Annotated in this window: 53 protein-coding genes and 2 pseudogenes; 17 read left to right on the top strand and 38 right to left on the bottom strand. The window is 54.3% G+C overall.

Features of this window, described 5'->3' with window-relative positions; translation table 11 throughout:
- Together HB393_RS22180 and HB393_RS22175 are read left to right on the top strand one after the other, a co-directional pair.
- Window positions 1–196 (top strand): annotated as a pseudogene (locus tag HB393_RS22180) (sialate O-acetylesterase); the annotation flags it as partial.
- A 79-nt stretch (window positions 197–275) separates the two neighbouring features.
- Window positions 276–1,310: a LacI family DNA-binding transcriptional regulator gene (locus tag HB393_RS22175; protein ID WP_213807396.1), complete on the top strand. Its 1,035-nt coding sequence runs from the start codon at window positions 276–278 to the stop codon at window positions 1,308–1,310.
- Between the two features lie 135 nt (window positions 1,311–1,445).
- Here HB393_RS22175 and HB393_RS22170 read toward each other — a convergent pair whose 3' ends face one another.
- The gene (locus tag HB393_RS22170; RefSeq protein WP_213807395.1) at window positions 1,446–5,021 is read right to left on the bottom strand and encodes a LamG-like jellyroll fold domain-containing protein; all 3,576 of its coding nucleotides are present in this window, start codon (window positions 5,019–5,021) and stop codon (window positions 1,446–1,448) included.
- Window positions 5,022–5,467: 446 nt separating this feature from the next.
- On the opposite strand from HB393_RS22170, the gene HB393_RS22165 reads away from it, so the two are divergent.
- Window positions 5,468–8,710: a TonB-dependent receptor gene (locus HB393_RS22165; protein ID WP_213807394.1), complete on the top strand. Its 3,243-nt coding sequence runs from the start codon at window positions 5,468–5,470 to the stop codon at window positions 8,708–8,710.
- A 75-nt stretch (window positions 8,711–8,785) separates the two neighbouring features.
- Here HB393_RS22165 and HB393_RS22160 read toward each other — a convergent pair whose 3' ends face one another.
- The 6 genes from HB393_RS22160 to HB393_RS25400 all read right to left on the bottom strand — a co-directional run bounded on the left by HB393_RS22160 (window position 8,786) and on the right by HB393_RS25400 (window position 15,789).
- Window positions 8,786–9,682 carry a hypothetical protein gene (locus tag HB393_RS22160; protein ID WP_213807393.1) on the bottom strand — a complete coding sequence of 299 codons (897 nt, stop codon included), beginning with the start codon at window positions 9,680–9,682 and terminating at the stop codon, window positions 8,786–8,788.
- 28 nt (window positions 9,683–9,710) lie between these two features.
- On the bottom strand, window positions 9,711–10,958 hold the full coding sequence (locus HB393_RS22155; protein ID WP_213807392.1) for an ABC transporter ATP-binding protein: 1,248 nt from the start codon (window positions 10,956–10,958) through the stop codon (window positions 9,711–9,713).
- Window positions 10,959–12,418: 1,460 nt separating this feature from the next.
- The gene (locus HB393_RS22145; protein WP_213807390.1) at window positions 12,419–13,234 is read right to left on the bottom strand and encodes a TIGR03435 family protein; all 816 of its coding nucleotides are present in this window, start codon (window positions 13,232–13,234) and stop codon (window positions 12,419–12,421) included.
- 134 nt (window positions 13,235–13,368) lie between these two features.
- Complete coding sequence (locus HB393_RS22140) at window positions 13,369–14,178, bottom strand: class I SAM-dependent methyltransferase (protein WP_213807389.1); 810 nt, start codon at window positions 14,176–14,178, stop codon at window positions 13,369–13,371.
- 122 nt (window positions 14,179–14,300) lie between these two features.
- Window positions 14,301–15,263 (bottom strand): HEXXH motif-containing putative peptide modification protein, encoded by a 963-nt coding sequence (locus HB393_RS22135; protein ID WP_213807388.1) that lies wholly within the window; start codon window positions 15,261–15,263, stop codon window positions 14,301–14,303.
- Window positions 15,264–15,657: 394 nt separating this feature from the next.
- Complete coding sequence (locus HB393_RS25400; protein WP_255551505.1) at window positions 15,658–15,789, bottom strand: hypothetical protein; 132 nt, start codon at window positions 15,787–15,789, stop codon at window positions 15,658–15,660.
- Window positions 15,790–16,046: 257 nt separating this feature from the next.
- Between HB393_RS25400 and HB393_RS22130 the strand changes: the two genes are divergently transcribed.
- Window positions 16,047–17,813 carry a M3 family metallopeptidase gene (locus tag HB393_RS22130; protein WP_213807387.1) on the top strand — a complete coding sequence of 589 codons (1,767 nt, stop codon included), beginning with the start codon at window positions 16,047–16,049 and terminating at the stop codon, window positions 17,811–17,813.
- Window positions 17,814–18,194: 381 nt separating this feature from the next.
- On the opposite strand, the gene HB393_RS22125 is transcribed toward HB393_RS22130, so the two are convergent.
- The 14 genes from HB393_RS22125 to HB393_RS22060 form a co-directional block, all read right to left on the bottom strand.
- A complete protein-coding gene (locus HB393_RS22125) occupies window positions 18,195–19,262 on the bottom strand; it encodes a DUF2235 domain-containing protein (RefSeq protein WP_213807386.1) in 1,068 nt (355 codons plus the stop codon).
- 59 nt (window positions 19,263–19,321) lie between these two features.
- A complete protein-coding gene (locus tag HB393_RS22120; protein ID WP_213807385.1) occupies window positions 19,322–20,611 on the bottom strand; it encodes a deoxyribonuclease II family protein in 1,290 nt (429 codons plus the stop codon).
- 1,008 nt (window positions 20,612–21,619) lie between these two features.
- Entirely contained in the window at window positions 21,620–22,663 is a 1,044-nt protein-coding gene (locus tag HB393_RS22115) for a VWA domain-containing protein (protein ID WP_218624045.1), read from the bottom strand.
- Window positions 22,664–22,884: 221 nt separating this feature from the next.
- Window positions 22,885–26,169, bottom strand: a complete 3,285-nt coding sequence (locus tag HB393_RS22110; protein ID WP_213807384.1) for a glycosyl hydrolase — start codon at window positions 26,167–26,169, stop codon at window positions 22,885–22,887.
- Between the two features lie 2,138 nt (window positions 26,170–28,307).
- Window positions 28,308–29,402 (bottom strand): NAD(P)-dependent alcohol dehydrogenase, encoded by a 1,095-nt coding sequence (locus tag HB393_RS22105; protein WP_255551507.1) that lies wholly within the window; start codon window positions 29,400–29,402, stop codon window positions 28,308–28,310.
- 364 nt (window positions 29,403–29,766) lie between these two features.
- On the bottom strand, window positions 29,767–30,495 hold the full coding sequence (locus HB393_RS22100) for a DJ-1/PfpI family protein (protein ID WP_213807382.1): 729 nt from the start codon (window positions 30,493–30,495) through the stop codon (window positions 29,767–29,769).
- A 70-nt stretch (window positions 30,496–30,565) separates the two neighbouring features.
- Window positions 30,566–30,985 (bottom strand): heme-binding protein, encoded by a 420-nt coding sequence (locus tag HB393_RS22095; RefSeq protein ID WP_213807381.1) that lies wholly within the window; start codon window positions 30,983–30,985, stop codon window positions 30,566–30,568.
- Between the two features lie 211 nt (window positions 30,986–31,196).
- The gene (locus HB393_RS22090) at window positions 31,197–31,823 is read right to left on the bottom strand and encodes a response regulator transcription factor (RefSeq protein ID WP_213807402.1); all 627 of its coding nucleotides are present in this window, start codon (window positions 31,821–31,823) and stop codon (window positions 31,197–31,199) included.
- Window positions 31,824–31,825: 2 nt separating this feature from the next.
- A complete protein-coding gene (locus HB393_RS22085) occupies window positions 31,826–34,954 on the bottom strand; it encodes a sensor histidine kinase (RefSeq protein ID WP_213807380.1) in 3,129 nt (1,042 codons plus the stop codon).
- The gene (locus HB393_RS22080) at window positions 34,878–35,999 is read right to left on the bottom strand and encodes a glycoside hydrolase family 16 protein (protein WP_218624044.1); all 1,122 of its coding nucleotides are present in this window, start codon (window positions 35,997–35,999) and stop codon (window positions 34,878–34,880) included. Before HB393_RS22080 ends, HB393_RS22085 begins: the two co-directional genes overlap by 77 nt.
- Window positions 36,000–37,673: 1,674 nt before the next feature.
- Entirely contained in the window at window positions 37,674–38,183 is a 510-nt protein-coding gene (locus HB393_RS22075) for a PEP-CTERM sorting domain-containing protein (protein WP_213807379.1), read from the bottom strand.
- An 18-nt stretch (window positions 38,184–38,201) separates the two neighbouring features.
- Window positions 38,202–40,289 carry a cadherin repeat domain-containing protein gene (locus tag HB393_RS22070; protein ID WP_213807378.1) on the bottom strand — a complete coding sequence of 696 codons (2,088 nt, stop codon included), beginning with the start codon at window positions 40,287–40,289 and terminating at the stop codon, window positions 38,202–38,204.
- A 137-nt stretch (window positions 40,290–40,426) separates the two neighbouring features.
- The gene (locus tag HB393_RS22065) at window positions 40,427–40,702 is read right to left on the bottom strand and encodes a hypothetical protein (protein WP_213807377.1); all 276 of its coding nucleotides are present in this window, start codon (window positions 40,700–40,702) and stop codon (window positions 40,427–40,429) included.
- A 36-nt stretch (window positions 40,703–40,738) separates the two neighbouring features.
- A complete protein-coding gene (locus HB393_RS22060; RefSeq protein WP_213807376.1) occupies window positions 40,739–43,240 on the bottom strand; it encodes a cadherin repeat domain-containing protein in 2,502 nt (833 codons plus the stop codon).
- Window positions 43,241–43,988: 748 nt separating this feature from the next.
- On the opposite strand from HB393_RS22060, the gene HB393_RS22055 reads away from it, so the two are divergent.
- A complete protein-coding gene (locus HB393_RS22055) occupies window positions 43,989–46,898 on the top strand; it encodes a glycosyl hydrolase (protein WP_213807375.1) in 2,910 nt (969 codons plus the stop codon).
- A 751-nt stretch (window positions 46,899–47,649) separates the two neighbouring features.
- On the opposite strand, the gene HB393_RS22050 is transcribed toward HB393_RS22055, so the two are convergent.
- Entirely contained in the window at window positions 47,650–48,399 is a 750-nt protein-coding gene (locus tag HB393_RS22050) for an SDR family NAD(P)-dependent oxidoreductase (RefSeq protein WP_213807374.1), read from the bottom strand.
- A gap of 255 nt (window positions 48,400–48,654) precedes the next feature.
- Here HB393_RS22050 and HB393_RS22045 point away from each other — a divergent pair, with 255 nt between their 5' ends.
- The gene (locus HB393_RS22045; RefSeq protein WP_213807373.1) at window positions 48,655–49,581 is read left to right on the top strand and encodes an AraC family transcriptional regulator; all 927 of its coding nucleotides are present in this window, start codon (window positions 48,655–48,657) and stop codon (window positions 49,579–49,581) included.
- A gap of 323 nt (window positions 49,582–49,904) precedes the next feature.
- Entirely contained in the window at window positions 49,905–50,054 is a 150-nt protein-coding gene (locus HB393_RS22040) for an SDR family oxidoreductase (protein WP_213807400.1), read from the top strand.
- Between the two features lie 803 nt (window positions 50,055–50,857).
- Here HB393_RS22040 and HB393_RS22035 read toward each other — a convergent pair.
- From HB393_RS22035 to HB393_RS22025, 3 genes are all read right to left on the bottom strand, one after another.
- Entirely contained in the window at window positions 50,858–51,391 is a 534-nt protein-coding gene (locus HB393_RS22035) for a zinc-binding dehydrogenase (RefSeq protein ID WP_213807372.1), read from the bottom strand.
- A 388-nt stretch (window positions 51,392–51,779) separates the two neighbouring features.
- Window positions 51,780–52,358 (bottom strand): alpha/beta hydrolase, encoded by a 579-nt coding sequence (locus tag HB393_RS22030; protein WP_213807371.1) that lies wholly within the window; start codon window positions 52,356–52,358, stop codon window positions 51,780–51,782.
- A gap of 511 nt (window positions 52,359–52,869) precedes the next feature.
- On the bottom strand, window positions 52,870–53,454 hold the full coding sequence (locus HB393_RS22025; protein WP_255551502.1) for a TetR/AcrR family transcriptional regulator: 585 nt from the start codon (window positions 53,452–53,454) through the stop codon (window positions 52,870–52,872).
- A gap of 108 nt (window positions 53,455–53,562) precedes the next feature.
- Here HB393_RS22025 and HB393_RS22020 point away from each other — a divergent pair, with 108 nt between their 5' ends.
- From HB393_RS22020 to HB393_RS22000, 4 genes are all read left to right on the top strand, one after another.
- Window positions 53,563–54,492, top strand: a complete 930-nt coding sequence (locus tag HB393_RS22020; RefSeq protein WP_213807369.1) for an AraC family transcriptional regulator — start codon at window positions 53,563–53,565, stop codon at window positions 54,490–54,492.
- An 805-nt stretch (window positions 54,493–55,297) separates the two neighbouring features.
- Window positions 55,298–55,786 carry a hypothetical protein gene (locus HB393_RS22010; protein ID WP_213807368.1) on the top strand — a complete coding sequence of 163 codons (489 nt, stop codon included), beginning with the start codon at window positions 55,298–55,300 and terminating at the stop codon, window positions 55,784–55,786.
- A gap of 422 nt (window positions 55,787–56,208) precedes the next feature.
- Window positions 56,209–56,385 carry a hypothetical protein gene (locus HB393_RS22005; protein ID WP_213807367.1) on the top strand — a complete coding sequence of 59 codons (177 nt, stop codon included), beginning with the start codon at window positions 56,209–56,211 and terminating at the stop codon, window positions 56,383–56,385.
- 1,321 nt (window positions 56,386–57,706) lie between these two features.
- Entirely contained in the window at window positions 57,707–57,982 is a 276-nt protein-coding gene (locus tag HB393_RS22000; RefSeq protein ID WP_213807366.1) for a KH domain-containing protein, read from the top strand.
- 1,628 nt (window positions 57,983–59,610) lie between these two features.
- On the opposite strand, the gene HB393_RS21995 is transcribed toward HB393_RS22000, so the two are convergent.
- The 3 genes from HB393_RS21995 to HB393_RS21985 form a co-directional block, all read right to left on the bottom strand.
- Complete coding sequence (locus tag HB393_RS21995) at window positions 59,611–61,173, bottom strand: Gfo/Idh/MocA family oxidoreductase (RefSeq protein WP_218624043.1); 1,563 nt, start codon at window positions 61,171–61,173, stop codon at window positions 59,611–59,613.
- Between the two features lie 160 nt (window positions 61,174–61,333).
- Window positions 61,334–62,116, bottom strand: coding sequence for a PDZ domain-containing protein (locus tag HB393_RS21990; RefSeq protein ID WP_213807365.1), 783 nt, complete (start codon window positions 62,114–62,116; stop codon window positions 61,334–61,336).
- A gap of 28 nt (window positions 62,117–62,144) precedes the next feature.
- Window positions 62,145–62,516 carry an aspartyl protease family protein gene (locus tag HB393_RS21985; RefSeq protein ID WP_213807364.1) on the bottom strand — a complete coding sequence of 124 codons (372 nt, stop codon included), beginning with the start codon at window positions 62,514–62,516 and terminating at the stop codon, window positions 62,145–62,147.
- Window positions 62,517–62,606: 90 nt separating this feature from the next.
- On the opposite strand from HB393_RS21985, the gene HB393_RS21980 reads away from it, so the two are divergent.
- The 3 genes from HB393_RS21980 (at window position 62,607) to HB393_RS21970 (ending at window position 63,543) form a co-directional block, all read left to right on the top strand.
- Window positions 62,607–62,987 carry a hypothetical protein gene (locus HB393_RS21980; protein WP_213807363.1) on the top strand — a complete coding sequence of 127 codons (381 nt, stop codon included), beginning with the start codon at window positions 62,607–62,609 and terminating at the stop codon, window positions 62,985–62,987.
- 188 nt (window positions 62,988–63,175) lie between these two features.
- The gene (locus HB393_RS21975) at window positions 63,176–63,325 is read left to right on the top strand and encodes a hypothetical protein (RefSeq protein WP_213807362.1); all 150 of its coding nucleotides are present in this window, start codon (window positions 63,176–63,178) and stop codon (window positions 63,323–63,325) included.
- Window positions 63,316–63,543, top strand: a complete 228-nt coding sequence (locus HB393_RS21970) for a hypothetical protein (RefSeq protein ID WP_213807361.1) — start codon at window positions 63,316–63,318, stop codon at window positions 63,541–63,543. Before HB393_RS21975 ends, HB393_RS21970 begins: the two co-directional genes overlap by 10 nt.
- 446 nt (window positions 63,544–63,989) lie before the next feature.
- Here HB393_RS21970 and HB393_RS21965 read toward each other — a convergent pair whose 3' ends face one another.
- Entirely contained in the window at window positions 63,990–67,313 is a 3,324-nt protein-coding gene (locus tag HB393_RS21965; RefSeq protein ID WP_213807360.1) for a TonB-dependent receptor, read from the bottom strand.
- A 220-nt stretch (window positions 67,314–67,533) separates the two neighbouring features.
- Here HB393_RS21965 and HB393_RS21960 point away from each other — a divergent pair, with 220 nt between their 5' ends.
- The gene (locus HB393_RS21960) at window positions 67,534–70,014 is read left to right on the top strand and encodes a beta-galactosidase (protein ID WP_213807359.1); all 2,481 of its coding nucleotides are present in this window, start codon (window positions 67,534–67,536) and stop codon (window positions 70,012–70,014) included.
- A gap of 15 nt (window positions 70,015–70,029) precedes the next feature.
- Here the strand turns inward: HB393_RS21960 and HB393_RS21955 are convergent, their stop codons facing one another.
- The 5 genes from HB393_RS21955 to HB393_RS21935 all read right to left on the bottom strand — a co-directional run bounded on the left by HB393_RS21955 (window position 70,030) and on the right by HB393_RS21935 (window position 77,419).
- Window positions 70,030–70,668, bottom strand: coding sequence for a response regulator transcription factor (locus HB393_RS21955; protein WP_213807358.1), 639 nt, complete (start codon window positions 70,666–70,668; stop codon window positions 70,030–70,032).
- A gap of 62 nt (window positions 70,669–70,730) precedes the next feature.
- Entirely contained in the window at window positions 70,731–71,681 is a 951-nt protein-coding gene (locus HB393_RS21950; RefSeq protein WP_255551501.1) for an alpha/beta hydrolase, read from the bottom strand.
- Between the two features lie 122 nt (window positions 71,682–71,803).
- A complete protein-coding gene (locus HB393_RS25395; RefSeq protein ID WP_255551500.1) occupies window positions 71,804–71,998 on the bottom strand; it encodes a hypothetical protein in 195 nt (64 codons plus the stop codon).
- 289 nt (window positions 71,999–72,287) lie between these two features.
- Window positions 72,288–75,254 carry a sensor histidine kinase gene (locus HB393_RS21940; RefSeq protein ID WP_213807356.1) on the bottom strand — a complete coding sequence of 989 codons (2,967 nt, stop codon included), beginning with the start codon at window positions 75,252–75,254 and terminating at the stop codon, window positions 72,288–72,290.
- 200 nt (window positions 75,255–75,454) lie between these two features.
- Entirely contained in the window at window positions 75,455–77,419 is a 1,965-nt protein-coding gene (locus HB393_RS21935; protein ID WP_213807355.1) for a PQQ-binding-like beta-propeller repeat protein, read from the bottom strand.
- A gap of 794 nt (window positions 77,420–78,213) precedes the next feature.
- Between HB393_RS21935 and HB393_RS21930 the strand changes: the two are divergent.
- Window positions 78,214–79,028, top strand: a pseudogene (locus tag HB393_RS21930) (IS5 family transposase).
- A 988-nt stretch (window positions 79,029–80,016) separates the two neighbouring features.
- Here the strand turns inward: HB393_RS21930 and HB393_RS21925 are convergent.
- A complete protein-coding gene (locus tag HB393_RS21925; protein ID WP_213807354.1) occupies window positions 80,017–81,324 on the bottom strand; it encodes a prolyl oligopeptidase family serine peptidase in 1,308 nt (435 codons plus the stop codon).
- A 35-nt stretch (window positions 81,325–81,359) separates the two neighbouring features.
- A complete protein-coding gene (locus HB393_RS21920; RefSeq protein ID WP_213807353.1) occupies window positions 81,360–82,343 on the bottom strand; it encodes a mechanosensitive ion channel domain-containing protein in 984 nt (327 codons plus the stop codon).
- A gap of 827 nt (window positions 82,344–83,170) precedes the next feature.
- Between HB393_RS21920 and HB393_RS21915 the strand changes: the two genes are divergently transcribed.
- Window positions 83,171–84,073, top strand: a complete 903-nt coding sequence (locus HB393_RS21915; protein WP_213807352.1) for an IS110 family transposase — start codon at window positions 83,171–83,173, stop codon at window positions 84,071–84,073.
- A gap of 1,483 nt (window positions 84,074–85,556) precedes the next feature.
- On the opposite strand, the gene HB393_RS21905 is transcribed toward HB393_RS21915, so the two are convergent.
- Complete coding sequence (locus HB393_RS21905) at window positions 85,557–85,931, bottom strand: hypothetical protein (RefSeq protein ID WP_213807350.1); 375 nt, start codon at window positions 85,929–85,931, stop codon at window positions 85,557–85,559.
- Window positions 85,932–86,270: 339 nt separating this feature from the next.
- Window positions 86,271–86,523 (bottom strand): hypothetical protein (locus HB393_RS21900; RefSeq protein ID WP_213807349.1); only part of this gene is annotated, 253 nt, incomplete at its 5' end.

Genomic DNA, 86,523 nt, shown 5'->3' with positions numbered 1-86,523 from the left:
CGACCACGTTTTTGTTTCTGCCGTTGCGAAGATCGAGGGCGAGTCCGTAGTGGTGTCGGCGCCCTCTGTTTCGCGGCCGCGTTTCGTCCGCTATGCCTGGGCAAATGTTGTTCCACCTGCGCTTTACAACGGCGCGGGTCTACCCGCTTCTACCTTCTCCTCAGAATGGGTGACTGCGTTACCGCTGACGCGATAATATCGCTGCAACGTAAAGCAGGCTACATTTGCGACGGTTAGATCCATTGCAGCCACCCTTGCGCTCAGGAGCAACACAGTTGATCGGCAATTCACGTATGCGGGATGTCGCGGCGTTAGCTGGCGTAAGCACCATGACGGTGTCGCGCGCACTAAGTGGAAGCGCAAACGTAACCGAAGAAGTGCGTGATCGCATCGAAACGGCCGTGCGGAAGTTGAACTATCACCCGAATGAGGTAGCCCGCTCGCTCCGGCATCAGCGTTCCAAGCAGATCGGCATTATCGTTCCCAATCTATTGGATCCCTTCTTCGCTACCTGCGCTCACGGTGCGAGTACGATCGCGAAAAAGAATGGGTATTCGGTCGTCATCGCCCTCTCCGACGATGACTCCAGTGTCGAGCGGGAACAGGTACTCTCTATGGCTCGTCGGCACGTCGAAGGCATCGTCCTTCTCCCCGGAGCATGCCGTCACGACCCGCTGCTGTGGCGACTCCGCTCTGCTCCCGTGGTGGTTCTGGACCATCCGCTGGAAGATGCTCCTCTCGATACAGTCATGGTTGACAATCGGTGTGCCGCAGCCGATGCGGTTCGACATCTGATTCGCTTGAGGCATCACAAAATCATCCACCTCAACATGAATCCCGCCGCCTACACCCTGCAACAGCGGGATCAGGGGTACCGCGACGCGATGCTCGAGGCTGGGCTTGTTCCGCAGACCTTGGTCGTTCGCGATCCTTCCACGGAGATCATCCCTATCCTCCAGGATCTTCGGCAAAAACAGCGAAAACTCGCTCTGTTCTGCAGCAACAATGTCATCACACGCAATACCTTGCACGCCATCTCGGCACTGGATCTCAGTATCCCCCAGGATGTGGTGCTTGTCGGTTTCGATGATTTCGAAACGGCAGACCTTCTAAAGCCCGGCATCACCGTAATCCGGCAGCCGATTCTAGACCTTGGCAAACAGGGTGCGGAGATGCTGTTTCGAAGAATCCGGTCGCGGGAAGAGACCTATGACCGAGAGCAAATAACACTGCCTCTGAAGTTAATCATCCGCGGATCGTGCGGTGCGCCAAAGGCAAGCTGGACCCCACATATGGCAAGCAAGGACTGACTGGAACAGCAGAGCGGCATGCAATGTCAAGACAGTTATGCAATGGCCATAATCAAGAAAAACATCTTCTCCCTGCCAAAGCGATACCACTGCCCCAAGTTGCGGACGATGGCACCGCTTTGTTCCCTTGGAACCTTACGAATGGCTGACAATATCGATCGTGGCATTGGGCAGGTTCCACCCACGCAGACTGACCTTCGCGCCGCTCTTGTTGTTGGCGGTGGCCGGGTACCGCACAGAGAGATGCATACTCTCCCCTGGAAGAAGCGTGACGTAGTTGTCTGTGAAGTAGGCAGGCAAAATACGCTCTTTGCTCTTTGCATCCAGTAGTGTCGCCTTGGTGGCGATCGCTGCAACCGTTCCGCCATTCGTAAGCTGCAGGTCCACGACGATCTCATCTCCGTCGCGGTGCGACGTTGCCGACGCAGTCAGCTTCGCAGGGGAAAGCGTATTCAGCTTGCGATAGCGGTCTTCGTCGCCAGCCAGCCAGTAGGTATTGCTGGAAATTAGAGTGCCCTTGGCATCCCGCATCTCAAGCCGTACCAGGACGACGCCTTCGCTTTCGAAGAGAGGAGCCAGCGGCAGAACAAACAAGGGCGCGGTCGCGTTTGGGTTCAGATTCAACTGCTGATCGCGCGCTAGCAGGACCTGATTGGCAAGGGAATAGACCATCGCATGCACCATGACTGGACCACCGTTAGCATTAGTCGTATTCACTGCAGCCACGGTGTAATCCGACAAGTCGAGTTGCACATGCAGGGGTTCACACGCTTTCTTCACGCCATAGAAACTAGCTTGCGTGTCGTAATCTGAACTTAGAATCTGCCACATGTTGCTCGGCCATGCGGGTTGTGTCATCCACAACATGCGCCCGCTGTTCGGCAACCACAGGTGCTGATTGAAGCCTTCAAAGATGGCTCGGTGGTCAACGTAGTTGAACATCTGCGCTTTGCGTTCGAAGTCCTCCAGGTCCGTTGCGGCGCCGAAGTACTGTTCGATCTTGCGCATCAAGGGTGCGACTTCGCCATTCCCCGTCTGGTGCCAGTCGTGGTAAGCCCACGCATCGCTGATGGGCCATTGATCGGCTGGTGCGATGGACGCCTTCAGGCTCTCCAACGTCGAAAGCGATGCAATGCCCAATTCCACGGAAAAGCCTTTATCGAGGGTGCTGTAGAAGAGGTCCGGGGACTGATATTTGTACGGGCCGCTGTTGCGCAGGTTGATGCGATTGGAACCTGGCGTGTAGTAGCGGGTGCCATCCTCCTTCTGAAACAAATCGATCAGGCCCTCGTTCAGCACCGGCTGCGGCACGCCCTCATTGCGCCCACACCAAAGGATGATGGACGGATGGTTGCGGAAGCGTCGCACCACATCATGTGCATTGTCCAGAAACAGCGGTACGTCCTGCGGTTCCACGTTATAGTTTTGCGTCGAAGCCCAGAAGTCGTTCCACACCATCAGACCATACTCATCGGCCAGTTCGAAGAATGTCTCCTCGGTGTCTTGGCCAACCCAATTGCGAATGATGTTAAGGTTCGCTTCTTTGTGCAACCGGAAGAACGGCTCCAGATGTTCCCGACTGACCCGTTTACGCGAATCGTCCATGCCCCAGTTACCGCCGCGCGCCGCAATGCGCACACCGTTTACTTTGATGACAAGATCCGTCAATCCTGGTTCATTGGTTACGGGCTTCACTGCGGCGGAATGCTCTCCTCCCTTCGTAAGACTGGCTGCATAGAACTCAGCCTGTCGATTACGCATTCCCTCATGGCTCACATCCACGATCTGCTGGTTTAATGCCTTCGCCTCTGTCGGCGATGCCTCAACGCGGCGCAAATGACCGGTTGAATCGAAGAGGCTCAATTCATAGGTGACCTCGCGAATGCCGAAGGTAAGTTCCTTGCGATCCGATTCCCTGTCACCCGCCGAAATCGCCAACTTCAGGTGATATAAGTCGGGACGACCATAGCCGTTGGGCCACCAGAGGCGCGGGTGTTCGACGTGAAGCTGCGGGAAGTCGTCGCGAGTTAGGCGAATGCTAGTCTGCCCGGGCGCAATCGTCACCTTCTTCTCTATGTCCACCCGTTCAAAACTGGCGTGGAGCGTAGCGTCGATCGGCTGCATGCTCTCGTTTTGAACCGGCACGCTGATTTCCACATCGGCACTGCTGGTGTCTGGCAGCGGCAGCCGCGAGATTACCTGCGGGTCGCCGAGTTGAAGCTGGTTCGTAACCGTCAGTACCACGTCCTGCCAGATGCCGGTGTTGCGATCGCGAATGCCCGGAATCCAATCCCAGCCCTCGGTCGCAACAAAGGTCGGACCGTCCAGCGCCATCGCTCCGCCGTTCTCGCCAGGACCAGCCAGAATTGATTCCTCTTCCGGTATGCCCGGGTGAGGCGGCGGCGAAATGCGTACTGCCAGTGCGTTCATGCCATCACTGCGTAGATAAGGTGCCACATTGAAGCTGCCGCGAATGAAGGCCCCTTTGATCTTTCCGAGTTTGTGACCGTTGAACCAGACTTCCGCCGCGTAGTTGATGCCTTTGAAGGTAATGGTAGTGTGTCGACCCGCGGCATTGATGGGTGTCTTGAACTCCACGCGATACCAGTAATCTTGCCGCGCCAGTGATTCCGGAATAGCGAGATTATTCAGACCGTAGTCAGGGTCGGGATAGACACCTCGATCCACCAGGGTCGTCAGTACCGTACCGGGAATCGTTGCCCGGAGCCAGCGCCGGCTGTCAAAGCCAGCAGCGGAAATCAACTGTCCGGTCTCCTTCACGTCCGGAGCCGCAGCCATCATCCAGTTTGCATTCAAGATGAAGTAGCCGCCCTCGGCCGGTGTAAGGGCCGATGTGGCCATCGGCGGCAGCGGCTTCGCCATCGGTTTGCTGAAGGGTTCCTTGCTTTGCGGCATCAGAGATGGATCTTGCGGCTCGGTGTAGCCCGCCTGTCCGCGGATTTGCACCGGCCAAGGCAGCGATGCGTCTTCGTACCGTGACAATGTCGGTCCAGGCCGCTCCCTTGCCATGGTGCGCAGGGTGTCTTCCAGTAGCACATTTGGATAGAGCGTGACATGCAATACGTGTCCTCCGAAGTGTTCGAACGGCTCCGGCTCCACCGACTGCTCCGCCGGCGTTTCGAGGACCGGCGCTACGGTCAGCTCTGGCGCGGCGCGTCCCTGGGCCATAGCTCCCTGCGCGACTTCGGCACCGTCCACGTACAAGTGTGCCCGAGAACCATCGAAGCTGACCGCGAGGAAGTGCCAACCCGAGCGAACAATTGCCGCGGGCGCGACCAGCAGATTGCCCCGTCCAAGTCGCAACATAGGTTTGCCGTTCGTCAGTCCCACGTAGCGGGAATCCTGCTGGGCCGCGTCGCCAATACCTGCGATCAGCGTAAAGGAGGATGGATCAGCGGAGAGCTCGACCCACATCGTCAGGGTATACGGACTGTTTGCCTCAAGCACCTTGCTGGAGGCAAGTAGATGCTTGGTCAGACCCGGTCCGCCTGCCAGTACATTCACGTCATATGGACCGACGACGCGTTCCTCGACCTTCGTCGCACTTGGAAGCGGCGAAAATCCCTGAGCCTTTGCCTGGAAAATGGGAGCCGAAACACAAAATACGATTGAGGCTAAGGCGAGCGCGGTGGACCTGGAGTCTAAGCGAAAAATCGATGTCATGAGGAAACTTTCCTTCTTGCAGCGCATTCGAAACTACCTACGATGGAAAGACCGAGAACCTGGCCTTCGGGATGTCATCCAACATAAAAAAATAGGCTTCTTCCTGCTAAGGATATCGATAACACAGTCACACCGATGTGAATCATAGAACCATGCTTGCCTGGGAGCGAGGAAAGAGTGCCTCATTGTTCTAGCTTAAGCCTGCGGCACCAAAGAACTTGACGCATAAGGAAGATACCGCATTTCCCTGCTTGCTATTCTCCGTATGATCGTGCGGAGTAGCTATTCCGGCAAGCGGGGCGGCGGCGCGCAAGCGTCCAAGGCCTCCGCGTGACAGCTATTGACAGTTCTCTAGTACCGGGCTTTTAATTACCGCGCGCTGGTTTTCAGATTTGTCCTGTTGTCTAGGGCCAGTTCAGCACCCTCTTATCCAGATTGCTAGAGATCCTGCATTCACTCTTTTGGAGGCTCAAATGTTATCGATATCAAAACGCGGGTGGCCACTGCCGCTTGCGGTTGCGGCTCTTTCTTTCTTGGCGCATGGAGACATTTATGCGCAAAGCACGACGGCAGACATACTGGGTACAGTGTCCGATCAATCGGGAGCTGTGATTCCCAATGCCAGCGTGACGGTAGAGAACCTCGGCACACATGAAACTCGTCACGCTGTGACTAGCTCGAGCGGCGAGTTCACCTTCACTACACTTTCGGTTGGATCCTACTCCGTTCGCGTAGAGGATCAGGGATTCACCACGTACCAGGTTCCTAGCATAGCGATACAGGCCGGCGATCGACGTCGTGTCGATGCGCATTTAACCGTAGGCAGTGGGGATCAGACGGTTCAGGTAAATACAGCACCGCCAACATTGCAGACTGACAACTCCACCATCGGAAGTACGATCAGTAACGAGGCCGTCGAAAACCTGCCCACAAACGGACGCAATTTCATTGACCTCGTCCAGCTCGTCCCCGGCGCCAACCCGGGCACCGCGAACTCCATCGCGGGCGGTACGCGTCCAGATGATCGCCGCCTCACTTCAGCCGTGTCCATCAACGGTCAGAGCACTATGGTGAATAACGAAGAGATCGATGGTCTCGACAACAATGAGCGCATCATTGGAACTATCGGAATTCGCCCCTCAATCGACGCCATTCAGGAGTTTCGCGTCGAGACGAATCTCTACACGGCCGAGGTTGGCCGTACGGCCGCCGGCGTCATCACCATTCTCACCAAATCCGGTACAAACCAGTTTCACGGATCTGCCTATGAGTTTCTGCGCAACGATGCCCTCGACGCTACAGAGTACTTTGCGAGCAGTAAACCTCCCTTCCGTCAGAACCAGTTCGGCGGTTCTCTCGGCGGTCCGGTGCTGCAGAATAAGCTCTTCTTTTTCGGGGATTATGAGGGCCTGCGGATCGTGCAGGGCTCCACATCGACCGTGACAGTGCCGACCCTTTACCAGGAACAACATCCGGGAGATTTCTCGGACGTCGGCGGTCCAGTAATCCCGACCGCGCAATTGAACCCGATCGGGCTTCGATACTTCGCACTGTACCCTGCACCCAACAAGCCAGGGACGGTTAACAACTACTTCTCCGCCCCCAAGCGGTCACAGTTCGCGCACCTGGCAGACGGTCGTATCGACGCGCATATCAATGACAAAAACATTCTTTATGGCCGCTACTCGATCAACGTGACCAGTACCAACACGCCCGGTCCGCTGCCGCTCGTCAACGGCATCGCGCCTGGCGGCAGCGTGTACTCCGAAGATGGCGTGGCACAGCAGCAGCAGCAGAATATCCTTGCGGATTACATTCACATCTTCACGCCCAACATTTTATTGGAACTGAAGGCAGGCTATACGCGCATCAATAACGCGTCGCTGCCACTGAACTTTGGCACGAACGCTTCCGCTCAATTCGGCCTGACAGGCGTAAATTATAATGCGGAATCATCTGCACTCTCACCTTTCCTGCCAAACGGCTATGCCAGTGTCGGCGACGGTGAGTACCTTCCTCTGCAGGACATCGACAACACCTTCCAATACCTTGGGTCGGTTTCGATCAACAAGGGAAATCACAGCATCAAGATCGGTGCTGGGCTGGTCCGCCGGCAGGCTACGAACATCCAAAGCTCTCTGGCGGTGGGTCAGTTCAGCTTCACAGGACAATACGCGGCGAGCGTCTTGCCGACCTGCAGCGGGACCGGCACGAACTCTACCAATACTTGCGGCATCGCGAGCATGTTGTTGGGCATTGCAGATCAGGTACAACGAGGAAACCAGCTTTTCCCGGTCTCCTATCGCACATGGGAGCCTAGCGGCTACATCCAGGATAATTGGCATGTCATTCCGAATTTGACCTTAAATCTTGGCGTCCGTTACGATCTATTTACCCCCTACACAGAGCGTAACAATCATCTCTCGAACTTCGACGACGCCACTGGCAAACTCATCGTGGCCGGCCTCAACGGGGTCTCCGATACTGCAGGAGTGGCAACCGACTACTCAAACTTCGCACCGCGGTTCGGCTTCGCACTGACCCTTCCTAAAGCGACCGTGGTACGTGGTGGCTTCGGCATCAGCTTCTTCCCCGATAACTATGGCACCTCGGGGGATCGGCAGAACCAGCCCTTCGTCTATAACTTCGGTCCGAACTACAATTACAACATCTCGCAAGGGTTGACTGTCCCATTTGTGGATAGCAGCCAGATCACGAACCCGACCGGCAGCATCAACACCGCGATGGCTCGTAACTTCCGAAACGCCTACATGTATCAGATGAGCCTGACTGCAGAGAAGCAGATCGGCGCGAATGTGATCAGTCTTACCTATGTGGGAAATATTGGTCGGCATCTGGCACAGTTCATTCCGAACATCGATGTCCCAGTTCCCCAGTCAGTCGTAAACTACACCACCAACACCGCGGCCCTACAGCAGGCGCGGCCCTATAACAGCACGGTCCCAGGTATCTCCTCGATCACCGAGGTCTATAGCGCGGGTGTGTCGAACTACAATGCACTGCAGGCCGTGGTGCAACGCCGCATTACCAACGGCCTCGCATTCAACGTGAACTACACCCTTGCCCACCAGTTGGACAACTCTCCGGATCTCAACCAGAGCAACCAGGCCGGCATTGGCCTCCTGCCGAAGCAGATCTCTACTTATGACTACGGCAACAGCGATTCGGATATCCGTAATCGTGTCACGGGCACCTTGAACTACGCGTTGCCATTCGGAGCCCGCTCGCACGGCATCGAGAAGGTGATTTTCAGCGGCTGGAAGAGTAACGCACTGTTAGTTTGGCAGAGCGGAAGTGCTTTCACAGTCCAAAACAACAACCCGCAGATCAATACAGGGGTTACGAACGATCGCCCGAATAAGATCGGCAAGCCGAACCTGGATAACCCAACCAATGCCGAATACTTCAACGTCGCGGCGTTTGCCCCTCAGGCCTTTGGTACAGCGGGTAATTCGCCTCGGAACGTCCTCCATGGACCCCATTTCCGTCACTTCGACATCTCTGCCTTCAAGGAGTTCTCGATCTTCGAACGGGCCACTCTGCAATTCCGGACCGAAGTGTTCAACTTAACCAACACGCCGAGCTTTGCCTTGCCGAACGCAGCGCTGAACAGCAACGGAGTCGGTACGATCAGCAGCACCACGCAATTCTATACACCGCGTGAAATTCAGTTCGCATTAAAATTGCTGTTCTAGTATAGGTGCGAATCCGTTCGGGCACACCGTACTCGCGCGTGGCGGCATCGCAGATCGCGCGGAGCTGGGCAGTATCTATGCTTCCTTGTACTTGTGATGTTTCTCCGCGCGTTCGATCACCTTCATCAGAGAGACAACTACAGGTGCGGAGAGCCATAGGTCGAAATCAGCCTTCCTGTATGTCATCTCTGCTCGCCTCCGTTCTTGGGCCTTTCTTAGTTCGGCGGCATCCAACGACAGCATCCCGCTTAACCAGTACACCTGGATAGGTGGCGACAAAATCTTTCCTCTACCCAATACGTAGCCCCACTTCTGAGTGGTCCAGTAATCCATGAACCAACTTGCAAAGTGATTTACGCTACAAAAGCGCACTTCACCCCACCAGGGATCGTAAAAGCGGCAGACACCAGTGTCTTCGACTGACAGTGCAGTGCGGTGACCTCTCTCACCACTAGCGCGGCTAGGATCAGAAAACCGCATTATCAACACGAACAACCCTGGTTCCTTTTGGGTCATGATCAGCTCCGTTACGTTTGTCACGCAATTAGGTAGTTCCCACCTAGAGGTGAGTGGCATTCCAAAATGCAGCACAAGGTCTAATTCAAGTAAATTATCGACCATACAACGTCTCTGTAACGTCCTCAGTCCGGCTATAGTCTCACCATATTTACAACGCATAAGCGCCGCTTCTGAAAAATTCAATACTTCCTGAGTTTCTGGCACTCTCTTCAGATAAACATTCAATACCTGTGCTATGACCACATCGCGCGCCAGCGCAGCAGAGGATCTTCTAAGGCATTCGATACCATCATTTCCTTTCTGAACTTCTCGCCACCACGTCTGCACTAACCCGGCGCATAACCCTATCGGAATGGTCAGCCCCGTTCGTGCTCGAAAATCCCGTTCTGAAAACAGTGACTCCATAACACCGTGACGCCTATTGATATCCAGAAAAGCGGCACCTTTTCCCATACTATAAATTCCCTTTTTACTTCGCTCCCTACCGAAGAAGAGTGACCACATGGCCATAACCCGGGGCCAGATCGGCTCCGGAGGCATCGGCTTCTGGCACAGAGCTGTCTCCTACATCTTCACCAATGCCCTCTTGGAAAGCCGCTGCCTGCAGTCGAAATAACTTTGCATACTGGCCATCGCACTTTAATAGCGTTTCATGTGATCCTTCCTCGAGAATCCTCCCTTTTGCCAACACAATAATCTTATTCGCAGTGCGTACCGTCGATAGGCGATGCGAAATGAGAATCACCATCGGGCCATCGTTCCCACTATGGAGGCGTCTAAAGAATCGATCTTCCGCCTCTGCATCAAGGCTTGCTGTGGGTTCGTCAAGGATCAATAACTGTGCGTCGTTCACAAACGCGCGAGCAAGCGCAACCTTCTGCCATTCGCCTCCCGATAGGTCTACCCCCGCCTTGAAGCGCCTACCTAGCACCTGTTCATACGTCGCGCCAAATCGCTGCACTAACTTGGTAGCTTCGGCCTTATCCACGGCCTCCTCCAACCGTTCATCATCTCCCATTGCACCGAGGTGTCCAAAACCGACGTTTTCGCGGACCGATAGGTCGTACCTCATAAAATCTTGAAATATGACACCGACGCGGGCTCTCAATTGATCTAGATCGTATTCGCGCAAATCGCGCCCTTCCAGCAGAATCCGACCATTAGTTGGTTCATACAGACGTGTTATAAGCTTCACGATAGTGCTCTTGCCAGCACCGTTCTCGCCAATAAGTGCAACTTTTTCATTTGGACGAATCCGTAGATTTATACCTTGAATCACCGGTTCGCTGCTTTCCGGATAAATGAAAGTGACATCCTGGAACTCAAACCCCTCGCAAATATGACTAGGAAACGGACGCGCGGAGGCCATGGATCGTATCGACGGTTCCATCTTTAAGACATCGAACAGGTCGGTCATTAGAAGTGCTTGTTCTGACACTCCATTGAGATATGTAAATACTCGCTCTGTGCTTGCGCGGGCGCGCAGCAACGATCCCGTTAGAAAAGCGAATGTACCGATGGTGATCATACCACCAAGCGCCGCCTTCATAACTACTATGTAACCGCCGTAGTAGCCCAGAACAGACAAAAGGCCTAGTAGCCATCCACCGGCTGCGCGGTTGAACGCCAACCGATAAAGTTCTTCATAGATCTCTTCGGAAAGAGTGGCGTAGCGTCTCCCAATGTGCGTTCCCAGCCCAAAGATCCTAACTTCCTTCGCGCTGTCCACCCAGGTTCCTAGCAACCGCAGATACTCAAGCTCACGCCGTTGTGGAGTCCTTCTAAAAAAGGCTGAATACGATAGCTTTGAAAACCGCACTTCGCCGAGAAACGTCGGGATTGTAGACGCGATCAAGAGCAGGACCAGCCACGATGAGAATACGGTAAGCCCGGCCGTTAGTACGACTAAAGTTACTCCCTCTTGAGCAGCATTTAGTATCGAGGTTAAAAGAAAGACGCGACCTGTTGCCTGACCTCTGACTCGCTCTAGTCTGTCATAGAATGTTGAGTCCTCAAATGTGTGAAGATCGAGACGAGTGACCTGTGCGATGAGTCGTATAGCCGTATATGACGTGAGACGTTCTCCAAGGAGACTATCTAGAACGCTGTTCGCTTGTATAGCGAGATCGGATAATAATGCGAGGACACACTCAACCATCAGAAGGTGCCATACACGCTTAAGGTCGCCTCCATTATGGACGGCGGCTACTATTCCATCCAGTATCTGTTTTGGGATCCATAGAAGAGCAAGCGGTAGGATTGCTCTACCTATACGGACCGCGATCGTTCCTAAGAGGAGAGATGGACTTACTTCCCACAAAATTACCATCAAGGCAGCGATGCTGCGGACAGATGCCAGATGGTCTTTCCAGTCCGACTTAGGACGTTCCGCAGGTTCACTCATGGATCTCCTTCTTCACCATGCCTCCATCTATCCTCTTGCAGATGCGTGACGCAAGGCTAGTCGCCTCTGCTGAGACTCTATAATCCCTTCATGTTTAAGCGCCCGAAGAAGACGGCTGAGGTATTCAGGAGTAACACCGAGGAGTTTTGCTATTTCGTATTTCTTGAGCGGTTGCCATGCAGATCTAGTAGCGACGCCGGTGCCTGTGGGACCCGCTTGTTGCTGCGATAACAAGGCTATTAACCGTTCCCTAGTACTACCCGCAACGATGTCAATGAGGTGTGTCTTGTGAGATAGAGCCTCGAAAGCTATCGCTTGCGCCACGGAATAGGCCACAAGTGGATTGTTAATCATAAGGTCTCTGAGGAGGTCGGTGTTGGTTGGATGCAACTTACATTCGGTAAGCGTTGTAACACTGAAGGGCGCTGGTGTACCTGTAAGTGCGGATTCTAAGCCGACGATGCACCCTGCGGATCTGATTTGTGCTATGAACTCTCTGCCGGATCTCTCGATAAACGAATACTTTACCGACCCTTCTGTTACGAGTAATACCCGACTGACCAAAGAACCCTGAGCTAAGAGCTTCTTTGCAGGAGATACCGATTGCTCCATAAAGGGCCATCTGATTGGTACAGGGCATCCGGCCACATGGAAATCTGTTAGCGCAGAACTACGCGGTTTTTCATGACGCGGCGAGAGAGCTCTGCTTGGAACGTGCGATCCTTCGTCCACCTTGCCGCTCCTATGTCGTAACTCCGAATGCTAGAGAAGTCCAGCTAAACACGCTAATTCGGGGTTGGTGATTGTGCTGATGTGATTTCTATTACATCTACATCGTCCTTTTCGCGTTTCAGCCGGAGGCCTAACTGCTCCGATAACGCGGTAAAAAGTCCGGGGGCGTTGGCTCCACCATCTTTGGCAGTATCTTTAGACGAAGTAGCTTCAGGGGACCAATCCAAAGTAAAATTGAACAATCCCGGTAATCCAGTCCTATCGATTATTACTGTGCCTTCTGTCTCGGGCTCTTCGGACAGTTCTTCTGCAAGACCCTCCATCGTGAGCGCGGTCGCTGCCATATGTGTGTTGTGGACTACCACATGCGGGCGGATCGCGGCGCCCGAGTTGTCCGTGGCTGGAGCAGGTGACAGACCGGGGCGGTCTGTTGAATGGACAAGTGCCAATATAGCAAGCTGGCGCCTGCTCCGTACTACCCGGAGCTGGAAACGCTCTTCAAGGAGTGATTGCATCATCAGCCTGATCGTATTGATACGGTTTTCCGGAGACAGACTATTAAGATGTGCGACTTCATCGCTACTGGTGACAGCGGCGATGTCGAACCGCTTAGTGCTCACCCAACTAGGTCCGCCGATGACCTGTGAGTCGCTCTTTGCCCTATACGCAAAAGCGATCAGATGCCGCAAACTGCATCGAGTGATGGTAGTTCGACTCGCTGAGGCGTGGAGACTTTCATGTTGTGATTCTGGAGGCGTGACCTTAACGGTCGCGGCATCAAATGATGGTATGACGCTGACCCCAGTTGAAAATAAGAGTTGCGCATTTAAGTTGACCGCATAGCAGGAGATACCGGCTAAAGACCCCATCACGACACATCTAATGAGAGCTCGAGATGTCTTTGAAAATACGATTGGGGCATTATGACGCTTTGTTGGGTTCACCATAGATCTCCGAGGGTGTTACCAGCAATGTTTGCCGAGAAGTATACACGCCCGATTAGCTAACGGCGCATTTGGGATCGTGGATAAGGAAAGACATCAATCGGTTCAATCTTTAGCCAAGCTGCACTGTTCTGGCTGCGGTCCTTTCGTTCCGTCAGGTGTACTAGGACAATCCTACGATTTTTGAGCACGCTGGCTAGGTCCGTTGAGCAAAATTCTTGAAGCGCCTGGGGTATACGTCCACTATTCAGCTGTGACACCAGCTGCTCAAGTAAAAGATACGATGTCCAGGCCGTCGAAGCCGAATGGATGAAAATGGAAGATGCAGGTGCCATTCTGGGAAGGAAGTGGCCAAGTAGAGCAAGTATTTCCGCACCTCCATGTCTGAAATCGGAGAACAATACATCGATAGGTGTGCCCGCAAAGGAATATTGATCAAAGTGCCTCGCCTGTGTGAGTTCGATACGCGCTTTGACGAACGTTACATAACTACTCAGGCCAAGAACGTCAGACAGAGTCGTATAGAACGTCTCAGCGGTGGCCTTTTCAAAGGTCGCAATGCCGGCCTCCGAGAGACCATGAAGCACTCGTGCCACGACTTTACTACGATCGTCAAACAGCCCGAAATCGTCCACCGTCCAGACGTGGCCTACCCCATTCTCTTTTGCAGCCAATGCCATCCACAAAGCTGACACGCCAAGCCCGGTGCCGAGTTCCACAACACATTCAGGTTTGTGCATGCGTACTAGCGCGTACAGCAATTGGGAAAAGTCCTCCGTCCCAAAGTTTAGCCCGGCAATGTCGTTGAAGCGAAGCATAATGGCACGTGGATCAGTTGTAGCGCATAGTGGAGCTACTGCTATTCCCATATTGAACATTCCTCGCAGACTGCTGAAGAGCGCTAATGAGTCCTCTGCTGCCGACTTATGTCAACGCCACAGGATCAGGACATCGAAGCAATTGGGTTGCCACGTCAGCTAAAACGCACCCATCATGCCTGAACATGATACCCATGAGTAAGTACACTCGCTAGATTGTCACGTAACGTGTTAGCTACCTTGAATACGTCGTATCGAACCATACCGAGGTTCGGAAGCAACATCTCCACAGGATTCTTATTGCGATACCCTGCTGTACATCGAGCAAATTCACGCTCGGTGAAAGCTGATCCGAAAACCTCTGCCGCTTTCGGACGACCCCAGAACTGAGACAGTCCATACCAGATGAAACAGGCGTGGATGAAAGAGTGTAAGGGTAGATCGCGACCTGTCCATAACGACGTCGCCCGGGCCTCGCCAGCATCAAGATGCGGAGTAATAAATGTGCCACCAAACTCAAGCGTGTACAGTAGTTGGTGCATCGCCTCATGAACGAGCGAGGATGCATGTGGTGCCAATGAGCCTCGCTCAGTCCCCCCTATCAGCACTCGCCCTGGTATCCTAGGCTGGGACGTCGAACTTCTTCCTGCAGCGGTTTTGAGCGGAATAATGACTTTCACGAAGCTTCTGATTAGTTGAGCTGCTACGCTGCTTACTGCTTCAATAGCCTGAAGAGTCGCCTCAAGCCTATCAAAAACGATAGCTTCTTCGTCTGGAGAGTATGTCCCGTACTCCCTCTTAATCTTGGATTCTTGCACCCCGACCGTATTTGGGCTGCCAAAGTCTACGGTGATACCGCCAGACAGGTATCTCGCTCTAATGATCTCGAGCTTGTCGAAGGTACTTTGGCTAGCCTCAGGGTTTGCGATGACGTACATATCGCCAAGAGCAGTAGAATAGCCTTCTTTCACCTCTCCGAGCCCGCGGAATGCTGCCTCTCCATTAAGTGCATTGCAAAGATAAACAATCACATCAACAGGCTCACTGTGCATCCTTGTTATATGGGAGTAAGTTTCAGGTGCGGTTGCAAACCGCACCTGACCAACCTTGGGCAACTTGGCAAATAGCGACTTCATGGCCTGAGCCAGGTGTTGATCGTGATACGCAATATGATCAAAGCAGCTTCGTAGACGCCGGAGTGCCACACTACGCGCGAAATATTGCAATGTTGTGAAGACTTCGTCGCTGCCGCTACTCTTCCACGCGAAGAGTTCTGGTATACGCTGCAACACGGTGCCGTACTGGGCTGAGCTGTTTGCCACCCAGGTAAGGTCGGGCGCGGCTAGATCTGCAAGCCAATCACAGCTCTTCGTGCAAAGGGGCGCCCCGTTCACAGGAGCTACAGAAGAATATACTTCCAGAGACGGGCCAGCTACGCTTGTTGCCATATATCGACCTCTGCGTTGAATTCTCCGGCTGCATCCAAAGAGGCAGCCGGAGTCATACTGCTATACCCACAAGGGACAACTCCTAGAGCGCATCTTCGTCGGTGTGATCATGATCATGATCGCCATCACTGATGCTCTCTTCGTACACAAGATTGGTGTCGAGAGTATGGTCAAATACCTCGCCCAGCTTCTTCACGTCGAGTTCCTCAATCATAGGGGCACATCTCCTTTCGTAAAGTGATTAGCTTGAGACAAGCCAACCATACACCTCAATTGTGGGTGCTGAACTTAACCTTGGTTAATGACGCTGCCTTTCAGTCAAGCGATACGCCTTACGTCGTGCCTTTTTGGCACAATGTTTGCGGAGTATGCTTGGTTCATGGTGATACTGCCGTTGGCCACAGCAGCTGGGATATCGATCCCACGCGATAACGGCCCTAACGAAGCACGATGCGAGGAGCGCAGGACTGGATGAACTATCACGTGTGCTGTATGGTGCTAACGATTCTCGGCTGCACAACCTCGTGGGCGCAAGCGACGGGAGTTCCAGCCCTTGATCAGCTTCCCCACATCTCCTCCAAGCTCTACTTTGCGGGCGAGCAGCAAGAGAAGTCTCTGAGAGACGAGACCCATGCCCACACAGAGATCACAATTGCGCGGTTGCGCCACTCGACCATCTCATCACTTCCAGCCGCCTTAAGGGATGCTGATCATTGTCTTATAGCACTACAACGACATGCGGGTTACCTAAAACTTCGAGCACTGGAAGACGTTAGCAATCAGAGCATCCAATCTGGACGGGATGCAGTAGAAATGGATGTGTCGGCACTTACAGCTGCTATTGCGACTCGACTGAACATGGTTCATTCAACTGAATTACGTGCACTGGGGCAATATCAATTGCTTGCAACCACCGTCCGTAGCACTTCACCTGATCACAGGCTCTCCCCAGACGCAACTCGATACCGCGAGGAAGTGGTAAGTGTGATACTGGGCAAACTCGCGGCTCGTTATAAACAGTTAGCGGCAGCGCCTAAAACTGCAGAAGTGACTCAGACTGGCACTGATGGACTTCTATCCACGCAGCAAGATCGGACACCCGCCCTAGTGCAAGAAGCGCCAGAAATCGCGACTCTACTTGGAACGATTGTTGCTATAAAGAATAGCGATGCGATTGCTCAAGGTTTTGAAAATGCCGCACTACGCCAATACCAATCCTTAGGCATCGGACCTGGAAACATTGCGAATGTTCTTTCAGCGGTGCAGACTCACGCACCGCTTTATAAGCGCTACCGAGATTCACTGGTTGATCTGCACGAATCATTCAACCCAGATGGCAGCACGACGCATTTCGTAGTACCTTTTTCTGCTAGTAAGACAATGATACTGGAAGGTCTTGCTCCCCTGGGCAACGAGTACTTAGCCCGCATGTCCGCTCTACTCGACCCGCGCAACGGACGACTGGATCTAAGTGGTGGCCCGCATAGAGCGGAAACAGGTACCTCTATCGCAGTTTACGATGCACCCACGGCGCTATTCCTAGGGAATTACAAGGGGGGATTAGCAGATATCAGTGCATTAACCCATGAGGGTGGACACGCCGTTCATCGAGAGTTGATGAATGCGAAAGGGATCCCACTTTATGAACGCGAGGGACCCCACTACCTCTTTGAGGCAATTGCAATTCTGAATGAGCTTCTTGTGCTTGATCACGCCGCGGAAACAGCCGCGTCACCTGAAGAACGCCGAGCTGCATTGCGACAACTAACAACGAAGATCGCCTTCGAGGTCTTTGCATCTGCAGAAGAAACCAGTTTCGAAAGAAGTCTCTACATAGGCGCGCACGAAGAGGTTCTCTTAGATCAGAATGCAATCGATTCCCTCTATAGAAAAGCTGTGTCTCCATTTGAGACGAACGATGTGTACCGCCTTGCTGTATCTAGTGAGTGGATGCGCAAAAAGCTTCTGTTCGAGGACCCTTTGTACCTGGTGAATTACCTGTATGCCTCTATCGTAGCCTGTTCGTTGTATGAACAGGCTCACTCTGATCCTAATTTCCCTGAGAAATATATACACCTCCTGCAAGGCGGGTTTAATGCTTCTCCAGACATCCTAATGACATCAGTTGGAGTTGACATCAATGATGCCGCATTGGTCGACAAGGCCTGTCGACTCCTCGAACGCAAACTCGATGAATTGAGCCGTGTAGATGGAATGCTGTCCACACAGACTCGGTAAGGAGTCAGGAATCGCATTCACTTCGTTCAATCAGAGTAACAAACGAGATCGTAAAGCAGCCTTATCGCCGATGCTTCAGTGAGGAGTGGCAAAGGTCCAAAGGAATTTCGCAATTGTGCTCGCTCCACTCCAGGATCTTTTCCTTACGGCCTCCGGCGCGTAGGTAATGCCCGGTCGACAGAACCGGATTTGGATAAACGCCAGGTTGCACTTAGTTTTGGGAGCCACACGTAACTTTGTGTGAGCCAACCGTCTGCGACGAAGTTCTGATCCGCCGCCACACAATCCTGCGGACGCTACGCCTCTCTGTTCCCGTTTGGTGGGAATGCATACTGAGGTGTCATCATTCAGGCTCCCGATGAGCAGGGGTCTGTAGCCTTGTCAGGGCTTTGGAAGATTTATCGGCCGATAGTCCGATCGTGCGGCCATTCGCATTGTCACTGACGAATCGATCAATGCATTCGCCAGGATGCGTCGTGGAGAGGACCGTGGAACCTTCCAACGCGTTCGTGGCGGTGTGAGCGTCCCATCATAATGTCTTCGCGGAAGCATCTCGAGAATGCACCAGGAGCCCTTCATGGATCGATGCATTTGCCCTGCCGGATTTGGTGCGGCCTGTTCCGGATCGGTGATCCCCAGAATCGCGTTCTTTTTGTCTTCGATTACGAGCAATCCAGCAGCCTCAGCTTCATCGAGCATCCACTTGAGTGTGATCTTGGATAGACCGCTCTCGGCCTCCGGATACCCGCCACCCACGTCGGAATGAACTCCGGCGAACCATACTTGTTTTATATCCTGCTGACGGTTTGCCTCAGACATGAGATTTTGACGAAAAGCAGCTCTACGTTCATCAATCGAAATTGCCTGCCGACCAACGATGATGCTCGGATTTACATAGGAAAATGGCAGCGTTAGCGGATCGTACAACCAGCCAATCGAACTGACCGTGTCCCAGACTCCGACAAAGTGGATCTTGCACTCGCGAGAAAAAGTCTTCTTGAAATCCGAAGCGACTTTGAAGTCAGAATCACTCTTCCCCTTCTTTTTGAACATCCGCAAGATATATCGAATCAGCGGATCGTTGCCTCGCCTTACCAGGCCGAACATGTGGACCATCGCCGCCAGAGCCCGGGCGCAGTAAGCTCCGCGACTGAAGCCAAAGAGGTAGATTTCATCACCGTCTTCGTAATGCTCCATCAGAAATCCGTAGCAATCTTCCAGTGCACTGCTCAGGCCATAGCCAAAAGCTAAGCCAAACATGCGCGTCCACCACTGTGAAAACTTCGTCAATGCGGTGGGAGCGGCCATGGTGCCGAGACCGGGATGATAGAAAGCCAGTTGCTGTTCCTCATTACATCCCAGTACGGAATAGAGCTTAATGACATTTGAGTTGCAAATGCCAAATTCATTGCCTGTCCCGTCGATACATATGACGATTTTCTTGCTCACTATGCCATCCTGGTATCTTGCGGTTATGTCTTACCATTACTTACCGGTGAGCTTCGGTCCTATTTCTTAACTGTTGCCGGGAGGATTGTCGTAGGGGCGGTGTTTCCTTGCATCAACTTCAGAACCCCGTGGGCAAGATCCTTGTTCCGAACGACATAAAATAGACCACCACGCCCGTTCTGGCTACTTTTGCAATTTCCGGAGAGAGCGCCTTGCTGATTCATGTCCCCAAAGATCGCCATCTCATCGGCTCCGGAGATCGAGACACCGATCTTTGCATGATTGAAATTGCCGCCCGGGCCACCTGTTAGGCCGATCACAGTAGAATCCCAGATTCCAGAGGTAGCGATCTGAACTGAGCCAGGTTTTTCGAGGGTATCGCTCCAACAATCGATGGAGGTGGTACTCGTGGTGCTTGGGATCGCCGGCCTCGTCCACCATGTGGCGGTTCGGAGAGAGACACCGTGGAGCACAGAAGAAACCAGTTGCCAGGGAGGTACATTCAGTCCTGACGGCTTCGAGATCAATTCAACTCCAGTTGACAAAGTCTCGTCCAGAACTTCCTTACTCGACACTCTTTTCCCGAGGTTCTTAACCTCTTCCTGAATCTCGGCGGGGCCTCCGTTATGGACGATCTGCGGGTTGTTTGGATCTGTCACCACACTTGCATTCTGGAGAGCATGAAGAACCTTAAGAACGTCGCTTCGCGTAAGACGAATGCTGAAAAAGTGTTGGCTGACTTGAACATCATTGTCCTTTACACAACCCAGAGTGTTCCCGTCCGTGAGCCTCGGGTGCTGAGAACTTCCCGCACCAGGCCACGATGGTGTAGTCACCTGGAGGACAAAGCCATCACCACCAGTGTCCCAAACGAGCATGCCTTTCGAATGTCCCCAAGGCGCGCCACAGGAGTCCCCACAGCCCTTGATCGCTGGGTCGCCGTAAAACTGATCGTTCCAGATTGCGTAGAAGTATGAACCGTTGTATGCCTGGGCGAAGGTTGCAGCAACGGGGTCCGAGAGATCGTCTCCCAGGCAGTCATTCCCTTTATGCAGGGTCCCATCTGCGCTGCTCGCATAGATGAATTGCTGACTGAAAATCCGGTAGGCCTCCGGAGTTCCGCCGAAGGGGCAAGATCGGGCGGCCGTACCGCAAGAGGGGAAGGTCGTGGCGTTGAATTTAAATGCAAACCACCAATCAACGGGGCGGCCTTCGCTTAACATGGGAAGAGGATGGGATGGTCCAGTAGATGGCTCTTGCGCCTGAAGATCGCAAGAGACGATCGGAAGGAGGGCCAATACGGCATATAAAGCAATCTTTTTCACCTGATCGAGTCGAAAAATGCTCATGATTCTCTCCAGTGCTGCTCTTCGATAAAATGTGCTGATTCGTCACCGTATCCCGCAAACGCCCAGCGCGAACGGAGATGCATGGAGAACCATTGATCGGTTAGATCGAGATCCATGGCCACTCCCTTGCCGCAAGGTGAGACCACCTTGCAAGTCAGACTGGGAGAAGACGAGTGCAGATCCACTACAATAACTAACGAGAGGTGAGCATTTATCCGCTGCATCTGGAATGATGCTTTGCAGTGCGGAAAGCATAACCTATCTTTCACCACAATGCAGGCATTGAGACTAAGTGGAGAGGCCAAAGATTTATATTGGCGTTCCATTTCGACACTAGTCCTCAAAGCCACCGAATCGCCCATCGCCTGATTGAACTTGTATCGATTCGGAACTCTACCTTCTCGCCTTGCTGTAGTCTCCGATCCCGGATACACAATCTTCTTTAATTTCCCGCATATGTAGTGATGCTCATTGGTTATCGTTTATGGGAATGGTTATCACAGGTGGCGATGAAGGTGACTATAACCAAACCCCTCCTAGGCTTAGGGTATGGCACCGATTCGGTACAAATGGGCAATGTTGCGATCTGGGTAGTCAGCCACTCTCCAAGAGGCGACGGACGGAAGTTCGGCACACAGTTGCCCTACGAACTCCGACTCCAAAGCCGCCACCATTGCGGAAGAAATAATGCCAAGGTTTGCATCGAGACGCATTCTCGCACCCCGAAATCGCCTAGCGGAGGTCTCCGCCTCATTATCTATACGTCGAAGAAAAGACAATCGAAATTGCAAACGACACGATCTATGGTCTGTACGCCTATGTTTTCTCATAGAATCGCGATCGCGCACACGCAGTCGCATCCCAGATCTTGGCAGGCGTCTACGGTCGGTACGGTGACTTTAAACAGCCCGGCTTGGACCGAGCCAAAGGTCATCCTTGGCTCAATCCCCCAGTGCCCGTCTGACACCATCAACGCTCCCATAGGTCTAGGCCAAGGCGAAGAGCTAACTACGGTTGTGCGTAATAACCATCACGCGTACGAACCCTCAGACCTGGTCGGTCCACTGTGATCTCAACATGATGGTACTCGTTTGGGCGGTCGGAAACCGGTGCATCGAAAGTGATCTCATACCAGGACTGCGCATCCACAAGACAACTCTCGAGAATGTGCGCGACTCCGTTATTTCCGTTAATCACAAGTCCGCCACTCTGAATTGATAACACCTGAAGACTGAGATCGGCGAGATCCGTTTGGGTTGGTCTGCTAACACCTTTGGCAAAACTCTGGTAATAATCGGCACGAAATAAGCTTTCGCCGGGCCCCAAAGGATTGACGTTATAGAGGGTAATATCAGACCGCTGTAGGTTCTCCGAGAAAGTAACAACATTTCCAAAGATTTGCTGCTGTTGCCTTGAATCAAGTTCAATGCGGGTTCCTGAAAGTAGAGGCCAGCCGGGCGAGATCCAAAGTATGATCTTGCGGCCAGGGATGGTCGCCGCATAGGCGGTCAACTCGCGGACCGCAGTTAGAGAGATTTGGACCCGTTCATTCGCTCCCCAAATACCGGAAGAGCGAGTGATTTGCCTCAACCCAGTCGGATTGCGATCAAGAGATGTGCTCAGCGCATTACCATCGCTCGAGAAATCCTTCTGTAGCTGCGCGCCCTTATCGGTAACGATAGCAATCGTCGTGGGATAAGCTAGATGGCCACCGTTCGCGCGCAGAAACTTCTGCACTTCTTCGCGCACATATGCCGCCTTGGAGAATCCTGTGTTGACGGCGTCGATGACGAGGATGACCTTAACGTGTTCTTGACCTGAGTTCACGGCCTTAAAAGCCTTAATAGGCAGGGGCAATTTGTTATCCGACAACGCGAAGTTCTGCTGTTCGAGGCCACTGATTGGCGGTCCAGATCTCAGTGAAACTACCACATCGAAACGAAGGCTCTGGGAGGTTGCGCTGGCTGGGCCGGGAATCTCTTGGCCAGAAACCGCAGTCACACTTGAAAAGAGTGCCGTGAGGAGGATGCAGACGCGCTTGCCAATTAACATAATTTCCTTTGTAAACTGTGTCTCTTAGCTTTCCCAGCAAAAAAGAACAATCCCTACTTTTGTTGGATGCAAACGTAAAGAGACGATCTGCAAGAATGTCGCTTCTGGCGACTACGCAGATCACAGCGTGGTTCGCTGATGCAGATGAGTCCGGAAGAAACCGAAGTTGGTTCTCCCGGGGGGCGCGCAGGCCTTGCTCGCAGGGTGGACGCCTCGCTTGATTACTCGATCGACGAGAGCCGATCCACCTCCACCGGCCCAATCAAACCTGACGGAAGCAGTGGATCGTTCACCTTATACGTGCTGTTCGGAGCGAACGCGACCTTCTTCGTTCCAGGTTGCTGATCGCCGATCAGCCGATTGGGCCATAAATTTGCAACCTTGATCGACAAAATATTCTCGCCGGCCTTTACAGCGTCGGTGATGTCAACGCGGTAAGGCGGCTTCCAAGCGATGCCTTCGATCTTGCCATTCACGGCAACTTCAGCCATCTCGTGAACTTTGCCAAGATCGAGCTCGATACGAGCACCTGAGGTCAATGCCGATGCTGGGATGTCTATCTTCTTAACATAGGTTCCGACGCCGGAAAAGTACTTGATCCCGGGATTGGAATTATTGCTCCAGTCACTTAGTTCGCTCAATTCCATGGATTTGGGAGCCCCGCGCCCTTCTTGGAATTCCACCCTCCAGGGACCGCTGACATTTGTGATAGTAGTGCGGATGGGCGCTCGAATCTCGCGAGACATGGCGCTTGCGGACTGACGGAAGACAACAAAGAAGGCGTCCCGCGGCTCCATGCGGAGAGGGACCGTCGTCACACCATCGTGGATGGTATAGGAAGCCGGTTGGATCGCTCCGGTATCAGCCATCCAGAACTCAGGCGTCTTACCCGTCACGCGGAAGTCTGCGGTGGTATAGGCCACATGATCGGCACGATTGTTGACAAAGTAGATGTCGGTGTCACCATCACGTCGATGGGCGAACTGCACCACCGAGTCCTGATCGGGCTTAATGTACTTGAAATCGGGTTGAATCATCTCTGCCCCAAGCACCTCGCCCAGGTTCAGGGTGCGGTACACCTTGCCTAACCCAATCCTCTGCTGCACTGCGTTCGTCGGCCATACCTCGCGCCGCGCAGCCTTCCACGCAATCATGTTATCCGACATGCTAGGCGAGTCCGTCGGCGGCAGTCCCACAATGATTACTCCCGCTTTTACGAGCCTTCGGATTTTATCGAGCACCGGAAGAGTCATCCGGTTGCTGGTGCCCCCCAGGTAAAGCACGCGATACTGCATGCCTGATCTCGTTATCAGCTTTCCATCCTGAACCGAAAACTCATTCAAGAGTGATTCGCTGTTCACGAAATCGTAGTTATAACCCTCGGTAATCTGCGGCGCGCGCCCATGGTTGATTCCCGTCGCCGAACTCTCTTCCCCATAGAAATAGGCAACATCGATCACAGCTTTGCCCTGTTGCAGCAGGAAACAGCTGCGGGCGATGTAATCGGTCCACGCCCGAGCCTGCTCGGCCCACGTCTCAAGCCGGTTAAACCACATGCCATACTGTCCGAGCGCAAGTCCGGGAGCTTCGTCCTTCGGTTGATGCACTGAAACGTGCAGCGTGAACTGGTTGATGCCGCCGAGGAACTCCTCGTCGGCCACTGGCTTGATGTCCCAGGGACTATAAGCGTAAGGGACACCAGTGGATGTAATGGATTCCGCCGTCGCCAGCTTCTTGCCGTAAATGTTAGCGACGGAAGCGGTGTCCCGGAGATCCGCGAAGTAGCCCTGCTGCTGCCTGTCCAGCGTCGGCAGCCAGAACTCGCCCATGGGATAGTCCGCACGAGCCTTCATCTCCATGGCATCGCCGATGGTCGCCCTGCGGCCCGCCATAGCCTCCGCCACATACCCCAGACCACGCGCGTGCAGACTGTCCCGCACCTGATCGAAGTTCGACGTGATCACCAGGCTAGCAATAGTGCGCCGAAAGTCCCATAGAAAGCGATCGGTCGCATCGCTGGATTGCACGATTCGGCCGGTAAGAGCCGGCAGCCACGGGATAGGATCGTAACCGCGAAGCCGCTTGAAATCATCAAGCATGCCATCCGTCCAATTCTGAAATCCGGCTTCCCAGCTATCTGTAGCGACGTTGTTGACGCCATGCTGTCCCATCATTCCTTGGGACGCGTCCTCGTATAGTTTGAGGTAGTCATCCATGAAGGTCTTGGTGGCGCCCTTCTTCAACTTGTCCACCTCATAACCGGTTGCCTCTAGAGGCGCAGGCCCATTGGTCTGTCCTGTCAACGAGTAGCCCATGCGTGCAACAATCCAGTTACCTGCGGGTGGAGTCCAGTCCAGCGTTCCATCTTCATGCATTTTGCTCGTCAAATCGATAACATCGCCCTTCCGGACGATACTCGCCGTATCTGCTTGCGGTGTTGAAACGGCATAGTAGTCGGCCACTGCGGCAAAGCCGTCCTGCTCCTCGGAACGGTTCACAGGCGTCGCCGTGTGAAGCTGGAAGCGTGCGAGCTTGATCGTATCGGAGGTTGCCATGGGGAGCCGATAACGGAAGTAGCGTCCGGTTACTGGAGCAAAAGCATATGTCCGCTGATACAGATTTCCGCGCGGCATATCGATGACCAGCCTGAAGTGCACACCGTCATCGCTCACCTCAAGCGTTTGCGGCGCGATTGCATCGTCTGTAAATGCGCGGAGAACGCTGCGGGTTGCGACTGTAACTCCGCGCACCGTCTCCGGCGAATCGAGCGCGATCTGGACCCAGGAGGCATTCCCCGCCGCCGCCGGGAGATCGACGGTCTTGTCATAGCTGCCCTGAACCAGATCGGCATAAGCGATGCTTCCACCGCTTGACGTTACGGTGGGATGAGCCTTCTCCAGGGTGCTCTCACCGGCTGGAGCGCGAAAGGCAATGACAAGCTGGTCTTTGTAAAGCGTAGCTAGAGTCGGGATCGGCCGATCGGCCCGCACATCGCGCGGCTGATCCTGGAAGGGACCATTGATCTGCGGGGGCTTCGGCAACATCCCGTCGAACGGTACGCCGCCTTTCACGCGGGTCTCCGTCCACACCAGCTTCTTCATGGCATCGGCAGATTTTACCCATGGGCCGCCCGTCTGGCTCCAACCCGGAGCTGCGCCTATGGTAACCGTCATACCCAGCCGGTCCGCAACCTCCAGTGAATGATGAAATGCATCCTTCCATGCCGGCTGCATGTAGATTAGGCGGTTCTTTACCACAGTCGGCGTAGCCACCGCGACGTCGAAGGTTTCAACGCCACCGATGCCTGCTCGGTGCATCCATTCCAGATCCTTCGTTAAGCCATCGTTGGTGATGTTGCCGTTCTGCCAGTACCAATAGACGCGCGGCCGTGCAATGTTCGGCGGATTTTTGAAGCCATCCATCAGGGCACTCTGTGCTTCAACCGGCAGCACAGAAGCAATCGCCAACACCGCCGATACCCCAACCATTAATTTCTTCGAAAACATAGAGATCCTCGACAATTGCCATCAATACGGGTGGTGCGACCGATTGGCTCAGGGCAATCAGTTCTTGTCTGACCGTTGAGGGCTAAGTGGCACCAAAACCATCGCAACTCTCGGCCCACCCATAGTAGGCACGCATTCCGGGTCAAGGAATCTGCTTTACGGCCAATATCAAGTTCCACACAGTGAAACTCATCTGACATCATCGAACGATAATTTGGGCAGAAAAGGCCGCGTTGCGTCGAACAAACACCTTCATCCCTAGAAGCACACATTCCGCACTACAAAATAACAAGGATTTCAAGCATCCGGCAATAAGAGGGGATGCCTTGCAGTAAGTTGCTCCTTCCGCAACCTACCAATACAAGACTGCACTATATGAAGATGGAAACCGCCTACCCGTAAGGGCTATGCCCTTGCCCCAGCTCTAGCTCTAGCCGAAGTCAGAATAAGGCTACCCCCAACTCCTTAAATATCTGGCGGGGATATCCTGCAACGCCGAGGCCATCGTGCTTGCGCCCTTACGCGCCGCATAAGGCTCTTCGGAGATCCGCTGGCCCGAGAGCCTCGCCAAGCTGTAGGAAACCTATCGTATCGTGCGACCGAACTTGGCCTGTACCCAATTCCCTTGCCGGCCATTCTGTCACTGTCCACATTGCGGGGCCGAATCTGTCCCGAAGGCTTCCTTACATTTCAGTCGTCGATACTGTGACGGACCTGTCGTAATTGTTATCCGATACGCCGTAATGACATCAATCTTCGTCCGTAGAGGCTTCTTTCATAGCGGCATTTTTCGACCAGGCGCACGTAAAGTCTCGGTTATTACGGTAAGAGCACTCTGATCATTTATCGACGCCTTATGAAGAAAACTGCCAGCAATATGATGAGAATAAGGCCGAGACCACCGGGCCACACGAGCCATCCTCCAACACTTGAGTACCCGACCGCTAAACACCCTGAAAGTCCCAGAGTTGCAACCCACATCGTAAGTACCGAGAGCACCTTGGCGACAAGCGATACGGAAGAAATATCTTTTAACGGCTTTCTCAATTTAGCTCCGCTTCTGACTGTTTGGGCTACAAATTAGACGACCTTCTTGGCTTCCGAAACTAACGAGCCAACCGGGTTGGTAACTGTTTTTCTGGCGATCGAAAGCACGGATTCTCCCCGCCGATACATAAGATACGCCGCTATAAGACCCGAAATTACCGTTGCGTACAGGATTACCTTGTTCAACGAACTCTGCGTCTCTACCCCTTCTTGTGTGGCCATGTCTCCAGTCCCCCGTTTCTTCTGATTATTATGATGCAAGATCGCCGGCACATCAGAGTGTGAACGTCATATCTCTTAAACCTCAGCGTTCCGGCATTGGCTGACCAGTACGTTCCGACGTATTGGTTTCACGGCGATGCCTGTGCTTGGGAATGGTTAGCTATTCTCGTATGGTATGGCATCTGCCTCGCGAGTGGCACAGATTAACCTCCATCGCCGAGCGTTTCCTCCTGAGATACAGAAGGGCAAAGCATACCAGCCATCCATTCCTTGAGCGAGCGAGACACTCGCCGCAAGAGCCCTCTAGTTGTATGTCAAACTGTCCTATCGGATGAGACGAGGAAACTTTAGACGACTCACTCCCACTCCTGACTCAGATCGAGAGAGTTCTCAGCGTCATCATCTTTATGTGGTTTCGAGCGGTCGTCGAAACGGCGCGGGACTGCCTCGTCATTGGCCCGCGCCGACATCGGCTATGCCACAGACTCTGAATTATCACGCCAAATAGCAATCGGAGTTACCCTCCGTCACATGCAGATAGTACAAGTCAACAGCAGTGCCAAGGGAAGGGCCCGAGCCTCAAAATATCCCGTCCAAACACTCAACAACCTCCCCCAAGCCTCTCGACCCGGTTGTGTGGAACGCCGAATTGATCAGTCTAGGGCGGACACGCTTCGGTCCGCTCGCTAGCTGTAATCCATGTTCTCGGCTGACATACAAGACGGAGGCATTCAAAGTGGGCTTAATCGTGAAATCTGTTTTTCACATGAACTCAAACAGCATAAGCAGGTACTTATACTTGGATCGCAGCTATCGAATAACTTGACCGCCCTCTCTGTGGCGTTTCGCGCACTCATCCGATTCGGTTCTCAGACTGCCACCGTTTCTTTCGCGTCTTTGCGGTTAGAGGTCTTCGCATCAACGTCAAATACGACTACGGCGCGTCCAATGATGTCTCCGGCACGAAGCATCTCTAGGTTCTCGTTAATGTCCTCAAACCGGACTTTGGTTATGGAATGCTGAATCTTCCCTTGTTGCGCAAGTGCCAACACTTCTTGCAAGTCGCTGTAGTTCGCCCAGTACGAACCGTGATAAGTCAACTCGCCGGAGACAAGCGGAAACAAAGGGATATCGATGTTGTTGCCGATCAGGCCATTGGACACAAATACTCCGGCGGTGCCAAGTAAGCCGAAACCAGTTTGAATGGTTTCTGTTGCGCCGACACAATCGATCACGGCATCCAGCTTGCGTTTCCCCGTGAGCCGGCGAAGCTCGTCTTGGAGATCATTGAGAGATTTGCCGCGCGTATTAATGGTAAAGTCCGCTCCCCGCTCCTTCGCGATCGCGAGCTTCTCTTCGTTCCGAGCGAACACCACGATGGTAGCGCCGGACGAGAGCAGCTTGGCGTATTGCACCGCATAGCTGCCAAGTCCGCTTGCGCCAAAAATCGCCATCACTCGATCCGGTCCAAGCGCACCCGCGGCTCGCAGTTTCTTGATTCCGCGATATGGTGTCACCCCCGCATCTGTCAACGGCGCGAGTTCATCCCACTTCAACCTATGTTCGACGCGGACGAGTTGTCGATAGGGTACGGGGATGAACTCGGCGTAACCCCCTGGAGGTCCAAACCCCGGCCACCCCCCATGTTCACAGAGCTGCTCATTCCCAAGGCGGCATTGGCGACATATTCCGTCGCCCCAGCCCGCTGAAACGGCCACCTGATCTCCAACGGCCAGGTGAGCCATCTCGGGCACGCGATCGCCAATCGCTTCCACCAAACCGGCTATCTCGTGCCCCGGCGTTATGGGGAATTTTAATTCCACGGCCTCTCGGAAGTAGCCGTCAATGAGTTGTACGTCTGAACGACACATTCCGGCTCCTCCGACTCTCACTAGAACCTGGTCGGGAGATATCTCCGGAATCTTTACCTCTTCGAGCACTAAGGGCTGTTTGTAGTTATGCATTCTCGCAGCGAGCATTTTTATTCCTCCTTCAAAGTTCACTCCATCGGTTGCCAATTTAATTGAGTCGGAAGTGGCTTAGTCAGTCTTCAAAGTGCGAAGCCACGATAATGTTCCGATAAACAATGGATCAGTGATGTTCATCCCCGAAATCCCCAGTGGGATTTTGATCCATACCTGAGCGCCAATCATAAGAACGAAAATAATCCGATTGGTGGAGATCAAAACGAGATTGCGACGAAGCGGGTACATTCTCGACGAGACGTGCAGGGATAAGAATGTGCTTGTTTCGCAAGCCGCCGGACTCGCAAAGAGGCGGCTCTGAGCATTCCACACAGAAGGTCGGAGCCCCACTCACTCAGAGCCGTCACATACTATCGAACAGCCTCACGATCCTTTCCGCAGCACTACGCCCACTCTGCGGATTCGTCCCCGTCACAACGCGACCTGAGGTGACTGAGTAATCGTCGAAAGCATTCATCGAAGTGCTGTAATACGCTCCAACGGCAGTGACAGCCTCTACAATCGGGATCACCTTGTCTTCTCTCAGCTTGTCGAGAATATTGAAGATGAGTTCGCCTTCGATGGTGAATCCGGTTACAGTCCTACCCTCAATGATCGACTTGCCTGTCTTGGTGTCGATGATTCCTGGCATGATCGCCGGCCCATGACAAATAGCACCAACGATGCCCCCACGATCCCAAACGTCAGCAGCAATCGTTTGCAGCCCCTTTGCGGTCGGGTAGTCGTATAGCGCCGCGTGGCCGGCAGATGCGAAGAAGACCCCGTACTCTCCCCTCTTCAGGTCCGAAGCTTTCTTGAGTTGAGAGTTTAGCTTCACCATGAATGGATGGTTGGGATTGTTGTAGACCGCTTTGTCACTTCCCGCGAGGAACGGCGACTGCAGCGAATTAAAATCGAGACCAAAGGTACCGGTTTCGGAGGCCAAATCTACTTCAAAGCCCGCAGCGACCAAGACCTCAAATGGATGCAGAGCCTCGACAAAAAACAGCCCTGTTTCGTGGCCACCTGGATAGATGGCCCCGCGAAAGCTAGAGATGGCAATAATGGCCTTACGGGGAAGACTCTTCGACATGATGTGCTCCTTCATCTTTGGATTGGTTAGAACATTATTGACAGATAAGGCGAGCTATCTGAGGGCCCTGTCAGGCGACCAAAGCGCCTATCGCGGCCTTGGCAACCATGATGTCCTGCTCGACAGTTCCTGCGCTGGCTCCCACGGCGCCGACAATCTTGCCGGCGATAATGACTGGAAGCCCACCTCCGAAGATGACGACCTTACCAGCATTACTTTCCTGAATACCAAAGAGGGGTTTGCCTGACTGCGCAAGCGTCGCCAACTCTGAAGTCGGTCTATCGAAGATTCTCGCGGTCACCGCCTTATCGATGGCGAGGTCGATGCTGCCGATGAGCGAGCCATCCTGATGCACAAAGGCCACTAGATGGCCACCAGCATCTACCACCGCGATGTTGTAAGGAACGCCTAAGCTGATCGCCTTTGCTTCTCCAGCCGACAGTATTCGTTTTGCATCCTCGAGTGTGAGGGTCACATACGTCCGTGGCATGTCACCTCCGTCGTTGTTATCAACTGCGACCGATTCGAGCGAATTAGGTCCAGCGACTTACACGATTTGGTACCCGACGAAACTACTATGCGCCGTGCAGCACACAAGAGCTATACCGGGGAAGAAGCGTTTTCTTATCACCACGTCAAGGGCCTGTTGGATCCCTCGAAAGAGGGATATGGGTGACGAAGGTGAGATATTTACATGAGGTTTAGAGCCGAATGATGCCGCGACGAACACCGATGGCAACCGCTTCAGTCCGGTCGTTAGCTCCCAGTTTTTCCATGATGTGCTTTATGTGACCTTTCACCGTCTCTTCGCTAATGAAGAGCATCGCAGCAATATCGATATTGCGATTTCCATCTGCGATCTTTTCAAGAACTTCGACCTCTCTACGGGTCAGAAGAACCTGTCCCAAATGTTGTGCAAGCTGAGCAGCAACCTCGAGGGGCACATGCCGTTTCCCTACGTGGACCTTACGGATCGTTTCCAGAAGCTCTAAGCGAGGCATTGTTTTCAATAGGTACGATTGTGCGCCGGCTTCGAGGGCACGTCGAATGTCCGCGTCGCCATCGAAGGTCGTCAGCATGATAATCCGTGCATACCCGAACTCTCTCCGGATCGCGAGCATCGCCTCTACGCCACTAATGTCGGGCAGACGGAGGTCCATCAGAGTTACGTCTGGCTGAAATATTCGATACTGCTCAATCGCTTCTCGTCCATTCACAGCCTCCGCGACCAACTCCATATCCTCCGCATTGCGAATATAGGCCGCAATACCTTCCCGCATGGCCGGGTGATCATCGACGCACAAGACTCGGATTGAGGCGGATTGCATTGTCATCGCGACTGCGGTCCCTCTTCCTCAGACTCAGGATAATGCCTCCGAATTCTCCATGGCCAGAGGGTGCGTCGAGAACTCGCGAGAGAATAGGCAATTGTAGCCGGAACGCGAAGCTCCACATCTGTGCCCCGGGGAGTACGGGTATGTATGGTTAAGATCGAGCCTATTGCTTCGGCACGTTCTCTCATGCCGGCCAACCCCCAATGATCCGCACGGCCGTTCTTAAGTGCTTCCGCGTCAATTCCGCAACCGTTATCCCTGACAAGCAGACGGAATCCTCGTAGCCCGTATTCAACCCTGATCTCGATGCGAGTGGACCGGGCGTGGGCGACAGCGTTGATGTAGGCCTCACGGCCTATCCGATATACCTCGTCAAACACAGCCGTCTTCAGTGCGCGATTCTGGCCTTCAACATAGACGAGGCTTTCGGAGGTTACGGAGGGAACGATCTCGCTTGCCAACCTTCTGAACGCGGTTTCAAGACTCACGGAGTTGTCAATCGTGCGAAGGCCGCGTAACGCCTCTCTGCCTTCTTCGGTTACTTGACGCATCAGATGCAAAACGCGGCTCAACATGGGCCTTGCCGGTGATTCTTGTGGCAAGTAGTCTTGTACGACATCGATCTGCATGGAAGCACTTATAACCCCCTGCAGCAATGTGTCGTGTAGGTCTTGGGCGATTCGGGCACGTTCGGCAAGCCGATCTTGAAAACGTCTATTAAGTTGGCCAGTGATCTGCATCAAACGAATTCGATACAGCACGATGGCGAAGACCACTAGCACCAAAACGATCAGTACTCGGAAATACCAGGTCTGCCAAAATGCAGGTCGAACCTTGAAGGCGATGTCATTCTCAGGACCATCCCAAATTCCGAGTGCATTGGATGCCACAATGCGAAACGTATAGCTGCCGGGCGCCAAGGACTCGAAGACGACCTGACGGGACGAGCCGCCAGCGCTCCAATTGTGATCTAAGCCATCGAGGCGATACCGAAACTGTGTACGCTGCGGCATCATAAGGTTCGTTCCCGCATATCGAAACGTAATGCTGCGTGTATCCGACGATAAATTTTGGATCTCTTTCGATTGCGAGCTCCCACCTTCAGTCGAAATCGATTCAATTCGAACGCCGACCTGACGGCGATAGCCCACAGCCTCTCTCACATCTGCGACCGCAACCGAATGTAACAATGAGAGCCATATGTGCCCGGACGAGTCTGAAACGAGTGAACGATGCCGTCTTACTCCCTCTGTTTCAGTCAGTCCATCATCCGCACCGTAGCTCAACACATCTTCGTCCTTGAGGGTTCCGGACAACAATTTTGTTCGATCGATCTGCAGAACATGCTGATCCGTCACAGCCCATAAGAAACCTTGGGCATCCTGCCCTATGCTAAGTATCTCCTCGTTAAATACCTGCGGAAGAGCGTGTAATATTTCGATGTGGTCGCCACCCAGGCGCGCCAGCCCATGAGATGTTCCAATCCATAGAACGTGGCCTGAATCCTCAAAAAGTGTCCTTATGTTCACGACCGGTTCATTGTCCGCTGCCTTGTGAGTAAGCCAACGATCACCATCAAAGGAAACCAGCCCGCTGGGCAAAGCGAACCACATTGTTTTATCGGTGGCTTCCAAAGACGAAAAAATGGCGTTGGATTGAAGGCCATTGTTGATGGTGTAGGTCATGAATTGTCCATGACGCAGGGCACTTACACCTCCGCTCACGGTACCAGCCCAGACAGTTCCGTCCCGCGTACGAGTAACGGTATAAACGCTGTTTTGCGCTAAGCCGTCTTTTTCAGTGAACGTTCGAGCCTGCCACTGATTACCCTTCCGAGTGAGCTTGGTCAGACCTCCCTGTTGTCTGCCCAGCCAAAGTTCGCCTCCGCCGCCATCGATCGAATAAATGACGTCGTTGCCAAGGCTTGGTATAGCTATGCGCTTTACTGCACCGTTCTCCACACAGAAAAGTCCTCCCGAAATCGGAGCAAACCATGTATGTCCAGCATCGTCGGCATATACAGGACCACCGACGTCTTTGAGCACTGTCTCCTGCGGCGAAAACGATGTGAACATACCATCGCGCAAACGTTCTATACCGCGGGAGCCGGCAAACCAGAGTTCACCTTCGTTATCCTCATAAATAGAGGAAATGCTGGGGTCACCCGGATTACGGTAAAATCCAGTCACAGTGCGGCGTTCGGGATCGATCCGGTAGAGCCCAGCGTCCGTTCCTACCCACAAGTTATGGTTATGGTCCCGCACGAGGGCAAAAACCTGTGCTTTCTGCAGCAGTTCAGGAAGTTTCAGGCCAACCGAGGCGCCACTCTCCCAAAGATGGAGTCCGCTCTCCGAGCCAATCCAAACGCCTCCATGTTCCGAAGGGGCAAGAGCATTCACACTATGCAATCGCAGCTCTGACAACACCTTGGTAAACTTGCCATTCTCAATCTTGTATAGACCTGCGTCTCGTGCACCAAGCCATAATACGTCGGGTAAAGTTTCAAGAAGGGAGATTACTATGCCGTCGATCCCGTCCCGCGGAAAGATGCGTTGAAACTGGCCATTCTGAAAGCGAAGAGTCTTATTTTGCGGGCCCCAGAGGAGCAAGTTACCGGCGTCGTTCCGTGACATCGCCGTGAAGAACGCTTCGTGGATATCAAACTTCTGCACGGCGTCTTCGAACAAGCCGTCGCGGTATCTAAGTAGACGAGGACCGTCAAGACGAACCCAAAGGTTTCCCTCTGTGTCTACTACGAGTCCGCGAACCGCGCCTAATGAACTGCGATCTGGTAAGGAAAGCTCGATCGGAGTGAATTCGGAGCCGTCGAAGCGAACAAGTCCACGTTCCGTACCCAACCAAAGGTATCCGCCGGGAGATTGAGCGATCGCATAGACGGTTCCAAAGGTGTAGCCCTTATCGGCCCCCCACGCACTATGTACGTACTGCTCAAGCGCCCGATTACCATTTAAGGCAAACGCAGGTGTCCAGAGGCAGAAGGCTAGAACAGCAGCGATCCCGAAGAGGACGCGCTTAGCCCCGACACGATCACGGTAGATATTCGAACCTCTTAACCACGATTTCGACTGGATGCTGCAACCCGCTTTGAGAATGATGGAAATCATAGAAAGCCATATGAAGCCGTTCCCTTGCTGGTACCGGTACGCCAGACTTGAATACATGATCCATCACGATTGCGCGAGGAGCAACAGAATCCCCAGCAAAAGATTTGAACGCGACGCTACTGGGCTCCCATCGCAGCACATGTATCATCGGACCCGCCGGAATCTCGAAGTGTACTGTATTCTCGGGAATGTAGTAGGGCTGTACGACATAATCGGCATTCCGGTTCTGAGCCTTACCCCATCGGCTTAGTTCAATATCCATCTCGGCTCCAGCAGTTTCCTGATCCTGGATAAACATAGTAAAAACGGCAGAGGATGGAAGGTTAGCGCTGTCTGAAATGACAAACCGGTAGGTTCCGTAGCCAAGACTGCGCGTCAAGCTGATTCCTGCACAATGCCAATGACTTCCCTCTTGGCCCATCAGCAAGTGAAGATAGCCTCGATCATCCACCCATACATTGGAAGGCTCGTAATCGCAAAGCTCTCCTCCGCGAATGTTCGGAGAGTAGCGTACTCTCCAGTCATAGCCACTGAAATGAATGACCTTCGGATCTGGTAGCGCCTCGGAAGACGCCTTTGTAATTGCGACAGCCAGGACATTGCCGTTTGTTGAAGGCAACGCAGAGAGTTTGGCCGTCGGCTGGAACCCTGGAGCGACCAGCAGAGCGGCATAGTCTGTGCCCAGATGGGTTGCGTTCTCCCAACTCCCATCGCCTGCGATCTCTGTAGGCGCATGACCCCGAAACGGTTGAATCCACCATGTGTCTTTGCTCAACGCGTAGAGAAAGATTCGTGTGCCAGGTCCGGCATTTACAACACGCCCACTAATACGATCGAGGAACTCAGGCCCCCCGCCAACAGGGGGGATATGTGTAAAGACGATGGAAGGCTTGGGTGGTTGATCAGAAGGATGACAGCCCACGGCAAGCACGAGTGCCCCGGAAAGAAGAGCTGGGGTAAATGCGGTCTGAAGAGATGCGCTTAACTGGCGAAGCCTCCTAATCAGCTTTTCAGGTCGAGGCGCCATACTGTTTAGAAGTCTCATAAACTCCCCATTCGGCTATCGACAGCTTGCTGAAAGAATTACATTCCCGAGAATCGATTTGAAGCACCAGAAAGTGGTATTTCTCGAATTAACGGTCCTCAATGACCACATTCCTCACAAGTCGGAGTGTAGGCTAGGGGATGAGTCCCGATCTTTCGACGAGACGACGCTGAGCTTTCAGGATCTGCGCTCAACTACTCAAATGATAATTTCTAACACCGACATCGTCAGTGCCAATTTTGCAATGGCCGTTGCAAAATTGTCGCGAGTCTTAGGCTTCGGCAACCAACTGATAGTAAATTACTTACTCCTCGTCAAGCGTATTCTTCACGCGACACCCTTATTCTCAGAGCGAAGCGGATTATGAGAAGGAGAACGTGCGTCCGAAGGGCGGGGTGTCTTGGATACCCCACCCCCTTTGCGCTCAAGGCTCCACCTGTAGAGCTCTACTTTGTAGCCGGTGAGTCAATTCAACTTTGCAGCAATAGAACCTATAGTGGTTGATAGAAATATGCTTCATCGTCCAAATCTGACGGAAGCCTACTTGGAAGCAGGAAAGCTCTCGAGGGTGCTTAAAGCTCCTCAACGAAGTTCGGCGACCGAATGAGGCACGGGAGCCGCGTGACGTCATCGCCACTCTCCGCCATTTGCCATAGGGCTGCTCTAATCTTCTCCGGCAGCAACATGTTTGCCTTTAGGAACATCCTACTTCGGTAGAGAAATAGGAGCCATCCTTATCCAAGTAAATATAAAGACAAAGAAGATCATCAGACATATCTAGGTACGAATCTTCACTCCGTTCTTCTTGTGTGAATAGGGTCAACATAGTAATCGACCGCCATAGTTTGGTCCCGAACGACCGCCGAACTCCGGTCATTGAGGCGAATGTTTGACGATTCGTATTGGTAATACCGTTACGAACTGGAACTTTTGCTGAATCACTCCATGACCTGACAAACTTCTGAAAAGTTTGGAGCCGATCTCGCAGAGTGCAGTAAAAACCGGCGAAGATATCAATGGAGTCCGCAAAGCCGTGAGTTCTCGTATTTTTCGATGTCGGGCCTGAGCTTTGGTTCGGGCAGAAGTCGGTCGATTACATAGTGAGGCGGACTGAGCCAAACCGAGTGTGGGCGCAAGCGTGTCACTTACACGTACAAAGTCGTGAACAGGGATTGAGCTCAGGGCCTGGCCGTTCAGGCAGTCTTCCCAAAGATAAAAACAACCTTGGCGAATGTCGTGAAAGCGGATCAGTACGCCGCGCTAATACTCACGAACCAAGGTTGAGACCTATCCCAATAGCGTGCTGTCATTTGAGACATTCCCCAAAATCCCGACCTTGGCAATCGGAGAACGTCCATTCGAAGAAGTGATACATATGTCCTCAACTGGAAAACTTCCGAGTATGTACAAAGAGCACGCCCGCAAGCGAATAGGCACTTTACAGCTTACGCTCAAGTGGAGCTGCATTGCATCGTTAAGGGCAGAAGGCTGGCGCTACAAACGACGGCGTGTCGATGTGGAGGGGTATTATGCTTCTCATATGTTCACCTTTTTCGCGCAGAGTTAGGAAGTCATTGGATCGGTTGGAATCTTCGATTTGGGTTCGATCATTTCACTTAGAAAAGCAATGCCGGACGAATGACTTGTCCGGCAGCGCCTTATGTGCGAATTGATTTAGACCGCGTGAAACCGCAGCCGCTTGAACACAGAGAATACTCCGACCATACCTGTGCCAAGCAAGAGAAGGCTGGAGGGCTCGGGGGTGACAGTAGTATTGAAGTTGACTGTCCCCAATACGTCGTTGGCTGAATTATCTGCTCCACCCAAAATCGAGAAAGATCCTGCATAGATGCCCCATGGATTGTTAGCAGGAATCATGACGGTAAACAAGTCCCCGCTAAAGGTATCACCGGGGTTAAGTAACAGGGGGAAGTTTGCAAAGAAGTCAGTATCATCTAAGCCGAGCGGAGAGCCAATATTGAAACTGTCCCCATTCAAATATATTGCGGCTCCATTGGAGCCGGGTGCGGAGACCGTGGCAACATATGTCAACGTGTCGCCAGGAGAAGTCGTCTGAGACGAGTTGCTCAGAGTAAAAGTGATAACGTCGGCGTGTGCAGCCGCTGATGATATTCCGATCGTCAATGGAAGTGCCAACACGGCAAGGATCAATTTACGATTCATGTTCGTCTCCATAACTGGTTATGAGGCTGGCTGTATGTTTGGCAGTATGGCGCGAATTGAGCCGCCGAACGTCCCACCGGTGTAGATGCCCGTCAATTTTTCCACTACTATCGTCCCCGCTACTCCCGCGGTTGGAGGAAAAGAGATCGTGGTGGAAACAAAACCTTCTGGAGGGATGTTCACCAACGGTACCGACGCCGGAGAACCACTCACAGATCCTAGTGAACTACCTGTCAGATAAACATTCTTAGCTGTTCCCATCCCTATGTTCTTGACGCTCACAGTCGCCAGATAAGATCCGTCGCGCTCCTTGGTGAAGCTGCTCGTAGTAACAAGCTGAGGATTTCCGGCGGCGATCGCTGCAGGAGTAATAGTTATATTTGTATCTTTGCTCCAACGCCTCCCATCACTTGCCCATACCGTGAGCGTGTAGGGCATAGTTCGCGAGGTATCGACTAGAGTCGGGTCCGGGAGTGTGATCGCTCCTGTGGAGGCATTCAGCCTAAAGATGCCTACACCGTCTCCCCCTTTAATCTGCCATGTAACCAACCTATCCCCATCTAGATCACTTCCTTTCAGTGTCCCAATCGAATGCACTGGACCAGCACCAAGAGTGAAGTTCTGTCCAGCATTGACGATAGGCGAGTGGTCGTTGAGATATGGTGTCGCCATTTGAACGAATGCAGGAAAGTCAAGGTTATCGACGTGGCCGCCGTCGTGGTAACGAAAGCCGATGTCACCACTGATGTAAGCAACATTCACCACAGGTTTCGGGTCTGGAGCAATGATCACTCCCTTCATTCCAAGGAACTCGTAGACAGGGCTGGCCAGCACGGTCGAACGGAATTGACCATAGTTGTCCTCCCATGAGTCATGGGTACCCGAATTGGTAAACGTTTGACGTGGTGCGATAAGGGCAAACAGGGAATACGAATCTACCTTCAAATTTTCGTACTTTCGTGGCAAATAGGCACCTGGATGGGTCCCATTTCCATCCACCGATACTGTACCCGGAGCAGGACCATGCAATGGACCTACGTAATTGAAGAAATTTCCGGCCATCCAGTGATACTCAGAGCTTCCAGACATGACCCCCTCAAGTTCTTCACCCCAGTGCCTACGGCCTACCGCTGTGCCCCCAGCTCCACCAGAACTTGGATAAGAGAACGCAAAGCGTTGATCCAGGGCAACTGCGAGAAGGGTGGCCTTCCCATAACGCGAATGGCCTTCCAGGCCTATTCGAGTGGCATCAACGTTGGGATCGTTTGCCTGTTCGAAGTAGTCGATTAAACGGCTGGCACCCCAGGCCCAAGCTCCCAGAGCACCCCAATCACTTGGTTTTCTCCACTGCCCCTTATTCACTAATCCAATCAGGTAACTGGAAAGACCCGCACCTGAATCAGCCTGAACGGCCGTAGGGCTGTAGCTGCAAAGACCCCAGCCTTGGGATGCCACAAACTGCCAATAAGAGGCATTCGCATTACCCAGAGTAATCAATACAGGAACTTTCGTTCCTGCCAACGCAGCAGGCGTCCAAAGCTGACAGGTTATGCTCGGTTTATTTCTTACCTGCGGGTAACTGGCCGTGGAAATTGTACCGGTGATCGTCCTTTGGATATAGGCAACCCCACTGTTGGCGCCGCTAGTCGAAGGACCTACACTCCATGTAATTGCAGGCCACAAGCTCTGGTCCGCAGGAAAGCCGTACATTTCGGTTTCGAGATCTTTTACGATCTCTGGCCGACGTTTGGTCCACCAATCTTCTGGATAGACAACTGGAGTTCCATCATCCATCGTAAGAAGATCGATAGGCGTGTAACTACCCTGCGAGTAGGGTGAGTTCGGGCCCGAAGGATCGTCAAAGACTCTCCAGGAATCCGGAGCACCGAGCGTCATCCCGTCACTACCGCTAGGCAATACGCCATTGAGATCGTCGTCGTAGTTATTCCAAAGCCCCCAATCAGATCGAGTAATGGTATGCCCATATGCATTTTGCCAATCCCCTTGGGGCGCGGTGGCGCTCTTTGGAAATGTATCGGGCGGTTGATTCGGATCAATGAGTTTCGATGGAAGCGCAGGAGAGGTCACGCCGACCTGGCACATCATCTGGTCGTGATCCTGCTGACTAGTGACAGTGGATGGTGGTACGCTCGGAAAGGTACACGGTGGACTTTGCGCGAACGCCTCTCCTCCACAAAAAGCGAGAAAGCACAGCGATGCACATACTACGAATGCATATTTTATTAATCGCATTCTGGCCTCCCGATGAAATAATTTTCAACCGAGATGAGTTTCCGGTGTAGCTTCTTGAGCACAAAGAAGGCGAGCACAACCTCGATGCCAAGTAGGCAACTAGACGCAGGAGCGAAAACAGCTGCGATGTAACCTAGTCCGTCTCCGAAATAGCCAGCTTGAGGATTGTTCAGAGTGATAGTGAAAGTGTCGGCGTATGCTGCCGCCGACGATAACCCACTCGTCAGCAGCAGCAATACCACGGCAAAGGTCAATTTACGATTCATGCTCTTCTCCGTAAATAGTTATTGTGGGAACTGAAGTTAGGGCAGTATGGCGCGCGAAGAACCACCAAAGGCTCCGCCGGTATAAGTACCCATGATTTTTTGAATCACTGCCGCTCCAGAGTTCCCCGCACTCGCAGGGAAAATTACTGTCGCTACAGCGATGCCCGCCGGCGGGATGCTGATCAGCGCCTGAGCAATCGGCGTTCCACTCGCCGCCCCAAGGACGCTGCTGGTCAAAGCCACATCTTTCGCCGTACCAGTACCCATATTCTTCACAGTCACAGTAGCCAGATAGCTTCCGTCAATCTGCCTTAGCAAGCTTGTTGTCGTGATCAATTGGATTGTTCCTACTACTGCGGCTGGAGCATTGATGGTTACGGTCGTATCGTGAGCGGGTAGAATGCCGTCGCTTGCCATTAATGTGAGGACGTAGGAAGACGCGCCGTTAAGCTTAGTACGATCTGCAACTGTGATTTGGCCAGTAGCCGAGTCGATATCGAACGCGTACGCGCCGTCGCCGCCTTTGATCTGCCAGTTAGTAATATGACCACCGCCACCGTCAGTACCCTTCACTTCGCCTACTACCGACGATGAAGCAGGCAACGTGAAAACTTGGCCCGCAGTGATGACCGGACGTACGTCGTTCAAATACTTTGAGGCGAACGTGACAAATACAGGCCACTCCGGAACATCAGTATGTCCCTGGGAGTGACGTCTCCAACCCACTGTTCCATCGATGAAGGCGGTATTGAATGGTGGCGTACCACCAATGGATTCGCCATTCGTATAGCTGGTTGGATTGCTCGTAAATATCGTGTCCGCGGGGATGACCTGCCCCGGCCATCCAAGCAGTTGCCACACAGGACCTGAAACTGCGCCGGAGAGATACATACCACGAGGGTCCTGCCATGCATCGCCACCACCATTCGGGGTATCCGTTCCACCATTCGTCATAATGGCACGAGGTGCAACCAGGGACATGACTTCTGGCGCATCAACATCGAGCTCTTGCACCTTGCGTGGGAAAAAGGCCGGCGTGCAACCGGGTTTACCTACGCTCGGGTTAGTCTGACAGGCTGGGCCGGCGTAGTTCATTAGGTATCCGTCCATCCAGTAGTACTCTCCGCTACCCACAATGGACTCGATGCTTTCACCGAAGTGGCGACGAATGGGAGCCGCTCCACCGGCCCCACCACAGCTTGGAAGCGCAGCGACGACACGATCATCCATTGCTGCGGCTACGAGAGTAGCCTTACCGTTACGCGAGTGCCCTTCTACTGCGACCTTGTCGGGGTCGGGACCAATCGGATCGGGATCGCTCCCAAATTCATCAATAATGCGGCTTACACCCCAGGCCCAGATCTGTAGTGTTCCGGCATCCGTAGGTTGCCTCCAGTTCCCCTGGTTAATCAAACCACTTAGATAACTGGTTGTAGCGGCACCACCAGCATCTGCCTGCAGCGCAGTCTGGCTATAGCCGCATGCACCATACCCCAAAGGAGCTGTGTATTGGAATAGAGTGTTCGCCCCGCCGATGCCGATGAATACCGGAACCTTTCCTGTAGCATTCGCAGGAAAGCGACAGTTAACCGTGATTGAAGGTCTATTTCTAACTGCTGGATATCTATCTATAGAAACCGTCCCGGTATAGGTCTTTGCCCTATAGGCATAAGTCTTTCCATCCGTGATGGTACCCCCGGGGCAGGTCGTGCCCGAAGTGATACAACCGATGGTGCCGGTTTGAGTTCCTGTAGTCACACCTCCGATCGTCCAGGTGATCGCGGGAGCCACAGAGTCAGGAATCTTGTAACCGTACATCTCCTTCTGAACCAACTCCATAAGTTCGGGACGACGTTTGAGCCACCAGTCCTTACTCTTCGTAATTTTGGTAACGCCGTCCTTCATGGTAAAGATATCGATCGGGGTATAAGAACCTGTCGCCAAACAACCAGGCGATGTGCAGATGGTAGTTCCACCGGGGCCTAAGGGAGCGTTGCCCGTAGGGTAAGGTCTTGCGCCCACGATTGGCTGACCGTTCGAAGTCGTTTCGGATAGGCCATAGTCGCCATATCCGCTCATTGAACCACCCGTCGATGTGCTCTTTTCTAGGGCTGGGGTGCATGGGGAGGTGCCATTGCAAAGAACGTTGGCGGTTCCACCGCTTTGGCTATCGTCATAAGTTGTCCAAAGTCCCCAACCCCAACGCACGACAACATGTCCGAGGGCGTCGGTCCAATTGCTGGCTTCGGGTGAGGCCACGGTGCCAGGCCACGCATTCACAGGTGCATGAGGATCACCAACTCGTGTTGCAGAGACCGAGGGATTCGATGCCGCATCAGGCTGACGCAGCCCTTGAATGCAAAGCATGTGCTGCTGATCTTGAGCTGCAGTCGTCGCGGCGGTGGCGTTTCCAGTCGGCACATTCCATGGCGCGACCGAGCAATCTGGAGTCCGCTGCGCAGCGGCCACAATGGGGTATCCAAGAATCAAGAGCAGCGCAGCAGCCACCCACATAGTTCGCGATTGTTTGCCTTTCATACTTCTCCTTAGTCCAGACGTTGAAGCTGTCTAGCACTTTGCGTCTTAGGTTGTTTTCATTGCATGGCCCTATGCGATCAATCTTTTATTCGCGATTCAAATGAAATTGAATGTCGCTATTCCAGCTGCGTTTTGCAAAATTGATCAAAACTTGAATTTTTAAGTTTGCGGTTTAGTTTGACTTGGAAATTAGATCGCCGCGAAGCCTATCCTTTGCTTTCCAAAGTTGTCAAGAAATGTTTTCAATTTTGTTGAAGATGTTATGTATTCGTTCGCAAGTGCGATGAATCTCTGCAATCGTAATAGCGGTGCATACATCACAGGCTCGCTGAACAAATTCCTTGACTACTTCGACCGATCTAGACCGCAGTGATTTCGCCAGTCTCAAAATCAGTAAGGCGCAGACTACTACCGGTTATGTGCCACCATTTAGCATCGAAGGATGCATCCGCTTACGGATTGTTTTGTTCCTAGGTCCTGTCGCGAGCGATTCGACTCGAGATCCTCTGCAACAGCGGCCCGTCGTTCGGAGCGAGCGCCACCCCTCGGCGGCCAATCTCCAAGTGCCATGCTACGAAACCATCCGGGCCCCCGGACAAGGATTTGAATAGCAACAGCTACCTGAGGTAAAACAAACGTCCCTTCCTCAGAAGAGATAATTCCGTATTACGAAATAGCAAGATTACGTCGAGCAACTACCAATGAGAGATGATACCTTGCCGTAAGTCGTTACCGCCGGAGCATCACAATGCCTTCCTCCAGCCATATCCGCTGTATCGGTTCCATCCTGCTGGCCTGCCTTGTATCATTTTCGCTGTCGGCACAAGCCAAGAATCCCACTTCACTCGACCAAGGCTTCCACACGCCGCCTGCAACGGCGCGGCCATGGGTCTTCTGGATGTGGCTCCGCGTCGAGACAACACATGAGGCGATCACAGCAGACCTGGAAGCCATGCACAGCAAGGGTATTGAGGGCGCGATCCTTTACGATAGCGGCGTTGGCGGAGGCATGGAGGCGACCCAGCGTATGGTAGTGGGTCACAAGGAATACCGGCGGGAACCAACAAGCGATTTTGCGGACGCGCACTTCACGCCCATCCCGGAACCGCCCATGCCCTCGTGGCAGCCGAAGTCACGCGAGATGGTACGCTTCGCAGCGAAGGAGGCCGCGAGACTTGGAGTGAAGCTAGTGCTTACAGTCGGCTTGGCCAGTACCTCCGGCGACATCGCGCTGGAGGACAGCCAGCAGCGCCTAATCTGGTCAGAGACAACGTTAAACGGCGGCGAGGACATGGACATATTGCTTGCCGCACCGAAACACGCCGTTCCTACCAGCCGTGTCTCGGTTGTCTCGATGGTGGCAGAGCGTTCGGAGGTCGGCGACCATCCGGAAACCCTGCATCCGATTGTGGTGCTGGCAATGCCTGACCGGGCACAAATCGCCTCTGCAGATGTTATTGACATAAGCAGTCACGTCGATGCGGCAGGCCGCCTTCATTGGTCTGCCCCGAACGGCAAATGGCGCGTGCTCCGCTTCTGCTACGAACCCACACGCATGACCAATGCATGGGGTTTGTATACCGACGCAATGCGGGCTCAGGCACTCGACCATACATGGAACGCGACCATCGGCCGGCTGCTACAGGAGATGACGCCTGACGAACGACGTGGGCTTTATGGCATTGAAGACGATAGCTGGGAGGCCGGCGCGTCTACGTGGACCATGAAGTTTGCGGCAGAGTTTCAACGCCGCCGTGGCTATGACCTCAAAGCGTGGCTTCCCGCCCTGGCCGGCGTCAACCTAGGAGGTAGCGACGAAGCAGACGGCGTGCGACGCGACTACTATCGCACCGTCGCAGACCTAATTGCGGAGAACCATTATGCTCACCTTGCAGAGCTGGCACGCCGCAATGGACTGGTGTCATACTCCGAGGCAGCCGGTCCCAATTCAGGCGAACTGGATCCGGAGCAGAACGCAGCGCACATCAACGTTCCCATGGGGGAGTTCTGGGTTCCGTCACAACATCGGCCCACGCCGGATCGCCGTTTCCTGACGCATGATGCCGCATCCTCCGGACATGTATATGGGCAGCGTATCATCGGGTGCGAGAGCTTCACCTCCGTTGGCCCCCATTGGGAAGATACCTTCTTCGACATGAAGGACTCTGCCGACCAGGGATTCACGGAAGGCTGCAATCTCAATTTCATTCATAACTTCAGCCAATCACCCTCAGTAACCGCGAGGCCCGGCTATGTGTACTTCGCCGGAACCCATTACGAACGCGGCACCACATGGTGGGACCAGACCCCAGCATTCAACACCTATCTCGGCCGCGCAGCCTTTCTACTGCAACAGGGCCGATTTACGGCCGACGTGCTCTATTATCGTGGCGACGCCATCGGCCAACTGGAGCAGCGCAAGAAGAGTTTTCCTGCCCCCGGCTACGATCACGACAACATCAACGTCGACGCTCTTTTGTTACGCGTCTCTACACATAACGGGCTTCTGGCCCTGCCGGACGGTATGACCTACCGTATCCTCGTGCTGCCTTCGAAGGACCGGATGGCGCTCGAGGCATTGCGAAAGATTGCATCGTTAGTGGATGCGGGAGCTGTTGTTGTAGGGCCGCCACCGGCCGGCATGGCTGGACTAATGACCAGTTATAACCAGCAGAGAGACTTTGATGCCTTGGTGACGAAACTGTGGGGCGGGAGCCTAACCGACCGCCTCAAACCCGGCCGTATCTTTTCAGGCGATCCAATCGAGGCGCTGAAATTGCTGCATCTTCGACCTGACTTTGCCTTCACGGATCTGAGCGAGGAGGGCGAGATCGACTGGATTCACCGGCACATGACGGACACCGACATCTATTACGTCACAAGCCGCTGGACAACACCGGAAAAGATTGCGGCAAGCTTTCGGATAACCGGCAGGCAGCCCGAGCTCTGGGACCCGGTCACGGGCGAGATTCGTGATGCACCGGCATTCATACAGCACGACGGCGTCACAACCGTGCCCCTTGTGTTCAAGCCGCGCGGCTCGATGTTCGTGATCTTTCGTCGCAAGATCGCGAGCACACGTAACGGCTCGACCTCCACCAACGAATTCAGATTGTCTCCCATATTGACGCTGACTGGTACATGGCAAGTGAGCTTCGATGCGAAACTTCGCGGACCCGCTCAGCCACAGACCTTCAACAAACTGACGGACTGGACAACGCGGCCGGAAAGCGGTATCCGCTACTACTCTGGCGAAGCTGTCTATCGGAAGCAGTTTCATTTGGGCACAGCACCGGTGCGTGGGCAGAAGCTGCTGCTCAATCTGGGCGAAGTACACGAGGAGGCAGAGGTGCGTTTGAATGGGAAGATGCTTGGTATGGTTTGGACGAAGCCCGCGCGCATCGATATCAGCAGCGCGGCGCGGAAAGGCGAGAATGATCTGGAGATCAAGGTGGTGAACCTATGGCCAAACCGCCTCATCGGCGATGCCAGCCTGCCAACCAGTGAGCGATTGACAGAAACCAATGCTCATAAATTCAATTCGGAGACACCGCTATACCCCTCTGGTCTGATCGGTCCGGTAGTTGTCGAGATAGCTTTCCCACCGGCCAGAGTATACAAGTCACAGAACAAATTCTCAAAGGCAGCATTCCGGTGACTCTCGCACAACCGATCATGGTTACGCCCGCCCTGTGATAGCGGAACTTCCACGACTTCGCACAAAGACATTGCACACACCGCCTTGACCGCCAACTCGGCGCCATAGAGTCCGACCGCCGCCTGACGCACCGGAAGCAGTCCCTATGCGCTTCGTAATGCGACTTTCATCGGCAACTCGATGACTGACTTAAGGCGGCACTCATATCCGAGAGACTCGCCCCCTCTCGATCTTGAGGAATCATAGAAGTATAGATAGATTTGCGCATCGTTTGCGAATGAACTCTACGAGCTCGCCTGAGAGGAAGCTGAAGTACTAGCCAGACTTGCCTCGGTTAACGCACTGGATGCAGACAGACTCTCCATTCTCACGAATGAGCCCAATATCCCCGTCCAAGATCACTTTTAATCTGGCCACACCATTCAAGCGCTTCCACTTTTCAGTGCACATGATACCCGAGGACGAGGCGCTCAAATTGAGTGCATTATCCCGATTTGAGAAGCTCGATGTGCTCATCCTTGACTTCCCTAACTTCGCTCTCATCGTCAAAGCTCTTCGTCAACGTGAACACGCTCTAAGGGTAACTGACCAATAGGATGCTGCGGCAAGGGGTAGAATGGTTGACGCAGCAAAGCCGACGACTTGGGTGAAAGTTCCACCAGTGTTATTCGAAACCCAGACGTTTCCAGAAGCATCAGTCACTGCGCATAACAATTCGCCTCCGGGGTGGTTCAGCCCCAGAAGCGCTGAACTACTCCACTCCAAGCAGCCAGTTGTTGAACTCGATGACATAAGGGTGTTCGTTTGGGCCTACATTGTTGCGCAGTTGCTTTGCCCGGTCGAGCACAACTTCGTCTACATCGGTGCCCAGGAGGCGCATGGTCTCGTCAAGGCACTCCTGTAGCGGTATCGCACGAGGTTCTTCCGTGCTGTTCAACATGTCGGTCTGGGTCCAGGGCGGAACAATCTCGATGACTCGCACGGAGGTCCCGCGCAGCTTGTAGCGCTGGGATAACGCATAGGAGTGCAGCGCAGCCTTTGTCGAGCAATACACTGCGGTAAGAGCGAACGGAGTGAAAGCCAACCATGAGGTGGTGTAGAGAACCGCTGCTTCTTTCTGCTTCTTGAGATGTTCGATCAGCGCCGAAGTCAGACGAATCGGACCAAGCAGATTTGTGGTGATGGTGGAAGTTAGCAGGTTTTCATCGATGGCGCCCGCCGCATCATCAAACTGCATGATGCCAGCGTTGTTGAAGACGACGTTCAAGTCTGGATACCGCTCGATGAGTGTCTGTGAAGCGGACGCTATGCTGGATGCGTTTTCGATATCGAGCTTCAGGGATCCCATTCCCGGATTGGCCGTAGTCACCTCGTCCAGAAGGCTTTTCCGCCGGCCAGAGATGATGACCTTGTTGCCGGTATTGTGGAGAGCCTCCGCAATACCGCGCCCGATGCCTGATCCCCCGCCTGTGATGAAGACTGTATTGCCTGTCAGTTTCATTTGTTCTATTTCCTTTATGTCCGTCATGTTGGGACCGAGGCGGGGCTCTATAAGAGTCCAATCTTTTGAAGGTGCGCTACTTTGCGGCTCGCGACACCAATGTTGGATTTACCTCTGATAACTCTTCATAACAGCCCCTTTCACCTTTGAGAGTTCATCTCTCTATTGAGAAAGGTACTTCTCTACACAAGGCTACGTGAATGCCGGACACTTCCAGAAACATGCCTAATCCTTCCATGAAATACTGAGATAGATATGAAGCAACGCACCCAGTCCGCAAAACTGTCGGAGCTCGCAACCTACCTGCATCGGTATACCGAAGCAGACGCTGCAGCAAACTTGATGACCACTCCGATCGAGGGCCTATCCATTCGTCGTTCCAACCCGATGAAGCAACCCATGCAGTGCTTGATCAAGCCAGCCCTCTGCATGACGGTTCAGGGAAGCAAGGTCGCGACCTTTGGCACGAAGCGCTACGACTTCAGCACCGGAGAGGCCCTGGTGGTGACAATCGATATGCCGACTCGCGGCACGGCATTCGCCGCGAGCAGTACCCAACCTTACCTGGGGCTTGTGTTTGAGCTTGATCTGAAAATGTTGCAAACTGTGGCGGACGACATTCAGTTGGAACAGGCGGCTGGGAAAAAGGGCACGGCGTGCGTTGCGTTCGTTTTGGAGATGAATGACCAGTTCGTCGATTGTGCTCTGCGCGCGGTTCAGCTCCTAGAGGTTCAACCCCTGGACAGGCCCAACGCCATCAAGGCTCTTTATCCGGCAATCATGCGCGAGCTATGCTACTGGCTGTTGAACAGTCCCCGCGGAGCGCAGGCGCTATTGCTGGACAGGGGACGTGATCGCAACCTCATGCAGACTATTCATCTGCTCCGCGACCGCTTTCGCGAATCCCTCCGGATCGAAGATCTCGCCCGAGCCGCGAACATGAGCCCGACTACCTTCTTTCGGCAGTTTAAAGCTGTCACGTCCATGGCTCCGCTTCAGTATCAGAAGCAGCTTCGGCTTTTGGAAGCAAGGCGGATGATGATCTTCGGTGACGCGAATGTTGAGACGGCCGCTTTTGATGTGGGCTACGCAAGCCCGTCACAGTTCAGCCGCGAGTACTCCCGCGCGTTTGGAAGCTCACCTCGGCGCGATGTCTCAACTTTTCGGACGGCCCAGACTTAGGGCGGCGAAGAAAAGAGCAGCTTCACCGAACTCGTGCGCAGTGCCATCCGCAAGCGTCTTACCGGTCGCAGTCCCGCGATCTAGGGGATTGCATGCAACTGCACCTAAGCTCACGTGCTTCTTGTGTTTCACTATCCGAGTTCGTCACAGGAATCTAAGTTTATCGAGCTGAACTAAGACGCGTCTGCTGCACCAGCAAGGGGACGAGACTATCACCAAACTCCTCGGTCGCTCGGATATCATCAGTGGCACAACTGGCCATATAGATACAGCCATTCTCGAAGGTCTCGTCCAGGGCGGCGCACTAATCGAGATCAAAGACAATTTGCGAGCAATGTTCCGCTCGCAGAATAGGCGACCCAGACGAGATTGCAAAGGCCGTATCTTTCCTAGGGTCGGACGACGGAAGATATGTTTCCGGCATTGAACTGAGCATCGACGGCAGCGTCGCCCAAAATCTGGTGATCGGTTAGGACGCGCTGGCACGTTAGACATTCGTCGAGGAAGATCGCACAAAGCGTATCGGACCGACACCGTAGAGTTGCGCCACGACAATTGGAGTCGTGGCGCGATAGGTGCCTCCTTTGCACAAGATCAGACCGGGATGTAGCATATAGCCTCTTCCGTCTGGTCGGTGTCGGCCTAAGCAATTTTCAAGTGGGCTTAGAATCGGATTCGCCGCTCCTAAAAGATGCGATTGGATAAGCGGATGTTCGGCGACTGCGCAGACGCCCGGCCTCCCGCTGGCGGCAAAAGCCATTGACGCAACATGCCAAGAGAAGCGAGAGAGAACAACTAGTTCTTTCGATCGTCAGCCTCGCTCTTATCTTCATTGAGGAATACCTTCATTACCTTCTCTGTCACACGCTTTAGCCATAGATGCTTTCCAACAGAAAGTCGGTGAGGTGCTTGCAATACTCTACCGCAACGATGCGGCGATGAGTGCGGTGGAGGCTGTGGTGAGAGTAAAGAGTGCGAAGTACCCGGTCGGAGCGGTGGCGGCACTCGTTACCTGGTGCACATGGCGACCCACACTGCTAGAAAAAACCTATCGCGGAAGACTCATGTCGATGACAATCCGGCCTCCCTGCTCTCTGCTCTCTGCTTTCTGCTTTCTGCTTTCTGCTTTCAAGCAGATTGAGCGCCTCCGGAACCTGCGTAAAAGAAAACACGCGTCGCACCGGCGTATAAATTTGCCTTTCCTCTGCCAACCGCAGTAACTCCGAGTACGTCTGCTCCGTTTCTTGATCGGAAAGGTTTCCTGCAAACACTCCCATCAACGAATGATTCTTAAGAGAGCATCCAGCACATTTATCAGGACCCATTCGCCGCTTGCATTCCCCGCAAATCCAAAACGCCCGTGCCGCGCCATGCTCTGCATCGCCTGCCTCGCCAATTCTCCACCCACTGGATCGAAAACGACATTCACACCCCGACCATCAGTCAGTTCTTTCACTCGTTCCGTGATGGCGCCATCCTTGTGGTTCACTCCGTGGTCTGCACCGATCTCCCGACAGAACGCAAGCCTCTCCGCGCTGCCGGCAACAGCAATTATCCGCGCTCCCAATGCTTTGCCCAGCAGCACGGTTGCCCCTCCTGTGCTGCCTGCGGCACCCAATACCAGCAATGTTTCGCCGGGCTGGATCGACGTTCGGATAGCCAGGGCGGCATACGCTGTCTTATAGACCACCATGAAGCCGACCGCTTCGGTATCCGGCATAGAGGCCGGAATGCGTAGCGAGTTCTTCTCGTCGGCCAAGCAATATTCGGCGAGAGCACCCCATCTCTTGATTGAAGCCGCTATCGCCATCACATGATCGCCTGGTTGATATCTGGAACCTTCCCCCACCATTGTCACCTCTCCCGCAACTTGCATTCCCGGGGAATGGGAGGGTTCGGAAACGGATGGCCGCCACGCAGCATCAGAATATCCGGCAGAGCCACTGCAGCTGCATGCACCTTTACCCGGCTCCGGTTTGGGCAGGTCTACTTCCCCTAAACGTAATACTTCATTCGTCGGCCCGAAACGCTCTGCTCTCCAAGACTTCATCGGCAAGACTCCTTTGATTAGGGGGTTGTGGCGGGACACGATATATTCGTGCCTCTCGAAAATAAACACGATGAAAGCTTTTTATTTCGTGACGACTGTGGATGAGTGGTTGACGTTAGGGCAAAGACGGTGATGCATGCTAGGTCCGCTATAGTTCAGAATATCCTCCCTGAATGAAATGACGGGCAAGCATGCCATATTCCTCTGCAGCCTCCTCCCAGACGAAGTGGCCGCAATCGATGATGTTGAGCCTGCTCTTTGGCAAGACCCTATGTAGACCCTCCGCGTTAGAGACGGGGACGAAAGGATCATACCGACCGACGATAAGCTGACACGGAACGGTGATTTCAGGGAGGCGCTTCGCCAACCGAGGCAAAGCATGTGGATAGTCGCGGATGAATTCCATCGCATCCCAAAGCTTCTGTCCGGTGTAGGAGTCGATATAGTCCTGCAAGACATTCTCCGGAAACTTGTATTTTTTCATTCCTTCGACTGTACCCCGAACAAACTGTTCTCCCGTAAGGTCCTTGAATGGTTCCAGCGATGGAGCGTTCACAATCTGGTCGAGGATGTCGAGGATATCCGTGTGGTCGGTCGCACCGCTGCCGATGACCAGGCTCTTGAAGATGCCAGGATGGTTCGCAGCTGCAAATAGACAAGTGGGGGGCGCGATGTCGGGTGCGATTACATGTGGCCGGTCGAGACCGAAGGATTCCATGATGCGCAAGACGAATTCGCCAGCCGCCTAGGGCGTTCGTTCGCCAGCGCGCGATTCGGACCGGCCGAACGGGGGGCAGATCCACCGCGATCAGAGAGCTCAACTCCGAAAACGTCTGCCATGTGGGCTTTTGGGTATTCCGGAATTACAATTACGGTTAATTTTTATTCCCTATTCCCGGCTGAATTTCTAGATTCCCACTAAAACGGTACAGCGGATTCATCGAAAGTAAACGCATGGTCACACGCTTGATTTCTATCTGCCGCAGACTCGCAACAGTAAAGCCACTTACTGACAGCTATTGCGGGATCGATAATCATGGGGATTGCTTGAGCCAAGAAACATCTATCTGTTTCGACCCATCCGCGATAGTTGGATTCCGATCGATTCTACTCTCGTCGCGGAAGACTTTGACAATCTTAGGCGTGCATTGGAGATTGCCGTAGCAGTGAATGAGAGATGAGTAATTGAAAGCCGTAGGTTCCGCGTTCAATACTCACATCAGCCTTGAGCCTAAGCTTTACGGCTGAGAAATACGCTTTTTGATAAGAATCTTAGCGTTCCTTAGGATGGCACTCGCCATCGCTGAATCCGGTGCAATTTCAGCAAGTGTAATTGCGCCCACAAGTGTGCTGACAACGCCACTCGCAGTGATAAGGGCTTTGCTCCTGGTCTGATGCAGAAGATGATTTGCGATGAGTTGAATAAGGCGCTGGTAGCCATGTATGGCAATTGCCCTAACTAGTGGATCCGAATGACTGAGTTCGGCGCCGAGCATCGCAAGGGGACACAGATATGACTTCTTTTTAGCTCGCGATTGCTTCAGATACAACGAAACAATCCTCTCGATGGCTTGAGTCGGCGATTTACCCACTGCCTCGTTCTCAAGCATTGTGTAAGCTCGATCAAATGCCTCGTTACTCGCTTCGGCGATCAGGCGGTTTCTCGATTGGAAATGCTTGGAGAACCCGCCAGGCGTGAGATTCGCGCCAGCCATGATGTCGCGCAACCCGACTGTTCCCAAACCTTTACTCAAAAACATCTGTGAAGCTGTCGAGAGAATTCGCGCTCTTGTTTCGGCTGTTTGGACTCGCGACTTCCGCAAAATTCCACCTCAATACTTTCCCCATTTAGCATACATATGTACTCTAAATAGGTGCGGGAATATTTGTCCCCCTATTCAATTCAGGAAAGGATCTAGGATCCGGCATACATGGATGAGGCCATTAGAGTCCCGAGCTTTTGGAATTTGTTCTCCGAAGGCATGTATCTCAAGGACATTCCATCAGCAAAGCTCAGCCTGTCCCCACTTTCCCCGTTGTTTGGAAGAGTCCGGGCCGACGAAGGTCTGCCGGAAATTTCACATGGGTCTGGTGGTCCAAGTGGTTATATGGTTGCGGTGCAGCTTAACCCTATACCGTTTATCGAGCAGTTCCTCGGCCCCCAAAAAGTATCAAATGGCTTTTATCCCATTGGGGGCGTTAGTCTACTCAACCTACAAGAGAGGCCCGCGATTGCACTCCGAAATTCCTTCGACACATTGGTGCTGCATGTCACTCAGGCGGCTCTCGATGAAGTCGCCTATGCGCACCGTATGCCGCGGGCAAAGCCATTGGCTCGGACGTTTGGGCATTTTGATCCTGTAGTACACAACCTCGGTCAGGTTCTGGTTTCTTCGCTAGCGCAACCCCATCATGTTTCGAAGATCTTCCTGGATCATATTTTGCATGCCTTGAACTGTCATTTTGTCTCCTCGTATGGCGGCGTGACGATATCGGCTCCGAAGTTTGAAGGTGGACTCTCTTTTCTGCAGATGCGAAGAGCAACAGAGTTATTGGAGGCTCATCTGGACGGAAACATTGCCCTCAAGCAAGTTGCCGCAGCATGCGAATTATCAGTGAGCCACTTTTCTCGGGCCTTCAAACAAACTTTTCGCCGGCCACCTTATAAGTGGTTGACGGAACTCCGGGTGGATAGGGCGCGAGATCTTATGACGAACTCCCGGCTGCCCCTTGCGGACATCGCCATTCAGTGTGGATTTGCGGATCAATCTGCACTCAACCGCTCCTTCAAGCGAATTCAAGGGGTAACTCCCGGAGTTTGGCGACGGGGGATGACTCGCGGCCCGCAGCGCTTCAAGTAGTGCAAGCGATGGCGACGCGAACCTCTACAAGGAGTTGCGATCATGACCAGCGAACAAGGGGCTCACGGTGCAAAATTCGGGAGATACTTCCATCTCTCCTCTGCTCCAACGTTGACTGTCTCGTCAGCCAGACAACTTCAATTGCAGTAACTGACCTCCGTTCTGACGGGATGCCTGAGCTCCCTTTATCTGTCAGTCATTTTGCCCGCGCGTTCCGAAAGACTTTGGGCGGCCTCCTTATCATTGGCTCATCGAACGTCGAATCGATATGCCAAAGACCTATCTCTTACATTCGGATCTTCCACTCGTTGACATCGCACTCCGCTGCGGCTTCCCGGATCAATCTGCTTTGAATAAATCATTTAGTCGACTCTTAAAGCAGAGCCCTGGTGAGTGGCGCAATTCAAAAAAGCAACTTCAATAAGCAGGACTTAAGGACCCGATTCATCATGCGAGTGGTCCGCCGTCATGGCGGGTCTTTCTTTCCCGTCACCTTGATATTTTCAGCAGGAATGACCAGCTTTTGATAGTTTTCGCCTAGATGCTTCCCCGCATCCAAAACTACGCTCAGATGAAACAGGATAGCGAATGTGAGACTGGCACAAGAATTGTGTGCTTGTTCGCATGAGCAGTCTGTACGAGTTCTGACAGAGCAGCTTCGAGTCTTATGCGGATCTTCCGTTCACCAAGGAGAAAGCTTATTACTAAGGGTCGGCATCACCCATTGGAGATAGCAAACCATGATAACCACGCTGCACAGATTACCAATGGATTCATAGTTCCAAACACCTTCTAGAAGAAATAAATGAAAAATATACTGACCGCTATACATAATTTAAAGCATTCGGCCCTAGTAGTAATTGTAAGCTTGGCATTTTTCGATGACCCGGTTTGCCACGACGCTCTTTATGCAGCAACACCTGTTCAAACAGCCTCAACCGCTTCCGCAAAAGGACAGCCAATTCCTCGAAATTGCCTTGAGCAGTCTAAGTTCTTAGATGAGAACCTGCAGACGCACCCCCGGCCGGACGATTGGACATACGTTATTGTCTGCGATAACGCAGCTTGGACGGCACTCCAAGGACATCTCACAACCGACGACCTAGAGCAGACTTTGGACCCGGAGAGCGTCATGGACAAGAAGCGTCACGTAAGCTATTTCCATGCTTCTCAGTACCTAGAACCAGCATCGCTGCTACGACTGATCAGTACGTCTCTGCTTCTTAGCGATTTAGATCGTAATCGGCTTCATAAGGCTATTGCACCTGACAATCGAAACCCAACAGGAAAATAAACCAGATCGACCCTGCTTGCTGTCTACTGCAACCTGCTTTCCGTTCGGCTCGACGCGACCCGCGAGGAGGTCTCCTACAATCCGGCCCAGCTACGAACTCAAACACGAGAGAGCTGCGTCTTCCAAGAGGAGACTCGCGAAGTGTCCCAAGGTGAGCGCATCCGCTTCACCACCTATGACAAACATCTAGGCGTCCGCTCCGGTGATCTTGGCACCGTGCTCCATATCGGCCGGGGCAACTCCATCAGGGCCCAAGATAAGAACACGGCACGAATTGGACAGTGAGCTAAGAAACATTGCTGAAAACACTCTCAGATGTTCGCCACCCATTTTACCGTTAGGCGCCCGACATGGCATTTTAAAACCAACCATCATTTACCAGCTACATCTCAGGTTTGACGACACCAACGCAAGGCGGATCGATGTTGACCACCAACATTGGAGGCTGCTTGCGAGATGTAGATCAAATCGTAATGGAACAGAACCTTCATCAGATGGCCAATGCGGGTGAAGCACTGCTCAATTTGGTTTATCCCATTGAATTTGACCATCCGGCCAAGGTGTTGGAACTTACGCTGACGGTCAACTCCGTCGTCTGATCAAGATTGTTCACGAGATTCAATCGCCATGTTGGATTCATCGGGGGAATAAAGAACATTATGCAACGTCTGTTGATTCTGAATTCGGAACAACTGGATGGCAACCAACTGATTGTTCATTTCTCCGATCAGATTTACGCCATTTACACGCCTGACCAACTAGCGACACTCCTACCCAACAGGGAACCAGAGGAGGCAGAGTCGGAAATCTATAAATCAGACTGGCCTTGCTATGGGAGAAAGACCCGCGGTCCTCGTACTGAGCAACGATAGGCTTCGGTAGCCGCCTAAAACGGCGGCATGGATACGGAATGCAGCGTGAGAAGTGTGGCTGAATTGCTATGATATGCATGGAGGGGTGGCCTCAGTCTATCCGTGTGCCCTCATCAAATCGCTTGGGCCGATATCAGGTTATCGACAGCAAAGTCCGCACACTTTCTATGAATTCCGTAGGCGTCACCGCATACGACATGGGATAGACTTTGACTCTAGTATTGGCTGCAAGGGCACATATCTCACGTTGCTCCGCAGCAGAAATGCTGTGGCAGAGAACATAGAGATCGTACGGATTCTCGGCCATGGCTATTTGTTTTACAAACTCTCGTCTGGTTTGGGTAGTTTCCGCCTGCATCTCTGCTGCTCTCAGAATTGCACCCCGGGTATAGAGGAGAACGTCATCCTGACCATATACCAAAATGCTAGGCGTATTGGAGTGAGAGGATGGCATGTGTCCGGTCTACTGTGTAACACGGGGCTAAAGGGCTGAGGGAATCTGCACGATTCTGCCAGCTAATTATTGACCCAGATCGTCGAATAAAGTTGCTGTGAAGGTGGGCCCTTCATATGGATCGTCAAAGTAGAGCAGATCTAGCGCATGAGGTCTCAAATCCGCTAGAAGCGTTAGTCAACCTTATCTATTTGATCAAATTTGATTTAGATAACCCTCGAATGTTCTGGCCTATCTGGAGATGATGGATGGCAACTGGAGCGACTAACAGAGATTGTCCAACGCGAGTCAGCGTAGCACTTCAGTCTCCGAAGATCCCACCAAATCCACCCCTGACTGGATTGAAGTCATAACGATTCGGAAATTCCACGGTCTCACCCTTTCTCAATCTCTCGACAATATAGGTCTGCATTGTTCTCACCTCGCCCGTGGAGATGCCTGGGCCGCTCTTTCCGCCTATAGGCGAATAATAAGCGAAAATGCTGGTGGAGGGGGAAAGGCGAAGACGAGAGCGGGAGCATTCCCAATATGGAACGGGACAAATATAGGCTGGAGCAGTAAAACCCGCCTTATCATTTAGTGCTCCAATCCCCGATGAATGACATTCAAATAATCGTGGACTGGATGAATAGCCTAATCCAGATGCTGGTGGATTACCCAAAGGACGTTTTTGTGAAGGTAGTACCCACTTCAGATGGTTTCAATTTATCCATAACGGTCAATCCGGTTGACACAGAAAAACTGATCGGAAGGCGAGGGAGTACTGCTGAGGCGCTTCGACAACTCCTAGTGGAAGTCGGCATGGTGAAAAACCTGAAGCTTAGCTTGGAAATTGAGGGGCAACAAACTCCTCGGGAGAATGCAGTTTGATAGCTGTCAGCCTTAACGCGAGAGTATTTGTTTTGGGCATCCTGCTTTGGTCACCAAGCTGACGGTCTGCTCTAGTTCACCCTTTTTATTTTCTGCTCCACAAATCCAATCGCCCTCATACATCTAAGTGGACTTCCTTCTTAAAGATCAGCATTGTGCAATTGGGATTGAAATCCACTGATAGCGCTTCCTCCGATTTTTCGGCGCTGATCAGTTCGGCACACAGAAGTTCAGATATGCAGAATGACTTGGTTCGGTAAACCTTCGACCAACTTCGAGCTGGCTTGTCTACAGCCAATACGTGAACTCTGAAACCTTCTGCTGAGGGGACGATGAGTAGACGTGTATCCATGCCGGGCAGTATAGAACACGACTGTAATAACCTCGCGGCTAAGGAGTCCATAACATCCAACTTGGGAAATAGGACAAAGCTCACCGTCCCGGATTTTTCAAGAAATGTTCAATTGCAGGGAGACATTGGTACAACTTCTCGGAAAGTCCCTCTACCGCACTCGCCAAACTCAGCCAGCGTCGCAGCTTTTCTGCCATTGTTTTCTTATTGGGGAAGCTTGACGCAGCTCCCGGGCAACTTGTTCCAATTGGGCTACGCCCGCAGAAAGACGATCTATATCGTCAAGTGTTACAGAAGAGATAGCAACATTCGTGGTTGAATTGTCGGTTGAATTGTTGTATACGCGTCCCTGTGAGTACGGCATTTGTATTATGTTCACAACGGTGGGCGTAACGATGTTCGAGATACGCCTAGCCCTAAACTTTGCTTCGCGCATTTTATTGGCTGCAACTCTACAGAGTTGGTTGGCAACGCGCTGCTGTTCTCGCGAATACTCACTTTGGACAACGGCAATATTCGAAACTACCAATGCAAGGCTCTTTCGAGATCCGCCTCTAACAACCTGCCAACGCCGGGGAGACACCTGCGAGCATCGCTGCCAACGATATCGCTATCTGAAGATGAATTTGGCAACTAGAAGTTCGCGGGAATCTACATTATGGGTTGCGGTTAGGCTGAATGGAAGCCCTTGTACCTGAACTGAACAGCCACGCCCCATGCCGACAGCTTATTACGTCTATACTAGCCACCACCTACAATTCCCAATGCTCCCATGTTCGATGTTGCCGTACTCGCCAGAGTGTCGTATTGATTGCAGGGGTCTTTCCGGAAGAGGTCGTCAGCCATGGATATAGATTATTTAGAGATTTAGCGGGTGGGAATTGGGCGTTAGCCTTAGGCCTTTAACGGTTGTTAGTATCGTCGACGCTTAAACGCTCAAAGCTCTAGTCCCTTTGGGGTCACATGAAGTGTTTCGGAGAACCGTTTAGGGTCCTCGTCTGCAGAGTCGTCCAGAACGACCATTCCAGGGCCCAGGTTCTCTCCATTGATTTCGGTGGTGCGGGGATCCCCTGTTTTAGATAAATGAGCAAAACGCTGCTCTCGTCGGCGACCTGGATCTCGCCCACAGAATCCCGTCTCTTTTCGAAGCAACTACCTACTTCCCAGATGTCCTGGCGCGCACATTGGAAATTCAAAACCCTACATGCAGCCCCATCTAATTTCGAACTTAATCGTCAGGTTGAATGTATGTTCGGTTTTGCAGAGGATGGCTGGATCAAGAAAGTGCCCAACCGGTGCGGTCCTGCCGCCGTATGTACTGCGCAGCCTGAGGACAGTTTTTTGCAACCATCTTCGGTCCGTCCCATTCGATCTTCTGGCCAACGCGCAAGGACACGCAGCCCAGCAGCATGATCTCTACAAGGCGCGCGCCGATATCAAAGCGCGAGTAGCACATCTCCGGCTTGTTCGCCTTGATGGCATCAAGCCATTCCAGCGCATGAGCCTGCACGAGGTTCCCGGCATGGTGGTTGCGCGTGATACGCTCCGGATATTGCGCCATGGCCGGATGCTTGAGGTAGTTAACGAATTCTTTCTCGCCCTTCAGCTTGACGAAGAAATTGGTCCCGTAATCGTCCGGTGAAAAGACCGTGCCTCCTTCGCCAACGAGCAGGCAGCCGCTGTCGGGAAGTTTGCCTTGCAGCGCAATGATATCGGCGGTGAGTTCTACAGGCGGCTTGTTGGTTAGGTCATGGCCGCCACGGGCTGTGGAGTCAGGCTCGCCGCCGTCGTACCACCAGAGTGTCATCGGGTCGTGCTCGATTTTTTTGTAATGGTGGAAGAGATGCGGATGCTCAAGGGGAATGCGGCCATCGCGTTTAGGAAAGGCAAACCGGATTTTGGAGCCGACAGGAAAGGACTCCTTGTTCATCTGGCCGAAAGGCATGGCTTCGATCTCTGTGGGGGAATCGAGATCCAGAGCACGAAAGGGCATATTGACCGTGTGGCAGGCCATATCGCCCAGCGCGCCGGTACCGAAATCCTGCCAGCCGCGCCAGTTAAATGGCTCGTAAATTCCATTTTTATCCTTAGGGTTCCGGCTGCCGACATAGGGCCGCGTCGGAGCTGGGCCAATCCAGGCATCCCAATCTAACGTTGCAGGGACGGGGTCTTCTCCAGCGGGACGTTCCATTGCCTGTAACCAGACCGGACGGTTTGTCCAGACATGGACTTCATGCACCTGTCCGATGAGACCGTCCTGAATCGTCTCCACCGCACGGCGAAGACCGTCCGAGGCACTGCCCTGATTGCCCATCTGCGTCACTAACTTATGGTCGTGGGCCATATTACGCAAGTAGCGCGCTTCATAGATCGTTTGCGTCAGCGGCTTCTGGCAGAAGACCGCTTTGTTCCTCTTCATTGCCGCCGATGCCACAATGGCGTGCATGTGATCCGGCGTGGAGATTGTCACCGCATCGATCTGATTGCTCATTTGATCGAGCATTTGGCGGAAGTCCTTGTAGAACTTCGCGCTCGGATATTTCTTTGTCTGCGTCTCATAGGCCGCGGAACCTGAATCCACATCGCACATCGCAACGATATTCTCACCGACGCAGGCATCGGTATCGCTGCGGCCTTTTCCGCCGATGCCGATGCAGGCGATGTTCAGTTTGCTGTTGAGATTCTGCCCGCGCACAACTGCAGGCACGCCGAAGGCGAGGGCACCGGCGGCGAGAAAACTGGTTTTGATAAATTCACGGCGGTCGACACGCGAGGGCGCAGTCTCAGAGGCGTTCAAAGGGAGCAAGTCTTCGTTTGGATTCGGCACGAGCACCAGCATACACGGACCCCATTTGCTGATACCAGCCCTGCGAGAGGATATCTTGGCGCCAGCGCCGGTGTCAGTCCGAGAAACTCTCGTCGCGGCAGGGACGCCGGATGCGGAGTCCGAGGCGATTACTCAAGATAAGCCGACTTTTGAGTACCACAGCTATTTTGCATCAGAGCACGTCGCTCAAGGTGACGTCGTAGTTGTGTTCGACGCCATCGCGGCGCACCGTCAGGTGCAACAACGTACCAGTAGGCTGTATGAAAGCAGGATCGTTTAAGTTATCTGCTGGTTTGGCTCCGTTGATGGCTGTGATGAGATCTCCGCGCTTGAGGCCTGAGGACTCCGCCGGGCTGCCGGGGAAGACAGTCTTCACCTCGTCGCCACCGGGCAGATCGTCGTAGATTAGGCCGGCGCGGTTGAAGAGTTCTCGCGTGTCCCAGCCAGGAAGTTTTTCGAGATACATCACACGGTGGCGGCAATCGACGGTGACAGCGAAGTGTTTCAGGGTGCTTTGGCCGATGTTGCCCGCCAGCTTCTGGACATAATTGTCTTTCGCGGTCAGCAGCCTGACGACGGGATTACGCAGAATGATACTGCCGAGATCCAGGGTGTGAAGGCGCGCGAACCATGCTTCGGGCGCATCGCCACCGAGGCCCTTGCCGTTATAGCCTCGCAAAGTGGCGTGCAGTAATCCCGGCAGATGATGCTTATCCACAAAAGCTGCGTTCAGAAAGAGGCCGGTCTCGTTTCCTGAGTCGAGTTGGAGGCGGCCGCGGATACCGTCAACCTTTGCGTCGAGATAGATGCCGTTACCGTGCTTGTTCAGGATGAGTGGGACGGCTGCGCCACTGCCGACGTAGGTGAAATGCGGCAGGGCGTAAAAGGTTAGTTCGTTGCGCTGAAAGTCCATGCGCACGGCGAAGCGCTGAAGAAACTCCCAGCCCACGAGCATCTGTGGAATGCCCTGGCTTGAAGGTATCTCAAGGACGTAGAAGGTCTGATTGTGGACGATAAGGTCCCCAATCCTGAGTGTCGATTTTTGTCGTATGGACCTTGACCCCGCCGCCGATCGCTCCGAAGTCAATGGAATTGTCGTTCATCTTGAGACCGAGTTGCGTCGCGAAGTTTGCACTGATGACGTTGACTGCACCGATGTCGAACACTGTGGCGAAGGGACCTTGACCATTCACCTTCATTTGGAAGGTGAGACCACCTTCGGCCGGGATGGTTACCTGCCCGGAGTCTGGCATGGTGTAGTCGGTAAAGGCTGACTGCGCCTGCGCCACATGGGCGAAGATGAGACAGCAAGTGAGCAAGGCTGAAACCCAGAATCTGAAATTCGAAGTGGCCATGAAGAGACGATACACAGCCGAAGGTTAGACGCGGAACTGACGGAAATCATGTCTTCTATTTGCCAATCGGCATTGGTAACAACAAACGCGTTGTCGTCATCAATTTACGCACTGAAGCGGCCTTCGAAGGCGACCCCTACACGGTGGCGAGCTCTATCTTCAAACAGATACGAAGGTCAGCAAGATGCCGACCGCATCATCGCCCGAGCCAAGGAACAGGGACAGCAGCAGATCCGGGAACCGGAACGAGGCGTGAGTCAGGCGCAACATGCCGTGCCTGCGAAAAAGACATACTGGCAGCAGCCCTTGACCGTGGCATGGGCCAGGCGACTTCCAGCCAAGTGCGGGAGGAGTTCGAGCGTAGAGCGCAAGCAGGGGAGTTTAGCCATATTTGAGAACGTCGGGACGGGCCCTCAGTGCACGACCGCCGCGATGCTGCGCATGGAACGCGAGACCATCGCCCACATGTAGGCGGGAAACCGGCGCCGTTTCGAGGACCCGATGCTGGTTTCTCCGAGTATCCGGATTGCAACGGAGGACCGCCACCCGGAGTTGAACGCTAGCCAGTTCCGCGCTGTCGATGAAATCTTTCTCTCGCGCGAAGAGATTGTCGGTTTGGATGAAGTCGCGGGCGGGAGCAAGACACGACGCTGGCAGTCGTGCGCGAGGGTGGGGAGAGAGCTGGATATACCGTGGAGGGTTTTGCGCCCACATGGAGGGCCGCGCAGAAGCTCGTTGAGGCCGTGATCAAGACCAGGACTTTGCAATCACATCTTGCCCAAGGCCAGAGGGTATCGGCATGGTGCTGATCGGAATGCCCGGCATCGAAAAGGGAGTCGCTCGCTTCCCTCAGTTTTATTCACGGATCGGCTTCGTCCATGAGTTCCATCCCCTGGACGAAACACAGATGACCAGACTTCTGAACGAACTGTGGTTACCGGCTGGAGTGAGACTTCCTGACGTAGTGCTCGCGCCCGACGTGATCGCCACCCTGATCCGGATGAGCGGCGGAATTTCCGGCTGCTGACCCGCCTTCTAACCCAAGTCGAGCGCATCCTCAAGGCCAATCGGTCTGAGATAGTCTCTAAAGAGATTGTCACCACAGCAAAAAACAGTCTCGTCATCGGACAAGGCTGAACTCGAGTGTCCGAACACTTACGCAAATAGCGCTCAAATATCTACGCCACATTGCGATCCAACTCTGAATTTGAAAAACCGAGAACAAAATGGAAGACAACCTAAGAATTGAGCTGACCTAATCAAGTGATCGATTCAGCAGAGTTCGATCTAAGGAATGCTTCTTCACCAATGCATGGTCCCGCTTGCGGGAGGGCAATTATCCAAATTCGGGAGATCAGCCGATGCAAAGGACTACGGTTTCACGTTTCGTTGTTTGGCTTTCTTCAGAGCTACGTTAGAAGCGCTAAGACTCCTGCGAACACGCGGAGCTGTGTCTTGTATGCATTGATCGAGTTAAAAAGTGAGTTTGAGGGCGGCCTGCATGAGCCTCGGAGCGATGGGTCCGATGGTGGTGATCTGTCCGAAGTTGCCGCTGGAGGGATCGTTGTTGGGGTTGGCGAAGCTAGGGCGGTTGAAGGCGTTGAACATCTCCCAGCGGAACTGCACCCTATACCGCTCACGGTAAGCCAAGTTCTTCATAAGACCGAGATCTGCGGTGTTGATGCCGGGTCCTTGGAAGATGTTGCGGGGCGTATTGCCGAAGGTGCCGGGTGCGTTGGTAGTGAAGGCTGCCGTGTTGAAGTACTTGGCCAACTGCTGCGCCCTGCCTCCCTGGCGAAGGCCTAAGGCGGTGCCAGGACCATTGCCAGGTGCGAAGTCGGCGCGATCGCCGTACTGTTGCGCACCAGAGTCGTTGCCGCCGTTGCCACCATAGATACCAAAGGGCAAGCCGGATTGCATTGTATAGATGCCGCTGATCTCCCATCCGCCGAGCGACTGGCGGAGGAGGACGTTATGCCCGGCCAGCAACGGCGTGCTGTAGACGAAGTTGGTGACGGAGATGATCGGGATGTTAAGGTCGGATTTGCCGTAGTTAAAGCGCAGGCTGCCGGGCGTGGGATTGGCCAAGGCATTGCCGAAGGAGACACTGTTGCCGGAGAAGGTGTCCTGTGTACGCGACCATGTGAAGTTGGACTGGAACTGAAGGTTGTGCGACAGTCGCTTTTCAACTCCTACTTGGAGGGAGTTATAGCTTGCTGTGCCGACACTGCTGGACTGGAGAATCTGTCCGAAGGCGGAGAAAGTGGTGCGCGATCCACTGAGCGTGGCGTTCTGAGCATTGTAGATGCCGGGGTTCAGATCGATAGGCAGGACCTGATGATAGGACTCGCTGCCGACGTAGGCGAGATGGAGGGCGAAGTCGTTGCCGAACTGCTGCTCGACGGAGAGATTCCAGCTCTGCGTGGTGCCGAGTTTGAAGTCTCGCGAGAAGACGGCCCCGACGCTGACGACGCCCGGAGGAAAGGCTGCAGTGGAGGGAGGATTCTGACCGGCGGAGGCGAAGGGCGGGAAGGGGCTGACGCCCCCGGTGCCGGAGTTGATGTAGGTGTAGGGGTTCTGGAAAGGGATGAATTGGGTGGCGGTTCCGTTGAAGGCGTAGGTGGGGCTGAAGGGGCTGATGTCGGCGGTATGGTTGTAGATAGAGTATTCCAGCGGCGAGTAGAAGGTGCCGTAGGCGGCGCGGATGGCGGTGTTCTGGAGCGAGTGGGGCTGCCATGCTAGTCCGATGCGGGGACCGAATTGGTTGTAGTCGCGGGGCAGCAGGGAGGAATCAACGCCCTTGTCGCCGGGGAAGACGAGGCCGAGGGGAGCGTTGGGGTAGCGTGTGCTTTGCTGGCCGGGGATGAAGGCTGCTCCTCGACCATTCTTGACTGTCGGCGGGAGGTTGGGCTCCCAACGGACGCCTCCAGTGAGGGTGAGGTTAGGCCGTATCCGCCATGCATCCTGAGCGTAAATGCCGAGGACAGTGCCGGTCTGGTTCTGGGTCTCGCCGCCGCCCTGGAGGAAGCCACTAGCGCGTCCGAGGAGGAAGTCCGCGAGGCCAAAGCCGGAATACTGGCCGTTGAAAGTGACGCGTGCGTTGGCTGGATATGCAGCGACTTCGTTCGCGTACTGATGGAGCGCGTTGCCGCCGACGGTGAGGGTGTGCTCGCCGAAGATCTTAGAGAAGTCGTCGTTGATAGTCCAGGTGCGGCGATCTTCAAGATTAGGTGCAGAGTAAGGCTGGTTGAAGCCATTGGTAATCTGGATGCCGCCCTCGGGGTAGCAGGTGCCGGCGGGGTCTACGACGTTGATGAACTGGGAGAGGCAAACGGCCTGGCCCTGGTTGTTGGTGACGTGGGCGGCGGAGAAGAAGTCGTTCTGAAGCCATGCGCCGGAGAGGACATTGACGGAGGTGGGTGAGATGGTCCAGGTGTGCGTGATGAGCTCGTTGTAGAGCCTGCCGCGCAGGCCGAGGGTGCTGTTGAGGATGTTTCCGTTGAGCGTCTGCTCGGGTTGATCGAGGAACTCGAGGAAGCTGCGGACGGCGAGCCGCTGGCTTTTGCTAATTTCGTAATCAACCCTGCCGGTGGCTTCCTTGTAGGTGTACTTCTGCGGGGCTCCGGCGTAGTTGACCTGTCCGCTTGAAGGGGTCTGGCCGAGGGGAACGAGCGCGGAGAGAGCGACGGCGGCAGGCGCAAATTGGGCGGGATTGATCTGGTTACGCTTCCCGGCGACGGTAGTGAACGGTGCGCCAAGAGTCTGCGGGACCGCGCTGAAGTCGCCGGCCAGCATGGCTGCGGTGGGAGTGAAGGTGGTGTTGGTGCCGGTGGACGTGCTGCCCTTGGTCTCCTGGTAGTTGCCGAAGAAGAAGAGCTTGTCCTTTTTGATGGGACCACCGAAATAGCCGCCGAATTGATTGCGCTTGAGGGGATCGACGGCGTGGGTGAAATAGTTGCCGGCGTTTAGGTCGTTGTTGCGTAGGAATTCGAAGAGGCCGCCGTGAAACTGGTTGGACCCAGACTTGGTCTGGATGGTGACGACTGCGCCGGGCGCGAAGCCGTAGCGTGCGTCGAAGTTATTGGTGATGACACGAAATTCCTGCGTCGCGTCGGCGTTGGGAAATGGGGCTGCGAGCAAAAGGTAGGTATCCATATTTTGGACGCCGTCGAGGAGATAGTAGGTGCTGCCCTGGCGGCCACCGTTGGCCGATGCGCCTGTCTCGTTGGGAAAGGCGTTGGTGGTCTGCAAAACACCTGCTCCGCTGCTAAGGACGTTGGTGGTGCCGGGGGCGAGAAGGACGAGGCTGGAGGGATCACGGCCGTTGAGCGGAAGCTCTTTAATGGAGCGCTCGTTGACGACGGCGCTGAGTTCGGCGGTGCTCTGATTAATGACGTTGCCGCCTGCAGTCACAGACACGGTATCGCTGGTTGCGCCGATGGTGAGGACGGCCTTGAGGGTGGCAGCCTGTCCAACTGTGAGGAGGAGACCTGTCTGAACGTTGGTGGTAAATCCCTGCCGGCTGATAGTAACGGTGTAGCTGCCGGGGGGCAGGGTGGTGAGGGTGTAGGTACCTGCTTCGGTCGTCACTGCCGTCTGAGTGAGGCCGGTTCCTGTATTCAGGGCCGTTACCTGAGCGCCGCCGATCGAGGCGCCGCTAGGGTCGTTGACCGTACCGCTTACCGAGGCATTTGTGGTCTGGGCCTGTAGGGGCGCGCCACATAACGCGATCAAGGTGAACAGGAAAAGGGAGCTACGCAGAGTGTTCACCGCGCGCGCAAAGAGATTCAGCTTCATTGACGACCTCGAAGATTGCTTGCCGGGGAGAGATGGATTCATTACCGAGGAACACAGTACGCCGGTTGGACGACAGTGCGAATCCGTCGAAAGTTGGAGTGGACGCATTCTGTGCGCATAGTAACCGAAGTGGTTATCACGGGAACTTTATCGGCCACTCCGTCGATCGTCTGATGCACAGGACGAGAATGTCAGGTTGAATACTCCCGAGGCTTTAATCTTGCCAATCAAGTGGTTTCCCCGGACATACACTGTCCTCGTCTCTCTCGCAGCGCTGCTATGGCTTGTCCCGGCTGCGGACGGGCAGATCCTGGTGAACGCCAGAGCTCCGTATACCGCGCCTGGACCGACTGCGTTCCAACCCGGGAACGCTACCTCGCCGGATGGTCATACGCTAGGGCTGAATCAGCGATTTCTCACACGCGATGGCAAGCCATGGCTGCCGGTGATGGGAGAGTTCCACTTCTCGCGTGTGCCGGCAGCGGAGTGGGAAGAGGAGATTCTGAAGATGAAGGCAGGCGGGGTGGATGTAATCGCCGCCTACATCATCTGGCTGCATCATGAGGAGGTCAAGGGACAGTTTGACTGGAGCGGCGACCGGGATCTGCGGCACTTCGCACAGCTTTGCGCTAAACACCACATGGCTCTTTACGCGCGGATTGGACCGTGGGCTCACGGGGAGGCTCGTCATGGCGGTTTGCCGGACTGGGTGCTTGCACAGGGTCCCACGCGGGTGAACGATCCTGCATACATGGCGGCGGTGGCTACCTTTTACGGAGCGATCGGCGAGCAGTTGAAGGGGTTGCTGTGGAAGGACGGCGGCCCGGTGGTCGGCGTCCAACTGGAGAATGAGTATGCGAATAGGGCGCCGGGTGGCGGCGAGGCGCATATCCTTGCGCTGAAGCGGCTGGCCCTACAGAGCGGGCTTGATGTGCCGTTTTACAGCGTGACGGGATGGGACCATGCGGTCGTTCCTGCGGGGGCTGTGCTGCCGGTCTTTGGAGGATATCCGGACGCGCCGTGGGATGCTTCCCTGAAGAATCTGCCGCCGAACGAGGTATATACGTTTCGCTTCGAGAATCGAGTGAGCGGCAACATGGGGGCGATCGACGGGACGAGCGGTGCGTCTCCGTCGTACGCGGATACGCCTTTTCTTACGGCTGAGGTAGGGGGCGGGATTCAGGATACGTATCATCGGCGGCCGGTGATGAGGGCGGATGATATTGCTGCGATGTTCCCGGTGATGCTGGGGTCAGGTGTGAATCTGTATGGCAGCTATATGTTTCAAGGCGGGCAAAATCCTGAAGGGCGCCTCACGACTCTGCAGGAGTCGCAAGCGACTGGCTATCCGACCGATGTGCCGGTGAAATCGTATGACTTTCAGGCACCGCTGGGGGAGTTTGGCCAAGAGCGGGAGTCATTCCGAAAACTGAAGGTGGTGGACTATTTTCTGCAGGCGTTTGGCGAACAGCTTGCGCCCATGAATCCACATGCTCCTGCGGTTCTGCCGCAGACGCCGGGCGATCTTTCGGTGCCGAGGCTTGCGGTGCGCTCGAAGGACGATGCGGGCTTTCTGTTTGTAAACAACTATGTGCGTGGTGCTGCGATGCCGGCTCGTGCAGGATTCCAGGTGAAGGTGGCGCTGCCGGGAGGTGATCTACTGCTCCCAGAGCGGCCGCTCGATGTGCCGAGTGGGAGCTACTTTATCTGGCCGTTCTACATGGACCTGGGCGGATTTATGCTCCGCTACAGCACGGCGCAGCTCTTCACAAAGATTATGGGAGAGAGGCCAACATATGTTTTCTTCTGCGTGCCGGGGGTGCGGTGCGAACTTGCATTTGCGGATCATGCGGGGCTAGTGGTCGAGACGTCTAGCGGCAAGCTACGACGAAATGGGAAATTTGTAACATTGAGCAATTTTGCTGCGGATGCGGACACCGTTCTCTCGTTGAAGAGCGCGAGAAGGAAGACGGTTCAGATTCTTGTGCTCACCCAGAAAGATGCTGAACGGGCGTGGATGGTACGGCTTGGGGGAGGCGACCGGCTGTTGTTTACGGCAGGCGAGTTCTTCGCGGATGAAGGCAGTATCACGCTGCGGTCGAATGGTGATCCGACGTTTCGGATGCGGGTATTCCCTGCACTCACGGCATCCCCTGCGGCAAGCAGTCCACTGACGCTGCGGCAGTTGCCACAGGCATTCAGTGAGCTCTCTGCGCGGCTCCCGTCGTTCGATCCGAAGGTGCGTGTGACAGTGTCCGGACCTGTGGGCATTGCGCCTATGGTCAAGATGGGTCCGCCTCCGACGTGGAGACCGGCGGGGGTAGCGCAGGCGCCGGACGATGCAGGGTTCGTCCATGCTGGGACGTGGAAGCTGATGCTCGATAAGGACCCACTGCATGGGCTGAGTGACCTGTTTCTTGATGTGGACTATACGGGTGATGTGGCGCGCTTCCGCGATGGTACGCATCTGCTCGACGACAATTTTTACAATGGCATGCCTTGGACGATTGGAATGAAGCGCTTTTTCGAGCGACATCAGACGGGTGATCTGACGCTGCAGATTCTGCCGCTACGGGCGGACAGCCCGATCTTCGCGGAGGATGGCGTGCGGAGTGCGCTGCCGCGGTCTGGCCAGGTGGGGGAGTTGCGCTCGGTTCGAGCGATTCCACAGTATGAACTGAATCTGCAGACGCAGCCGTGAGAAACGGAACCTTGGTCAGAAGTGAACGAGGCCGCGCTGTAGCGCGGAGATGACGGCCTGCGTTCGATCGACCGCGTTGAGCCGCATGAGAATAGTGCTGACGTGACACTTGACGGTGGCTTCGGTGATACCAAGCAGCTCTCCGATGCGCTTGTTGCTGTTCCCGGTGGCGAGGAGATCGAGGACCTGCTGCTCACGATGACTAAGCTCTGAGTGGGGCGGGCGCGAGGCAAGGGCAAGCTTGACCGGCACAGGCAGGAAGCGGCCGCCGGAGTAGACGCGCGCGATGGCCTGGAGCAGCGAATCGTAGGGCATGCCTTTGATGATGTATCCCTGAGCACCAGCTTCGAGCGCCTGGTGAATATCCTCATCGCCTTCGTAGGTGGTGAGGACGACGAAGCGCGCCTGCGGATGGAGGCGACGGATGCTGCGGATGGCTTCGACGCCACTCATCTGCGGCAGGCGCAGATCCATGAGGGTGATGTCGGGGAGATGGCGCTCATACTGCTCGATGGCTTCTTCGCCGGAGGAAGCCTGCGCGACGGTGGTCATGTCGGGTCGACCGTCGACGATGGCGGCGACTCCGACGCGCATGAGGGGATGGTCGTCGACGATGAGTACCTTGATCGTTTGCGTGTCTCTGCTTTGCGCCATCACGATTCCCACCACTTCGTCCTACTATTATTACCCTATCCTGAGGGTGCAATGGCGATGTGTCAATCTGTGTGAAGCAACTGCTGGGCGCTCATCCAATCGAGGAAGAGCTGGGGCCATGCTGCTGCTGATTTCGGCCCCCTGCTGCGGATGCCGAAACCATGGCCTACGCCGGCGAAGACGTGGAGCTCGGCGGGCACCTGAAGCTTTGCGAGAGCGAGATAGAGTTCGGGCAGACCCTGTGCAATGTTGATGCGATCGAGGGCTCCGCAGGCGAGGAAGGCTTTCGGGGTGTCAGCTGTCAGTCGTGGATCGTCAGGAATGGCGGGGTATAGGAGAGCCTGGAAGGCCGGTTTTGAACTAATTCGTTCGATTGGATCAGTGGCTGCAGGCTGGCCGGTGTCGTAGCGCGTACTGGCGAGTGCGGCCAACTCGCCACCTGCTGAAAAGCCCATGACGCCGACGTGTGCGGGGTCGATCTTCCACTCGCGGCTGCGGCTGCGAACGACACGGATCGCGCGTTGCATGTCACCGAGTTCTGTGCCTTCGATGGTGTAGGCGGAATCTTTGGCGCGGGCGAGGCGATATTGCAGGACGAAGGCCGCCACGCCGTGACTGCTGAGCCACGCGGCCACGTTGTAGCCCTCATGGTCGATCCAGATCTCGCTGTGTCCGCCGCCGGGCGCAACGATGACGGCTGCTCCGGTGGCGGTGCCGGGCGCGGGAAGATAGGGCGTGATCGAGGGCACCTCGACGTGCGTGATTACGTGTTCGCCTTCCGGCGTGATGCGAAGAGTGCTTTGCGGGCTGGCTGCTGGATTGGACTCCGGTGCGGCTTGTGTCCAGAGCGGAAGGGCGGCGTGCACGTCTGCCGCCTCGCCTGCGAGCGCGGTGGTGATGACGGCGAGAGCAATCGATAGCGCAGGCTGGCGCAGATTCATAGGACTCCACTCGAACTTGCCACGGCGCGAAATTAGTTTCTGCGGCGCAATAAAGCCTACACGCTCGGGCATAGGATGCGGATCCGACTTTCGACGGATTAGGATTATGTTGATGCGCGCTATGCTGATCCTGGATCACTGCTCGACCCGAAAGGCTCCCTGCCATGTCTCTTCGCGTTACTCGCCGCGACTTCCTAAATGATGCAGGTATGGCTGGTGCGGCGTCTGCCCTGCGGCTCGATCCACTTGCGTTGAAAGGCCTGGTGCGTGGCTCGATACCAAAGCGATCTGAGTACGGAACTTGCGGCGGGAGAGCGGCCAAACCAGATCGCCGTGCGGGTGGATAATTCGCGGCAACCGAACTGCCGCTGGTACTCCGGATCAGGCATCTATCGCCACACATGGCCCCGCGTGACGAACCCCTTCATATTGCGCAGTGGGGAACCTGCATCCGCGCACTTGAAGTTACAGCCGAGCGCGCGATTGTGGAACATCACGGACGCGGTTCGCAATGAAGGCGTAACCGACTCGGAGTTTATCCTAATGAGCAGATTGAGAATGCGGCCGGTGCGATGCAGCGGATTGCAACGAGGCAGACGGGCCGGATCGATGACGCTCAAGGCAACCAGCCCTGCGCTGGGTCGGCACAAATCATGCTTACATCCGGAGCCTAAACCTTTAGGCCATGGTCCAGCGCCGACCTTGCGCGGACTTCGATTCGAGGACAGCGCGGCTGATAGTGAGTTCGATCTCCGTCCCTCTTCCGGGCTTGCTGTGAAGGACGAAGGTGCCTCCTATGCGCTCCATGCGTTCGCGCATGCCGGTGATGCCATAGTGGCCTTCAGAGGGGATCTCAGCCACGACGAAGCCCGCGCCATCGTCGTCGACGAGTAGGCTCAGGCGCGGGATTTCATACCGGATCGCCACCGTGATGCTGCGCGGATGGCCGTGCAGCATCGCGTTATAGATAGCCTCGCGGACGATCATCAGCAACTCGCGCGCGATGGCTCCGGGCACGAAGAAAGGGACGCCTTCTTGTGAGAGATCGACAGCGGTTCCAGAGTCCTTGCAGGTCTGCGCCACAATCGCAGCGATGGAGGTGTTGAGGTCAATTGTAGAGCCGTCGTCGTGACGTAGGTTCCAAACTGCGTGGCGCGCTTCGTCGATCGTCGTCCTAACCTGCATGCGCGCATGATGGAGCAGATCTTCTTTCACCTTGCGATCTTCGGTTTTGAGGCTTGCCACGGCTTCGAGGAGTGCCGAAACGCTGGTGCAGCCTTGGATAACGGTATCATGCATCTCGCGTGCAAGCCGTCCGCGCTCGTCAAGGACGGCGCGAAAACGCAGACGTACCTGATGCATGCGCAGCCTATAGATGGCCCAGACCGCAAGCAGGATGGTCGCTGCGCTCAAGGCCAGGAACCACCATCGCTGCCAGAGGAATGGAGCGCGTTGGACGTCGACGTGGGCCTCTGTCCTGTGCGCGGGGTTGCTGACATCGAAGGCTTGCACAGAGAAGCGATAGTGGCCTGCCGGAAGATTGGTGTAGAAGGCTTCGAGGTTGGTACCTGCGTAGACCCAGTCTTTGTCGAAGCCTTCGAGCTTGTACTGGTAGCGAATACCTTCCTGCGGCCTGAGGGACAGGGGCGCATAACTGAAGGCGAGTCGTGCCATGCGAGAGGGCAGCCAGACGGTCTGTGCTGGTGGAAGAATTCGACCATCAAGGGTTACAGTCTCCAGAACTACTCGCGGCATGGTCAATATTGGGGAACCTTCGAGCCGGACATGGGCTGCGCCCTTACTACTTGGAAACCACACGCTATCGTCCGGATCGAGGTAGCCAGAGGGTTGCCTGCCGCCATACATCTGCGCACCTTCGGCTCCATACGGCATGGTGTACACCGACACGGCGAGATGCTCCGCAGCGCCTGGAGCGTCGTGGAGTTGGCGCTCATCAAGAGACGAGATGGTGTTCGGTCCACTGAGCCAGAAGCGGCGCTGACCGTCTTCGAGGATCTGATAGATGCTGTTGCTGACGAGACCCTGCGCGATGGTGAAGTGGGAGACGCGGCCGTCCTGGTAACGAAACAGACCGTGGTCTCGGGTGCCGAACCAGAGGGTGTGGGTGGGGTCTTCGTAGATCGACCAGACCTTCTCATTGCGCAGGGCATCCGTAAGGAGATCGTGGACAAAACTATCTTGATGCCAGTGGCTCAACCCCTGATCGGTGCCGATCCAGATGTCTCCAGCGTGATCCTCGAAGAGAGCGCGGGTACTGAAGTAGACGAGGCCATCCTTCATCGTGAGCTTCTGCACGCCTTGTGCCGCCATACGACTGACGCCCTCGTCGGTTGCTACCCACATGTCGCCGTGGCGCGTTTCCATGAAGGCGCGGATGAAGTTGTTCGTGAGCTCGTGCGGAGCGCAGTAGTGGACGACGCCGCGCGGCGTGATGCGATACGCTCCAGTGCCGTCGGTGCCCACCCATAGGTCGCCGTCGCGTGCACGGAAAATGGTTCGCGGCATTACGTGAGGAAGTTCTGCGAAGACGTAGGGCCGTGCGACCCCATCGCTGATCTTGTACACGCCAGAGGCAACGACCCAAAGGCTTCCGTTGACGTTGTCGGAGATGGTTTCGAAGTCTGCATCGGAGCCATGGGGGAGAGGCACGACGCGCACTGGTGTCCTGCTCAGGCGGATCAGTCCGCCCTGGATGCCGAGCCATACTTGGTGGCTGCTGTCCTCAAAGATCTTCAGGACAGTGTTGCCCGGCAAAAGGCCCTCTGGATGCGAGAAGATGCCGCTCTTATAGGTCCAGACACCATGGCCGATGGTGCCGATCCAGAGGGTTCCGTCGCTCGTCTGCTTCAGCGTTCGTACGGTGCCCTGCAAGGCGGGGACGGGTTCGAAACGGTTGCCGATGAGTCGCTCCAACCCACTGACCGTGCCTACCCACACGGTGCCATCGACAGTTTGCAGGACGGTCTTAACGCGGTTGCTGCTGTAAGAGCCCGGCAGGTTGTAGAAGTTCGTCTGCCCCTCTTCGATCGAGAGGAGCCGCGAGCCTCCAACCCATACTCTTCCGGAACGATCTTCGGAGAGTTCGTGTACGGCGAGCGGACCCATGGCGTCGGCCTGCTCGACACGCTGGACGTGGTCTCCTCGCACGCGAAAGAGACCGCCGTCAGTGCCGACCCAGATGGTCCCTTGACGATCTTCGAGCACGCTGCGCACGAAGCCGTCGGTTAGGCCCTCGGATGCGCCGAAGTGTCTGACGGTACCATTGAGCAGGTGCAACAGGCCTCCGCCTTCGGTCCCGATCCAGAGGCCGCCATCCTGGGAAGCGGACAGGCAGAAGATACTATTGACGCCCGGCGAAGGCAGTGTGTTCGAACCGTTGAGCAGGAAGCGGTTGCCATCAAAGCGTGTCAGACCGCCGGTGGTGCCGATCCAGAGATAGCCGTCACGCGTCTCGGCGAGTGCCTGTACGGTGTCTTCGGGGAGCCCATCCTGGACTTTCCAAACGCTGCGGGTGTACTGCGGCTGTGGCTCCAAAGCTCCGTAGAGCGGACGCGCTGTGAGGAGGCAGAACGCGGCGCTCAGCAGGAGGGCACAGGCTAGCTCCAGATGTTTGCGCAACGTCATGGGATGCCTGCCCTTCATCGCTTTGACGATACCGCATTCGTTCCATGTTGGGCATTGTCGATGCTGATTGCAGGACGGCACTCGTTGATTCGAATGCAGCGGATCTGGGACGATATGTGCGGGATTAACTACAACAACTTTTCTCGACTCCACGCTAAGACTCGTCGTTCAGCGTTATCCGCGGACCCCACTTCAAGGAATCAGTGGTCTGAGGAGTTGCTCGCTTTGCGTCCGGCTTTTGGTTTGAATGCAAGAAACACGTTGCCAGATGTTTGCCCAAACATGTTGTAGCCTGAGTTGACGAACAGAAGACCATTAGCTGCTGAAATTGAGGCAGAATCGATCGCCCCACCTCTGCCAGCGACCCCGTTAATACCTTGATAGGTGATCGAGGTATCGAACTTCCACAACAGTTTGCCATTCCCGCCGTCGAGCACATAAAGATACCCGTCCAGTGCTCCCTCGACCACAGCGCCATCAATGACGGCTGGCGCTGCCGACATGCCGATGTCCTTCGCGCAGTTTGGAACGCGTATTTTTCGATCTCCTTCGCAATCGGGCTCAGTGGCAAAGTTCCATCGAACTTTGCCACTATAGGCGTCGAGCGCGTATAGACCGGACTTAAACGGAGAAGGCGGAGGTTGATTTGGAAGCAACGAATCCAGATAGGCGTCGTTGACCGCGGAGATCGGGGCATATACGGTGTTATCAGCAAAGGCAATACCCCAATGTATGCCTCCCAGCGGGCTGCCTCTGCCAAGATCGTTATGCCAGAGAAGTCTTCCAGTGGATGGATCGAGTGCCCAAACGGTGCCAGATTTCTGGCCGCCGAACATCGCCTCCTTGCCCCCTTTCAGGGAAGCAAGGATCATCGAGGCGCCGAAGTCCACGTCTCGATAAACAGCATCCTTGACGCAATTTAGTTGGTCTGGCTTTGGGTGAGGACCACAACCATACAGATAAATGTCGTTGTTCGTACCCTGATAGCTCCATCTCTCCTTGCCGTCGGCGAGCCCGACAGCGATAATAGCGTCCGTATTCTTGCTGACTGGCGGTGAATTCGATTCGCCGGTGCCGAAGAAGATAACGCCCTTCTCCTCGTCCACGGCTGGTGACGACCAGATCGGCGCCCCGGAAGGTCCGTACAGATATTTTCCGTCACCGCGATCGCGGATCGGCTTGGCTTCCTCCATCGTGTCGTACCGCCATTGTTGTGACCCATCCTTTGGGTCCAGCGACACCACATAGCCGTGATTTGTGCAACAGCTCCGCTCGTTCGGTTCGGCAACAAGAATTTCGTACTGAGAGATCGGGACAATGATCCGATCTTTCAGTACGACAGGCGTTCCCGTGGCCAGAGAGTAGGGATAGGTTCCAATATGCCTGGTCCATATTTCCTTACCTGTCTTGGCGTCGACCAAATAGGCGGTGGTATCGGAACCCGAGAATGCGATAACACCTCGACCGTCCGCCAGGGCACCATAGCTAGCGCTAGTGCGGAGGGCCGACTTGCTTTTCGTTTTGTAGATCCACTTTACGCATGGCTTCAGGGGCTGCGACACATCAAAGGCATAAACGGAACGTGCATCGGCCACCGGCAGGAACACGGTATTACCGACGATGGCGGGTTGGGTGCGCATCGTCATCCCGCCAGGAATCGCGATTGCCCAAGCGAGCTCCATGTTAGACAGATCCGCCTTTGTAAGACCCGCCTGTCGTGCGGTCAAACTTCGAGTGTTCCGTTTATCGAAGCCAAAATCAGTTACTGGCGCCGCGCTGCTAAGGTCGACTGCGCGACGGTCGGCCGGGCACATCATACCGTCAGACCAAGTGTCCTTGGGAGGAGCCAACTCTTTTCGTCCCAAAGTCAGATAACGGATTAGATCGGCGCGCTCAGTCTCCGTTAGACCCGAGCCCTGCACCTTCATAATTCCTTCCGTAAGTGCATCGCTGATTGCTGCAACCGTCATCGTATTGAGTGCCGCCTTGGATGGGGCTCTCGTGGCATAGGGACGGTCATGGCAACCGGCGCACCGATTGTTGTAGATGATTTCGCCAGGGCTCAACGCCGTTTTAGGCTCTTGACTTACGGCGTGGTGATGCGCGCCGGAAACAACAAGCAGAGTCACAACTTGTAACGAGGAGAACAGTTTCCATGGTGCCATAGTCTATTTGCGCTCATTCGCGTTCTTGGGGACAAGGCTACTGAGCAAATCTACTCTCTCATAGAATAATATTGCTTACAAAGGTTCTGCCCTTTAGGGCAGTACTTACTTTTTTATGGTGGGCCATAACACTCAATTCAACTTATAGGTAACAAAGTTGCATGGTTTACGAATGTGTTAGTTAAACTGCAAGCTCTCCGCCTACTCTGACGATTTGTAAGGTTGTTGCTTATGACTTCAAAGTACTTATTTGCTCTACATCACGCCCGATAAAATCTCACCAAGCAAAAAACAAATAAGTTCTTTGTTTATTCCATACGAATAACGGCGCAATTGCGAATGCAATGCTGCCGAGCATCTCATCCTAACCACCGAAATGTCTCCGGATTAGCGAACCTGGCTAAATAAGCGATTTCTGGGCTGGGGTTTGTGCGTCTGCGTGTGCAGGGAGCACCCTCCGATCCCGCAAACCAACAGCGTATCCGGCTCACCCATCACCGTCCATTTGGTTGAGGAAGCAGGATGGCTCGCGGAGAGCCATCCTGCCACTGTTTACAGATCGTGTCCGAAGATGTGCTTCACTGCGAACTGAACCTGGCGCGAATCGTTCGGCGTGTTTCTCGTGTTGGTGATGGAGGCGAAGTTGCTCGCCGTGGGTGTGAGGGATCCAGGCTGCCCGAAGTTCGGCGTGTTCGTAATGCTGAACGCTTCTGTGCGGGACTCTAGAGTCTGTTAGGGACTTTGTACCTGTCTAGGTTCTTTGCGCGGCTGGATTGTTTGTCGAGCATGGAAGGATGGCTGGCAAGGGATTTGAACCCTATCCGAGTGATGTGACGAACGAGGAGTGGGCGTTTGTATTGCCGTATCTGCTGCTGTGCCGCGAGGACAGCCCGCAGCGCAAGCATGATCTGCGCACGGTATTTAATGCGGTGCGTTATGTGGCACGGACGGGCGGACAGTGGCGTTTTCTTCCGCGCGAGTTTGGCCCATGGTGGGTGGTCTATCAGCAGATGCAGCGCTGGTTGAAGGCCGATTGCTTCAACCTGTTGGTGGCAGATGTGGGCTCCCTGTTACGCGAGTGGGCGGACGCAAGGGTCAGCCGACCGTGGTATGCATCGACAGCCGCACACTGCAATCGACGCCCGAATCGGGAGCGCGGGCAGGCTACGATGGAGCCAAGCGGCGCAAGGGCTCCAAGGTTTACATCGCGGTCGATACGTTGGGACATCTGCTGGCCCTGACCGTGACACCGGCCGATCAGGGCGACCGCGAGCAGGTGGCCGCGCTGGCTGAACAGGTGCAGCAAGTAACCGGCGGCACCGTCGAGATGGCGTATGTCGACCAGGGCTACACCGGACCGAACGCCGCCGAAGCCGCTCAACAGCACGGCCTGCGACTGGAAGTCGTCAAACACCCCATGGCCAAATGAGGCTTCGTGCTGCTGCCAAGACGATGGGTGGTCGAGCGAAGCTTCGCCTGGGCAGCCCGATTCCGACGCCTCGCCAGGGACTACGAACGGCTCGACACAACCCTCAAAGGTCTACACCTGCTCGCCTTCGCCACCCTCATGCTCAGAAATCTGGCCCATACTCTCACGTCAAGTCCCTAACACCCTCTAGAATGCCACTCAAGGGAATGTGCCACTGCTTCTGGAGCCCTACGTCTCCGCGATGGAAGTTCGGGCCGTTTGCCTGTGCCGCTTGACCACCGAAGGCGAAGAGTTCGTTCGGTCCAGTGGCGACAGGTGCGTTGGTGAGAGCCGCCGCGTTCACCCAATGGTTAACCGTATGCGCGCCGTTATAAAGCTTCGAGGTGTCAACGAGAGCGTAGTTGCCTGCACCGTTGTTCGTGCTGGTTGCCCCGGTGTCGTTTTTCCTTTACCTGTAGAACGGCTTTGATGAAGACAAAAGACTTAAGCGATTCCTAAAGGTGTAGAAATTTGCCTTAGCCTGTAGAAATATTCCTTTACCTGTAGAACAATTGCGCATGCCATTTTCATGGCAAAAACATCCGTAAAGCGGAACAAAGATACTGCGAGCGATGCCGACTGGCAGACTGCGAGCCAACGCGAGAGCGCGCTCAATGAGCGCCGGGAACTCTTTCCGAACTTGGTGGGTCAGAGCCGATTGGTACACCGCGGTCGCGTAGTTCTGGGATTCGAAGAGAGGCTAGTGTTGTAAGGCTCGAGTGGAACCGTCTTCGCTAATGCTTCATAAGACAAATCAATGGCAACTGCCACCCTCAATAGGCCTTCATAGGTTCTGGTAAACGATAAGTTGTAAGACACGATAGACGACCCTCTCCCTTCGCTCTTATCGCGTATCTCAGTTAAGGATCGCAGTCTGTATGCTTGCCGACTTAACCGAAAGTACTGTGCCGTTGTGCTTGACCCACTTCACAACTAAATTAGCTGACGTTCAGCCTACCCCTGCTTACGCTTCCATCGCCCAGGGGCATTGGGCAAGCGCAGTCCCATCCTTTCCAGTCTGGCTTCAATATGCATGATCGCTGCTTATCTCCTGAGCGAGAGCTAACGTCCTACACGGCTTTAGCCTTGCGGGACGGCGAGTTTGATGACGAACCTTGTGCATCGGGCGTTACCGCAATGTTTGATCGAGCCAGTTGAACACATGAAGATCGCGCAGCCCGGTTCCCTTAGGCTCACAATGCAAGTCGGCCCCATCACTCTCGGAGAAATGGACCAACATCTTCGGTGATTTCACTAAATCGTAGAGTTGTTGTGATTGGCCAGGCCAGTACGTTTCATTTGCGGGCGCAGTGATCAGCAATGGGCAGGTGATCCGATCGGCGACTCCTCGCAGGTTGTATTCCGATACTGCTTTGTAGGTATCGAAGTACGATGAAAATCCGAAAGGCCTCATACGAAAATTGAGGTTTGCTTTCGCCCCGGGGCTCAAAGCCTTCGCCAAAAACCCATCGAATTCAGCCTTTCGTCCAGCATTCAGCAGAGCGAGCAGTGGCGGAGGCAGGCTGGCGGTCCAGGAGGTCGAAACGTCGACTACGCCCGGATCGGCGATGGCGGCTGCGATTCGCTTTTCGAATGCGACAGCACGAGGCACCCAGTATCCCCCCTGGCTGATTCCCTGAATGGCTATTCTCTTCGGATCGACATCGGACCTGGAGACCGCATAATCGACCACTGGCGAGATTACCTTCTCCCAATCCGGCCGAAAATAAAGCTTTTGCTTCCAAAGGGCGTAGCCTTGTCCTGGGCCATCGAACATCAGGCAATCGTATCCGCGGGCCAGTGCTCCGGCGCCGCCCCAGAGCCACATATCCAGCAGGGAGCCGTCGCTGCCGTTAGAAAGAATCAGCAGCGGACGTTTCTTTGATTTACCTGCTCCCCGGAGGAAGAATCCATGAAGTTCAGTGTTTTCGTAAGGGACCTTCACTGGCTCGATTGCCGGTTCAAACAAAGGCATCGCTTTCAGCCAGCAGGCGTACAGCGACTCCCAGGTGGCCAGGAACCGTGTCGGATCTTTGGAACCATCGACAAAGTAGGTTGCGCTGTCATAAAAATTCTGTGCCCAGAGATAAGCCTGCCTTGCGCTTTCTTTGTGGCCATGGCTTGCGGATCCTTCCGCCAGTTGCCGGGCTTCATCGCCAGCCTGCATGAACGCGAGGTACGCACTCTCAAAGTTCCCGTCTTCAACCTGTCGAGTCAGATAAAGCACCTTCCCGACGTTGCCCCCGCAATGGTAGGCACGTCCGAGACTCGTGAGAAAGATCATTTCAAACGTCGGGTCTTTGAAAAAGTAATGATGGGTCGGCTTCGATCCTCCGGCCGAGCTGTCTGATTTCTGGGCGTAGGCCCCTTGACTCATCCCTAAGCCAAATAACGTGGTCGTGAGCCCGAGACTGAATTGCCGACGATCTGCTCTCATCTGCTCCTCCTGCATACAAGTTGCATTCCGAACCCTTACTCTGGAGGAACCCCCCGACCGGCAGTTCCATTGCTCCTCCAATGAACTTCCAATTGAGGCAAAGGCAGTTCAATGTTCACTTCTTTGAAACGCTGCACGATCTGAAAATAAATATCGCTACGCAGCTTCGCAAAATCGCTGGCACCTTTGACCGTCCAGACTCGAAGCGTGAGAGTGATCGAACTTTGGCCAAGCTCAGCGAGGATAACCTCGGAGGCCGGGTTCTCAAGGACGTCTGCGTGTTCCGCCGCCAATCCGAGCAACACCCGGACGATCTGTTCCACATCGCTGCCATGAGCAACCGACACCGGAATGGAGACCCGAATCTTGGGATCGCTGGCTGTCCAGTTAAGGATATCTTTCGTGACGAACTCGGAATTCGGAATCACCAGTAGAGCGTTGTCGGAGGTCTTGATCAAGGAACAACGAGTTCCAATCCGCACTACTTCACCGGATTTGTTTCCGAATTCGATCAGGTCGCCGATGTGAATCGGCTGCTCGACCAGGAGAATGAGGCCCGCAATCAGATTGCTGACCAACGATTGAAGACCGAACCCGATACCCACTCCCAACGCGCCGCCGAGAATGACGAGCGTGCTGAGGCTGATCCTCTCAACATGGATTCCTATGAGGATACCCGCCACATAGATAAAGAAGGAGACGAATCGGACAAGAATGTATTGCCGATGCTCTCCAAAGTTAGGGTTGTGGCGTATAAGTATCCGAATCACATATCGCGAAAACCGGGAGAGAAGGGATAGAAATACCAGGAACAGAAAAACCTTGATCAGAAACCAGACTCTGACCGGCTTGCCGCCGACATAGAAGAGTGTCCTCGTGAGAAAGAGGCGAGTGTCTTCATCAAGCAGTCCGAGAAGCGAAGGAAGCAGCTTGCGCTGCCACCACGCACTCAAAATAATCAAACCGCAGAAGAGTCCTCCTAGTGCCGCGTAGAGCCTACCTGCGGTTGAGATGCGCATGAATGTCTCCAATGGAACGCGTCGGCCGAATATGGCTGTGCATCGATTCTAAATGGGGCAGCGGCTTTGTACTTCGAGCGGCCAGCGGTGGGGAAATCGGTCTCGGCGCAAACGTGTTTACACACGGCAAGGGGATCGACCTCAAGCCGTAGCAGGTCGAACAGTTCCGCACGGCTGCGCCGTCGGAGGTGACGATTATGTTGCAAACGGCGAGCAGGTCCAGCTTTCCCCGGAGTCTGGACTCCAATCCCGACCAGTCTCAAAGTAAGCTTTTCCGCTTGTTAGCTTTTACATTAATAAATACCCGCCCGACCTCGTAAAGCAGCATCTGAGTCAAAGCCGCTCCTCAGTTGGCCAGTGTGAATGGGCTGACCCAGAGGGGTAACGCGGTGGAAGCCACCGTTCCAGGCTACTGCGCGTCACGCGGTGGCCAGACACAACCCAGAGGAAGTTACTACTTTGGCTATGGTGAACGCCTCCTCACGTAAAGGATCAGAGGACGTTTCGCGCGAGGGGTTGAAGGCGGTGGAAATGACGGCCTGATGGGAAAAGAGGAAAACATAAAGCCGTTTCCCTCTCTTCTCACAGTCCTTGTATCTTGCGGTTTGAGGCGTAATGCTTATTTACGTTTCGGCGGAGAGGCCGTACAGTCCTGAGGCCAGTGCAAGCTGAACCTGCTCCAAGATCGGCCCCGTCCCTCTCTTTATGACGCCGTGGAGAATCGGAGGCCTTTTGAGCCTACATGTTCAAGGTTGGCGAAAAGAGCAAGTCCGTTCGAAGCGGACGCGGGACGGTGCCGGAGCTCAGAGTAACGCCGGAGGAGAGCGATGAGCAAGGAATCTGTTTCCAATCATGTAACGGTGTATGCGGGAATTGATGTGAGTGCGGCGACGCTGGCCGTGGCAGTTCAACGAGAGAATCGGGAGGGGTTCGAGCAGCGGGAGTCTGCCAACTCGGCGGCGGGCCACAAACAACTAATCGGTTGGTTGCTGAAGGGAGGAGAGAGGGGCAGAGTGTCGCTAGAGGCTACGGGAGTCTATTCGCCGGACCTGGCGATGGCGCTGGATATGGCACCGAGCATCGAGGTCGCCGTCCTGAATCCCAAGATGGCTAATCGATTTGCTCAGACGCTTCGCCGATCAAAGACAGACGCAGCCGATGCAGTGGCGCTGGCCGAGTATAGCCGGCGAATGCAGTTTGTCGCTTGGCAGCGTCCCGGTATGATCGCGTTGGAGTTGCGTGCGATTAGCCGGCATCTCGTCGCGCTCACCGACGAGCACACGCGATTGAACAACCGGCTACATGCAGCTGAGGTATCGGCGACGACGCCACGCTGTATTCGTCAGGATCTGAAGCATTCGCTGGATGGGCTGAAGAAACGCATCCTGCGACTACGCAAGGCGGCACTGTCGTTAGTCGATCAGAGTGAGGAACTGAAGCCGAAACTCAAACAGCTGATCGGAATTCCAGGAATCGCTGAGACCAGCGCACTGCAATTGCTCGGTGAGCTTGTGGCGCTCGATCCGAAGATGACCGCACGCCAGTGGGACGCACATAGCGGACTCGATCCGGCAAACCAGATCTCTCGCAGCTCAGTCTACAAGCCCTCGCGAATCAGTCGGCATGGAAACCGGTACCTCAGACGCGCACTCTATATGCCGGCCCTTGTCGGCGTCCGCTTCGACCCCCCACCTGAAAGCCTTCTACCTGCACCTGCAGGCCCGCCATAAGACCAAGCTTCAAGCACTAATGGCGGTCTCCCGCAAACTACTACATGGCATCTTTGGGATCTTCAAGAACGGTACATCCTACGATGGAGCGATTTTTGGCATTGAGAGTGTCTTCGCTTTATGTTTGTCCTCTTGTCTGATTCATCCCGCAGCTTGAGGCTCTAGGGGCATATGCCACACCTTAGCCGTCAATGAGCTTCCATCCCAGCAGCCGGTCTCAGATCCGGACGTTACAGCGGAAAATCGCATCCTTGATTCAATCTTTGGAAAGCGCCCAACCGAGTTCCAACTGGCCATGATGGTCGAGGAGGGCATCCCGATCAGTAGTGTCGAGATACTGCGCAATGAAGGCCTGACCTTCAGTGAAGTTCATGGCGTCGTCTTACCTGCTCGGACGCTCAAACATAGGAAAGACAAGAAGCAGCCCTTATCCCCGGAAGAGGCTGACTGCACTTTGCGTATCGCCAAAATTCTTGCACTGGCCGATCGCGTGTTTGGCAATCACGACAAAGCGTTGCGGTGGCTCAGAGTGCAAATCGGGGACTGGAAGGCCGCTCCCCTTTGGATATGCTTCGCAGTGAAGTCGGCGGAGACCTTGTACGCCAAATGCTCTATCAGATCGATGAGGGTATCTTCGTTTGATCCTATACCGTGTCAGTAACCACGCAGACCTGACTGGAAAGGAGGCGAATTCGCAGATGGCCGATGGCATACACGCAATCAAGGTCGGCGTGTCGTGTATCTTTCATACCACCCAGCACTTTGCCTCTTAGAAAACAATCGTCTACGTTGGGCGCGACGACGAGATGCCGGACACCTATCAGCTCCTCTCAGTTGAGATTCCGGATCATCTCATCGAGCCAATTGATTCAAGTTCGCTCCCTCAACAATGGTAGGCAGACATCACTATCACCCAAAATATTGGGAACAGCCGGCTGTCGGAATCGAAGAAGGTTGGGTTGCTTGTTCCATCTGTAATCGTGCCGGTGGCGAAGAACTGCATTTTCAATCCATTAGTGTCAGAGGCCCACAATATTAAGCCCCAGGTTGTGGGACGCTTCCCTTTCGATAAGCGCCTTCTCTCACGCTAGTCAGCCCATGAGAAAATCGTGATTGTTTGCGGTTCCCTTGGAGGAGATTGCCTATGGTTACTTTGTCAAAGTTCGATTAGCCCTCGGTGGAGTAACTTCGGTACCGGACAACAAGCTCGGATCTGCCAGCTTTCCTTTGATGAGAATCAGGCTGAAGCCTGGAAACGAAACTGGGTGCGGACAGACATAGCCATCAGCCTCGCTCATCGACGGAAACCCTCCTAATCTCCATCAAGCGGGCAGACCGGGTGCAAGCAGACAAGGGTTCAAGCTTTCGCCCAAAGAGATCACGACCACCCGTGCTCTACGAAAACGGGATTATCTCGACACGCTTCCACATGCGCGATCAAAACCATCTATCGCGCCCTCAAGCCTGCCTTGAGCTACAGGCGCTACACATAAAGTTTCCCTTTCTTGAGCTGTCCAACAGACACTGGCCATTCATCGGCTGATAGGCTCTGATCGGTTCTCAAGTCGGTTCTCGGCGAGCGAGATTCCTTTGCTTTGCGCGAGAACCAGATACCCACTATTACCAGCAGTAGACCGAACACCGACCAAGTGAGAACTGCGTGGCGCTTTGCTATACCGGTGAGTCCGTGTACGAGTTGGGGGCCGTAAAAGATAGTGATCAGCGCGCAGACAAGGAATTGAATGAACTTGCCCACAAACATCGCAGTGGCAAAGAGTGCCGGGCGCATCTCGAAGACATCCGCGGCGAACTCGAATACCTTGAGCAGCGTCGGCGGGGGCAGCATCGCGGGAATCATGACGGCCAGGAACTCCTAGTCGAACGGCTGCGAGACAGCTTTGAGAACAGCCTCAAACCAGTGATCGAAATTCCTTCGCGTACAATTTTTGACGTTTGGTGTAGTGACCCGTAGTAGCGCGGAGTATTCCAGTCGCGTCTCGCGAAGAATAGCTGTAGCAAGCCGCTCAAAGACGGCATCATCAGTCATTCAGATAGCTTGCGAAGGGTAATCATTGGGTCATGTCGTTCGTACATCTAGTAGTCTGCCGAATTCCCTCACCGACACCCGATCCTCCAACCCGGCAGGACTTCCAGCAAAAAAGACAGAGCCGTTCTGAGGGATCTCAGTGCCTACAGCTTAATGATTTCCAGCGTCATATTGGTTCGGCGCGCCAGGAGTGGGAACGCTGTTGAAGACCTGAGATCCATCGGAATGAGTCCGTGTCAATGGAGTTGTGATGCTGATGCCGCTACCCGAAATCTGAGTGCCAGCGGCGTGAGCGCGACCGAGGGGTGCGACAAGTGTGATGGTTGCGGCGCCACGGCCTCTCACCGAAGAGACAACCGCCGTTTCGGCATTTGCTCCTTCGTCGATCGTGATAGCCTGGCCA

Origin of the sequence: Granulicella sp. dw_53, from assembly GCF_018449545.1 — a bacterium.
Classification (GTDB): Bacteria; Acidobacteriota; Terriglobia; order Terriglobales; family Acidobacteriaceae; genus Edaphobacter.
This window is presented reverse-complemented; position numbering and strand designations above follow the sequence as displayed.

Excerpts from the sequence above, each read along its gene's own strand:
- HB393_RS22170 (WP_213807395.1), bottom strand. The coding sequence starts at position 5,021 with ATGCGCTGCAAGAAGGAAAGTTTCCTCATGACATCGATTTTTCGCTTA.
- HB393_RS22165 (WP_213807394.1), top strand. The coding sequence starts at position 5,468 with ATGTTATCGATATCAAAACGCGGGTGGCCACTGCCGCTTGCGGTTGCG.
- HB393_RS22160 (WP_213807393.1), bottom strand. The coding sequence starts at position 9,682 with ATGGGAAAAGGTGCCGCTTTTCTGGATATCAATAGGCGTCACGGTGTT.
- HB393_RS22145 (WP_213807390.1), bottom strand. The coding sequence starts at position 13,234 with ATGGGGTCTTTAGCCGGTATCTCCTGCTATGCGGTCAACTTAAATGCG.
- HB393_RS22140 (WP_213807389.1), bottom strand. The coding sequence starts at position 14,178 with ATGGGAATAGCAGTAGCTCCACTATGCGCTACAACTGATCCACGTGCC.
- HB393_RS22135 (WP_213807388.1), bottom strand. The coding sequence starts at position 15,263 with ATGAAGTCGCTATTTGCCAAGTTGCCCAAGGTTGGTCAGGTGCGGTTT.
- HB393_RS25400 (WP_255551505.1), bottom strand. The coding sequence starts at position 15,789 with ATGATTGAGGAACTCGACGTGAAGAAGCTGGGCGAGGTATTTGACCAT.
- HB393_RS22130 (WP_213807387.1), top strand. The coding sequence starts at position 16,047 with ATGAACTATCACGTGTGCTGTATGGTGCTAACGATTCTCGGCTGCACA.
- HB393_RS22120 (WP_213807385.1), bottom strand. The coding sequence starts at position 20,611 with ATGAGCATTTTTCGACTCGATCAGGTGAAAAAGATTGCTTTATATGCC.
- HB393_RS22115 (WP_218624045.1), bottom strand. The coding sequence starts at position 22,663 with ATGTTAATTGGCAAGCGCGTCTGCATCCTCCTCACGGCACTCTTTTCA.
- HB393_RS22110 (WP_213807384.1), bottom strand. The coding sequence starts at position 26,169 with ATGTTTTCGAAGAAATTAATGGTTGGGGTATCGGCGGTGTTGGCGATT.
- HB393_RS22105 (WP_255551507.1), bottom strand. The coding sequence starts at position 29,402 with ATGCATAACTACAAACAGCCCTTAGTGCTCGAAGAGGTAAAGATTCCG.
- HB393_RS22100 (WP_213807382.1), bottom strand. The coding sequence starts at position 30,495 with ATGTCGAAGAGTCTTCCCCGTAAGGCCATTATTGCCATCTCTAGCTTT.
- HB393_RS22095 (WP_213807381.1), bottom strand. The coding sequence starts at position 30,985 with ATGCCACGGACGTATGTGACCCTCACACTCGAGGATGCAAAACGAATA.
- HB393_RS22090 (WP_213807402.1), bottom strand. The coding sequence starts at position 31,823 with ATGCAATCCGCCTCAATCCGAGTCTTGTGCGTCGATGATCACCCGGCC.
- HB393_RS22085 (WP_213807380.1), bottom strand. The coding sequence starts at position 34,954 with ATGATTTCCATCATTCTCAAAGCGGGTTGCAGCATCCAGTCGAAATCG.
- HB393_RS22080 (WP_218624044.1), bottom strand. The coding sequence starts at position 35,999 with ATGAGACTTCTAAACAGTATGGCGCCTCGACCTGAAAAGCTGATTAGG.
- HB393_RS22075 (WP_213807379.1), bottom strand. The coding sequence starts at position 38,183 with ATGAATCGTAAATTGATCCTTGCCGTGTTGGCACTTCCATTGACGATC.
- HB393_RS22070 (WP_213807378.1), bottom strand. The coding sequence starts at position 40,289 with ATGATGTGCCAGGTCGGCGTGACCTCTCCTGCGCTTCCATCGAAACTC.
- HB393_RS22065 (WP_213807377.1), bottom strand. The coding sequence starts at position 40,702 with ATGAATCGTAAATTGACCTTTGCCGTGGTATTGCTGCTGCTGACGAGT.
- HB393_RS22060 (WP_213807376.1), bottom strand. The coding sequence starts at position 43,240 with ATGAAAGGCAAACAATCGCGAACTATGTGGGTGGCTGCTGCGCTGCTC.
- HB393_RS22055 (WP_213807375.1), top strand. The coding sequence starts at position 43,989 with ATGCCTTCCTCCAGCCATATCCGCTGTATCGGTTCCATCCTGCTGGCC.
- HB393_RS22050 (WP_213807374.1), bottom strand. The coding sequence starts at position 48,399 with ATGAAACTGACAGGCAATACAGTCTTCATCACAGGCGGGGGATCAGGC.
- HB393_RS22045 (WP_213807373.1), top strand. The coding sequence starts at position 48,655 with ATGAAGCAACGCACCCAGTCCGCAAAACTGTCGGAGCTCGCAACCTAC.
- HB393_RS22035 (WP_213807372.1), bottom strand. The coding sequence starts at position 51,391 with ATGGCGATAGCGGCTTCAATCAAGAGATGGGGTGCTCTCGCCGAATAT.
- HB393_RS22020 (WP_213807369.1), top strand. The coding sequence starts at position 53,563 with ATGGATGAGGCCATTAGAGTCCCGAGCTTTTGGAATTTGTTCTCCGAA.
- HB393_RS22010 (WP_213807368.1), top strand. The coding sequence starts at position 55,298 with ATGAAAAATATACTGACCGCTATACATAATTTAAAGCATTCGGCCCTA.
- HB393_RS22005 (WP_213807367.1), top strand. The coding sequence starts at position 56,209 with ATGTTGACCACCAACATTGGAGGCTGCTTGCGAGATGTAGATCAAATC.
- HB393_RS22000 (WP_213807366.1), top strand. The coding sequence starts at position 57,707 with ATGAATGACATTCAAATAATCGTGGACTGGATGAATAGCCTAATCCAG.
- HB393_RS21995 (WP_218624043.1), bottom strand. The coding sequence starts at position 61,173 with ATGCTGGTGCTCGTGCCGAATCCAAACGAAGACTTGCTCCCTTTGAAC.
- HB393_RS21990 (WP_213807365.1), bottom strand. The coding sequence starts at position 62,116 with ATGCTCGTGGGCTGGGAGTTTCTTCAGCGCTTCGCCGTGCGCATGGAC.
- HB393_RS21985 (WP_213807364.1), bottom strand. The coding sequence starts at position 62,516 with ATGGCCACTTCGAATTTCAGATTCTGGGTTTCAGCCTTGCTCACTTGC.
- HB393_RS21970 (WP_213807361.1), top strand. The coding sequence starts at position 63,316 with ATGGTGCTGATCGGAATGCCCGGCATCGAAAAGGGAGTCGCTCGCTTC.
- HB393_RS21965 (WP_213807360.1), bottom strand. The coding sequence starts at position 67,313 with ATGAAGCTGAATCTCTTTGCGCGCGCGGTGAACACTCTGCGTAGCTCC.
- HB393_RS21955 (WP_213807358.1), bottom strand. The coding sequence starts at position 70,668 with ATGGCGCAAAGCAGAGACACGCAAACGATCAAGGTACTCATCGTCGAC.
- HB393_RS21950 (WP_255551501.1), bottom strand. The coding sequence starts at position 71,681 with ATGCCCGAGCGTGTAGGCTTTATTGCGCCGCAGAAACTAATTTCGCGC.
- HB393_RS25395 (WP_255551500.1), bottom strand. The coding sequence starts at position 71,998 with ATGCCTGATCCGGAGTACCAGCGGCAGTTCGGTTGCCGCGAATTATCC.
- HB393_RS21940 (WP_213807356.1), bottom strand. The coding sequence starts at position 75,254 with ATGACGTTGCGCAAACATCTGGAGCTAGCCTGTGCCCTCCTGCTGAGC.
- HB393_RS21935 (WP_213807355.1), bottom strand. The coding sequence starts at position 77,419 with ATGGCACCATGGAAACTGTTCTCCTCGTTACAAGTTGTGACTCTGCTT.
- HB393_RS21925 (WP_213807354.1), bottom strand. The coding sequence starts at position 81,324 with ATGAGAGCAGATCGTCGGCAATTCAGTCTCGGGCTCACGACCACGTTA.
- HB393_RS21920 (WP_213807353.1), bottom strand. The coding sequence starts at position 82,343 with ATGCGCATCTCAACCGCAGGTAGGCTCTACGCGGCACTAGGAGGACTC.
- HB393_RS21915 (WP_213807352.1), top strand. The coding sequence starts at position 83,171 with ATGAGCAAGGAATCTGTTTCCAATCATGTAACGGTGTATGCGGGAATT.
- HB393_RS21905 (WP_213807350.1), bottom strand. The coding sequence starts at position 85,931 with ATGATTCCCGCGATGCTGCCCCCGCCGACGCTGCTCAAGGTATTCGAG.